This window comes from Blautia sp. HA9023 (assembly GCF_056504095.1).
Genome location: NZ_JBWLUR010000008.1, coordinates 545,686 through 661,028, shown reverse-complemented (window position 1 = coordinate 661,028; position 115,343 = coordinate 545,686). Strand labels below are relative to the sequence as shown.

At 43.7% G+C, this 115,343-nt stretch carries 102 protein-coding genes, 2 pseudogenes and 1 riboswitch (2 of these 105 only partly in view); of the genes and pseudogenes, 20 read left to right on the top strand and 84 right to left on the bottom strand.

The features are described 5' to 3' along the window. Positions 1-1,000, top strand: the 3' portion of a protein-coding gene (locus tag AC04Q6_RS13005) for a pyridoxal-phosphate-dependent aminotransferase family protein (RefSeq protein WP_118062753.1). 131 nt of this gene lie to the left of the window's left edge; 1,000 of the gene's 1,131 nt are visible here — the last part of the coding sequence; its start codon lies off the left edge, out of view; it ends in the stop codon at positions 998-1,000. Between the two features lie 105 nt (positions 1,001-1,105). On the opposite strand, the gene AC04Q6_RS13000 is transcribed toward AC04Q6_RS13005, so the two are convergent. The 5 genes from AC04Q6_RS13000 to AC04Q6_RS12980 all read right to left on the bottom strand — a co-directional run bounded on the left by AC04Q6_RS13000 (position 1,106) and on the right by AC04Q6_RS12980 (position 8,269). Continuing rightward, the gene (locus AC04Q6_RS13000; RefSeq protein WP_476389716.1) at positions 1,106-3,241 is read right to left on the bottom strand and encodes a UvrD-helicase domain-containing protein; all 2,136 of its coding nucleotides are present in this window, start codon (positions 3,239-3,241) and stop codon (positions 1,106-1,108) included. Between the two features lie 5 nt (positions 3,242-3,246). Continuing rightward, positions 3,247-3,567, bottom strand: a complete 321-nt coding sequence (locus tag AC04Q6_RS12995; protein ID WP_021977063.1) for a putative heavy metal-binding protein — start codon at positions 3,565-3,567, stop codon at positions 3,247-3,249. Between the two features lie 190 nt (positions 3,568-3,757). After that, entirely contained in the window at positions 3,758-5,599 is a 1,842-nt protein-coding gene (locus AC04Q6_RS12990; RefSeq protein WP_118169176.1) for an ABC transporter ATP-binding protein, read from the bottom strand. Beyond that, entirely contained in the window at positions 5,596-7,758 is a 2,163-nt protein-coding gene (locus tag AC04Q6_RS12985; RefSeq protein ID WP_118169174.1) for an ABC transporter ATP-binding protein, read from the bottom strand. The genes AC04Q6_RS12990 and AC04Q6_RS12985 overlap by 4 nt, the downstream gene beginning before the upstream one ends. Next, positions 7,751-8,269: a MarR family transcriptional regulator gene (locus AC04Q6_RS12980; protein ID WP_476389715.1), complete on the bottom strand. Its 519-nt coding sequence runs from the start codon at positions 8,267-8,269 to the stop codon at positions 7,751-7,753. The genes AC04Q6_RS12985 and AC04Q6_RS12980 overlap by 8 nt, the downstream gene beginning before the upstream one ends. A 514-nt stretch (positions 8,270-8,783) precedes the next feature. Here AC04Q6_RS12980 and AC04Q6_RS12975 point away from each other — a divergent pair. Then, entirely contained in the window at positions 8,784-10,214 is a 1,431-nt protein-coding gene (locus AC04Q6_RS12975; RefSeq protein WP_118062749.1) for a helix-turn-helix transcriptional regulator, read from the top strand. 33 nt (positions 10,215-10,247) lie between these two features. Further along, positions 10,248-15,644 (top strand): leucine-rich repeat protein, encoded by a 5,397-nt coding sequence (locus AC04Q6_RS12970; RefSeq protein ID WP_476389714.1) that lies wholly within the window; start codon positions 10,248-10,250, stop codon positions 15,642-15,644. 92 nt (positions 15,645-15,736) lie between these two features. On the opposite strand, the gene AC04Q6_RS12965 is transcribed toward AC04Q6_RS12970, so the two are convergent. From AC04Q6_RS12965 to AC04Q6_RS12915, 11 genes are all read right to left on the bottom strand, one after another. Further along, positions 15,737-15,910, bottom strand: a complete 174-nt coding sequence (locus AC04Q6_RS12965; RefSeq protein ID WP_118064036.1) for a DUF4250 domain-containing protein — start codon at positions 15,908-15,910, stop codon at positions 15,737-15,739. 101 nt (positions 15,911-16,011) lie between these two features. Further along, positions 16,012-16,650 carry a type I phosphodiesterase/nucleotide pyrophosphatase gene (locus AC04Q6_RS12960; protein ID WP_021976924.1) on the bottom strand — a complete coding sequence of 213 codons (639 nt, stop codon included), beginning with the start codon at positions 16,648-16,650 and terminating at the stop codon, positions 16,012-16,014. Beyond that, complete coding sequence (locus AC04Q6_RS12955) at positions 16,566-17,300, bottom strand: RNA-guided endonuclease TnpB family protein (protein ID WP_330636817.1); 735 nt, start codon at positions 17,298-17,300, stop codon at positions 16,566-16,568. Before AC04Q6_RS12955 ends, AC04Q6_RS12960 begins: the two co-directional genes overlap by 85 nt. A gap of 216 nt (positions 17,301-17,516) precedes the next feature. Next, positions 17,517-17,825: a hypothetical protein gene (locus tag AC04Q6_RS12950; RefSeq protein ID WP_118071233.1), complete on the bottom strand. Its 309-nt coding sequence runs from the start codon at positions 17,823-17,825 to the stop codon at positions 17,517-17,519. A gap of 341 nt (positions 17,826-18,166) precedes the next feature. Beyond that, a complete protein-coding gene (gene clpB / locus AC04Q6_RS12945) occupies positions 18,167-20,749 on the bottom strand; it encodes an ATP-dependent chaperone ClpB (RefSeq protein WP_021976398.1) in 2,583 nt (860 codons plus the stop codon). Between the two features lie 113 nt (positions 20,750-20,862). Next, the gene (locus tag AC04Q6_RS12940; RefSeq protein WP_178087502.1) at positions 20,863-21,012 is read right to left on the bottom strand and encodes a hypothetical protein; all 150 of its coding nucleotides are present in this window, start codon (positions 21,010-21,012) and stop codon (positions 20,863-20,865) included. Positions 21,013-21,220: 208 nt separating this feature from the next. Next, the gene (locus AC04Q6_RS12935; RefSeq protein ID WP_119247827.1) at positions 21,221-22,960 is read right to left on the bottom strand and encodes an ABC transporter ATP-binding protein; all 1,740 of its coding nucleotides are present in this window, start codon (positions 22,958-22,960) and stop codon (positions 21,221-21,223) included. A gap of 1 nt (position 22,961) precedes the next feature. Beyond that, the gene (locus AC04Q6_RS12930; protein WP_244832705.1) at positions 22,962-24,716 is read right to left on the bottom strand and encodes an ABC transporter ATP-binding protein; all 1,755 of its coding nucleotides are present in this window, start codon (positions 24,714-24,716) and stop codon (positions 22,962-22,964) included. 176 nt (positions 24,717-24,892) lie between these two features. Further along, the gene (locus tag AC04Q6_RS12925) at positions 24,893-25,522 is read right to left on the bottom strand and encodes a TetR/AcrR family transcriptional regulator (RefSeq protein ID WP_118071236.1); all 630 of its coding nucleotides are present in this window, start codon (positions 25,520-25,522) and stop codon (positions 24,893-24,895) included. 972 nt (positions 25,523-26,494) lie between these two features. Further along, a complete protein-coding gene (locus AC04Q6_RS12920) occupies positions 26,495-27,847 on the bottom strand; it encodes a sensor histidine kinase (protein ID WP_118071238.1) in 1,353 nt (450 codons plus the stop codon). Then, positions 27,844-28,518, bottom strand: coding sequence for a response regulator transcription factor (locus tag AC04Q6_RS12915; protein WP_118071239.1), 675 nt, complete (start codon positions 28,516-28,518; stop codon positions 27,844-27,846). Before AC04Q6_RS12915 ends, AC04Q6_RS12920 begins: the two co-directional genes overlap by 4 nt. Positions 28,519-28,675: 157 nt before the next feature. Here AC04Q6_RS12915 and AC04Q6_RS12910 point away from each other — a divergent pair, with 157 nt between their 5' ends. After that, on the top strand, positions 28,676-29,161 hold the full coding sequence (locus AC04Q6_RS12910) for an entericidin EcnA/B family protein (RefSeq protein ID WP_118071240.1): 486 nt from the start codon (positions 28,676-28,678) through the stop codon (positions 29,159-29,161). A 124-nt stretch (positions 29,162-29,285) separates the two neighbouring features. Here AC04Q6_RS12910 and AC04Q6_RS12905 read toward each other — a convergent pair whose 3' ends face one another. From AC04Q6_RS12905 to AC04Q6_RS12835, 15 genes and pseudogenes are all read right to left on the bottom strand, one after another. Next, positions 29,286-29,669: an acyl-CoA thioester hydrolase/BAAT C-terminal domain-containing protein gene (locus tag AC04Q6_RS12905; protein ID WP_278278449.1), complete on the bottom strand. Its 384-nt coding sequence runs from the start codon at positions 29,667-29,669 to the stop codon at positions 29,286-29,288. Further along, complete coding sequence (locus tag AC04Q6_RS12900) at positions 29,666-30,163, bottom strand: acyl-CoA thioester hydrolase/BAAT C-terminal domain-containing protein (protein WP_278308503.1); 498 nt, start codon at positions 30,161-30,163, stop codon at positions 29,666-29,668. The genes AC04Q6_RS12905 and AC04Q6_RS12900 overlap by 4 nt, the downstream gene beginning before the upstream one ends. A 13-nt stretch (positions 30,164-30,176) precedes the next feature. Next, positions 30,177-30,983, bottom strand: coding sequence for a class I SAM-dependent methyltransferase (locus AC04Q6_RS12895; RefSeq protein WP_118071241.1), 807 nt, complete (start codon positions 30,981-30,983; stop codon positions 30,177-30,179). Then, positions 30,983-31,762, bottom strand: a complete 780-nt coding sequence (locus tag AC04Q6_RS12890; RefSeq protein WP_118071242.1) for an alpha/beta fold hydrolase — start codon at positions 31,760-31,762, stop codon at positions 30,983-30,985. The genes AC04Q6_RS12895 and AC04Q6_RS12890 overlap by 1 nt, the downstream gene beginning before the upstream one ends. After that, positions 31,749-32,651 carry a ketopantoate reductase family protein gene (locus AC04Q6_RS12885; RefSeq protein ID WP_118071243.1) on the bottom strand — a complete coding sequence of 301 codons (903 nt, stop codon included), beginning with the start codon at positions 32,649-32,651 and terminating at the stop codon, positions 31,749-31,751. Before AC04Q6_RS12885 ends, AC04Q6_RS12890 begins: the two co-directional genes overlap by 14 nt. A gap of 228 nt (positions 32,652-32,879) precedes the next feature. Then, positions 32,880-33,017, bottom strand: a pseudogene (locus tag AC04Q6_RS12880) (helix-turn-helix domain-containing protein); the annotation flags it as partial. A gap of 147 nt (positions 33,018-33,164) precedes the next feature. Then, positions 33,165-33,512, bottom strand: coding sequence for a TnpV protein (locus AC04Q6_RS12875; RefSeq protein WP_118071244.1), 348 nt, complete (start codon positions 33,510-33,512; stop codon positions 33,165-33,167). An 85-nt stretch (positions 33,513-33,597) separates the two neighbouring features. Beyond that, positions 33,598-34,185 (bottom strand): cytidylate kinase-like family protein, encoded by a 588-nt coding sequence (locus AC04Q6_RS12870; RefSeq protein WP_118071245.1) that lies wholly within the window; start codon positions 34,183-34,185, stop codon positions 33,598-33,600. 13 nt (positions 34,186-34,198) lie between these two features. Beyond that, positions 34,199-35,566: an MATE family efflux transporter gene (locus AC04Q6_RS12865; protein WP_118071246.1), complete on the bottom strand. Its 1,368-nt coding sequence runs from the start codon at positions 35,564-35,566 to the stop codon at positions 34,199-34,201. After that, positions 35,526-35,780: a hypothetical protein gene (locus tag AC04Q6_RS12860; RefSeq protein ID WP_173733118.1), complete on the bottom strand. Its 255-nt coding sequence runs from the start codon at positions 35,778-35,780 to the stop codon at positions 35,526-35,528. Before AC04Q6_RS12860 ends, AC04Q6_RS12865 begins: the two co-directional genes overlap by 41 nt. Beyond that, entirely contained in the window at positions 35,777-37,090 is a 1,314-nt protein-coding gene (locus AC04Q6_RS12855) for a sedoheptulokinase (protein WP_178087503.1), read from the bottom strand. The genes AC04Q6_RS12860 and AC04Q6_RS12855 overlap by 4 nt, the downstream gene beginning before the upstream one ends. Before the next feature lie 63 nt (positions 37,091-37,153). Further along, the gene (locus AC04Q6_RS12850) at positions 37,154-37,906 is read right to left on the bottom strand and encodes a response regulator (RefSeq protein ID WP_021976057.1); all 753 of its coding nucleotides are present in this window, start codon (positions 37,904-37,906) and stop codon (positions 37,154-37,156) included. After that, on the bottom strand, positions 37,899-39,470 hold the full coding sequence (locus AC04Q6_RS12845; RefSeq protein ID WP_227945592.1) for an ATP-binding protein: 1,572 nt from the start codon (positions 39,468-39,470) through the stop codon (positions 37,899-37,901). The genes AC04Q6_RS12850 and AC04Q6_RS12845 overlap by 8 nt, the downstream gene beginning before the upstream one ends. 90 nt (positions 39,471-39,560) lie before the next feature. Further along, entirely contained in the window at positions 39,561-40,208 is a 648-nt protein-coding gene (locus AC04Q6_RS12840) for a potassium channel family protein (RefSeq protein WP_021976055.1), read from the bottom strand. Positions 40,209-40,227: 19 nt separating this feature from the next. Beyond that, positions 40,228-41,565 carry a potassium transporter TrkG gene (locus AC04Q6_RS12835; protein ID WP_476389713.1) on the bottom strand — a complete coding sequence of 446 codons (1,338 nt, stop codon included), beginning with the start codon at positions 41,563-41,565 and terminating at the stop codon, positions 40,228-40,230. A 306-nt stretch (positions 41,566-41,871) separates the two neighbouring features. Here AC04Q6_RS12835 and bioB point away from each other — a divergent pair, with 306 nt between their 5' ends. Both bioB and AC04Q6_RS12825 read left to right on the top strand, forming a co-directional pair. Further along, positions 41,872-42,843, top strand: coding sequence for a biotin synthase BioB (gene bioB, locus AC04Q6_RS12830; protein WP_118169109.1), 972 nt, complete (start codon positions 41,872-41,874; stop codon positions 42,841-42,843). A 100-nt stretch (positions 42,844-42,943) separates the two neighbouring features. Beyond that, positions 42,944-43,489, top strand: coding sequence for a biotin transporter BioY (locus tag AC04Q6_RS12825; protein ID WP_015527251.1), 546 nt, complete (start codon positions 42,944-42,946; stop codon positions 43,487-43,489). Between the two features lie 80 nt (positions 43,490-43,569). Here AC04Q6_RS12825 and AC04Q6_RS12820 read toward each other — a convergent pair whose 3' ends face one another. The 13 genes from AC04Q6_RS12820 to AC04Q6_RS12760 form a co-directional block, all read right to left on the bottom strand. Then, positions 43,570-44,457, bottom strand: a complete 888-nt coding sequence (locus AC04Q6_RS12820) for a putative ABC transporter permease (RefSeq protein ID WP_118063954.1) — start codon at positions 44,455-44,457, stop codon at positions 43,570-43,572. A gap of 124 nt (positions 44,458-44,581) precedes the next feature. Continuing rightward, positions 44,582-45,934 (bottom strand): MATE family efflux transporter, encoded by a 1,353-nt coding sequence (locus AC04Q6_RS12815; protein ID WP_476389712.1) that lies wholly within the window; start codon positions 45,932-45,934, stop codon positions 44,582-44,584. Then, positions 45,924-46,376, bottom strand: a complete 453-nt coding sequence (locus AC04Q6_RS12810) for a MarR family winged helix-turn-helix transcriptional regulator (protein ID WP_118063950.1) — start codon at positions 46,374-46,376, stop codon at positions 45,924-45,926. The genes AC04Q6_RS12815 and AC04Q6_RS12810 overlap by 11 nt, the downstream gene beginning before the upstream one ends. 113 nt (positions 46,377-46,489) lie before the next feature. Continuing rightward, entirely contained in the window at positions 46,490-48,583 is a 2,094-nt protein-coding gene (locus AC04Q6_RS12805) for an amino acid permease (protein ID WP_476389711.1), read from the bottom strand. 105 nt (positions 48,584-48,688) lie between these two features. Beyond that, the gene (locus AC04Q6_RS12800; protein ID WP_118063946.1) at positions 48,689-50,062 is read right to left on the bottom strand and encodes an aspartate aminotransferase family protein; all 1,374 of its coding nucleotides are present in this window, start codon (positions 50,060-50,062) and stop codon (positions 48,689-48,691) included. A gap of 226 nt (positions 50,063-50,288) precedes the next feature. Continuing rightward, positions 50,289-51,497 (bottom strand): PucR family transcriptional regulator, encoded by a 1,209-nt coding sequence (locus AC04Q6_RS12795; RefSeq protein WP_118169101.1) that lies wholly within the window; start codon positions 51,495-51,497, stop codon positions 50,289-50,291. Positions 51,498-51,503: 6 nt separating this feature from the next. Next, positions 51,504-51,812, bottom strand: a complete 309-nt coding sequence (locus AC04Q6_RS12790; protein ID WP_021977026.1) for an MGMT family protein — start codon at positions 51,810-51,812, stop codon at positions 51,504-51,506. 22 nt (positions 51,813-51,834) lie between these two features. After that, entirely contained in the window at positions 51,835-52,245 is a 411-nt protein-coding gene (locus tag AC04Q6_RS12785) for a YolD-like family protein (RefSeq protein WP_021977027.1), read from the bottom strand. Then, complete coding sequence (locus AC04Q6_RS12780) at positions 52,246-53,787, bottom strand: Y-family DNA polymerase (RefSeq protein WP_118063940.1); 1,542 nt, start codon at positions 53,785-53,787, stop codon at positions 52,246-52,248. A 158-nt stretch (positions 53,788-53,945) separates the two neighbouring features. Beyond that, positions 53,946-55,631, bottom strand: coding sequence for a formate--tetrahydrofolate ligase (locus AC04Q6_RS12775; protein ID WP_118063938.1), 1,686 nt, complete (start codon positions 55,629-55,631; stop codon positions 53,946-53,948). 73 nt (positions 55,632-55,704) lie between these two features. After that, positions 55,705-55,786, bottom strand: a riboswitch (ZMP/ZTP riboswitch). A gap of 179 nt (positions 55,787-55,965) precedes the next feature. Further along, positions 55,966-56,820 carry a 4Fe-4S binding protein gene (locus tag AC04Q6_RS12770; RefSeq protein WP_118169223.1) on the bottom strand — a complete coding sequence of 285 codons (855 nt, stop codon included), beginning with the start codon at positions 56,818-56,820 and terminating at the stop codon, positions 55,966-55,968. Between the two features lie 7 nt (positions 56,821-56,827). Further along, the gene (locus AC04Q6_RS12765; RefSeq protein ID WP_022426715.1) at positions 56,828-56,980 is read right to left on the bottom strand and encodes a CD1871A family CXXC motif-containing protein; all 153 of its coding nucleotides are present in this window, start codon (positions 56,978-56,980) and stop codon (positions 56,828-56,830) included. Between the two features lie 27 nt (positions 56,981-57,007). Continuing rightward, positions 57,008-58,156 (bottom strand): TlpA family protein disulfide reductase, encoded by a 1,149-nt coding sequence (locus AC04Q6_RS12760; RefSeq protein ID WP_118169097.1) that lies wholly within the window; start codon positions 58,154-58,156, stop codon positions 57,008-57,010. A 205-nt stretch (positions 58,157-58,361) separates the two neighbouring features. Between AC04Q6_RS12760 and AC04Q6_RS12755 the strand changes: the two genes are divergently transcribed. Both AC04Q6_RS12755 and AC04Q6_RS12750 read left to right on the top strand, forming a co-directional pair. After that, positions 58,362-59,039 carry a response regulator transcription factor gene (locus AC04Q6_RS12755; RefSeq protein ID WP_015527267.1) on the top strand — a complete coding sequence of 226 codons (678 nt, stop codon included), beginning with the start codon at positions 58,362-58,364 and terminating at the stop codon, positions 59,037-59,039. Next, entirely contained in the window at positions 59,036-60,208 is a 1,173-nt protein-coding gene (locus tag AC04Q6_RS12750; protein WP_476389710.1) for an ATP-binding protein, read from the top strand. The genes AC04Q6_RS12755 and AC04Q6_RS12750 overlap by 4 nt, the downstream gene beginning before the upstream one ends. Positions 60,209-60,593: 385 nt before the next feature. On the opposite strand, the gene tnpB is transcribed toward AC04Q6_RS12750, so the two are convergent. The 12 genes from tnpB to AC04Q6_RS12690 all read right to left on the bottom strand — a co-directional run bounded on the left by tnpB (position 60,594) and on the right by AC04Q6_RS12690 (position 73,045). Beyond that, on the bottom strand, positions 60,594-61,691 hold the full coding sequence (gene tnpB / locus AC04Q6_RS12745; RefSeq protein WP_118071260.1) for an IS200/IS605 family element RNA-guided endonuclease TnpB: 1,098 nt from the start codon (positions 61,689-61,691) through the stop codon (positions 60,594-60,596). Then, positions 61,691-62,113 (bottom strand): IS200/IS605 family transposase, encoded by a 423-nt coding sequence (tnpA, locus tag AC04Q6_RS12740; RefSeq protein WP_118071261.1) that lies wholly within the window; start codon positions 62,111-62,113, stop codon positions 61,691-61,693. Before tnpA ends, tnpB begins: the two co-directional genes overlap by 1 nt. A gap of 264 nt (positions 62,114-62,377) precedes the next feature. Then, a complete protein-coding gene (locus AC04Q6_RS12735) occupies positions 62,378-63,034 on the bottom strand; it encodes an HD domain-containing protein (RefSeq protein ID WP_021652193.1) in 657 nt (218 codons plus the stop codon). A gap of 68 nt (positions 63,035-63,102) precedes the next feature. Further along, positions 63,103-64,473: a PhoH family protein gene (locus tag AC04Q6_RS12730; RefSeq protein ID WP_021652192.1), complete on the bottom strand. Its 1,371-nt coding sequence runs from the start codon at positions 64,471-64,473 to the stop codon at positions 63,103-63,105. 144 nt (positions 64,474-64,617) lie between these two features. Continuing rightward, positions 64,618-65,766, bottom strand: coding sequence for an iron-containing alcohol dehydrogenase (locus AC04Q6_RS12725; protein WP_118071262.1), 1,149 nt, complete (start codon positions 65,764-65,766; stop codon positions 64,618-64,620). An 18-nt stretch (positions 65,767-65,784) separates the two neighbouring features. Next, entirely contained in the window at positions 65,785-67,002 is a 1,218-nt protein-coding gene (locus tag AC04Q6_RS12720) for an acetylornithine/succinylornithine family transaminase (RefSeq protein WP_476389709.1), read from the bottom strand. After that, the gene (locus tag AC04Q6_RS12715) at positions 66,999-67,679 is read right to left on the bottom strand and encodes a cytidylate kinase-like family protein (protein ID WP_118071264.1); all 681 of its coding nucleotides are present in this window, start codon (positions 67,677-67,679) and stop codon (positions 66,999-67,001) included. Before AC04Q6_RS12715 ends, AC04Q6_RS12720 begins: the two co-directional genes overlap by 4 nt. A gap of 13 nt (positions 67,680-67,692) precedes the next feature. Further along, positions 67,693-68,436 (bottom strand): amino acid ABC transporter ATP-binding protein, encoded by a 744-nt coding sequence (locus tag AC04Q6_RS12710; protein ID WP_278278437.1) that lies wholly within the window; start codon positions 68,434-68,436, stop codon positions 67,693-67,695. Between the two features lie 10 nt (positions 68,437-68,446). Further along, positions 68,447-69,211 carry an amino acid ABC transporter permease gene (locus AC04Q6_RS12705; RefSeq protein ID WP_242997088.1) on the bottom strand — a complete coding sequence of 255 codons (765 nt, stop codon included), beginning with the start codon at positions 69,209-69,211 and terminating at the stop codon, positions 68,447-68,449. An 18-nt stretch (positions 69,212-69,229) separates the two neighbouring features. After that, a complete protein-coding gene (locus tag AC04Q6_RS12700) occupies positions 69,230-70,102 on the bottom strand; it encodes a transporter substrate-binding domain-containing protein (RefSeq protein ID WP_118071266.1) in 873 nt (290 codons plus the stop codon). 228 nt (positions 70,103-70,330) lie between these two features. Next, positions 70,331-71,605, bottom strand: a complete 1,275-nt coding sequence (locus AC04Q6_RS12695; RefSeq protein ID WP_243004404.1) for a PucR family transcriptional regulator — start codon at positions 71,603-71,605, stop codon at positions 70,331-70,333. A gap of 168 nt (positions 71,606-71,773) precedes the next feature. Continuing rightward, a complete protein-coding gene (locus tag AC04Q6_RS12690; protein WP_118071267.1) occupies positions 71,774-73,045 on the bottom strand; it encodes an MFS transporter in 1,272 nt (423 codons plus the stop codon). Between the two features lie 578 nt (positions 73,046-73,623). Between AC04Q6_RS12690 and pdxS the strand changes: the two genes are divergently transcribed. Continuing rightward, positions 73,624-74,505 carry a pyridoxal 5'-phosphate synthase lyase subunit PdxS gene (gene pdxS, locus AC04Q6_RS12685; RefSeq protein ID WP_118071268.1) on the top strand — a complete coding sequence of 294 codons (882 nt, stop codon included), beginning with the start codon at positions 73,624-73,626 and terminating at the stop codon, positions 74,503-74,505. After that, positions 74,505-75,074: a pyridoxal 5'-phosphate synthase glutaminase subunit PdxT gene (gene pdxT / locus AC04Q6_RS12680; protein WP_118071269.1), complete on the top strand. Its 570-nt coding sequence runs from the start codon at positions 74,505-74,507 to the stop codon at positions 75,072-75,074. Before pdxS ends, pdxT begins: the two co-directional genes overlap by 1 nt. 164 nt (positions 75,075-75,238) lie before the next feature. On the opposite strand, the gene AC04Q6_RS12675 is transcribed toward pdxT, so the two are convergent. The 4 genes from AC04Q6_RS12675 to AC04Q6_RS12660 all read right to left on the bottom strand — a co-directional run bounded on the left by AC04Q6_RS12675 (position 75,239) and on the right by AC04Q6_RS12660 (position 79,169). Continuing rightward, positions 75,239-76,363, bottom strand: coding sequence for a DUF362 domain-containing protein (locus tag AC04Q6_RS12675; RefSeq protein ID WP_118071270.1), 1,125 nt, complete (start codon positions 76,361-76,363; stop codon positions 75,239-75,241). A 148-nt stretch (positions 76,364-76,511) separates the two neighbouring features. Next, on the bottom strand, positions 76,512-77,633 hold the full coding sequence (locus AC04Q6_RS12670; RefSeq protein ID WP_476389634.1) for an ISAs1 family transposase: 1,122 nt from the start codon (positions 77,631-77,633) through the stop codon (positions 76,512-76,514). Between the two features lie 130 nt (positions 77,634-77,763). Beyond that, entirely contained in the window at positions 77,764-78,231 is a 468-nt protein-coding gene (locus AC04Q6_RS12665) for a DUF2284 domain-containing protein (protein WP_118070934.1), read from the bottom strand. 65 nt (positions 78,232-78,296) lie between these two features. Further along, complete coding sequence (locus AC04Q6_RS12660) at positions 78,297-79,169, bottom strand: LysR family transcriptional regulator (protein ID WP_118070935.1); 873 nt, start codon at positions 79,167-79,169, stop codon at positions 78,297-78,299. 155 nt (positions 79,170-79,324) lie between these two features. On the opposite strand from AC04Q6_RS12660, the gene AC04Q6_RS12655 reads away from it, so the two are divergent. The 3 genes and pseudogenes from AC04Q6_RS12655 (at position 79,325) to sdaAA (ending at position 82,108) form a co-directional block, all read left to right on the top strand. Further along, the gene (locus AC04Q6_RS12655; RefSeq protein WP_118070936.1) at positions 79,325-80,545 is read left to right on the top strand and encodes a dicarboxylate/amino acid:cation symporter; all 1,221 of its coding nucleotides are present in this window, start codon (positions 79,325-79,327) and stop codon (positions 80,543-80,545) included. Between the two features lie 5 nt (positions 80,546-80,550). After that, positions 80,551-81,219 (top strand): L-serine ammonia-lyase, iron-sulfur-dependent subunit beta, encoded by a 669-nt coding sequence (gene sdaAB, locus AC04Q6_RS12650; protein WP_118070937.1) that lies wholly within the window; start codon positions 80,551-80,553, stop codon positions 81,217-81,219. Between the two features lie 20 nt (positions 81,220-81,239). Next, positions 81,240-82,108, top strand: a pseudogene (gene sdaAA, locus AC04Q6_RS12645) (L-serine ammonia-lyase, iron-sulfur-dependent, subunit alpha). Between the two features lie 144 nt (positions 82,109-82,252). On the opposite strand, the gene AC04Q6_RS12640 reads toward sdaAA, so the two are convergent. The 5 genes from AC04Q6_RS12640 to AC04Q6_RS12620 form a co-directional block, all read right to left on the bottom strand. Further along, positions 82,253-83,035, bottom strand: coding sequence for an HAD-IIA family hydrolase (locus AC04Q6_RS12640; RefSeq protein WP_118070938.1), 783 nt, complete (start codon positions 83,033-83,035; stop codon positions 82,253-82,255). Positions 83,036-83,082: 47 nt separating this feature from the next. Beyond that, positions 83,083-83,895 carry a GTP pyrophosphokinase gene (locus AC04Q6_RS12635; RefSeq protein WP_118070939.1) on the bottom strand — a complete coding sequence of 271 codons (813 nt, stop codon included), beginning with the start codon at positions 83,893-83,895 and terminating at the stop codon, positions 83,083-83,085. A gap of 248 nt (positions 83,896-84,143) precedes the next feature. Continuing rightward, positions 84,144-84,503, bottom strand: coding sequence for a P-II family nitrogen regulator (locus tag AC04Q6_RS12630; protein ID WP_015527276.1), 360 nt, complete (start codon positions 84,501-84,503; stop codon positions 84,144-84,146). Between the two features lie 54 nt (positions 84,504-84,557). Further along, positions 84,558-85,796 (bottom strand): ammonium transporter, encoded by a 1,239-nt coding sequence (locus AC04Q6_RS12625; protein WP_118071029.1) that lies wholly within the window; start codon positions 85,794-85,796, stop codon positions 84,558-84,560. A gap of 251 nt (positions 85,797-86,047) precedes the next feature. Then, complete coding sequence (locus AC04Q6_RS12620) at positions 86,048-86,773, bottom strand: TraX family protein (protein WP_476389708.1); 726 nt, start codon at positions 86,771-86,773, stop codon at positions 86,048-86,050. 343 nt (positions 86,774-87,116) lie between these two features. Here AC04Q6_RS12620 and nudC point away from each other — a divergent pair, with 343 nt between their 5' ends. Then, on the top strand, positions 87,117-87,953 hold the full coding sequence (gene nudC / locus AC04Q6_RS12615; protein ID WP_118061924.1) for an NAD(+) diphosphatase: 837 nt from the start codon (positions 87,117-87,119) through the stop codon (positions 87,951-87,953). 180 nt (positions 87,954-88,133) lie between these two features. Here the strand turns inward: nudC and AC04Q6_RS12610 are convergent, their stop codons facing one another. Both AC04Q6_RS12610 and AC04Q6_RS12605 read right to left on the bottom strand, forming a co-directional pair. Further along, the gene (locus tag AC04Q6_RS12610) at positions 88,134-90,401 is read right to left on the bottom strand and encodes a glycogen/starch/alpha-glucan phosphorylase (RefSeq protein ID WP_118070940.1); all 2,268 of its coding nucleotides are present in this window, start codon (positions 90,399-90,401) and stop codon (positions 88,134-88,136) included. A 138-nt stretch (positions 90,402-90,539) separates the two neighbouring features. Beyond that, positions 90,540-91,460 (bottom strand): AraC family transcriptional regulator, encoded by a 921-nt coding sequence (locus tag AC04Q6_RS12605; RefSeq protein WP_118061926.1) that lies wholly within the window; start codon positions 91,458-91,460, stop codon positions 90,540-90,542. Between the two features lie 241 nt (positions 91,461-91,701). Between AC04Q6_RS12605 and AC04Q6_RS12600 the strand changes: the two genes are divergently transcribed. Together AC04Q6_RS12600 and AC04Q6_RS12595 are read left to right on the top strand one after the other, a co-directional pair. Next, entirely contained in the window at positions 91,702-92,916 is a 1,215-nt protein-coding gene (locus AC04Q6_RS12600) for an iron-containing alcohol dehydrogenase (protein WP_118070941.1), read from the top strand. A gap of 143 nt (positions 92,917-93,059) precedes the next feature. Beyond that, positions 93,060-94,439, top strand: a complete 1,380-nt coding sequence (locus AC04Q6_RS12595; protein ID WP_118070942.1) for an aldehyde dehydrogenase — start codon at positions 93,060-93,062, stop codon at positions 94,437-94,439. A 117-nt stretch (positions 94,440-94,556) separates the two neighbouring features. On the opposite strand, the gene AC04Q6_RS12590 is transcribed toward AC04Q6_RS12595, so the two are convergent. The 5 genes from AC04Q6_RS12590 to AC04Q6_RS12570 form a co-directional block, all read right to left on the bottom strand. Beyond that, entirely contained in the window at positions 94,557-95,297 is a 741-nt protein-coding gene (locus AC04Q6_RS12590) for a hypothetical protein (RefSeq protein WP_118070943.1), read from the bottom strand. A 97-nt stretch (positions 95,298-95,394) separates the two neighbouring features. Next, positions 95,395-95,799 carry a hypothetical protein gene (locus AC04Q6_RS12585; RefSeq protein WP_118061932.1) on the bottom strand — a complete coding sequence of 135 codons (405 nt, stop codon included), beginning with the start codon at positions 95,797-95,799 and terminating at the stop codon, positions 95,395-95,397. Between the two features lie 124 nt (positions 95,800-95,923). After that, the gene (locus AC04Q6_RS12580) at positions 95,924-97,384 is read right to left on the bottom strand and encodes a hypothetical protein (protein ID WP_147343499.1); all 1,461 of its coding nucleotides are present in this window, start codon (positions 97,382-97,384) and stop codon (positions 95,924-95,926) included. A 92-nt stretch (positions 97,385-97,476) separates the two neighbouring features. Next, complete coding sequence (locus AC04Q6_RS12575) at positions 97,477-97,755, bottom strand: hypothetical protein (protein WP_118070944.1); 279 nt, start codon at positions 97,753-97,755, stop codon at positions 97,477-97,479. 95 nt (positions 97,756-97,850) lie between these two features. Further along, positions 97,851-98,225, bottom strand: coding sequence for a DUF2500 domain-containing protein (locus tag AC04Q6_RS12570; RefSeq protein ID WP_147343310.1), 375 nt, complete (start codon positions 98,223-98,225; stop codon positions 97,851-97,853). 81 nt (positions 98,226-98,306) lie between these two features. On the opposite strand from AC04Q6_RS12570, the gene AC04Q6_RS12565 reads away from it, so the two are divergent. After that, entirely contained in the window at positions 98,307-99,023 is a 717-nt protein-coding gene (locus AC04Q6_RS12565; RefSeq protein WP_148707904.1) for a hypothetical protein, read from the top strand. A 113-nt stretch (positions 99,024-99,136) separates the two neighbouring features. Here AC04Q6_RS12565 and trpA read toward each other — a convergent pair whose 3' ends face one another. From trpA to trpE, 7 genes are all read right to left on the bottom strand, one after another. After that, positions 99,137-99,910, bottom strand: coding sequence for a tryptophan synthase subunit alpha (gene trpA, locus AC04Q6_RS12560; RefSeq protein WP_118061937.1), 774 nt, complete (start codon positions 99,908-99,910; stop codon positions 99,137-99,139). Further along, the gene (gene trpB, locus AC04Q6_RS12555) at positions 99,903-101,087 is read right to left on the bottom strand and encodes a tryptophan synthase subunit beta (RefSeq protein ID WP_118070946.1); all 1,185 of its coding nucleotides are present in this window, start codon (positions 101,085-101,087) and stop codon (positions 99,903-99,905) included. The genes trpA and trpB overlap by 8 nt, the downstream gene beginning before the upstream one ends. A 1-nt stretch (position 101,088) precedes the next feature. Beyond that, on the bottom strand, positions 101,089-101,781 hold the full coding sequence (locus AC04Q6_RS12550; protein ID WP_118061938.1) for a phosphoribosylanthranilate isomerase: 693 nt from the start codon (positions 101,779-101,781) through the stop codon (positions 101,089-101,091). Next, positions 101,778-102,572: an indole-3-glycerol phosphate synthase TrpC gene (gene trpC / locus AC04Q6_RS12545; RefSeq protein WP_118070947.1), complete on the bottom strand. Its 795-nt coding sequence runs from the start codon at positions 102,570-102,572 to the stop codon at positions 101,778-101,780. The genes AC04Q6_RS12550 and trpC overlap by 4 nt, the downstream gene beginning before the upstream one ends. A gap of 111 nt (positions 102,573-102,683) precedes the next feature. Beyond that, positions 102,684-103,697, bottom strand: coding sequence for an anthranilate phosphoribosyltransferase (gene trpD / locus AC04Q6_RS12540; RefSeq protein ID WP_118070948.1), 1,014 nt, complete (start codon positions 103,695-103,697; stop codon positions 102,684-102,686). A 104-nt stretch (positions 103,698-103,801) separates the two neighbouring features. Then, complete coding sequence (locus tag AC04Q6_RS12535) at positions 103,802-104,380, bottom strand: anthranilate synthase component II (protein WP_021977406.1); 579 nt, start codon at positions 104,378-104,380, stop codon at positions 103,802-103,804. Beyond that, entirely contained in the window at positions 104,377-105,864 is a 1,488-nt protein-coding gene (gene trpE / locus AC04Q6_RS12530) for an anthranilate synthase component I (RefSeq protein ID WP_118070949.1), read from the bottom strand. Before trpE ends, AC04Q6_RS12535 begins: the two co-directional genes overlap by 4 nt. A 557-nt stretch (positions 105,865-106,421) precedes the next feature. Here trpE and AC04Q6_RS12525 point away from each other — a divergent pair. Continuing rightward, positions 106,422-107,099, top strand: a complete 678-nt coding sequence (locus AC04Q6_RS12525) for a GTP pyrophosphokinase (protein WP_118070950.1) — start codon at positions 106,422-106,424, stop codon at positions 107,097-107,099. Positions 107,100-107,198: 99 nt separating this feature from the next. Here the strand turns inward: AC04Q6_RS12525 and AC04Q6_RS12520 are convergent, their stop codons facing one another. The 5 genes from AC04Q6_RS12520 to AC04Q6_RS12500 form a co-directional block, all read right to left on the bottom strand. Then, on the bottom strand, positions 107,199-108,182 hold the full coding sequence (locus tag AC04Q6_RS12520) for a helix-turn-helix domain-containing protein (RefSeq protein ID WP_178744894.1): 984 nt from the start codon (positions 108,180-108,182) through the stop codon (positions 107,199-107,201). Positions 108,183-108,340: 158 nt separating this feature from the next. Beyond that, entirely contained in the window at positions 108,341-109,408 is a 1,068-nt protein-coding gene (locus tag AC04Q6_RS12515) for a substrate-binding domain-containing protein (RefSeq protein WP_021977410.1), read from the bottom strand. 97 nt (positions 109,409-109,505) lie between these two features. Beyond that, positions 109,506-110,513: an ABC transporter permease gene (locus tag AC04Q6_RS12510; protein WP_021977411.1), complete on the bottom strand. Its 1,008-nt coding sequence runs from the start codon at positions 110,511-110,513 to the stop codon at positions 109,506-109,508. A 3-nt stretch (positions 110,514-110,516) separates the two neighbouring features. Continuing rightward, on the bottom strand, positions 110,517-111,509 hold the full coding sequence (locus AC04Q6_RS12505; protein ID WP_021977412.1) for an ABC transporter permease: 993 nt from the start codon (positions 111,507-111,509) through the stop codon (positions 110,517-110,519). Next, entirely contained in the window at positions 111,509-113,014 is a 1,506-nt protein-coding gene (locus AC04Q6_RS12500) for a sugar ABC transporter ATP-binding protein (RefSeq protein WP_021977413.1), read from the bottom strand. Before AC04Q6_RS12500 ends, AC04Q6_RS12505 begins: the two co-directional genes overlap by 1 nt. Before the next feature lie 264 nt (positions 113,015-113,278). Here AC04Q6_RS12500 and AC04Q6_RS12495 point away from each other — a divergent pair, with 264 nt between their 5' ends. Continuing rightward, positions 113,279-114,844, top strand: a complete 1,566-nt coding sequence (locus AC04Q6_RS12495) for a response regulator transcription factor (RefSeq protein ID WP_174087529.1) — start codon at positions 113,279-113,281, stop codon at positions 114,842-114,844. Next, positions 114,841-115,343, top strand: the start of a protein-coding gene (locus AC04Q6_RS12490; protein ID WP_118070953.1) for a sensor histidine kinase. 1,321 nt of this gene lie beyond the right edge of the window; the window shows 503 of its 1,824 coding nt (coding positions 1-503); it begins with the start codon at positions 114,841-114,843; its stop codon lies off the right edge, out of view. The genes AC04Q6_RS12495 and AC04Q6_RS12490 overlap by 4 nt, the downstream gene beginning before the upstream one ends.

Here is a 115,343-nt window from a genome sequence, read left to right as displayed (position 1 = left end):
CAGCGCTCTTCTCCACACCTCCAATGAAACCCTCATCTTAAGTGGTGAGGGTATTCTTGGTCTGGAGGCTGCCATCGCTTCCATGACTGAGCCTGGAGATAAGGTTCTCGTTCTCGACAATGGTATCTATGGAAAAGGCTTTGCCGATTTTGTTTCCATGTACGGAGGCAAACCGGAACTTTATACCCGAGATTACCGGAATACCCTCGATGTGAAGGAACTGGAAGATTTTCTTGCAGATAACCATGATTACAAATATGCAACCGTAGTTCACGGCGATACTCCAAGTGGTATGCTCAACGATGTCGCTGCCATCTGTCCCCTTCTTAAAAAATATGGAATCCTTACCGTTGTAGATTCTGTCTCTGCTTCTTTCGGCGAACCACTGAACATTGATGCATGTCAGATTGATATCATGTGCGGCGGATCACAGAAGGTGGTATCCGCACCTCCGGGACTTACCTTTGTTGTAGTCAGCAGCGATGCAAAGAAGGCAATGACTGAAAGAAAGACACCCATTGCTTCTTTCTACGCAAATCTCACAACCTTTGCACATTATTATGAAGAAAAATGGTTTCCATATACCATGCCGATCAGCGATATCTATGGCCTGCGGGCTGCTATTGACAACATTGCCGATGATCCCGGGATCCTTACACGCCATGCCAAAATCGCCGCAGCCTCCCGAAAGGCCATTACAGGAGCCGGACTTAAGCTGTATCTCCACAGCGGCTATTCCAACACTGTAACTGTTTTTGAAGTTCCGGAATGCACCACAGCCGCTGCGATCCTGGACGGAGTCAAAAAAGACTACAACATCATGCTTGCAGGTTCTTTCGATGTTCTCGCAGGCAAGGTCATCCGCATCGGCCACATGGGAAACAATGCAACTTTCTACAATGTACGCGACGTTTTCCACGCTCTGGACGGAATCTTACGGAAACTTGGTGTCCCGCTTACCGGATCTATGGAAGAAATCTTCTGTGAAAACATGAAATAGAACAACTCTATTATATCTTTTAATTCTTTATCAAAAAATCATCCAAAAACGCTGTAAAAGGAATTTTGTACCACGATTTCCTTTTACAGCGTTTTGTATTATTTTTTATTCTGTTATTTCATACATATACAATTCATGAAGCGCTCTGGTTGCCGCAATATATCTGGCTCTCTGCACGATAGGGCTTCGGTCTGCTCCCGGAAATACCGAAAATACCTGGTCAAATTCCAGGCCTTTTGCCATATAAAAGGTGGTAACCGTAAGACCTTTTTTGAAGTTTGTACTGTCTCTGTGAAGCAGGGACAGCCGCTCCTTTGTATCAAATCCTTCTGCTTCCAGTTTTTTCTGAAGGATATAGTATGCTTCTCTTGCCTCATCTGCAGTTCTTGTTATCACCGCTGCTGTCTCGTAAGAAAATTCTTCCTGGCCTTCCGCACCGGCTGTCTCCATATCTGCCATTTTCATTCTGTCTGCTTCAGCTTCCGTCACTGCCTGCTTCTCCAGTTTCAGTTCCTTCACCACGCGCTCCAATGCCTCGATAAGCCCCGGAAATTCTTTTTCCTCCACCGGTTTTCCATGGCGTTCAAAAAGCTCCACTTCCGTGATCCCGGCAAGTTGATTCGCATAGGAAGCGATTTCAATGGTATTCCGGTAGCTCTTGTTCATCACGATCCTGCGGATATCTTTTCCAAAGATCTTCGGAAGAAATGTGAGAACATCCTGCTGATCCCCGTCCATAGTCTGCTCCCGGTCTCCAAGGATCGTCATTTTGCATTTGAAAAGTTTCTGGATGATCAGATACTGGATCATGGAATAATCCTGCATCTCATCTACGATCAGATGACGTACCCCACTGTCCTCCTGCTGGGTTTCCAGACGGTATTTCAGATACAGGATCGGATATACATCCTCATAACGAAGCTTTCTTTTTTCGTACTGTACCTGTGGAAGGGACGGAAATCCCTCCTGTTTCAGGAACCGGTTATACAGAACATAGAGATCTCTCGTCTCATACATCCGGTAAAAACGGCTCTTCACTGCATCCCGTTCTTCCTCCGGAAGGTCAAATCCCTTCAGCGTTTCCACCTCGTCAATGAAATACTCTGCCACTGCATCCATTCTAGAAAGCAGCGGGATATCCATAAATTTAAAGTAAAAGAGCTCGATGATCTCCTGCTCTTTTTTGACTACGCCACGATGTTCCACATCCCGGAAATTCATAAGGCTGTCTTCCAGTTCTACCAGATACCCTTCCATGCGGTCCAGAAAATCCCGGGACTGTTTTTCCTTCAGAAGTTTCTCATCGCACAATCCTGCGATCTGACGCTCGATCAGATCATAGCGGTCCTCGCAGTCTGACACTGTATTCTTCAGTCTCTTATAGGCAAAAAGATCAAAACTCATCTCACGGATATTCTCTTCACCAAGCTCCGGCAGAATATGCGAAATATAATCCGAGAACACACCGTTGGGTGAAAGTACCAGTACAGAAGAAGATTTCAGGTTCTTCCGGTCATGATAAAGAAGATAGGCAATCCTGTGCAGGGCAATAGATGTCTTACCGCTTCCTGCTGCTCCCTGGATCACCATGATCCGATCTGAAGTATTTCGGATAATGGCATTCTGCTCTTTCTGAATCGTACGGATAATGTTTTTCAACTGTACGTCTCCGTTGCTTCCAAGCTCTGCCTTCAGGATCTCATCGTCAATCTTTACATCACTTTCAAACTCGTAGATCATTTTTCCACCACGGATCTTATACTGCCACTTGGCTGCAATATCACCGTGGATTTCTCCCAGTGGTGCCTGATAGGATGCCGGTCCTTTGTCAAAATCATAGAACAGTCCGGACACCGGTGCTCTCCAGTCATAGATCAGCGGAAGGCCGCCGTTTTCCTCCGCAAGATTTGCGATACCAATATAAAAAATCTCAGGCTCTTCGTCGCCCTCATAACAGAAATCCACTCTTCCGAAGAATGGGGAATCCATCATTTTACGGAATCTGCGCCGCAGTTCGATCTTCTCATTGCTTGCATTGATCTCATGGAGAAGCGCCTGCTGATTATCAAAATTTTCATAGCCATACTGGTCCATCTCTGTGTAGTTTTCCCAGTAGTACTCGTGCATCCCTTCGATTTCTTTCTGTCCGGCCTCTATGGAATCATCCAGCTGTGTGATCCGGTAACGCAGAGTTTCTGTCACATGTGCAAGATATTCCCGTCCGTTTTTTACTGCTGCCATACGCCTTAATCCACCACTACCGCTGTTCCGCTTGCTGTAACCATCAGCATGCCATTATCTGCGCCAAGCACTTCATAATCAATATCCACACCGATCACTGCATTGGCACCCATTGCTGCCGCGCGCTGCTCCAGCTCTTTCAGTGCCTCTTCTCTGGCTTTCTGAAGCTCTTCCTCATATCCGGCACTTCTTCCGCCGAAAAAATTCCGAAGACCTGCGCCAAGGTCCTTGATAACATTCACTCCTGTGATCACTTCTCCGAATGCGATTCCTTTATATTCACGGATTGCTCTTCCCTCTACCGATGGTGTTGTTGTTATGATCATGGTAAATCCTCCCGTTTCTTTCATTTTTTATAGATACTCCGGAGCCTTTTTTGAAAGCCCTGTTTCAGAGTCCTTACTACAGAATTATACCTGAAAGCGGAACGGATGTATAGAGTAAAAAAGCGAAGCGGACGTTCGGAATCCGCTTCGCTCTTTTTTTTATATAATAACACTTTGTCTTTCTATCAGCTTATGCCTGTGCCTCTTTTTTCTCGAACTGACTATTATAAAGATCTGCATAAAATCCTTTTCGTGCCAGCAGTTCTTCATGATTGCCCTGCTCGATAATATCTCCGTCTTTCATAACCAGGATCAGATCTGCATCTCTAATGGTGGAAAGCCTATGAGCAATGACAAAGCTGGTTCTGCCCTTCATCAGGTTATCCATGGCCTTCTGGATCTGCATCTCGGTTCTGGTATCTACGGAAGATGTGGCCTCATCCAGGATCAGGATCTTGTTATCTGCAAGAATGGCTCTTGCAATGGTGAGCAGCTGTTTCTGACCCTGGGAAACATTGCTGGTCTCCTCATCCAGAACCATCTGATATCCCCTGGGCTGCTGCATGATAAAGTTATGGATGTGAGCCGCTTTTGCAGCTGCGATAATCTCTTCATCGGTTGCATCCAGCCTTCCGTAACGGATGTTTTCCATAATGGTTCCGGAAAACAGCCAGGTATCCTGCAGCACCATTCCGAACATCTCACGGAGATTACTGCGGTTGAAGTTACGGATATCATGTCCATCCACCTTGATACTTCCGCCATTTACATCATAGAAACGCATCAGCAGTTTTACCATGGTTGTTTTTCCGGCGCCGGTAGGTCCTACAATGGCGATCTTCTGTCCGTCATGAACATTTGCGGAAAAGTCATTGATAATGATCTTATCCGGGTTGTATCCGAATTTTACATGCTCAAACTGTACATTTCCTTCCAGTCCTTCAATGGAATCCGGATGCTCCGGCTGAAGTTCTTCCTCCGGTTCCTCCAGGAATTCAAATACTCGCTCGGAAGCTGCTGCAGAGGACTGCAGAAGGTTGGTAACCTGAGCGATCTGCTGGATCGGCTGTGTAAAGTTACGGATGTACTGGAAGAAAGACTGGATATCACCAACCTCGATCCTGCCTTTGATCACAAAAATACCACCTAAAAGCGCAACCATTACATATCCCAGGTTTCCCACAAACTGCATGATCGGCATCATCATTCCGGAAAAGAACTGAGATTTCCATGCAGACTCATACAGCTTTCCGTTATCACGTTCAAACTCGGTGAGAACATCCTGCTCTTTGTTAAATACACGTACAACATCATGTCCGCCGAAGTTTTCCTCGATCTGGCCGTTAACTCTTCCCAGATAATCCTGCTGTGCCTGGAAGTATTTCTGGGAATGCTTCATTACCTTGTTGATGATAAGCATGGAAACCGGCAGGATCAAAAGTGCTGCCAGTGTCATCCATACATTGATAGACAGCATCATGATAAAGACACCGATCAGTGTTGTCACAGATGTGATCAGCTGTGTCATACTCTGGTTCAGGCTCATCTGCAGCGTATCCACATCATTGGTCACTCTGGAAAGGATCTCACCGTTGGTACGGCTCTCAAAATAATTCATAGGAAGACGGTTGATCTTCTTTGAAATATCTTTTCTCAGATTATATGTGACATCGTTGGAGATACCGGTCATTACAAATCCCTGTATAAAAGAAAACAGTGCACTTGCCAGATATAATCCAAGTGTCCACAGAAGGATCATTCCGATCTTCTCAAAATCAATTCCGCCGGTTCCATTAACCTTGGCAACCAGTCCTTTATAAAGCTCTGTGGTTGCTTTTCCAAGGATCTTCGGACCTACGATATTAAATACCGTACCTGCTACCGCAAATACGAACATCAGCATAAAACGGAATTTGTAGCGTCCCATATAACGGAACAGTTTGGCCATTGCCCCTTTAAAGTCCTTGGCCTTTTCGGTGGGCTGCATTCCACGGCCTCCCATAGGCCCTTTTCGTCTTCTCTGCTCACTCATGCCAATTCCTCCTCTGAAAGCTGACTCATGGCAATCTGACGATATACCTCACAGTTCTTCATAAGCTCTTTATGTGTTCCGATTCCTGCCATACGGCCATCATCCAGTACAATGATCTTATCTGCATTGAGAATGGTACTGATACGCTGTGCAACGATGATCGTTGTTGTATCTTTTGTATGCTCCTTCAGTGCTTTACGTAATGTACTGTCTGTCTTGAAATCCAGTGCTGAGAAGCTGTCATCAAAGATAAAGATCTCCGGTTTCTTGGCAATGGCTCTCGCAATGGAAAGTCTCTGCTTCTGACCACCGGAAACATTGCTTCCGCCCTGGGCGATCGGTGACTCATAGCCCTCCGGCTTTGTAACGATAAATTCTTCTGCCTGTGCTACCTGGGCAGCTTCCTTTACTTCTTCCTCTGAAATATCCGTTTTTCCATAACGGATGTTGGAATCGATGGTTCCTGAGAACAGGATTCCCTTCTGCGGAACATATCCCAGTCTCTCACGTACATCCTTCTGCGTCATTTCACGGACATCCACACCGTCAATCTTAACAGCACCTTCTGTTGCATCATAAAATCTCGGGATCAGATTTACCAGAGTACTCTTTCCGCTTCCGGTACTTCCGATTACGGCAACGGTCTCACCTTTTTCTGCCTTAAAGGAAATGTCAGTCAGGACATTCTCTCCGGCTTCCGGATAAGCAAAGCTTACATGATCGAATTCTACGGTTCCTTTTGTCTGTGCCTCTGGTTTCACCGGATTCTCCGGATCATGGACACTGACCTCTGTTTTCAGGACCTCATCAATACGAAGTGCTGCAACATTGGCTCTTGGAAGCATAATGGACATGGCGGTGATCATCAAAAATGACATAATGATCTGCATTGCATACTGGATAAACGCCATAACATTTCCAACCTGCATGGTTCCGTTGTCAACTGCATGTGCGCCACTGTAGATGATAAGAACCGACACTCCGTTCATGATCAGCATCATGGTCGGCATCATAAAAGTCATACATCTGTTTACAAACAGGTTTGTTCTGGTAAGTGTGGCATTGGCCTCCTCAAAACGCTCTTCCTCATGTTTCTCACGACTGAACGCACGGATTACCGGGATACCGGTAAGGATCTCTCTGGTAACCAGGTTCAGCTTGTCGATCAGAGTCTGCAGGATCGTAAATTTGGGCATTGCCACCTGGAACAGCACAAAGATCACAAGCAGGATCAGTGCCACTGCTACGCCAAGGATCCATGTCATGGATGCATCCGTATTCAGCACACGGAGCACACCGCCAACACCAAGGATCGGCGCGTACAGAACGATTCGAAACAGCATGGCCATTACCTGCTGCACCTGCTGGATATCATTGGTACATCTTGTGATCAGGGAAGCGGTTGAAAATTTATGGTATTCTCTGCTGGAAAATCCGATTACTTTATTGTAAACACTGTTTCTCAAATCATGTCCAAGAGAAGCGGCAACCCTGGAGGAAAGAAATACCACACAGACCGCTGCCATCATAGTGATCAGCGCCATCAGGATCATCCGCAGGCCGGTGGATTTCATATAATCCATCTGAATGGCATCCACATCCTCACCCATTGCTTCATACTCTGCACGGACATAGGAAACACCTGCCTGTGTGATAATGGAATCCTGCATCTTGTCGATCTTTTCACTGACCTGTTCCTTCATTGCAGCAAGTGCCTCTGGCGGCATCTGGGAAAGTGCTTCCATGGGGTCCGTTCCTTCCGGAATGTCCATTTTTGCAAGAGTTGCTTTGGTTTCCTTACTATCCGAGGTCAGAGTGGAAACGATCACCATCGGTTTGCCGAAAATATCATTCAGCTTATCTCTGTCTTCTTCGGAAACCTTATCTTTTAATACCAGATTGTCTCCATCTTCCTCATAAAATTTATCAACGGTTTTCACATCGGCTTCATCCATAAACAATTTCAGGTTGTCCATGGATGTTTTTCTGATCTTCTCAGGGACACTGTCCTCAATACCGTTCTGCTGGATTCCTACATTAATGATCTTGGATGTATAATCCGGCAGCGACAGATCACAGTATGCCTGAAGAAAAAGAAGCGCAATGATGAGCACGATATAGCCCGCTGAACGTTTCAGATATTTCATCAGTTTAATCACGTTTCTGTTCCTCCTTTTCTGTTATTTCCTCCATCGGAGTCTTTCCTGTAAATTCCTCCGGCTGGATCTTTTCGATATTTACAAGGATCTGCTCCAGAAATCTCCGAAGCAGGCACTTTTCCGCCTCACTGAAGCCTTCCATCATCACAGCCTCATTTTTATGGATCCGTTCCAGTGCTTTTGCCTTGATTTCCTTTCCCTTTTCTGTCATGTAGATCCTGGTCACACGCTGGTCCTTTTCATCCGGTTTCTTATAAAGAAAGCCTGCTTTCTCCAGTCTCTGTATCGATACATTTACCGTAGGCGGCTTGATATGCAAGATCTTTGCCAGCTCCCTCTGACTTAAGCCATCTTTCTTGGACACCAGTCCCAGAACCGGGATCTGTCCCGGATAAATGCCAAGTTCCTGCATCTGCCCAAAACATTTCGTTATAAAATGACGGTCCACCTTCATAAACAGAGATAAAAAACTGCTCTGCTTCTCTTTCTCATCGTCCTTCTCACAAAGCACACTGTCACCCCTTTCATAAACAAAACAGCTGTTCTGACTCCGTTCTGCTGCCTGTTCATAAATATATTCGCCATATATTTTAATTAGTCGGCTAACTATACATAATATACATCTGCACAAAAAATGCAACTGTTTTTTGTGAATTTTACACTTTTTTTAGATTTACAAGCATTTTTAACCGGAAACAAAATCTTATAATTGTTTTGTCTGGCTAATCTATTTAAAAAGAATAATTGTCAAGCGGATATTCGCAATCCGCTTCGCTACGCAGCTCTACACCAAATAACTGCTCCGCAGTTTATCAGGAGGATCTTGCACTCTTCCTGATACAAGCAAGTCCCCACCCACTGCTTATTGCTTTTCGCAACCCCGCAGGGGACTTACTTGATTTGGTTAAACTTTCATATTTGTGCTCAAATATAAGATTCATCTGTCACAGTTTCCGTCACAAATTGAAAATCCTTTTTTCCAGCTTTATAATACGATTAACAACTCGATAAACAGGAGGATCCTTATGTCAAAATTCAGCAACTACCTCAGAAAACTTATCGATCAAAGTGGAGAATCCATTGCTTCAATTTCACGCAATGCAGGAATTGAAAGGACATCAATCCACAAAGCCCTGAAAGATGAACGGATTCTTTCTTATAAAGCCATGCAGATACTGGCCCGTTATTTTGGTCTGTGCACAGAAGAACGTCAGGAATTTTTCCGCCTGCATGACATCAGTCTACAGGGTGAGGATGCCTATGAAAATCGTCAGGCTGTCTGTGATTTTCTGAATACTTTGGCATCTGTTGATTTCTCCATGTTTCCGCCCCCAAAAGTAAACTCGCTTCCTCTGACCGATTCTCTGATCAACGGAGAATACGCTGTTCGCAGTATTATCCGTTCAGTATTAATCTACGAAGTATCTCATCACACAGATGTAGAAATCCAGATGTTCCTTCCAGAGAAACTTGATCTTACTATGGAATTTATGGAATTATGGTTGAATGAGAATCATTTTTCAGTCAGTGAACTTCTTTATCTGCGCCGTGTCAGCAGTACTCTGTCTCCAAATCCGGCTCGCAGAAATCTAAAGAAGCTCGGTTCCATAATTCCTCTGTGTCTTGCTTCCCGGGGCAGTTATAAACCTTATTACTTTACAGAAAACCAGCACGCAGTTACAGCTTCTCCTCTGATCTACTATATCATTACCCCATCCTGCCTGCTTCAGATTTCTGAAGATCTGAGTACTGCCAGGATCAGTGACAACACAGAATTAATTTCTTATTATCGCAATTTTTTTCAAACGAAACTGCAAAACTGCGATCTCCTCATCCAGTGCAGTTCTAATATTATGGAAGTCCTTCAGGAATACATTGCCGGCACTTCACCGGATACCATGCAGGTTTTTATGTCACAGCCCTGTCCCGGACGCTATATAACACCTGCAATCATCAAAAAATATCTGAACAGCAACGATATGCCCTATCATCCTATGTACGAGCTTGTGGAACAGCATTTTTCCGTACTACGTCAGGATCAGATCACTTACCTTACTGTTTTTACAGAAAAAGGTCTGTCTGATCTTACACAAACCTGCGTTCTGCAGGATATGCCACCTCAGTATGTTCCACCACTGGATCCTGATGATATCCGTCAAATGCTAAAAACCCTGTATAAAGAAATTTCCGATGAAACTATTTCCGGACTGATTCTTCGCCCCACTCACCTGCAGTTGCCAGACTACTTAACCATATATGTCACATCCACCGGAATTCATATTTATACAACCAACGCTTTTGTTTTTGGAGCATATTGCTGCAATATCCATATTCAGGAACATTCCCTGTGCAAGATTTTCAGCGAATTTATTAAAAATCTGCCGGGAAGCCCTCTTGTCTACACAAAAGAAGAAACTCTGAATCTGCTGAAACAGTATATTGCGCTGATGCCCTGATCACAAAAAATTATCATAAGGAGGACCAACACTATGAAAAAGAAGTTCCTTGCCTGTACACTTGCGGCACTGATGTGTCTGCAGCCTGCGTCGGCTGTTCTGGCTGAAGATCTGGATTTTGGAGAAGACTCCACCGGAATCACCGAGGAATCCCATCTCCTCACAGAAGAAAACACCGAAGATATTTCTGACTTTATAAGTTCTGATGAAGAACAGGATTCTTCTGTATCTGATGCAGAACCTGACCTTGCAAATACAGACATTCCTGAAGCAGATACGGAATATCCTGCTGATGAAATCTCGCCGGAATTTTCTGATAATTTTTCAGATAGTCTGCCGATGGAACCCGATTCTGATGTTGTATCAGAACCGGTTACCGATAATGACTTTGATGACGGAAGTGTACTTTCAGCCGGCAGCAATGTAACTGATGATGGATTCCAGTATACTACTTCCGGACTTTACGCCACGATCACAAAATATACAGGTGGTGATTCAGAAGTAACGATACCTTCCAAAATTGATAACTATACTGTCACAAAAATCTCTGACAGTGCCTTTGCCTACAACCCTGTAATTACCAGTGTAGTCATTTCCAACACAGTTACGGAAATCGGTAATTTTGTATTCTATGGATGTGATGAACTGAAATCTGTGAAGCTTCCTTCCAGATTAAAAAAACTGGGCTACTCTTTTATTGCAAATACACAGATCTCCAGTCTTACCATTCCGGCAGGACTTACTTACTGTGCGACAGGTGGTTCCAGTTCGGACACTATGTTTGGTCCTCTTGGCGATGCCAATACTTTGAAAGAGCTAATTCTGGAGCCCGGAATGGAATGTATTCCCGACAACCTGGCTCTGGTAAAAAGTGTTTCCAATACGCATCTGACTTCCGTATCTATCCCGGATTCTGTCACTTCCATCGGTAAATATGCATTTAAAAACTGTGTAAAGTTAGTAAACATTTCCATTCCCGATTCTGTCACGGTCATTTCCGACGGTGCTTTTTATGGTTGCAAAAAACTGCTCTCCATTCATTGGGCCGAAAGTCTTGAACAAATTAATTATGAAGCTTTTGAAAATTGTGTTTCCCTTGAAGCGATCACCTTTCCAAAAACAATCAATACCATTGGGCCTTCCGCATTTTCAGACTGTACTTCCCTCTCTTCCATTTCTTTTACGGACAACAATAAAGGTGGTGCCTATGTCGATATTCAGTCCAGTGCGTTCAGCAACTGTACTGCTCTGGAAAATATTTCTTTTTCTAAAAATGTACGATATCTGGGTGATTCTTCTTTTTCCGGATGCTCCTCTCTGACTAATGTCGAGCTTGACGACGCTATTACCACCATTGAACGCTTTGCTTTTTGCAACTGTTCCTCACTGAAATCTATCACCCTTCCTTCCAAACTGAAAAAACTGGGATACTCTTTTATTGCAAATACACAGATCACCAGTCTCACCATTCCGGCAGGGCTTACTACCTGTACAACAGGCGGCTCCAGTACTTACGAGAGTCAATACGGACCTCTTGGCGGTGCTAACACTCTAAAAGAACTTATTCTGGAACCCGGCATGGAATATATTCCCGATAATCTGGCAAGAGTGGAAAGTACTTCCGGCACACATTTGACCTCCATCTCTATACCTGACTCTGTCACCACCATAGGTCAATATGCATTTAAAAACAATGCAAAATTAACAAATATTTCCTTTCCGGATTCTGTCACTGTCATTTCTGACAATGCTTTTTCCGGCTGCAAAAAACTGATTTCCATTCGCTGGTCAGAAAATCTTGAACAAATCAATTATGAAGCTTTTCAAAACTGTATTTCCCTTGAAGAGATTACTTTTCCAAAAACGGTTAATACAATCGGAAACCTCGCGTTTTCAAACTGTACTTTCCTCTCTTCCATTTCTTTTACGGACAACAATAAGGGTGGTGCTTATGTCGATATTCAGTCCAGTGCGTTCAGCAACTGTACTGCTCTGAAAAATATCTCTTTTTCCAAAAACGTAAGATACCTGGGTGATTCCTCTTTTTCCGGATGTTCTTCTCTGGTTAGTATAGAGCTTGACGATGCTATTACCACCATTGAACGACTTGCTTTTTGTAACTGTTCTTCACTGAAATCTATCACCCTTCCTTCCAAACTGAAAAAGCTGGGATACTCTTTCATTGCAAATACACAGGTTAACAGTCTCACCATTCCGGCTAATCTTACTTCCTGTGAAACCGGTGGCTCCAGTACTTATGACAGTAAATACGGACCTCTTGGCGGTGCCAGTGCTCTGAGCGAACTGATTCTGGAACCTGGTATGGAAAATATTCCCGATAATCTGGCAAGGGTAGAAAGTACTTCCAACACTCATATGGCTTCTGTATCCATTCCGGATTCTGTGACCTCCATCGGAAACTACGCATTTTACAACTGCAAGGCTCTGGAAGAAACCTTCATCCCTGGTTCCGTAACTTCCATTGCAGATACAGCTTTCCAGGGCTGGAAAAATCTTGTGATCAAAGGTTATTCCTGCTCTGCGGCCGAAACCTACGCAAATGCCAACAACATTCCATTTCATGAAATTATCCAGGAAGGAACCACTTATATCAGTGGACATCTTGACGGTGTAAATGCAGAAAAAGGCACAATTAATATAGAAGGAAAAAATTATACTGTTGCTTCTGATTTCAATCTTACCCAGGCAACCTCAATCCTTGTTAACAGCAAGGACAAAATCGTTGTTTTCACCTACAAAAACAGCAGAGTTACTCATATGGAAGAAGCAGCAAACCTTGTCACTCCTTATATAATCGTAAACTTTATACCAAGTGCAAACACCTTTACGTATGAAAATGGCCAATACGACCATTCTTCCCAATCAGGTACATTAAAAATCGCATGCAAATTCAGCCAAAATTCTGCTTATTCTGAGGCTGAACTAAAAAAGCTGCTTGCTGATTATACAGTCTCTGTTAAGGGAATAAAAATGAATACCAATTCCCCATTAAAAGCTCATTTTAAAGAAACAGGATTTACTTCATTCATAGAATATCCAACTCCTTTAAGAATCAAAGCACCCGAAACCAAAACTATCTTAACGCCTGAATTCAGCATTACATCCAATTTTGTTCCAGAAAAATCCACCACAAAATTAACTGCTGAATTCTCCATATGTTATGGGGACTCTGACTCATATGTGCATTCCACAAACAGCACACTGTATATTTATAACCAGGATTACACCCGTCAACAAGCAGAAAAACGTAAAGAAAAGACAGAACGCGTCCAGAACATGACCAAAGCCCAGCAAATGCTTAAAAACAAAAATATTCTCACCAGAGATCCGAAACTGGGCGAATATTTTACTACTAAGCAGCAAAATGAACTGTATGATTTCTTATCCGGATATATGGCTGTGGCCATCAATTCCTCTTCCTTCTCCTACACTGGAGATCGGAATAATCCTGTCAGTCAAAAAATTCTGGAAAAACTTTTTGACAAAATGGGAATCAGTAAAAAGGCCACAATAACTGGCCAAACTTTAACTGCCTCCTTCTCCATATCCGCTGCTACCAAAAAAGGAGCCCGTACGATCAACTTCACCTATTCCGTATCAAACTATGGCTGGGGTGACATCAGCTTCGGGGCCTTCGGAACATTGAATTACACTATCAGTCAGGATAACTGTTCAGGAATCATCGGTATAGCCAGTGCAGATATGGAAGCTTTTGCAAAACAGGTAAAATCTGTGGCCGAGGCTTCAGTAAAAAATGTCTATGATGAAACCTGGGGCAAACACGTTGATGAAGTAGCTGAAATTCTCTTTACCAAAACCGTAACAGACCTTATGAGCCGTACAAAGTTTGGATCTTTTTCCAATTGTGTTTATACTATGTACACCAAAGCAGTCGAATCCTCCAGTTCTTCCAGAAGAAACACCAATGCAAAGATCCACTGCCCGGTAGATGTATACGTATACGACGGCAGCCATAATTTATGCGGTTCCATTGTAAACAACATTGTAGATACCTCTTACAACGACATATTTATGTATGTAGATGGCGACTCCAAATATGTTTCCTTCTGCGGAGATGATTATTATCTGAAACTGACAGGAAACGATACCGGCTCCATGACCTACGAAGTAGAAGAGTACGACGGAGATACTCTCACCAGAAAGATTGTTTACAATGATATTCCTCTGACTTCCGGAAAAACCTACAATACCTACATTCCAGAAAGCCAGAACCTTGATACAGGAATCTACTCTCCTGTAGATGAATCCGGAGAAAAAACAGTAGCTTCTTCCGACACCAGGGAAACAGCTCCGGAACGTATTTACGTAGAAAACATCCAGTTGGATCAGTCTGAAAAATCTCTGATGACCGGAGAAACTTTTTCCCTGATTCCATCCGTATCACCGGAAAATGCCACGATCAAAGATGTTCTCTGGGCATCCGACAATGAAGCTGTTGCCACGGTTGACGATATCGGTACTGTCAAAGCAGTTTCCGCTGGTACAGCCATTATCACAGTCAAAACTTTTGACGGCGGTTTTCTGGCCACCTGCACAGTAACTGTCACATCACCTGAAATCTCTGTAGATACACTTACTGTCACAGTTGATGATGTTTATTGCGATGGCAGGGAACAGACTCCTGAAGTAACTGTAAAAAATGGCGACACACTTCTGTCATTGGATAAAGATTACAAACTGACATACTCCAATAACATCAAACCAGGAACTGCCTCCGTTACGGTTACAGGCATGGGTTCCTATACAGGCTCCCGCAAGATCAGTTTTCAGATCCTGGAGAAATCTCATAAATGGAGTTCCTGGAAAACTGTAAAATCCGCCACAGTTTTTCAGCCAGGCCAGAAACAGCGTACCTGTGTATACTGTGGAAAAACAGAAAAAGCTGCTATAGCACAGCTCAAAGCAACCATTAAACTCAACATGACCTCGATTCTTCTGCAAACAGGTCAGACTACTACTGCATTCAAAGTAACCGGACTAGCCAAAGGTGACAAAGTAAAATCTTACAGCTCTGCGAACAAAAAAATTGCCACCATTGATTCCCACGGAAAGATCAAAGGAATCCGTCCAGGCAGCACAAAAATCACCGTCACGCTTGCCAGCGGCAAAAAGGCTACTGCCAAAATAAAAGTCCAGCAAAAAACAGTCGCAACTCAGAAACTTACTGTTTCCCCATCCCGTCTTTCTCTGAAACTGAAAAAGACCTACAAATTAAAAATATCCCGCACTCCACTGACCACAGTTGAAAAAATAACTTATAAATCTTCCAACTCAAAAATTGCATCTGTGAATTCTCAGGGAATGATCACTTCACGAAAGAAAGGCACGGCCACCATTACCATTCTCTCCGGCAAAAAGAAAGCAACTGTTAAAGTAACTGTTAAATAAAATCAAAGATAGCCGCATCGTAGAATCGATATCAGATCAATATCTCTACACTGCGGCTATCTTTATAACATCGTTTTCCTGTTCCTGATTTTTTATACAAACTGGTTCACTGCCGGATCATAAGCATAATCAATCATATCGAGCTTATCCTCCAGCTCTTTTCGCACAAGGCCTCTGTCCTCGCAGAAATCATCCAGAGATTTATAAAAATCCCTCAGCTGTGTATTTACATAACTTAAAAGCATTACCGGGTCCTTTGGTATCATGATCTGTTTCCATCCTTTTTCTCTGATATTTGTCTGAAGTTTACTATCTTACCAATTTTGTCTTTTGTCAAGAGCCAGGAAGGAAAATTTTTCAGGATCTTTTATTTCTTCAGTATCTGATAAACCGGGGCCCCCTCACACTGCTCAGGCTTTCTCACATCGAGGATCTCCGCGATGGTAGGCGCCACATCCACCTGCCGGATCACCCTGTCTGTGATCTTTCCCTCTTTAATATCCTCCCCTGCAGCCAGGAAAACAGGGGTAACCGATGTCTGTGCATATCCTTCCGCCGTGGATAACCCATCTCCATGAAGCCTGTTAAAGCCTTCATTGATCGTAAAGATAATATCCCCGCATTCTGCTCCCCCAAGTCCCAGAACAACGCTGTCCTTATTTCGCATGGCAATTCCCACCACACGCTTTCCGGTTGCCTTATCCCTGTAAGAATAGAGATCCGAAATGATCTGTTCCTCCAGATCATACTTGTCCTTCGCCTCTACAATTCCGTATTTATCTCTTCCCTTCAGGTTGATATAAATATAATTGCTTCGTATCTGAACCGCTCTGGTCTTTTCCCAGTCGATCTCATCTACCGGATCTCCGTTTTCATCCTTCTTTCTCACGGTGTATCCAAGTTCTTCCATCACGCCCAGATTCAGGCCGCCATACTCACCCAGGATCGGAGGAACATTTTCTCCCACAAGAAGTCCATGATCCGATACAGTGACATCCTCCCCCACCTATATTTTTTCTCCGCATTTCTGTAATACTTCGGATAGGCTGGCTCCTTACCGTTACTGTCACGATACAATTCGTGCATGGAAAAATCCATACCTAAAAACTTTTGCATTTCCCTTTCCTGTACTTGATCTTCATACTCAAAAAGAATACTTGCATAGTATTTTCCGCTTGGTGTCTGACTTACTGTTACTGATTTCAGTCTATATTCCTCTGGAATAATCCTGTGCTGTTTTAAGCGGACTTGTCCAATCTTAGGCAATTTCAAATATCCGTTAGATATCGTTATGTTCCCATTGATGCAGACCGTAGAATAGCTGTTTTTATTCCGCTTTTTTGATTTGAACCTTGGAAAACCTGTTTTCAGCTGTTTGAAAAAGTTCTGAAATGCCATATCAAGGTGCCTGAGCGATTGTTGTAATGCGATACTATCTACTTCCTTTAAAAATCCGTATTCTTCCGTTTTCTTCATTGCAGCCATTTCTTTTGCACAAATAGTATATGTTACATTGGTCTTGTTCTCCTCATACTGCCGAATCTTTCTATCAAGCCAATGATTGTATACCATTCTGACACAACCGAAAGTCTTAGCAAACAAAATCTTCTGCTCACCATTGGGATATATTCTGAATTTATATGCTCTGTTTGCCACCATGCCACTTCCTTTTCCTAGAAAAATCATCTACGATACTCGACCACAAGCACAAGATGATAGTATAGTAAGAATGCTAAATGTGCGTTATTATCTAAATTTATTGTATTTTAATTTTTATTATTCGACTAAATATACTATACTATGATTAGGATACTCTATCAAGTAGGTAACAGACGCAATTCATCTCCCACCTTAGAGGTTGGAGTCTTCTTGCTAGAAGAAGATAAACGGATCTAACGCTGACAGGATCTTCCGGTTCATTCCGCAGGCGATCCCGAGAGCTGTTCCTGCTATAAACACCAGCACCATCGCAATTCCAAGTCGTCTCATGCTTGCAACTATATGATACATAAGGGGATAACCTTTATAACCGTTTTCCCACAGATTCCAAAAAGCATTCAGCACATCTTTTACCGATGGAATAAATGTAGGATTAAAACAGTTCAGCGCACTTCCCAGGATCCACACTCCCAGTACTGCTGCTACGGAGAGCACTGAAATTTTCATGTAATTCTTTTTCATTGCCTTTCACATCCTTTTCTCTGATCTGTCCCCGATTATAGTTTTTCATATATTTTTTCTCAATAAAGGATTCCGAAATCGTTATCCGTTTTCAGATAGTTTTTAGCTGTTTTTCGATTATTTTTGTGTAAATCTGACTGTTTTTCAAAGGATTTTCAGGCTTTTGTGAAATCGTACTCACTCAGGCTGTATCCTGCTTTGCAGATATTTTGCATCCGGCACTCTCTGTTTTTATGCAAAAAAAGAACTGCCGGGTTCTGATCTTCATCCTGAAATGGATTTCTATCAGAACTGACAGTTCTTCTTTTTGTCAATCTATCATAACTTTATGGAGTTATTTTTTACTTCGTGCTGACGGTAAACTCTCCGTCCTTCACATCCAGCACAATGGTATCTCCGGCATGTACATCACCGGAAAGGATCTTCTTGGCTGTCAGTGTCTCCACGTAATTCTGGAGATAACGCTTCAGAGGACGTGCACCGTAAACCGGATCATAACCGTTGTCCACTACCATCTGTTTGGCAGCATCTGTAAGCTCCAGGGAAAGCTCCTGGTCAGCCAGACGGTCACTGAGCTCTTTGACCATAAGATCTACGATCTTGCCAACGTTATCCTTGGTCAGCGGCTTGAACATGATGATCTCATCCAGACGGTTCAAAAACTCCGGACGGAAGTGGCCACGAAGGTCATTCATAACCTGCTCCTGTGCCTCCGGCTTGATGTCACCCTTCTCATCGATACCGTCAAGAAGGTACGGAGAACCAATGTTGGATGTCATGATCAGGATCGTGTTCTTGAAATCAACGGTACGTCCCTGTGAATCTGTGATACGGCCATCATCCAGTACCTGCAGAAGCACATTGAATACATCCGGGTGAGCCTTCTCGATCTCATCGAAAAGAACAACGCTGTACGGTTTTCTTCGAACAGCTTCTGTCAGCTGACCGCCTTCCTCATATCCAACATATCCTGGAGGCGCTCCGATGAGACGGGACACGGAATATTTCTCCATGTACTCACTCATATCGATACGCACCATATTCTGCTCATCGTCAAACAGTGTGGCAGCCAGAGTCTTGGCAAGCTCTGTTTTACCAACGCCGGTTGGTCCAAGGAACAGGAAGGAACCAATTGGTTTGGTCGGATCTTTGATTCCGGCTTTGGAACGAAGGATCGCATCTGTTACGAGACGTACACCTTCATCCTGTCCTACTACACGTTTGTGCAGCTCATCCTCAAGGCCCAGAAGCTTCGTTCTCTCGCCCTCAGTCAGCTTGGTTACCGGAATGCCGGTCCATCTGGAAATGATACGTGCGATCTCATCATCTGTAACTGCCTCATGTACCAGACTTCTGTCACTTTCTTTAACCTGTTTTTCTTCAACTTCCAGCTGCTGCTGAAGCTTCGGCAGCTCGCCGTACTGCAGCTCGGCAGCTTTCTCCAGATCGTAATTCTGTTTTGCTTTCTGGATCTGTTTATTGATATCCTCGATCTGCTCACGTAATTTCTGGAGCTTCTCTACGGAATGTTTCTCATTATCCCACTGTGCTTTCTGGGTATTGAAGGTATCCCGCATTTCTGCAAGCTCTTTCTGCAGATCTGCCAGACGCTCCTTACTTAAGTTGTCCGTCTCTTTTTTCAGAGCAGACTCCTCGATCTCCAGCTGCATGATCTTACGTCTCTGCTCATCCAGCTCTGTAGGCATGGAATCCAGTTCCGTCTTGATCAGTGCACAGGCCTCATCAACAAGGTCGATGGCCTTATCCGGAAGGAAACGGTCTGTAATGTATCTGTGTGAAAGTGTGGCAGCTGCAACCAGTGCGCTGTCTGTGATCTTAACACCGTGGAATACCTCATATCTCTCCTTCAATCCACGAAGGATGGAAATGGTATCTTCCACTGTAGGCTCATTTACCATAACCGGCTGGAAACGACGGGCAAGTGCTGCATCCTTCTCAATATACTGGCGGTACTCATCCAGAGTTGTGGCACCGATACAGTGCAGCTCACCTCTGGCAAGCATAGGCTTCAGCATATTTCCTGCATCCATGGCACCATCTGTCTTACCGGCACCGACGATCAGATGAAGCTCATCGATGAACAGAATGATCTGTCCTTCGCTCTTCTTCACTTCCTCAAGTACTGCTTTCAGACGTTCCTCAAACTCACCACGATACTTGGCACCTGCAACCAGTGCTCCCATATCCAGGGCAAAAATCTTCTTGTTCTTCAGGCCTTCCGGTACATCCCCTGCCACAATACGCTGTGCCAGTCCCTCGATGGCTGCTGTTTTACCAACACCAGGCTCACCGATGAGAACCGGGTTGTTCTTGGTCTTACGGGAAAGGATACGGATAATATTACGGATCTCCATATCACGGCCGATCACCGGATCAAGCTTCTGATTTCTGGCTTTCTCCACAAGATCCTCGCCATATTTATTCAGGGTGTCATAGGTTGCCTCCGGGTTATCGCTGACAACTCTCTGGTTTCCTCTGACTGTAGATAATGCCTGAAGAAAACGCTCTCTGGTGATTCCAAACTCATTAAAGATCTTCTTCATGCTGGGGCTTGGATTCTTCAGCATGGAAAGGAACAGATGCTCAACAGAGACATACTCATCTCCCATAGCCTTCGCTTCATCCTCAGCACTGACCAGTGCCTTGTTCAGATACTGGCCAAACCGAAGCTCACCACCGGAAACCTTAACCTTTGCATCCAGTGCTTTCTTAACTGTGTCAATAAAATATTCCTTCTGGATCTCCATCTTCTCGATCAGTTTGAGAATCAGGCTGTCCTCCTGTGTCAGCAATGCATACAGAAGGTGTTCCTCCTCGATCTCCTGATTGCCATATTCATAAGCAACCTTCTCAAGATCCTGGACAGCCTGTACGGATTTCTGTGTAAACTTACTGATGTTCATAGGCTTCCCTCCTATTCTATGATTCTATGAAAAACATTTCCAATATTCTCATACCGGAAATGCTGTGCTTTTTTCTTGTTCTAGGAGAAATATAACACTATTTGTTAGCACTGTCAAGAGGTGAGTGCTAATTTTTTGTGAAGATTTTGTGAGCCGTAAAATGAAAAACTAATTTCCGCCTTTAGCCCTTTATGTTCTTTTGTTGGAAGGTGTTTCTTTACGAGCTCAAGTTTCAACTCCTTACTATACTGTTTCCTAGCCATAAAAATATGCTCCTCATATGATAGATTTTTGGATATTTCCATTGTCTACCATATGGGGAGCATATCAATCCAACGGTTTTCAGTGCTTTTTTCATATTACTTTATTGAATATCCCTCATTCTGCCTATATAAGTGAAACTTAGCGAAACTTAAATTAAATCTCTTTCAGACAATTCAATTTGGATATTCACCAACTGTGGATTATTTCTCAGTGCACCAGTTTCCAACTTACCGCCTGCTGCCTTGCATCCACAAATCTCTTATAAATACCTTCCTGTTTCATTAATTGCTCATGTGTTCCCTGCTGTGCAATTCTTCCTTTTTCAACAACCACAATCTGGTCTGCATGTCTGACTGTTTTTAATCTGTGGGCAATCATAATAATCGTTTTTTCCTTTGTAAGTGCATCTACTGCATCCATCAGCTCCTTTTCATTCTCCGGATCAACATTTGCCGTTGCTTCATCCAATATGACGATTGGCGCATCCTTCATAATCGCTCTGGCTATCGAAATACGCTGCTTCTCACCACCGGAAAGTGTGGCTCCTCCTTCTCCGATCACTGTGTCATATCCATTCGGAAGTTTGCTGATGAAATCATGACAACATGCTTTCTTCGCCGCTTCCATCACTTCCTCATGGCTTGCATCCTGACGTCCGAATTTAATATTATTCTCAATGGTATCTGCAAACAAATACACAGACTGAAATACAAATGAAAAATTACGCATCAGACTGTTCATACTATAGTCTTTTACATTCACGCCTCCAAGTGTCACTTCCCCTAAATCCACATCCCAGAATCTGGCAATCAGATTGCAAAGTGTTGATTTTCCTCCACCAGACGGTCCAACAATTGCTGTCGTCGTTTTCTGTGGGATAGAAAGTGATACATCATCAATAATCTTCCGTTTGTCATAGGAAAATGAAACGTTAGAAAGTCTGATATCGTAATTTTCCGGCTGTATTTCTTTACCGTCGATATCCATGGTATCCAGCTCCAATATTGCATTTGCTTTATCTACACATACGCTTACCACATGTAAAAGAGATGAATAATTCCCTGCACATTCCAGACTGGCATAAAGCATAAATGCTGAGATTGTCATACCAATTGCATAGACCGCACTCATAGTTCCATTAATATAAAAATATGCACTGCATGCTACGATTACCGCACCTGTGATTTTTGTTATGACGCTTTGCAGAAAATGATAAGGGACAAACAACATCTCCATCTTTGTATTAATCTTTTTGCATGCTTCATTTGCATCATTTAATCTTTTTGCCTGTTTTCCAAGCAGGTTGTATGATTTTACTTCTGATATTCCCTGCAGATACTCCATGATCTGATTTACAAGCTCTGTATCACATACCACTTTTTGCTCTGAATCGTTTTTCCCTGTATTCTGCATCACAGCATTTACACCAAAGAAAATAATCACTCCTGCTGCAGCTGTCAGTCCGATTCTCCAGTCAAAAAGAAACAGCATAAGAATGATCATGGATGTTTCCAGAATTCCCTGCATGGTCAGCATAACCACTCTCGCAGCTACATCGCCAAGTATTTCCATTGTATTCGTCGTAATAGAAGAAATTTCCCCGATGCTGTTGGCATTAAAATATCCCATCGGCAGATAACGCAGATGCTCTGCAATCTTGATTCTCATAAAAGCACTCGCATTATATCCGCCTTCTGTCTGAAGCACTGTAGAGTATCTCTTACAGATGACATCAACTACAATTGCAATCACCATGATCGCAATTGAACCACCAATATATTTTCCTATTGGTTTTCCACTCAGCAAACCGATCAATATGTACATAATAGCCGGTATCTTCATTGCTGAAGCAAGCGCCTCTACGAGTCCGATCACTATCGACAGTTTAAATTTATTACCATTTTCCCTGCCTGAAAAACGAAAGAATTTTGCCAGAATTCCAAACATATCATTCTCCCTCCTTCACCGTATCTTTTACAGAAATATGGGCATCCCACATTTCCTTATAAAGCGGGCATGACACCAGTAGTTCCTCATGTTTGCCATGTGCTGTTACATTTCCATCATTTACGACAAAAATCTGATCACTGTCCTTAATGGTAGATAGCCTGTGTGCAATTACGATCAGTGTCTTCCCTGCTACCAGTTTTGCGATAGAATTCTGCAGAATCGCCTCGTTTTCCGGATCCGTGTAAGCAGTTGCCTCATCAAGGATCACGATCGGAGCATCCTTCAGCATCGCTCTTGCAATCGAGATACGCTGTCTCTCGCCTCCTGACAGATGTCCTCCTGCACCCCCTACAACCGTATCAAATCCGTTCTCAAGCTGCATGATAAATTCATAGCATCCGCTTTTCTTTGTCACCTCGATGATCTGTTCATCTGTAGCCTCCGGATTTCCCTGTCTGATATTTTCACGTACCGTTTCATTGAACAGATAATTATCCTGTGCAACATATGCAATTTTCCGATTAAAATCTGCAAGCGACATTTCTTTGACATCAACTCCACCGATTTTAATACTTCCGGAATCCACATCCCACAAGGACGCAATCAGCTTTGCGATGGTCGACTTGCCGCTTCCGGAAGGTCCTACGATTGCATTTACCGTTCCTGCTTTCAGCTCCATAGTTACTCCATGCAGAATCTCTTTGTCGTGATAACCAAATCTGACTTTTTCAAGCGTAACGGAATTATCTTTGGGAGCTCTTTCACTTTTCTCCGGACGTTCAAGCTCCGGCTGTTCCAGAATTCCCGCCACTTCACCGACGATTACTCCAATTTTTCCAAGATCATCTGTGTAAGATCCCACTGTAATCAACGGTCCAACGATTCCAAGTGATAAAATAATACAGATGACAAAATCAGGAACCGCAAGTGTTCCATTCGCTACATAATGTGCCCCCAACGGCAATACCGTAAGAAGCGTATAAGGTGTGACCACCATCATCAGTCCATGAAAAATCGAGCACCGTTTCATCCAGGAAATAAAGGAATCCGCATATTCAAAAGCCGCCTTTGTAAATTTGGCATAAGAACTTTCTGTCTTTCCAAATGCCTTGATTACTTCAATTCCGTCAATATATTCCACTGCCGCATCATTCAGATCTTTTGTTGTCTGAACTGTTCTTTCAAAACTTGGCTTATAATCCAGCATCATTCCAAAATAAGAGAAAAGTCCAACGATAACTGGAACCAAAGACCAAAGTGCCAGTCTCCAGTCTGTCAGAAAGAAATAAATTAAAATCACAACCGGCGCCAGCAGATTGGACGTGAATTCCGGGACAATATGCGCCAGTGTTGTCTCGATACTGTCGATTCTTTCCACCATGATATTCTTAAATGTGCCGGAGGATGTATCCTTTACATAACCAAGAGGTACTCGTATCAGTTTGTCACAGCAGGATTTTCTTATATTTGCGAGTACTGCAAACGTCGCTTTATGCGACAATGCTGTCGAGAGTGAATGAAGCAATTCTGCAATGATAAACGACAATGCAATCAGAACCGCTTTTGCAAGATATGTTTTAAACTCCTTTTCACCATTTAAAAACAGCTTTACTACATCTGCAATAATAAAATACGGCAAAATCTTAAAAATCACATTTCCTATTGCAAGTAACACACTCCATACATAGGCAATTCTTTTTTGTCCGGCCCATGTCAGGATCCAGCTGACTGCCGACTTCTTTTTTTCTTTCATATCCATTCACTCCTTACTTTCGTTTTATTGTTATTTTTGTTAGTTCTATCTAACTTATATATAATAAAACAGGCGGCCTATTGGCACCAGCCACCTGATATTATTATCCTGTCGGATTCTCGTTCAGAAATCCAGAACATGCAACACATACATTCTATTCCGGATTCTTACATCAGTTATACCGGAAACTCAATATTCCACAATCGTTCCCAGCCACCTGTATTGAATTCTTTCAGCTGATGCACATTTTTCTTTGCAGTCTCTCTATCTATATCATGCTCAATGATCTGAAATACTGATGAAAAAAATCCCGTATAGATCATATGCATAAGGCTTTCCTCTACAATCGGTATTTTCACACCGTTCTCTTTCATCTTTTCCATATATTTCAGGCTGGACTTCATTTCCCGCTCTACCATATTGTGTATGAATAGTTCAAATTTTCCACTGTCTCCGCATTTCAACAATAATCTGAAATTATCATAATGATCATAGATATAATCAACCATCTGCTCCATCCCATCACTGGATGTATCCGACATATTCCTTGTCTGATCACTGGCAGAAAGCTTTTCAAATTCCTCAACGATCTGATCATATATCTGATAAATGTGTTCCATATAGGGATCCGTCAGCGCATCAAAAAGCGCCTCTTTCGTCGGATAATACTTGTAAAATGCACCAGTAGTAAGTCCTGCATCTTTTACAATGTTTCTTAAAGATGCTCCGGTCAGACCATCTTTCAGGAAATGTTTTCTGGCTGTATTTAATATATTTTTTTGTGTATCTTCTGCTTTTGTTGACATTCTTTTCGTATCCTCTAAAGTTCTTTTCAAAAATATAACAGTGCTATATAGCACTGTTATATTTTAACTCATTACAGGAATTTGTCAAGTCTGCTGTTTAGATTTTTTATTTTCCCTTGTATTCAGTTTCCACTTAGCAGATACATTCTCATTTTATAAGTCTTTCACAAAGACCTTCTTTCAAAATACAACTTCCGATAATCTATCTGTCTCAATAATTGTTTCGAGCATACTCTCCGGAAAAACGAAATGGGTCGCATGCTCGTAAATAACAGACTCCACCCTGCATGTGTGTGGATCGTCCACGTAGGAATCATCCATTGCAGACTTTGCAATCTGATAGATTGGACCTGTTTCCGGGAGAAACCGCTACCTTATCTTCATAGTCTCCTGCAAATCTACATTGTACCAGCGCAGATATTTTCCCTTCATACGATAACATCTGGTATCCAGTCCGCATGGCCTACAGGAAAGGTCTTCGGTCAGGTGCCCACAAACATGAACAGCAACAGATAGAAGCAAGTATCTGGGAACAGATTGACAGTGGTAATGAAAATGACTATATTCACTTCCATCTTCGAAAAGCTAACGGAACTTATTTTTCTGTGCTTGATCATGGAAGAATTGTAGAGAGTCCGCAATACGGAAAAGTATTTTACGTATTGTTCATGGATTGGGAAGATATGCATATTCGTTACAGTCTATAATGGGGACGGTGTTTATGGCTTTTTTACTGTCCCCAGTGACACCCCATTAGATATCGAAATTCAGCCTTAGTATAAATCTGCACATTCAACAATACAGCTTTGCAAGCAGACTTTTGGCGGTTATTCCCTATTACTATTACAAAATGTATATGCGTATTTTTATGTAATGCACGAATCCAAATATAAAGAACCTATTCATAACACGAACGGGAATAGAAAATCAAAAAGCGACCATTCTACATGATGGATATACAGTGATAACTCCTTATATTTTCGGAAATCGGAAAATAAAACTCGTTCCGATACCTTCGATACTTTCGACGTGAATGGTTCCATTGTGGAGATTTACAATCCAGCGCACCATAGAAAGGCCGAGTCCGGTACCGCCATTTTCTCTGGAACGGCTTTTGTCTATGCGATAGAAACGCTCCCAAATTCTGTCCAGGTGTTCCTCACTTATTCCAATACCATCATCTTTTACTTCACCGACAATCTGGTCATTTTCGACCTTTAGGATAACATGGATATGTCCATTTATTTTTCCGTAATTGATGGCATTGGTTATTAAATTTATCATCATACGCAAAATCAATGTCTGGTCGCCGTTCATAAATAAGTCATCCTGCTTTTGCAGGGTGATCTCGATATTTTTTTCCTGTGCTTTTGTCTGCAGTTCTTCTATTACAAGTTCGCTTAATAATCCAAAATCCAGTTTTTCCATCAGATGCTGCTCATCCTGTTCGTTTCTGGCGATCATTAACATTTCGCTTGTCAGCTTTGACATTCGTTTTGCCTGCCTTAAGATGACTGCAATCTCTTCCTTATCTTCCGCAGATAAGTTTTCATTTTCCAATAAGTACTCACACTGGGAAATGATAACAGCAACGGGAGTCCGCAGTTCATGAGATACGTCTGATGTGAATTGACGTTCCTTCTCAAACGAAAATTCCAAGCGCTCGAACATTCCGTTAAATTTCTCCGACAATTCGTATAATTCATCTTTTGCTTTTGGCGGAGACAATCGTTTGGAAAGATCTTTTCCATTGCTGATGTTTTCAACTTCATCGCAGATAAGATCCACCTGTCTCAATGCACGCTTGATCATAAAATATCCGATGGCTCCGATCAGAATAATGAGTAATGGGAATACAATCAACAGCATTTTCTCGGATGTCTGCATGAAAAGTTCTATAGAATGTACGGAGGTAATTCCTCGTACCCACATTTCCTCATCATCACCGTAAGTGTAAACGCTGTCATATATCATCCATTTTCGATTTGATCCGGTTATCATTCGCGGTGTATTCGACTTGAGGATAGTTTCTTCTGGAAATTGGGTTGGAATCGTTCCATAAAGTAAGCGTCCGTTTTTGTCATAAATACAAAACATAATACCGTCATCGTAAAATTCGGTATCGCCGTCAAGATAAAAGGAATCATCCTGAAAATTAATATTTGAAGAGAAACCAGTCACTGCGGCACTGATTTCTTCTTCTGTCGCAGAAATTCCAACCTTATCCACAAAAAGAAGGACGAGAACTAAAATAGTCCCAAGAACTACGGCAATGATTCCGGTGTACCATAGCGTAATTTTTTTCTTGATCGTCAGCTGTTTCATTCGTTTTCCTTCATTACATATCCGACACCGCGAACAGTGTGGATGAGTTTTTGTTCATATTGTGCATCGATTTTTTTTCGCAAATAGCGAATGTATACGTCGATCACATTGGAACCACCTTCAAAATCAAAGTCCCACGCATTCTGTTCAATCTGCTGTCTTGTCATTACGATATTTTTGTTGCGCATAAGACATTCCAGAACCATAAATTCTTTTGCAGAAAGATCAATTTCATTTCCGGCTCTTGTTACCTTTCTTGTGTCACGATCCAGAATAAGATCTGCTATTTTTAGTTGATTGGATGTAAATTGTGGCTTTCTACGCATCATGACACGGATTCTTGCAAGCAGTTCTTCAAATGCAAATGGTTTGATCAGGTAATCATCGGCACCAAGATCCAGTCCTTTGACACGATCTTCAATGCTGTCTTTTGCTGTCAGTAACAGAACCGGTGTATCATCTTCTCGTTGCCTTAATTCTCTTAAGATTTCATATCCGTCCTTTCCCGGCAACATGATATCAAGAATAATACCATCGTAGGAAGTCATATCGATATAATCCATCGCTTCCAGACCATCCCCACAGGCATCTACACTGTAATGTTCCTTGACAAGCCTTTTTTTGACAATGTTTCTTAAATCATTCTCGTCTTCTACAATCAGTAATCTCATAATGTAATTATTATAATACCAATCATTTTCGTGTGCTAGAGTCCTTTTTTTCATTTTTTGAAATTACTATTTGTTTTAATCTTTTTTTAATCTTCCCCCTATATGATACATATAACAGCAAAAACAAAACAGCCAAGAGACGGAAGGAGAACACGTTATGAAAAAAATATTAGTAGTTTTATTATCTCTCACATTAATATTTACTTTTACAGGATGCACTTCATTCAATAATGGAGCAGCAGAAGATATAGAAATTAAGACACAGGAAGTTGTAACATCAAATACAGATGACAATGATGATAATATCAGTAACACAGAAAACGCAGTAGAGAATGCGAACGAAAAGGATTATGATTTCTCTTCTTATGAAAACGATATCCGTAATATAACAAAAAGTGTAAACAATGCAAAAACATCTACAAATGCATCTGAGAATCACGAACAATTCTACGCTTTGAAAAAACAGGTAGACGCAGTTGATGGCGAACTGGATAAACTTGATGATGAATTTGAGTATGCTTACCAGATGAAAGAGATTAGCTTCGAGATATACAAAGCGAGAGAACGCGCGATTGAAAAACTGGAAGATGAACTGGAATTAGCCGAAGAAGCGCTGGAAAACAAATACGGCATTGATGATTAATTCCATCTGGGCTACAAGAATGTGGCAGAACTTTCTTAATTTCTAAAAAAGCAACAAAACAATGCAAAATCTCGAGACAAAAGTGCCACACCCCTTACAGGGCTTGTGGCACTTTTTTAACTAATCAACTGTCAAAGATGAGATTATAACGTGTATGGTGTCGGATGTTTCTTGCTGCCTGAAATGCCAGTTTCATAAAAATTCCAGAACCAACTGGCAACATCGTCCTTAACATACTCTCCGGAAAAACGAAATGGGTTCCATGCTCATAAATAACATACTCCAGCCTGCATGTGTGTGGATGTTCTTTCATACGCTGCTTCATACGTCGGATATATTTTGCAGTATCCCACAACACATCATCTTCAGCGCCAATTAACAATAATGTTCCATAAATTTTTTCAATCTTGATCATTTCTTCTGTAATTGCATGAACTGCTTCCGAATCATCAAACAGTTTTCTCGAATTAATCATATCACCGGTCCGTTTTGTTTCTTTCTTAATCACATGCCAGTAATCCGGATGTTTGTAGCAAACGGAAGGGGTTCTCCTTTGTAAGAAAAAAGAGATTCTCCTTCAATCGGCCATTCCTTACAGCCATCTTTTTTGCCCTGCATAAACCCCTGCCAGATAAAATCACTCGGTGTCAGACCTATCGTTAATGTAATATCCTCAAAATAAGAAGCGGCAGTCAATGCAAGTGTTCCTGTAGTAGATGCCCCGACAATTCCTATCTTCTGATTACTATTCATTTTTAACCAATTGATTGCTTTCTCTATACGTTCCAATGGATAATTATGATGTCCATAATCCTTTTTTCCAGGTGACATCGTCATCACATTTACGCCGAGTTTATGTAGCCATTTCACGGATGTACGCGCCAGATAATCCTCTGGATCATCTCCGATCATTGCTATCATTGCACAGTCTGAGCCTGTTTTACATTTCCAATATGCTCCATAAAATCCATCTGTTTCCACATCAAAATGTCTTTTCTTCATTTGTATCATCTCCTTAATATCGGCCACGTTTCTCCAAAACTATTATTTTATTTGAGATATTCCGAACAGCCGGAATCTTACCTATTACACAATAAACAGGCATAAGCTCTTTCATTCCTTCAACAAGACTGACTTCCTGCCGAACAGAAAATGCCGGTATGATTCTTTGCAGCTCCTTTCTGTTCTTAACTCCCCATGTGAATTTTGCATTGCTTCCCTCTATGGATTTCTCTTTCATATGCTTTACAACAAAGGGTGACATGGTTTCGACCATTACTGTAACTTTCTGAAATGATTTATCAATAATAGAAAACATCTTCCTGATATCTTTCTCATACAAATACATTGTAAGTCCTTCGATTATTACCAGAATATTCTTACCGTGATAATCGATATCATCTATGTAGGAATCATCCATTGCAGACTTTGCAATCTGATACACCAGATCAGTTTCGGTAAGGAACTGGCTCCTTATTTTCATTGTTTCCGGAAGGTCTACATTATACCAGCGCAGATATTTTCCCTTCATCCGGTAGCATCTGGTATCCAGTCCGCATGCAATATTTACAACAACTGTATTTTCATGCTTCTTCAAATATTGCTCAACCATCCGGTCTAATACAATTGTTCTTGCAATCACACCATAGTTCATAGCGTTATCTTTATCTGCCATAGAAAAGTCATAGTCCAGCTTTTCCACAAGTTCTACTGCAATCTCATCTTTGATCTTTGCATTTTGTTTTTTTGTTTCTTTTGCTCTTGCATACAGGGTCTGTACCATCGTTTCCGGCACACCTGTCACATTCACTTTTTCTTTCATTATCTGTCGCCTTCCACTGCCTTTCTTACTTCTTCCACCCACTCTGCACTATGACAGCAAAACAGTTCTTCATGCTGCATGTTATGTCTCCGAATATCCGGATTTTTAAAATAAGTACAATATCTCTTTTCATATTTTCTGCCCATCTTTGTTGCGTAAAACACGTGTATCGTAGTTCCCGGCACATCAATTTCATGCTGGACTTTCGTAACCAGATCAGAATAAAACTGATTATAAACACTCTGTTTCGTAATCCATGGATTTCCTCCCTGCTCAATGCCGAACATATTTAAAAATCCATCAATCATTTCTTTCTTTGATTTATCTGCTTCATTTATTTTCTTTTGCATAAATTTAGGCAATTTACCAGTATGCACCATTTTATACATAATCGGCACAACTACAGATGACTGAATTTTTGCCATAAACTGACCAGCTTCATCCATATCACTGCTCCCAATGATGCCATGATCTATATGAATTCTTTTTCGCTGAATCAAAAGGGATACAAAACTTCCTCCAAGGGAACACCCATACGCTGCTTTAATTCTTCCATCATACTTTTTCTTGATTTCCTGCTCAATCTTTTCGCATTCATCTTCCATTGAATAAAATTCTGTTTTCTCATTTGGATCAAATCCATCATAAGAAACTGTTACCGTGTAAAAATAAGAATGTAATCTATCCAGTATATGATCAAAGCTACTATACAGGCAACAGGTACCAGGAAATAAAAATATCACTGGTTTACTACTGTCTCCACTTTCATAAAATTTCATATCTGGCCTCCTTTAGTTTTTTCATATAAGCATAAAATTGCTTATGCAGCTCCCTCATTTCATCTGGTGCCTTCCTGGCATGTTGATACATAAATTTATCTCCGAAGCTACTTTCGAATGTAACAGCAAGCATAATCGTCATAATTGGCAGTGGTAAAAAACGAAAAATATTCATTTTACAAGGTGACAGCCTACCTGCCTGTTTTCGCAAAAAGCTAAAATTTCTTTTCAATTTTTTTGCTGTTTTCTTCATAATCTTCCAGTCTTTTCCCGCTCTTTCCGGGCAATCTGCTTCGTAATATGCATCTGCAATCGGCACCACCATGGCAAGATGACATAATTGCCACATATGCATATCCACTACTTTCTGATATGGTATATGAGCATGCCTCAATATCTTCGAAAACTGCTTTGTCTTTTCGGATTTATTTCCTGATATTTCTGCAAATGTTGTCGGTTGAATCATTCTTGGAGTGAGTGCTGCATCAAGGATACCATCATTATTTATACTTCCGCCCGCTCCTGGAAAAGCAGGCAATATTCTCCCTTTTCCAACAATATCTTCCCATTTTTTATAACTGTCCAATGAATTTACCATTGTAACAATTATATTGCTTTTATTATTTTTTAATTCAGCAAGTGCTTCATATAGCTGATTTTCCCTGACAGTTAGCAAAATAAAATCGTAAGCATCATTATCTGACAATTCTCCAAGAATCGTGGCTTCTGCCCGCCTTATCTTCTGGTTTTTCTTATAAAGCAGTCCATTTTTCTTTAAAAACTCAAGTCTTTTACCTCTGGCATAAATACTCGTATCATAACCAGTTTCTGCAAATAAGACCGCATACAAGGATCCAATCACACCTGCACCATAAATCAATATTCTCATAGAAATCCGTCCTCTTTTTCATTTTCAAAAAAACTGCCAGTGTTCATGTTAGTAATATCTAACTCTTATTTTCTAAAAAACCGTGTGAAAACAAAACTGTAATTCCACACGGTTTCTTTTCTTATGCATTCAGTATATCACTTTTACCTGGTTAATCAACCAAATTTTGTTTTCATAATATTTAAAATTTCATGTTCATACGCATTATATTCACTGCACTTGCATATTGTAATTCCAGTCATCTGGCAAACTTAACATCAACGATAATAGACCTTTCGCTTTCAATGTCAGATTCTTATTCTTGAAATGGTGATTACTCATTACCGTAAAATTCTTAGTTCTCTCTACACGAAAAATCTGTGCCATACTCCCATCCTCCTTTTCAGTTCAAAAGAAAAAGCGTAAGTAATATCTCTATCACTCACGCCTTCTCTAAACATTTTATTCTTTTTTCAATAAATTTTTAATCTGTCCAATTACCTGTTCAATCCTCAGTTACAAACTTCAACTTTGTTAAACATAAATCAATTCCTTGAGAATAATCTCTTCCGCAATTGTTCTGTGCTGATTGGCAGCTCTTACCCATGCCATTTGATCTGCTTCTTTATCCGGCAGTGGTTCTTTTTCTTCCAACTGTTTCAGAATCATTTCTTCCCGTTCTCTGGCTGCCTTATCTACTTCCAGAAGGTGTTCTCCAATGGTGTCCTGCAGAAGCATCACCTGATAGATTAAATTTCGATGGTTCTTCAGATAATCTCTGCGAAGAAAACCATACTTGCCAAGTTGCTCCATCTGCTCACTGGATTTATAGGTGAGATTCAGGATCAGATATCCATTTACATTCGTGTACGTTATATAAATAGGACATTCGCAATCCGCTTTCGCTACTTACTCATGAATGCTCTCATCACATTTTCTTTAATCCACTTTCACCATGAGGATTTCATTATTTACTACATTCTATAACAAGCTTCTCACATCTGTCATATCCAAGCTGTGAACTATTCAGACACAACGTATAATTACTGGCCTTTCCCCATTTCTGATCGGTGTAAAAATTATAATTCGTCATACGCCTTTTATCTGTATCTGCCATCATTTTGACAGCTTCCTTCTCTCCTACATTATACAAACCCATAATACGCTGTGTTTTTTCCGGCATATTCCCATGGATAAATACATTCAGTACATCATCCCTATCTTTCAAAATATAATCTGCATTTCTTCCGATAATCACACAAGATTCCTTATCAGCCAGTTCTAAGATAACCTTTCTCTGTGCCTCATACACCATGTCTTCTACTGATTTTCCTGTGATATCACGTCCGGCAAATGCATATGCAAACAAGCCTTTTTTCGGAGACAGTTCCGCACTTTCCTGAATATATTCCGGAGATAAACCAGACTTTTCTGCGATCTCATTGATAATGTTTTTATCATAATAAGCGAATCCCAATTTTTTCGCTAATTCTTCTCCGATAAAGCGTCCGCCACTTCCAAATTCTCTACTGATCGTAATGATTCTTTTCACCATTTCCAGTTCCTCCTTAATTCAAAACATCTACTTTATTTTTTCTGATTCTCTTTAAAAATACATATCCTACAAAACAGGAAACCATTTCAGTGATCGGAAATGCCCACCAGATCAGTGAAACTCCCATCTGAGCATTTCTGACAAGCATAGAAAAGATTCCAGCCAGCGGCAGGATAATAATAAGCTGTCTCAAAAGCGAAATAACCAGCGATTCCACACCACCATCCAGTGCCTGATAAATGCCCTGATAAGCAACATTGATTCCTGCGAACAGGAAACTTATAGAAATCACTCTCATTGCTCCGATAAAATATTCTCTCGACTGTCCCGCATTAAACAGCGTTGCAAATGCCCCAGGGAAAATCTCTGTGATTGCAATTCCCAGAATCATTAACACAATTGTATAGATCAGACCATATTTGATCCCATCCTGAATTCTCTTCTTGCTTCTCATTCCATAAGCAAATGCAATGATTGGGGTGATTGCATCTCGCAGACCAAAAGCAAGAAACAAAACAAACTGCTGTACCTTATAGAACAGACCATAGGCCGTCTGTGCTGACGGATCGAACTTCAGGATCAGGTTCATTACATAAACCATAATGGACATCAGCGCCTGAGCAATGATTGCCGGAAGTCCGATTGCATAGATTTCCTTGATAATTTCGCCATCTGGCTTCATGTATTTCGCCCCATGCTCGAATTCCTTATTTAATTTGATATGAAAAATGAACAGTAATACTGCTGACGCTACCTGTCCAATTACAGTTGCGTAGGCTGCGCCTTTCACTCCCATTTCCGGACAAGGTCCAATACCGTAGATCATGATCGGATCAAGGATGATATTTACAACCGCTCCAACCACCTGACCAATCGTGGAATAAAGAGAACGGCCTGTTGCCTGAAGTAACTTTTCAAATAGAGAAAAGAAAATAATACCAAAAGAAATCACGCAGCATATCCTCAGATAGCTGACCCCCATCTCAAGTACTTCTGTATCTACTGTCTGCGATGAAATATATGCTTTCACCCCAAAGATACCAAACAATAAACAGACCACATAAATGATCACTCCCAGAAACAGACTGTTTCCTGCTACCTTTGCAGCTTTTTTACTGTCCCCCTGTCCAAGTGTCCTTGCAAGAAGTGCATTGGTTCCTACACCTGTTCCAATCCCCACTGCCACCATAAGCATCTGCACCGGAAATACCAGTGTCAAAGCATTTAGTGCTACCTCACTGTCTGCTTTCATATTTCCCACAAATGCACTGTCTACAATGTTATAGACTGCCTGCAGTGCCATAGATAGGATCATCGGGATTCCCATTTGGACCATCAGCTTATTTACCGGCATCTCCTTCATCTTGTTGCTTTCCGCCATTTTGTTTTAACTCCTTTCTTTTTAGCACAAAAAAAGTGCGCACCCTGTCATATAAGCTGGACTTACGCTGACACGCTACACACTTTTTCATGGCGATATTCATTTTTGCAAAATGAAAACGAGTAGCCGGTAAACTGGATTTACGCTTACTTGCTACTCGTTTCTTGTAATTATATTGCCTCTTTTTCAAAAAGTCAAACAAAATTTTTCTCACATTGCCGCAACCAACTTTCCCGCAGTAAGTGCAGCTCCATATGCAGCCTCTTCTTCATATTCAGGAATCTCCATCGGCATTTTGAACATTTCTTCTGCCAGTCTTCTCATCAGCGAGTTTCGGCGAATTCCGTTTCCGGAGCCAGTCAGGCGTGTGGCCTTTTTTCCGGTGAGCTGACACATCTGCTCATACTGCTCATGCAGTTCGTTAAGGATCCCACAGATCACACCGACCGTCAGTGCACCAGGATGAAAATTCTCTACACCGATTCCTGCGATCATGCCCGTGTGAGACGGATCACTTCTTGTCCCTGAAAAAGCTGTATCTACTTTCCATGCAGCTTCTTTTCCGTATTTTTCAATAAATTTTTCTGCCTGCTCCTGCATCCGGGAATACAATCTTTCTTCAGTTTCTGCAGCTTCTCTGTAAAACTGTTCCAGCATCGCATACGCACGACCACCACACAGGGAAGCTCCCACGAGGATATAGCTGTTTTCGGTACAGGGGCGAAGCTCCACACTGCCGCTGCATTCTATAAACCTCTCTGTCACTAAGGAAACCTGGCTGCCGGTTCCCACATTCAGGAGTACGGTATCTTTAAGATCCCGGACGGAACCAAACAGACTCGCCTGATTGTCACCGATTGATCCCATTACCGGCACACCGGCTCTTGTTTCTCCGACTAAAAAATGTCCCTTTCTTACTTCCGGCAGATAAGAAGTATCTACGCCGGCCTGCTCCAGGGCTTCATACAGAAACTCCTGTTTTCGCAGGTCAAAGCAGCCCCAGCTTGCCGCCATGTCAAGTCCGATAACAGGGACAGTATTTTCACACAGCCGCATAGCAATATAATCACTGATCGTCGTCATCCTTACAGCATCCTTCGGGATCTGATCTTTCTTCTGAAGATAAAAATGTGTCACTACACCATATCCGGACGCCGCCGCACCTACTCCCTGCAAAAGCTCTGCACAGGTTTTTCCGTTTTCCAGCGGAATCTCTCCGCTTCCATCCTGCCAGGTATAGAGAGGACTCACTGCCTTGCCGGAAGCATCCACATACAGCATTCCATGCATCTGCCCTGTAAACCCTATTCCATCTGGCAAACCATTCTCCTTCTGCTGCTTTATAAGAAGCTCCCGGACGATCTCATAGATCCGTTCCGGATCCTGCAGCTTCTGTTCCGGCTTACTGCTCCGCAGAAAAGAATTATGCTCCACTGTTTCCTTTGCAAGCAGTTTTCCCGTTTCTGTATCTGTCATTACGACACTGACTGTTGTTGTGCCGATATCAATCCCCATGATCTTCATCGTCTGTTTCCGTCCTTTTCTGTGATCTTTACTATAGAAAAAAACTGTCATCATATGAGATGATTATATTATCGTTTGAGGATTAATGCTATCTTTTTTGGTTTCCTGCTCAGGTTTCTCGATTCTGAGCATGCGATATCCAATTCCTATGTGCGTCTGGATATATTGTACACCGTTTTTTTCAAGCTCCAGTTTTTTCCGCAGTGTTGCCATAAAAACCCTGAGAGAAGCAACATCGTTTTCCGAGCAGCGTCCCCAGATCTGCTGAGTAATATATGTATGTGTCAATACTTTTCCAACATTACGGGATAAAAGGCAGAGCAGCTTATACTCAATGGGCGTCAGATGCAGTTCTCTGTCCTTCAGGAATGTGCAGCCAGCCGTGTAATCTATCTTTAATCCACCATTTTCAAAAACAGATGTTTCCGGCTGTTTTCCTGACTGCGTTATGGCAAGCCGCCTTTGGCTGACACGGATACGCGCAAGTAATTCTTCTACTGAAAATGGTTTTGTGATATAATCATCTGCACCCGCATCCAGTGCCTCTATTTTGTCCATATCTTCACTTCTGGCACTGATCACGATGATCGGCATATTCGACCAGGTACGGATTTTCTTTATTACCTCTACTCCTTCCATATCAGGAAGACCAAGATCCAGAAGAACGATATCCGGATTATGTGATGAAGCCTCCAAAATGGCTGAAGCCCCATTTTCTGCAGCCAGATATTTATAGTCATGTGTTTTTAAAGTGGTAACGATCAGGTTCCGTATGGGTCTGTCATCCTCAACCACCAGAATTAATGTCTTATTCATTTAATGTCACCTCGCTTAATGGTAAAGTAAAAGTAAAATTACATCCATGCGGAGCATGATCCGAAAGAACCAGTGTTCCATCGTGAGCTTCTATGATAGAGCGGCAAAGTGCCAGGCCAAGCCCCAGACTCCGTTGGCTGTCTGCAACGGTTGTTTTCCCTGTATAAAACATCTCAAAAATATGTGGCTTCATTTCATCCGGGATCCCGGGGCCGTTATCTTCCACGCTTACCTGTGCTTTCCCGGCTTTTTTGAACCCCCGAATGCTGATGACAGAGCCTGACGGCGTATATTTTATCGCATTATCGATCAAATTTACCAGAACCTGTATAATAAGATGCACGTCCATACGTGTAAGAACAAGTTCTTCACAGTCCGCCACGATCTTATACGCATCATGCTTCCGGCTGACATGCCGGAGTGACTCTGCTATTACCTCATCCAAAAGCTGATCCGTAAATTTAAACTTCAATCTTCCATCATTGAGCCTGGTAATGGAAAGCAGATTTTCCACAACTCCGATCAGCCACTCTGAATCCTCATGAATGTCCGTGTAGATCTGATACCTTGTAGCTTCATCCAGACGGTCACTGTTACTGAGAAGCATATCTGCATTTCCGGAAATAGAACAAAGTGGAGTACGCAGGTCATGGGAGATCGCCCGAAGAAGATCGCCACGCAACTGTTCATTTTTTGCTAAAACCGCATTTTTTTCTTTTTCTATGGCATTTTGTACATTCTCCATTGCAAGTGCACATTCATTTATTACAGACAGCAGGATGCTGTATTCATAAGAGTCCAGTGTTTCTTTCTGCAGAGGGATCCCGATTACGCCATAAACATTATTCCCGCTTCGAATTGCCAGATATAAGCATTTTGCCTGTGAGAAATACTGTGTGGATGCGCCGGCACGCTGTCTGTTTTCATAAGTCCATCTGGCCGCCTGTTGTTCTTCCTGTGTCAGAAAATCCTCTGTGCTCTCTTTTTCCCCGGAAAAAAGCTTTCCTTCTGATAAAGTTCCATTTTCCACAACATATGCCGTGATGCTGCGGTTTAACAGGCGTATCAGCTGTGTACAGGTAACTCCGAGAATTTCTGTCTCACTTTTTGCCTTTTGCAGCAGACGATCCGTATCAAACAGAACCTGTGTGCGAAAGGCAATCTGTGAAGACAGCTTTGCATGCATTTTCAGCTTTGCCGCAAGGGTTCCTGTAAGTACGGACGAAATAAGCATTATGAAAAATGTCACCGGATATCCCACCGCATATGTCTCAAAAGACATCCTTGGCTCCGTCAGGAAAAAACAAAATAAGAATACACTTAAAAAGGAGCCTGCTACACTGCAAAGATAACCATCTGTCACGATGGAAGTGATCAACACACCCAGAATGTATATCGTTACAATATTCGTATCTGTAAAATCCAGCTTCTGAAACAGCAGGCCAATCAAAGTGCATACTGCAAATATAAAAACCGTCAGCAAGTAATCTTTTGCAGACGGTTTTTCCACATACCATGCAAATGGCCGTTTCGGACAGGTTCTGTTTTTTACTGTATCCTCCATTTTCAAGCTCATTCTCCTTCTGCTGTTGTTTACTGGAATTATATCACGCAGCAGTTCTGTGGTCAAAAATTTTTTCTTCATGGCAATGAGCTATATGCGGAAGCACTTCTGAAGAGCTCTGTATTCTCCTAATACCAGTAATTTATCATTTTCTGTAAAATATGTTTCCGGTGAAATTGCAATACTGAATTCCTCTTCATTTTTTACTGCCAGAATATTAATATTGTAGCGTTTTCTGATGTCAAGTCCACCCACTGTTTTTCCAACCCATTCTTCCGGCACTTCCACTTCAAAAATTGCATGGGAAGCATCCACCTCCATATAATCCAGGATATGATCATCTGTATAACGGATGGAGGCCCATTTTGCCACCTGCTTTTCCGGATAAACTACCTTATCGGCACCATTGCGTAAAAGAAATTTTTCCTGAACATCACGTTCAGCTCTGGATATCACCAATTTTGCACCCAGTTCTTTCAGAAGGGATGTTGTTTCAAGAGAATTTTGAAAGCTATCTCCAATGGTCACAAAACAAATGTCGTAGTTTCCAATTCCAAGGGACTGTAAAAATTCAGCATTGGTGCTGTCACCAATCTGAGCATTCGTCACAAATGACAGTACTTTGTCCACTCTTTCTTCCTTCCAGTCAACTGCCATAACTTCATGTCCCAGCTGATTGAGCTGCATGGCAATATGTCTTCCAAACCTTCCAAGTCCAATAAGCAATACATTTTTCATAATATTATTTTTCTCCTTCTTATCCAACCGTGATTTTTTCCAGAGGAAGCTTTGCATTTCCCTTATTTCTTCCGGAAAATACCGCATAGATCAGGGTCAGGCCACCTACACGTCCCAGATACATCAGTATGATCAACACGACTTGTGAAAAAACATGAAGTTCCGGTGTGATTCCCAGAGTCAGACCTACCGTACCAACAGCTGAAGCAGCTTCGTACAGACAATCTAAAAGCGGAAGGCCTTCGTACACACTAATCGCTATTCCGCCGCCAAAGAACAAGGCAAAATATAACATAGCTATTGTCGCTGCATTTTTTATTACATGATATTCAAGTCTTCGCCCAAAAGCTCCTGCATTTTCCTGACTTCGAAATGTCGCAATTGCATTTAAAATAAGTACTGAAAACGTTGTTGTTTTCATTCCACCAGCTGTAGATCCCGGTGAACCACCAATTAGCATTAACAATATCATAACTGCTTTTGATGCCTCACTCATCTCTGAAATGTTTATAGTATTAAATCCGGCAGTTCTTGTCGTTACCGATTGAAACGCTGCTGCTAACAGGCGTTTTCCCATGGGTAAATTTGTCAGGTCACAGATATAGAAAAAGACTGCCGGGAATAAGATCAGACATGCGGTAGTCATGAGAATGATCTTGCTTTGCATGCGGTAGCGTTTAAAGTTCAGTTTATTTGTATAAATATCATCCCATGTGAGAAAACCGATTCCTCCTGTAATGATCAACAACATAATTACCAGATTTATAAGTATATTTCCGGAATACCCAGTCAGCGATGGAAACATACTGGAATCTGTCCCCAGAATATCAAAGCCGGCATTACAAAAAGCAGAGATTGAATGAAAAATTGACATCCAGATTCCCTTTTTCCCAAAATCCACCAGAAAAACCGGCAGAAGCAGCAACGCCCCCGCTGCTTCGATCAAAAATGTTCCCTTTAAGATAAACCTTGTCAGTCTGACGATCCCTCCAACTTTAGGTGCTGAAATAGCATTCTGCATGGTGCTTCTTTGCATGAGTGATATTTTCTTTCCGGAAAGAAGGGAAACAGACGCAGCCACAGTCACTACTCCAAGCCCACCTGTTTGTATGAGTGCAAGAATGATCGTCTGGCCTGCCAGGGACCAGTAGCTTCCAGTGTCCTTTACCACAAGGCCTGTAACACATACCGCCGAAGTGGCTGTAAAAAGTGCCTCATGAAATGGTGTGATCACTTTCTCCGCAGAAGAAAATGGAAGCATCAGCAGAACGGTTCCCAAAAGGATCACTCCTGCAAACCCCATGATAATCAGCTGAAAAGATGTCATATGTTTTTTCTTATATGATTTTTCCGGCATAAATGATCAGAACTCCTTATCAATACTTTTAACAGTGCTATCCTCGTAACGCATTTTATTATATATAATTGCTTTCAAAGATAGTATAAAAGTCTCTGCTTCCGTATTAAGATTTTATAAAGATATGATATTCTCTTGAGAATTATTTTAACCGAATCAAGAAAATTCCCTGCTTCGATAAGGCTAAGTAATACCTTAATACTACAGTTTTTAATTGTAAACTCATTCCGTATTTATAGTTGACAATTAATATTTCTATGTGATAAAGTGATATCCGTACAAAAAACTCAAAAGGAAGGTATTGACATGAACACTGCATCATGCGAAAAAGAAGCTCCATCGCTTTCCAGAGATGAAGCCATTGCAATTTTAGATACTCCGGACGAAGAACTTGGGGCACTGATCGACCGTGCCAGCAGTTTACGTTACAAATATAAGGGAAACCGGGTAAGCATCCACATCCTTACCAATGCCCGCAGTGGTAACTGTTCCCAGGATTGTGCCTACTGTGCCCAGTCATGTCGTTCCACTGCCGATATTGATAAATACAAATGGGTAGATGAAGACAAATTATATCAGGACAATGATTTCGTAAATGATTATCATTTATCCAGACATTGTATCGGACTGAGTGGTATGAAATTTACAGATAAAGAGATCGAGGAGCTGGCCCGCAGGATCCGCAAAATGAAAGAACACGGAACTCATCTCTGCTGCTCCATAGGCTTTCTCACAGAGCACCAGGCAAAAATGCTCAAAGAAGCCGGTCTTGACCGGATCAACCATAACCTGAACAGCAGCCGTTCCTTTTATCATAATATCTGCAGTACACATACCTTTGACCAGCGTGTCCGGAATATCCATATGCTTCAGGGACTTGGTTTCGAGATCTGCAGCGGCGGTATCATTGGCATGGGTGAAAGCAAGGCAGACGTTGTTGACATGCTTCTGGAATTACGTGAGATCCAGCCGGAAGCACTGCCGATCAACTTTCTTCTTCCGATCAAGGGAACTCCTCTCGGAAATGCAGATATTTCCCAGCTGACAACAGAATACTGCATGAAAGTCCTCTGCCTGGCAAGACTTCTTGTACCCAAAGCAGATATCCGATGTGCTGCCGGAAGAGAAGTTTATTTTAAAGGCGAAGAAAAAAAACTGCTCAGTGTTGTGGATTCTATTTTTGCTTCCGGTTATCTTACAGAAGGTGGCCAGGGAATCGAAGACACTCTGAAAACCATTACAGATGCAGGATTCACCTATGAGATCGAATCTGCGTAAGCATCCTTATGGCATATGATCTTTCATACACACTTACAGCATTTCATTGCTTACCCAAACCAGTAAATACATTACCTTTTTCAAAGGAGGCTATTTCAATATGAATCAGACAAATACCGTCTCTGCACCACGTACAAAAACCTACGAGATCACCATGACCGCTCTTATGGCAGCTGTCACCTGCATTCTTGCGCCGCTGTCCATTCCAATCGGTCCGGTTCCGATCTCATTTACCAATCTTGCCATCTATCTGTCTCTTTATCTTCTCGGATGGAAAAAAGGAACCATCAGCTATCTGATCTATCTTCTGCTTGGACTTGTAGGTCTTCCGGTATTTTCCGGATTTACCGGCGGTCCTGCAAAGCTGGCCGGTCCTACAGGCGGATACATCATCGGCTTTATCGTTATGGCTGTTATTGCCGGACTGGTAATTGACAACTGCCATAAGCCTCTGATCCAGCTCGTTGGTATGATCGCAGGAACAATTGTATGCTATCTTTTCGGAACTGTATGGTTCTGCATCGTTGCAGATTCCACTTTCAAAGCAGCTCTTGGAATCTGTGTAATTCCGTTTATCCCGGCAGATCTCATAAAAATGATCATCGCCATGATCATCGGACCAATGATAAAAAAAAGAATCCGATAAACTGAAACTCTGATATTTTAAAAGAGGCAGCAGGAAATTTCCAACATTTCCTGCTGCCTCTTTATCGCATTTCATTTTTCTTATCTGAGTTTTTTCTTCAGTTCCTGGATCAGTTCAAAATAATCTCTGTGCTTCATCTCCGGGAAAGCCTTAATGATTCTTCCCTGACCGAATACGGTATGGTTTGTGATAGAGTTTGACAGCTCATCAAACTGTGCCTGAAGCTCCGCTTTCTTCATCCGAAGCATTTCAGAAGATTTTTCTCTCTGAGCCACAGTCGCATCTCTGAGCTCTGCCTTAGCAAGAGCAACCTGAACTTTTCCCTCTCCCACCTTCTGTGCTGTATCAATGGTAGTTGTTGCCAGAGTATCACTGAGCTTATCGCTCACGATCCGCAGATCTGCACGTACCTTATCCAGTCGGGTAAGCTTCTTATTCAGTCCGCGGATCACCGCTACTGTTACAATAAAATCTGCCAGATACACCGCATACAGAATTACCATAACAACCCATTCCAGTGTGGAAGGTGTATGAGAAGCCTGACGCTCCACATACTTTTGAAAAACCTTTACCACCATCACAATGGCAAGTCCCCATATCAGGGAAAACTCAAGACAGATATAGCCGTGAAAATTCAGCGGCTTATTAGAATAATCCCACCATCTTGCATGGAAGCATACATCCAGAAGCCATCCGGCAACCAGCTCTACCGCAGTTGCAAGAACGATTCCAAACAGAAAGATCATTCCCTCACTCATCTGATGTCCGCCGCTCTGAAGCGTATTAAGCAATGCAAACACAGAAAGTACACCAAATCCGTACACCGGGCATACCGGACCGTTGAGAAATCCCCGGTTTATAACCTTTCCTAAGGTTACTGCATGGAAGATAACTTCAACGACCCATCCTCCAAAAGAATAAAACAAAAAATACAGACATATCTGAAAATACGTCATCCCGCAAATCATCCTGTACTCCTCCTTTACAGCCGTCAAGATTCCGGCAGCTATTTCAGGGGTCAGTACCATCACCTCTGCCGGAGTGATTTTGATTATATCATATCACCCCTCTCATTTACATCCCTTTATCCGGTCATTCTTCCGAAACAATTTCTTTTTTCACACGGGTAAAGTACAGAAAGAATCCGATGTTCAGAATGATTCCCACTGTGGTAGATACCGGTGCTGCAAGACCGATCTTTGTCAGGCTGGCATCCGGCTGGATACTCATAAAGTACGCCATTGGAAGTCGTACCAGAAGCGTCTGGATCAGGCCCTGGACCATAACCCATATGGTCTGGTTGTTTCCGTTGAAATAGCCTATCATACTGAACAGAACAGCTGTAACCAATGTCTCCGGAGCAAACCCCTTCAGATAATCAAAGCCCTTTTGGATGACGCCGGCATCTGTTGAAAAGAATCCTGCCAGCACATCACCCTTCAGCAGGATCAGAATAAATACCAAGCATCCCACAGACAGGCCAACTCCAATTCCCGTAAGCATGGATTTTCTCGCACGTTTCGGCTTTCCTGCTCCTACGTTCTGTGAAACAAAGGAGGCCATGGACTGCATCAGGGAGCTTGGAACCAGCATGGCAAAGTTTACGATCTTCCATGCAACTCCGTAACCGGAGGATGCTTCCAGACCCAGGCGATTGACAAATGCGCACAAGGCCAGGAATGAAATCTGGGTCAGGAATTCCTGAAGTGCCAGCGGCAGTCCGATCTTAAGAAAACGTCTGCACTGAGGATTCAGCCGGAAATCTTTTTTTGTAATGGTAAACGGAAGCTTCTTCTTTATCAGCAGAACTACTGCAAATACAACACTTAAGGCCTGAGCAGAAACCGTAGCAATAGCTGCTCCTGCTGCATCCATATGTAACCCGGCTACCAGTACCAGATCTCCGATCACATTTACAATACATGCCACCAGCACAAACAGCAACGGAGATTTACTGTCACCCAGGCCACGGAAGATGGCAGACAGCAGGTTATACGCCACAATAAAGAAAATTCCGCTTCCACAGATCCGTACATAAGATGCAGTCAGCGCTACCGCTTCTTCCGGTGCCTGCATCAGCACGGAGATCGGATGTGCAAAACCTACCATAACAATAAACAGCACGACAGATATCATGGTAAAGACGATCGCAGCCCCACCGATAACGGAGCCAATCTGCTCCGGTCTTTTTTCTCCAAGATAACGTGCGATCAGAACTGTGATACCCATAGCAAACTGGATCACTACAAAGGTAACCAGATTCAGTATCTGACTTCCGGTGGAAACCGCTGACAGTCCGGATGTGGAACCGAATCTTCCAACTACAAGAAGATCGACCGCACCATAGGCAGCCTGCAGGATCAGCGCACCGAGTACCGGCATCATAAATGCAACCAGCTTCTTCAGGATATTTCCCTGGGTAAAATCTGCCTTATCACTTGTCATAATGTTCCCTCCTGTCACACATAATCTGATAGAATTTTCCGATGGTCCGGATCATGCTGTCTGCTTCTTCTTCGGAAATCTCTGAAAGATAGGGTGCCAGACTGCTGAAATAATCCTGATCATACTTTCTGGAAAGATTCTCTCCTTTTTCTGTTATAGAGATGTAAGTAACGCGCCCGTCATCCGGAGACATGAGCTTCTGAAGATATCCCTTTGCCTCCATTTCTTTCACTGTTCTGGTGACACCCGGACGCGGAAGGTTCATGGCATCACTGATATCAGAGAGCCGGATATCCTTTTTTTCCCGCTGCAGAGAATGGATCACATCCAGATACTGTATGTAGGATGGCATCACCCCCTGGGGCAGTGGCGGAAGCATATCCCGGATCCGCTTTGCCTGATAAAATGCATCAAACATCCGCTTGATCTTTTCATTTGTCATAAAAAAACTCCTTATATAATTATCTTTGTTAATTACCATTGATAATTATATAAGGAATTTATGGTTTGTCAAGCATGTTTTACTTTTCTGTCATAAAGTAATGATTTATTAATCTATGCTTCTTTTAATAATGCTTTCTCATCCTTCAGACCAAATTTTCGTTCCACCAGTTCTTCAATAACCTGTGCAGTGGCATTCCATCCAAGAAGGCTGCTGTTCAGGAGAATATCACGGGTATGTCTGTCACCACGTTTTTTGCCGGTGATATACTCATGTCTTGCATGCTGGGATTTTTCTACATTTTCCCACTCTTCCTCTGCTTTATGCTGGTTTAGGCCACTCTTCTTCATAACTGCCGAAATTTCATCCTGCTTCGGCGCATAAATAAATACATTCATAACATCCGGGCTGTCTTTCAAAATGTAATCACTGCTTCTACCTACGATCACGCAGGAATTTTTTGCAAATTCATGGATCGCCTGGAACTGGGCATCAATAACACGGTTAGAAAGGTTTGCATAGCGGACACCGTAAGAAGTATCAAACGCATAACGGACACCGATCCTGGTATCTGCTTCTTCTACCAGACCTTTATCAACACCGATTTCCTGTACAACTTTGTCTACCAGATCACGGTCATAATACTCGATTCCGAAATGATCTGCAACCATACGTGCAATCTCCGGTCCGCCGCTTCCATATTCGCATCCGACAGTGATAACAAAGTGTCTGTCCGGATATTTTGCATCCGGAAGTGCTACCGGTTCTTCCGGTGCAGCTTTTGCATCTTCTACAATAAAGATATCACGGCCAAATTCCGCACCGTATTTTTTCTTTGAATAAGAGTAAAAGAATACTCCAAGTACCAGCCAGATTCCAACTACGATCCACTCCTGCCATACCAGTGCCGCAGAAAAAGATGCCGGAATAATGTATAAAAGTGTCATAAATCCAGCCATGATCACAGCCATTGCACCGACAAAGCCACCAGCTTTTACTTTATAAGGTCTTTCCATATCCGGTCTCTTTTTCCTGAGGATGCAGAAAGAGATAGAAACAAACATATAGGCAATAACACATCCGAAAGATGCAGCATCAACCAGCCATACCAGAACGCCTCTTCCAAAAAACGGCGCTGCCACACAGGCAATTCCGCAGAGGATAATGGCTGCTTCCGGCGTTTTGTTTTTTCCAAGCTTTCCGAACATCTTCGGGATCATCAGGGATTCACCCATGGAATACAGGGCACGGCTTCCACCCATCAGGAAAGAGTTCCAGGATGTGATGATTCCACATAAACCTCCGATGATCAGAACCTTACCCATCAGCGGTGACCGGAACGCGATCTCAATGGCTTTTGCAGAGACCAGTCCGTTCTGGGAATTCATTTCCTGTGCAATGGCACTCTGCGGCATGATGTAGCAGACTGCAAAGATGATCAGCAGATACCAGGCTACTGCAAGGAAAATAGACAACAGCATGATCTTTCCGATCTTTTTATAAGGAACACTGATTTCCTCAGCTGCCTGAGGGATAACATCAAAACCAATAAAAAGGAATGGTGTCATGCAGGCAACTTTGAATACACTTCCCAGTGTATTTCCGGCGCCACTTTCCCACATCTGTCCTGTAATATTGGATGCATCACCGTTTACTGCGGAACCAACTACCAGAAGGATTCCGGCGATGGCAATGATCGCTGTCAGAACGGTCTGAAGAATGGCCGCTGTTTTTGCACCCTTGATATTGATGATCGTGATCAGGATTGCAACACCAACGCCAAGGATGATCGTTGTCAGATAAATATCTTTTCCTGCAATGGAATACAGGTACACCTGATTGAAATCCGGAAACAGATAGGTAATAACAGTCGGAAGTGCAGTGGCCTCAAACGCAGAGGTTGCCACATATCCGAGAATGATCATCCAGGTACATACAAAAGATCCGGTAGGACCCATGGCACGGTAACTGAATACATGCTCACCACCGCACTGCGGCATTGCAGAAGTCAGTTCCGCATAGGTAAGTCCTACAAAAAATACCATCAGACCACCGATCAGCATGGCAATCATAGATCCGGCAAAACCGGCGGTTGTGATCCAGTCTCCGGAGTTGATGACCCAGCCCCATCCGATCATGGCTCCAAAAGCAATGACCAGGATGTCCCAGGCTCCCATTACTTTATCAAACTTCGATTTCTGTTCCATATAAAACCTCCTCTTTTCCCACTCTAACAAGCAAAAATCCGCTATCCTTTTTCCTGCATCCTTGCAGACAGAACAGCGGATCTGTAATTTTTGTATTCTTTTTCTTTAAGCTTCCATTGCCTCTTTCAGAGATGCCTCAAAGATCTCCAGGCCTTTCTCCATCTGCTCATCGGTCATAGTGAGCGGTGCAAGGAAACGAACTACATTGCCTGCTGTTCCACAGTTCTCAAGAAGGAGTCCCTTCTGGATCGCATTCTGTATCAGCTTGGCTGTAAGCTCTGTTGCCGGTTCTTTTGTTTCTTTATCTTTTACAAGCTCAATACCGATCATAGCGCCAAGTCCACGTACATCACCGATCACCGGATATTTCTCCTGAAGCTCTTTGTAGCGTTTCATGACAACCTCGCCAATGTGTCTTGCTTTTCCTGCGTAATCGTCACGTTTCATGATATCCATAACAGCCAGTGCTGCTGCACAGGAAACCGGGTTTCCACAGAAGGTTCCACCGATGGTTCCTGCCGGTGCTGCATCCATAACTTCTGCTCTTGCTGTGATAGCGGAAATCGGAAGACCTGCACCAAGAGATTTTGCGGTTGTGATGATATCCGGTGCTGCGCCTGCTTCTGCCCAGTACTCAGATGCATAATATCTTCCTGTTCTGCAGTTGCCACACTGAACCTCATCTGCAATCATCAGAATTCCGTTGTCATCGCAGATCTTGCGGACTGCTTTTACCCACTCGATCGGTGCCGGGATGAATCCACCCTCGCCCTGGAACGGCTCAACGATCATGCAGGCGATCTCACTTGCAGGTGCTCCTTCGTCAAAGATTCTCTGAAGCTCATCAATATAATACTGAATTGCTTCAGCCTCTGTGTATCCTTTTGGTGCACGGTATACATATGGATATGGTGCACGGAAGATTCCTGCCGGGAACGGTCCCATACCCACTGCATATACTTTCTTGGCTGTCAGTGCCATGGTCAGGTTTGTTCTTCCATGGAAAGCACCTGTGAAACAGATCACGCCGCTTCTTTTTGTGAAGGCTTTTGCAATCTTGATGGCATTTTCATCACACTCTGCACCGGAGTTTGCAAAGTATGTTTTTTTCACATCTCCTTTGCATGGCATGATCTCATTTAATCTCTCAGCCAGTGTTACATAGCCGTCATGCACATATACATTGAAAATTGTGTGGAAATATTTTTCAGTCTGTTTCTTTACTGCCTCAATAACTTCCGGATGGGAATATCCGATATTCAGGACGCCAACACCGCCGACCCAGTCAAGGAATTTATTTCCATCCATATCTTCAAACATGGCTCCTGATCCCTGTTTGATACAGATCGGATATGTTTTTCCGCAAAGTGCTTTCGGGATTGCTGCGTCTCTTCTGTCAAGAAGTTCTTTTGATTTCGGTCCTGGAACCTGCTCTGTTACAATCTCCGGTAATGCGGTTGCTAATTCTGCTGTTGTCATAATATTCTCCTCCTTTATCTGGTCACGGTTTTTCTGCCTGCCGGACTCCTCTCGGAGTTCTCTCCGGAAGCAAAAAAACAGGCGCCGGATGTGTTATCATCCGACGCCTTTGTCGTTTATCTGCTGTGTTATTTTGTTTTTTGATTTAGGTAGATTATAGCATTTTCCGGTACGAAATCAATAGGCCTGGTGTTGTATGTCTTTTGTGCACAGTGCACAATTTCTATTATCTGCGATACCGATATCGCCTGATCATAAACGCCATCTTCAGCTCCAGGCAGGTATCCAGGTTTTCAAGATCGCATCCCAGGATCTCCCGGATCTTTTTCAACCTGTAATTTAAGGTATTCCTGTGAAGAAACATCTCTTCTGCCGTCTTTTTGGCATTGCAGCTGCAGTTCAGATAATTTTCCAGTGTTTCACTTAAGTTTCCATCGTTCAGTTCATCTGCCTGCAGCAGCTTTCCGATTTTTTCTTCCATATAAGTATCCAGGATTCTGGAATCGTCCACATGGGAAAGTAATGTATAGATTCCCTGATCCCTGTAAAAAAATATCTGCCCCTTCAATCCGGAAACTTCTGCTGCCCGAAGTGCTGAGGAAGCTTCGTTCCGGCTGTCTTTTACCTCATCCAGATACGCCCTACTGTTTCCGGCTCCGATCCGAAGCTCTATTCCATATTCCCGCTGTGTTCGGTCCACGATCCTGGCGAAAATTTCTTTTATATTGCTATCCTCCGCTTCTCTGTCCGGAAGCAGTGCAAGGATGGAGCCTGCCTGTGGAAGGATAAGGATATCCTGTTTTATGTAACTGGAAAACTCAGTACAGATCATACGTTTCACATTCCGTCCGGTTGTCAGGGAATCCTCGTTCTCCCATCCGCTTTCTATGTTTCCGGACGCAAACGCAAATTCCGCTACAAAAAAACTTCCCTCCAGATCAATATTCAGATATCTGGCCTGTGCCATCACACGCTCCCGGCTTAAATGTTCTGCATCCAGAATAGAGGAAAACAGCTGCTCTGCGGCATTTCGGTCATTTTCTTCCAGAACAAGCCTGCGGCAGATGATCTGAGACAGATCGATCAGAGGATATTTCTCCGGAAGCTCAAAAAGAGGCAACGCTTTCTCTTCACAGTACTGCATCAGTTCCTCTGATATCTGGCCTTCATTAATTCCAAGAGCCGTAATTCCATGCCCATACATCTGCCGGATCATCTCCATCAGCTTCCGACTGTCATCCGTAACACTGGGATTGGTCAGAACTACAAATTCGTCTCCGTGGATGTAGTTTTCGATCTTATATTCACTTTTTACACATTGCAGACAGTCTGCAAAATAAATCCATCGAACAGATTGCTCCAAACCGTTTTTTCCTGCTTTCAGCTTCAGAACCTCTGTAAGCTCCGGAATCTGCATCATATCTTTACAATTCATAAAGTTCTATTCCTCCCACTGGTACCTTTTCATATCCACGCATCCATTTGCTTTAAATTCCACACCTTCGTCTTCCAGAAGTTCCCTCTGTTCTCTCCATCCTGGTGCAGTACGGCCTGCATGATTCACAACTCTGTGGCAGGGATATTTCCCATAAAATTCTGCCATGCTTAAAACTTTTCCTACAAGCCTCGAATTTTTATCCCAGCCGATGAGACGTGCAATCTGCCCGTAGGAAGCCACTTTTCCTGCCGGTATTTCTTCCACCACGGATAGTATTTCGTAGATCAGATCCTCATCCAGTATTTTTCCCATTGTTGTTCCTCCGAAGCATTTTTTATTTTATATCCACAATTCTTCCCAGGTCAATCTTCGTTCCATCTGTCAGAAAGATTTTCTGGCTGCAGTCGTCAATCTTTTTTATCTGCCCGGTGACGGTTACATAGGAGCCTCCCTCTTTCCGGTCATCCGGCTGGAAATAGATGATGGTGACGGACTCTGTTCTCTCCCTGTCGGCTATCAGCTGCCGGAGTTTTTCATCCAGTTCCTGCTTTTTGTCTTCGGAAAGCTGTACCCAGTTATCGGTGAGTCTGGCTGTTTCCCGGATTGCGTCTTCATAGCCGGTAAGGGCTGCAAAGGGGGAAAACTGTGCAGCTCGGTCATAGAGGGGCATCTGTGGGTGTGTTTTTGAAACATGGTGAGGCAGGTTTATGATGTCCTGGTATTTGCCTTTTGGTTTCTTTTCCATTTATGCTCTGTGACCTCCGATCTGGTTGTTCCGCTCTATGGTTGTGGAACCTTCCTGTAAGCTGCTGCCTTTCAGTATGGCATTTTTTCCGAATTTCTTTTTTACGGAAAGCATAGCTTCTTGGAGCTTTCGCTCTTTTTCCTGTTTTTCTTTTTCTGCTTTCTGTTCTGCCTCTGACACTTCTGATTTAAGGTAATCCGTGAACAGATTCATCTGCTGATATACGGGCTCTGCCGCTGCCAGTTTTTCATCTGTGAGCTGATTGGCTGTGATATAGACACGCCGGATCAGAAGTGTTTTATCCGTGATACGCTCATACAGGTCAAGGACTGCCTTCATGATCGTTGATGTGGATGAGGTTGGATTGTCCAAATTTACAGTTCCGTGACCATGTTTGGGAATTTTTCTTCCATAACGGTCTGTTTTTATTTCGCCCTGATATTTTTTCCTGCCGGAGGAAGATTTCAGATTGTCAATATCGTAGCCTATGGTAAGGACTATCTGACTGGTTACCAGCCTTTTTTCCACAAGCTGAAGAACCAGCATGTCTGTCATTTCACGTACGATCAGTTTCGCCTGTTCAAAATCACTGGGACAGTGCAGTACCTGACCGGAACCGATGCTGTTTGTTTCCGGTTTGTAGGCTTTGATCAGATCCATGGTCACCGGTTCGTATCCCCATGCATGATCAATCAGAAGTTCCGCGTTGATGCCGAATATTTTATAAAGAAGATCTTCATTATAGTAATCACGCACACCGCCCAAAGAGCATCTGGCAATGTCTCCCATCGTGTAAAGTCCTACTTCTTCCAGCTTCTTCCTGATTCCTGTGCCTACCCGCCAGAAATCTGTCAGCGGCCTGTGATCCCATAAAAGTTCCCGGTAGGACTGCTCCGTCAGTTCTGCGATACGCACACCATTTTCGTCTGGTGTTACATGTTTGGCCCCGATGTCCATGGCAATCTTACACAGATAAAGATTGGTTCCGATTCCGGCAGTTGCCGTGATCCCGGTCTCTTTCATTACATCGGAGATCATTTTTGCAGCAAGCTCTCTGGCTGTCATCTGATACATTCCAAGATAATGGGTGACGTCCATAAACACCTCATCTATAGAATAGACATGCATGTCCTCCGGTGCCAGATAACGGAGGTAAACGTTATAGATCCGGGTGCTGTAGTCCATGTACAACGCCATTCTCGGCGGTGCTGTCACATAGGAAACGGCCAGTTCCGGATGCGCTTTCAGTTCATCCGAAGACCAGGATTCTCCGGTAAAACATCTTCTTGGTGCTTTTGTGACACGTGCCTGATTGACTTCTTTTACACGCTGGACCACTTCAAAAAGTCTCGCTCTTCCTGGTATTCCATAGGCCTTCAAAGAAGGGGAAACTGCCAGGCAGATGGTTTTTTCGGTTCGTTCCCTGTCTGCCACAACAAGATTGGTGGTAAGTGGATTTAAGTTCCGCTCCTGACATTCCACGGAAGCGTAGAATGATTTCAGATCGATGGCTATATAGATATGATCTTCTTTTTTATCCATGGATACACCTCCGGAGTGTTTTCTTTTCTTATTATACCAGAAAATTTGTTCGATTATAGGTTTTTTTCTCTTTTTTACGCAAAAAACCTCCTCCGGTTTTGCTGCCGGAGGAGGTCTCTATCTGAATTCCCCTCAAAAAATTTTTATACTTTATAATATCAGAACAGTCCTGTGATCTTACCGCTCTCATCTACGTCAATCTTGGTTGCAGCCGGCACTTTTGGAAGACCTGGCATGGTCATGATCTCGCCGGTGAGTGCTACGATGAAGCCTGCGCCTGCGGAGATCTTAAGATTTCTTACGGTTACCTCAAAGTCTGTCGGAGCACCAAGTTTTGTCTGGTCGTCTGTTAAGCTGTACTGTGTCTTGGCTACACAGATCGGGCAGTTGCCAAATCCGAGAGCTTCCAGCTGTTTTGCCTGCTTCTGAGCATTCGCTGTAAGAACCACTCTCTTTCCGCCATAAACCTTCTGTACGATCTGGTTCAGTTTATCCTCAATGGAGCCTTCCAGCTCATAAGCATATGTGAAATCATTCGGCTCTTCAACCAGACGGAGAACTTCCTCAGCAAGCTTGATTCCGCCTTCGCCGCCTTTTGCCCATACCTCGGAAAGTGCTACGTTTACGCCAAGCTCTTTACATTTTGCTTCTACAAAATCAAGCTCTGCCTTGGTATCGGTCGGGAATGCGTTGATAGCTACCACACATGGGAGTTTGTATACATTTTTGATATTGCTTACATGTTTCAGAAGGTTCGGGATACCTTTTTCAAGAGCCTCAAGGTTCTCATTGTTAAGATCTGCTTTTGCAACGCCACCGTTGTATTTCAGGGCACGTACGGTTGCTACGATAACAACGGCACTTGGTGTAAGACCTGCCATACGGCACTTGATATCCAGGAATTTCTCTGCTCCAAGGTCAGCACCGAATCCAGCCTCTGTGATGGCATAATCAGCAAGCTTCATAGCCATCTTTGTAGCGGTTACGGAGTTACATCCGTGAGCGATATTTGCGAATGGTCCGCCATGAACGATTGCCGGAACATGCTCCAGTGTCTGAACAAGGTTTGGTTTCAGGGCATCCTTCAGAAGTGCTGTCATAGCACCCTCTGCGTGGAGATCTCCTGCTGTTACCGGTTTCTGCTCAGCAACCTTGCCGTAAGTATATCCGATGATGATTCTGGAAAGTCTCTCCTTCAGATCTTTGATATCACTTGCCAGACAGAGAACTGCCATGATCTCCGATGCTACGGTGATGTCGTAACCGTCCTCACGCGGCATACCGTTTGTTCTTCCGCCAAGCCCGTCTACTACATTACGAAGCTGACGGTCGTTCATATCCACGCAGCGTCTCCAGGTGATCTTTCTCGGGTCGATGTTCAGCTCATTACCCTGGAAGATATGGTTGTCGATCATTGCTGCAAGAAGGTTGTTTGCCGCACCGATCGCATGGAAATCACCGGTAAAATGAAGGTTGATATCCTCCATCGGAACTACCTGTGCATAGCCGCCGCCTGCCGCACCACCTTTGACACCGAATACCGGTCCAAGGGATGGCTCACGAAGAGCTACCATAACATTTTTTCCAAGTCTCTGCATTCCATCTGCAAGACCTACCGTTGTAGTTGTTTTTCCTTCCCCGGCCGGTGTCGGGTTGATAGCTGTCACAAGAATCAGTTTGCCGTCTTTTTTGTCTGTTTCTTTCAGGAGATTATAGTCGATCTTTGCTTTGTATTTACCATACTGCTCCAGATATTTGTCATCAATACCTGCTTTCTCTGCAATCTTGGTAATTGGCTCCATTGTGCACTCCTGTGCAATCTCGATGTCACTTTTAAATCCCATAATGTTCTCCTTTCTCCGCTGCAACCGTCTGCATCTTTTATCCCATAAAAAAGAGCAGTATCTGAATTTTTTCAAATACTGCCCAGACGGTCGACTCATCGAATCTCCGGCTCCCTCGTGGTTATCCCACAACTCCGTCAGTCACCGAAGACTTTATTAATTTGATGATTGAATATTAACATATTTATTAGTACTTGTCAAGAAATTATCAAATTATTTTTTTCACTTTTAAAGTGAACTGAGTCTAATTTTCTGAATCATTTCAGTTTTCCGTACTATTCATCAGATACTGAATGTTATAAGGAAAATTCTGTTTTTCGTCAATTAACGTAAATCAGGTCTGATTTTTGCCTGCAAACCCACACCGGATCGCCTGTGTCGGACATATCTTTTTACATCTTCCACATCGGATGCATTCTGTACTGTTTGGATTTTCCGTCGGATCGACCTCCATCTGGCAGATATTTCTGCATTTTCCGCAGTGAACACATTTTTCTTTATCTACTCTGTAACGAAAAACGGAAACTTTATTAAATACCGAATAAAAAGCTCCCAACGGGCAGATATACTTACAGAATGGCCGGTATATCATAATTGATAAGATAATGGTGATCACCAGGATTGTATTTTTCCACATGTACAGCCAGCCTACTGCACTTCGCATGGATTTGTTCAGCAGCACCAGAGGGATACCTCCCTCCAGCGTTCCTGCCGGGCAGATCAGCTTGCAGAAATACGGTGCTCCCTGCCCCATGATATCTACTACAAACATGGGAAGTATGATCACAAATACAAGAAAGATCACATATTTCAGTTTTCGCAGAAGCTTATCCCCACGAAATGTCCGGATCTTCTTTGGAAAAGGAATCTTGTTCAACAGATCCTGGATCAGTCCAAAGGGGCAGAGAAATCCGCACACCAGTCTTCCAAGCAACGCTCCCATAAAGATCAGAAATCCAGCTACATAATATGCCATCTTGAAGTTCCAGCTTCCGATCACAGCCTGAAGGGAACCAATGGGACAGGCCCCTCTTGCCCCGGGGCAGGAATAACAGTTCAGCCCCGGAACACAGACATTTTTCAGTTTTCCGGTATAGATCTTTCCAGTTATAAACCCTGATATGTGACTGTTTGTAAGGGCCGCCCACAATGCCTGGATCCCATGCCGCGGCCATTCATTTATTTTCATCTTCTTATTATCCAATGCCAATACACTCCATACAGATGTTGATCGCTTTTGTAAAAACTACAGATGCCTCACCTCTGCAGATTCCCAATATCATCAGTAAAATCCCCAAAAACGCCAGAGCTGGTCCGATCCACCTGGATTCTGTTATTTTCCGAATCATTTTTTCACTCTCCGTAATGATCATCTTCTACTTTGAAACGTTTTTAAGCTCTTTTTCCACGATTTCCTTCCATTCGTCCAGTGTATGGCTTCCTGTATAGGTATCGCCTACAATGTTTCCATCTTTGTCAACAAAAAATGTTTCAGGAAATGCGGAAATCCCCTGCAGACGGCCGTTCATCATAGTAGTATCCGGTATCAGGAACGGATACTCTGCTTTTGTTTTTTCCTGAAGAATGCCTGCTTTTTTTACTGCCTCCTCGTCCTGATTTCCCTTTTCATCTGTAGTATCAAGCACCACGCCTGCTACTCCGACGCCTTTATCTTTCATTTCTTTATAGAGCTCCTGAAGTTCCGGAATTTCTTTTACACATGGTGAGCACCAGGTTGTAAAAATATTTACCAGCGTCAGGTCATAGTCACTGAATACTTTTTCTGTATATGTTTTTCCATCTATTCCTGTTGTTTCAAATTTTCCTACAGATTTTACATCCTCCGGGTTGCTGCTGGTATCCTGTGGCTGGTCAAACACGGAAATATTCTGATACGGTGTCATTTCCGTAATATCGGTTTTGATCTTTTCCAGCTCCTTTGTCAGCTTTTCATCTGCATCTTTGTTGGTGCTCAGATAATATTTGTATTTCCCGTCACTGCTGCTTCCAAGCTCTTTATGCTCTGTACAGCCAGTGATCTCATCCAGCTTTTTCTGTGAAGCTTCGTCATAAACGCCAATTGTACCAATTCTGTCCAGACCTGCCACCCAGTCGTCATATCCTGTTCCCATCTTCTGTATTTCGGCGTTTTTCTGTTCCTCTGTCATTTTGCTCCAGCTTACATAGGCATATGTCACTGCATTGGTCTGATTCTCAAAATCTTCCGTAGTAAGCATTGCAATGCTCTGGTCCTTGATCTGCTTTAACAGCTCCTTCGAAAGTGAAAGCTTCAGTCCCAGAAACGGATATTCATAAGAATCCTGTGCCTTGCAGGTTACGTCGGAAGGCTTAAATGTACCTGCTACCAGATCTGATGAAACTGCCTCTCCATCCACCGCCATTGCCTCTCCGATCTCTGCTGTTTCCGTGCTTTCTGCCGCTGTTACCGTCACACTTCCTAATGCAGATATTCCTAATACCGCTGCTGCCATAAGTGCTGTTATTTTCTGTGTTCTGAATTTCATTGTTTATATTCTCCCTTCTGATATCACCGGCCCATATCCGGAACCAGCATATATTTTACATGTAAATCTTGCTCTCTGTAGCCTTACTATATCATCCCCTGTATAAAATCTCTGTTAAGAAACAAAAAAATTTACAGGAATTTTATGCTATACATGATATTATAGATAACAAGGCAAAATCAACTGTTTTTTAGGAGGATTTATTATGCATATATTGATAATCGAAGATGAAAAGCAGCTCTGCCAGTCTATTGCGGAGGGACTTCGTATGGATGGCTATGAAGCGGACACATGTTTTGACGGGGATGAAGGACTGGAATTATGTCTGGTGGAAAATTATGATCTCATCCTTCTTGATCTGAATCTTCCAGGCGTTGATGGTCTGGAAATCCTGCGCCAGTTTCGGGAATCCGATACTTCCACTCCCGTTTTGATCCTCTCTGCCAGAGGACAGATCCAGGACAAGGTTGAAGGGCTTGATCTCGGTGCCAATGACTATCTCACAAAGCCTTTTCATTTTGAAGAGCTGGAGGCACGGATCCGAAGTCTGACACGAAGGAAATTTATCCAGCAGGATGTATGTCTGCAATGCGGACGTATCAGCTTTGATACCCGTACAAGAAAGGCCAGCATCGATGGTCTTCCTCTTTCTCTGACCCGAAAGGAAAGTTCTCTTCTGGAATATTTCCTTCTTCATCAGAACCGTATCATAAGCCCGGAAGAAATGATCGAGCATATCTGGGACGGAAGCGTCAACAGTCTCAGCAATTCCATTCGTGTCCACATTTCTTCTCTTCGAAAAAAGCTGCGCACAGCTCTCGGCTTTGATCCGATACAGAATAAGATTGGTCAGGGTTACATTTTAACGGAGGATATACAATGAAAATGAAAAAAATAACAGGAAAGCTATCTCTTCAATGGCGTCTGACACTGATCACCGCACTGCTTATGACAGTCACCTGCATTCTGATGTATTTTTTTATCAGCCAGTCTGCAGTTGCCGGAATGGAGGATCTGGGAGATTACATGATACGGATCGATAACACAGATTCTGCTCCCATCACCTTTAATATGAATCCCTCCGTCTTATTTCCGGAGCTTTCCGATCAGCTGCAGTTAACCAAAAAACTTTTTCTCACCAAAGGACTCATGGTAACAGGGATCATCATCCTTCTCAGCAGCATCTGCACTTATTTTATCAGCCGTCAGGCATTACTTCCCCTGCGCAGACTCAGCCAGGAGGTAAACAAAATAGAGGTCCAGAACCTTTCAGAGGCTCTGGAAGTTCCTGCTACCAATGACGAGATTTCCCGCCTGACAATTTCATTTAACAAAATGCTCGCACGCCTGGATGAGGCTTTTACTGCCCAGAAGCAATTTTCTGCCAATGCAGCCCATGAGCTGAGGACTCCTCTTGCCGTTATCCAGACAAATCTGGATGTTTTTGCCCGCAGGGAAGCACCTGCTTTAAAAGATTATCAGGAGATTTTTGCCATGCTCCAGGAACAGACCGGGCGACTTTCCCATCTGGCTGAAATCCTCCTGGATATGACCGGTGTACAGACTGTTGAACGTTCCGAAAGGATCTCTCTGGCAGCACTGACGGATGAGGTTTTCTGCGACCTGGCTTCTGTAGCGGAACAGAAGGATGTTGAACTGATCCAGCAGGAGGGGGACTGCATTATTACCGGAAGCTATCTGCTGCTGTATCGCGCTGTGTACAATCTTGTGGAAAATGCGATCAAATACAATCACTCCGGTGGAAAAGTAACCGTAAATATCCATCCTTCCGAAGAAATAACAGATACATCCACCTCTGTCAATTACGTCTTTCTTGAAGTCTCCGACACCGGAATCGGCATTCCTCCTGAATATCAGGAAAAAATCTTCACCCCGTTCTTCCGTGTGGACAAATCAAGAAGCCGTGCTATGGGAGGTGCCGGCCTGGGACTTGCACTTGTCAGTGAAATTGTCAGACAGCATAACGGACAGGTAAAAGTACTGGAAAGCAGCAAAAAAGGCAGCGTGATCGCAATCATGCTGCCAGTCTGAACATGTTTGTATTACATTTACTTTATATGCTCATGAACGCAATCGCTTTGCGATCTGCGTTCAAATCCGAGTATATTTTCTCAACAATACTGTCTGTATCCATTTCGCAGGTAATAGCCTGTTCCCTGAGAACTGAAGAAAAATCTTTTTCTCTCCACCATCTGCGCATATCTTTTTCACCAAATTCTCTGTTTCTTGTATTATGTCGTCTCACGGTTTCTTCAAACGACAGATCAAATTGACACTCCCCACAGCTAAAGCAGGGGGATTCTTGCTTCTCCCACTACTGCATTGGCAAACACCTTACGGTACTGCAATGTCTTACACAGTGTCCACAAGCTATATTTATACTGTTCCCGTATGCCCTACGGTACAGTTTTTATCTTTATGCAGACTGCATCTGCAGTCCTTTTTTCAGAATATTGATACTTGCATTCGTATCCCGGTCATGAACCGCATGGCATTTGGGACACTCCCAGATACGAATGCCCAGATTTTTTATCCGTGGATTTCTGTTGCCACAACAGCTGCAGGTCTGACTGCTCGGATACATCGTTGGTACTCTGTGAATTTCATTTCCATACCAGCCAGCTTTATATTCCAGCATTTCAAAAAATTTTGCCCAGGAAACACTCGCTATCGATTTTGACAGTTTATGATTCCGGATCATCCCCTTAACATTCAGATCTTCAATACAGATGGTTTGGTTTTCACGCACCAGCATCGTTGACTGTTTCTGCAGGAAATCATTCCGCTGATTGGTTACTTTCTCATACACTCTTGCCACCCTGATCCGCTGCTTCTCGCGGTTATGGGAATCTTTTTGTTTTCGGGAAAGCCTGCGCTGTTCTCTTATGAGTTTTCGCATTGAGCGTTCCAGATATCTGGGATTTGATACCGTATTTCCATTACTGTCGGAGTAGAACGCTTTGATTCCGACATCAATCCCTATCGTTCCGCCAGCATTTGAGCGTGGTTCCGGTTCAAAATCAACATTTAAAACCGCAAAATATTTTCCAGCCGGTGTGTGCTCAATGATCACGTGATTAATCTTTTCCACTTCCATCGACTGCCGTATTTTAACAAATCCAAGTTTCGGAAGTTTGATATATCTTCCCACAATACGAATATTATCTTTTTGATTTACCGTTCTGTATGACTGGAACCGGTTATGTTTACTTTTGAAGGTTGGATAGGAAGCCCGTTTCTGAAAGAAATTCACAAATCCCCGGTCGAGATCCCGCAAAGACTGCTGTAATGCAATGGAATCTGCTGCTTTCAGAAAGGCAAACTCCTCTTGCTTTTTCAATTCAGTCAGCATGGCGGAAGTCTGGGAATAGCCGATCTTTTCCCCATTTTCATAGCCTTCCTTACGCATGGCAAGTCCCCGGTTGTAGATGAACCGGCAGCATCCCAGGGTCTGATGGATGAAGTTTTTCTGTTCTCTGTTCGGGTAGATCCTGAATTTAATTCCTTTTTGCATTATCCCATCTTATCCTTTTGTCTCTGCGATGTTTTCTGGTTTTCAATATACTGTTCTACTGTTTCCAGCGGAGCACCGCCCACCGTCGATACAAAATAGCTGTTTGTCCAGAGAGTCGGCATTTTCGTTTTAAGATAGGGAAATTCCTGTCTTAAAATTCTGGACGTATAGCCTTTAAATGACTTTACAGCTTTGTGGATGCCAAACTGAGGATCTACTTCCAAAAGCATATGAACATGGTCTGGCATGATCTCCATTTCCAGAATGTCTACAGAAAGATTTGCAGCATACTCTGTGAGCAGCTCCTTCAGCCGGACGTCCACACCATTAATTAATACTTTTCGTCTATACTTTGGACACCATACTACATGGTATTTACAGGAATAGACGACATTGTTGTTTGATTTATATGTTGTGTTCATATTTGTATTATACTATAGTTTATTAGTTGATACAATTACTATTTTGTCCATCTTCAATTACTTGCATAAATTCGATGGACGCGTCTTATATCCCCATAGCTGAAGCAAAGGGTTTTACGACGCATTGGATAATATAATTTTCACACCATAAAAATTCCCCTGAACGCGGATAATTTTCCGTATCCAGGGGATTCTTCTTTCTTCTCTATAATTGCCAGCTCATTACCATCATATTGGTCCGGATTTTCCCGAAAGCTACTCTGTTCAAAGTACTTTTCGTCCGTTTACAGTCAGCTTGAAGGTTGTTCCCAAAATTTCTGCTGATTTTCTGCAGAACATCATCCGATCAAGAAAAATCTCAAAATAGTCATACATGGAACAGATATTTTCATCGATCTGAAGGTTCAGTGCGATCACAGATTTTTCTTCATCAATCTTAAGCTTCGAATCTGTCACAGCATAATTCACACGATCGTGAATATCAAACGCAGATCTTTCCTTCTGGCGTACACGGCTTCTTCTGACATCAGTTTTGTCCGCAATGATAAGTGCTGCTGATATAACATCTTCCGGGCTTCCTGTTGATTCATCGTGATTTCCGATTGCAGCTATGACAGTTACTCTGTCCTCAAGAGACATGTTGGTATCCTTCAGCAGATCATTTGCAAGAAGGGCACCGTATTCCGCATGATGGTTTCTGTTAATCGCATTTCCGATATCATGCATATATCCGGCGATTTTTGCAAGCTCGATCTCATGCTCCGGATAGCCTAGTCTTTTCAGGATCTTCCCGGCCTGATGTGCTACCTGAACACAATGTGCCTGTGAATGATCTGTAAATCCAAGCTGTCCCAGGTTTGAATTTCCCTTTTTCAGATATGCATTGATTTCCTTATTATTCGCTACATCCTTATACTTCAAGTTTTTTTACTCTCCCTACGTGTTTCGTGCAGATATTCCCACTCTGCTTATGCTTCTTAGCCATATAGTCAGAGTCTCTTTATTGCGTCCATTGCCAGCGATGATCTCTCGCATTCTTCAGCTGACAATGTGATCTGCCAGCAAAGAGGACTATCCACCATATGTTTCGCCGCATAGCTTAAACCATTTGTCCTTTCATCCAGAAAGGGCCTGTCGATCTGCTGCGGATCTCCCAGCAGTATGATCTTCGTTCCCTGGCCTGCTCTTGTGATAATGCCCTTTACCTGATTTGGTGTCATATTCTGAGCTTCATCAATGATCAGATATGTCTTCGCAATAGACCTTCCTCTGATGAAATTCAATGCTTCCGTCTGAATGATTCCACGTTCAAAAATCTCCGCTATCTTATCACTCAGCTCGTCTTCATCTTCATATCTCTTCTTTTCATCCGAATCAAGGATCTGTTCCAGATTATCGATCACCGGTCTCATCAAAGGTGCTATTTTTTCCTTTTCATCGCCCGGCAGAAATCCTATATCATCGTCAAACTGTGCGTTGGGTCTGCATACGATCACACGGCGATATTCCTGTGCCGGATTGTTATATACCTTTTCCATTCCAACAGCAAGCGAATAAAATGTTTTCGCGGTTCCCGCCATTCCTTTGATGATAACAAGGGGAGCTTCTTTTGCATCTGTCATAAGGGCTTCCTGCATAAAATATTGTCCGACATTTCTCGGTGATATTCCATAGGGCTTGCTTTTTTTGTAAACAAGCTGGACTATCTTTCCTGAGGATACTCTTCCAAGAAGTGTCTTTTTTGTAGACTGATCCGGCTTCAGTATCACAAATTCATTCTCATGAAATTCCGGTATGGTATGATTTCCTTCCTCGTCACTCTGATAAACCTCTTCAAGAGAAATTCCTTTTTTCTTGAACTCCTTGACCTTATCTTCCGGAATGTATACTTCTGTACGACCGGTATACTGTGCATCATCATCTGAGATCTGCTCACGCTCAAAATCCTCTGCCTGAATTCCCATGATCTGTGCCTTCAGACGAAGTACGATATCCTTTGTCACCAGAATAACCTGCTCATCTGTTTCCGCAAGACCTCTGCATACCTTCAGGATCCTGTTATCCGGTTTGTCATCCGGAAGATCCGGCGGCAGCTCTACGTGTACAAAATTTTTTTCAATACGAAGAATACCACCGCCGGAAAGTGCTACTCCCTGTAACAGATCACCCTTCTGCCTGTACCATTCCAGCTTTCGGACTGCGGCTCTTGCATTGATTCCTTTTTCGCCCTCTGCCTTTTTAAGTCCATCCAGTTCTTCCAGCACCACCAGCGGAAGTACCAGATTATTGTCCTCAAAACACTCCAATGCATATGGAGCCTGGATCAGTACATTCGTATCTATCACATAGGTTTTTATCATATATGCATGCGCTCCTTTTCTGACTTCTGTCCCTTTTTCAGAAAATATGGTCAGCATGCTTATTTTTTCGGTACTATCTCATTATTATGATTTTTGTATAAAATTATCGTAAAATCTTCTATTCCATGATGAAGCGGAACCTTCCTACAGTGCCTCTTTATACAGTGCCAGGATATCCTCCCGAACGGTTTTCTGAGGATTTATCGCAATGTTTCCGCTTTTCATGGCATCCTCTGTCATCTGCGCAAAATACTCATCCGTAACCCCTGCATCCGATAATTTCGCAGGGATCCCAACCTGTGTATTCAGCTCACGGACTGCCTGCTCCAGCATTCCTTTTGAAAACTCAGACTCACATTTCTCTTCCGTGGAAATATAATTATAGATCTTCTGATATTTTCCGAAGGCTGCCTCTTCGTTATATTTCACGATATACGGAAACAGGATTCCGTTTGCAACACCGTGAGGCACATTGAAAAAAGCACTGACCGGATGGCTCATGGCATGGATATTTCCAAGTCTTGCCCAGGAAAAAGCAATCCCGGCAAACAGAGAGCCTGCCAGCATATCGGAGGCTGCTTCCAGATTGCTGCGGTCTGCCACGTAGGTGCGGATGCTCCGCCCGATCAGCTCCATTGCTTTTTCGCTCATTGCCTCGGAAAATGGAGATGCGTCCAGAGAAACGTAAGATTCCTCTGCATGGATCAGTGCATCGATCCCGCAGGCAGCTGCCACGGAAGCCGGTGCGGAGGTGAGAAGCAACGGATCCAGAAGTGCATAAGCCGGGATCAGCTTATAGGAAAATACTGTAAGCTTGTAATTTCGTTCGTGATCGGTAATAACAGAAAAAGCCGTAACCTCTGAACCGGTTCCGGCAGTTGTAGGAATGGCGATCAGCGGGATGATCTCCCCCGGAACCTTGTCTGCACCTTCATATTCTGTGATGCTGCCGCCGTATTTCGCCACAACGCCTACGGCTTTTGCCACATCCATCGGGGAACCGCCGCCAAGAGCAACAATAAAATCCGCTCCGCTTGCCTGGAACGCTTCTGCTGCACGTTCCACAGTCTCCACCGATGGATTTCCTTCTGTATCACAAAAGGTGCTGACTGCAATGCCTGCCTGTGTAAGGATTTCTTCACACTGCCCCACTACGCCAAGTCTGTTCAGTGTGGGGCCGGAAATGATAAAGCCATGTTTTCCGCCAAGCTTCCCGGCTGCCCCGGGAAGCTCCTTTAATACACCTTCACCAAAAAGAATATTCTGCGGTACGGAAAATGTAAATCTTTTCATGCTGTTCGTCTCCTCCGCTTATTCTGAAAGTGCTTTTACTGTCTCTTCAATGATGGCAGCCGCCTGATCACAGTCTTCCTCTGTAATGATCAGCGGCGGTACCATACGGATGGTATGTGCTCCGATGGCCGTGATCAGGAGATGTCTGTCCAGACAGCCATGCTTTACATCCACACCGGAAATAGTATCATCAAACTCCACGCCTACCAGAAGACCCTGACCACGAACCTCTTTTATATGAGGGATCTTTGCAAGCTTTTCCATAAAATAGGTGCCCATTTTTGCCGCATTGCCAGCCAGATCTCTGTCAAGAAGTACACCAACCTCGGCCAATGCTGCAGCACAGGAAACCGGATGTCCGCCGAAGGTTGTTCCGTGAGAACCAGGTGTGAAAGCTTTTGCCACTTCCTCTGTAGCACAGATCGCACCGATCGGCATACCTCCTCCAAGTGCTTTTGCCATGGACACGATATCCGGTTTGATCCCGTAATGCATATAGCTCATCACATTACCGGTTCTGCACCAGCCTGTCTGGACCTCATCAATAAGAAGGAGCATATCGTTCTCATCACAGAATTCCCGGAGTCCCTTCATAAATTCCATGGTTGCCGGATGGACACCGCCCTCGCCCTGTACAGGCTCTATCATGATGGCAATGGTATTTTCCGTGCAGGCATCTTTAAAAGCCTGAAGATCATTGTACGGTGCATAGGAAAATCCGTAGGTCATGGGACCGAAGCCGACCTGGCATCCGTTTCCCGGCTGTCCGGTGGCGGACATGGCACCAAAGGTCCTTCCATGGAATCCCATTTTTGCAGTTACGATATGATAACGGTTCGGACCATATTTTTCGATTCCGTATTTTCTTGCCATTTTGATCATGGCCTCGTTTGCCTCTGTACCGGAGTTCTGGAAAAAGATCTTATCCATTCCGATGGTTGTGCAGACCTTTTCAGCAAGAAGTGCCTGGGGAATGGTGTACGGATAGTTGAAGGTATGCATCAGTGTCTGCGCCTGGTCTACAACCGCTTTTACCACCTTTTCATTGCAGCTTCCTGCGGAGTTTACTGCGATACCTGCATAAAAATCCAGATATTTTTCGCCCTTCTCATTGTAGATATACTGGTCTTTTGCACTTTCTGCCAGAAAATCCATTCTCTCATAGGTCTCGATCATGTATTTGTTTACTTTTTCCTTGATATCCTCAAATGTCAGTCCTGTTTCTTCCAGCTTCATTTCTTTTCCTCCCCTTTTGTGATCTGTTCTGATAAGATCTGTTCCCTTGTGATCAGACCCTTCATCACCAGATATTCTTCGATCATCTTTACGCATCCTGTAATTCCGACTTTTTCACTGTTCAGCGTCATATCGTAATTGACGGGATTGGTCCAGTAATTTCCTTTTGTATAATATTTATAATAGTCCGCTCTGTACTTATCTGTGTTCTCAATGGTGGCTGCTGCCACATCTGCGGATACCTTCATCCTCTGCATGGTCCGCTCCAGACAGAAAGCACGCGGTGCTTCGATATAGATACTTACCACATTTTTTCTGCCCTTTAAGACATAATCCGCGCATTTTCCAACGATCACGCAGGATTCCTGATCTGCCAGGTTTCTGATGATCTGTGACTGATACTCAAACAGCCGGTCATCGGAAACAAATTTCTCATTTCTTGCAATGTACTGCCTGGATCTGGGCAGCCCTTTAAGAAATCCTGTAAATCCTCCGTTGTTCCGGATACGCTCATTGATATCCAGGAAGAGCTTTTCATCCAGTCCGCTCATCTGGCTTGCCAGTGTCAGGATACGGTTTTCATAGCAGTGGATCCCCAGATCTTTTGCCAGCATGGAGGCGATTTCCTTTCCGCCGGTTCCAAAACCTCTGGCAAAGGTTACAATAAAATTTTCCATTTTATACTCCTTCCTATCCTGCCAGATAACGGCTCAAAAATTCTCTGGTACGGGCATTTTTAGGATTTTTAAACAGCTCTGCCGGAGGTGCGTCCTCCACAATGTAACCCTGATCCATAAAAATCGTCCTGGTGGAAACATCTCTGGCAAATGCCATCTCATGAGTCACAATGATCATGGTAAGGCCTGTGGTCGCCAGCTCCTTCATAACATTTAAAACCTCTCCTACCATCTCCGGGTCCAGCGCTGATGTAGGTTCATCAAAAAGCAGGACCTCCGGATTCATGCAGAGCGATCTTGCAATGGCAACCCTCTGCTTCTGCCCACCTGAAAGCTGTGTGGGATTTGCATTGATAAACGGTGCCATTCCTACCTGCTTCAGATGTGTGATCGCCCGGTCAAAGGCTTCTTCCTTTGACAGATGAAGGACTTTTCTTGTACAGAGCATACAGTTCTGGAGAACAGTCATGTTGTTAAAGAGATTAAAGGACTGAAATACCATGCCCACCTTTGACCGGTATTCATTGATCTCCTTCTGGACTGCTCCGATCTCTTTTCCATGATAGCGGATCTTTCCGCTGGTCTGGGTTTCCAGCTTGTTGATACAGCGAAGCAGAGTGGATTTTCCGGAACCGGAGGAACCAACGATACAGATGATCTCGCCCGGCTCCACGTTGAAATCGATTTTTCGCAGTACCTCATGCTGCCCGAATGCTTTACTTAATTCCTCAACGGATATGATTGCATCACCCATTATTTTTCCCTCCTTACGGATTTTCCATATATTCCACTGCCAGTGCGTAGTTCTCTGTTTTCTTCATCTTCTTTTCAAGGAATGTAAACAGACGGTTGAATACAAAGCAGAGTACAAAATAGATCACTGCAATAACAAGATAGGATTCAAAATATTTATAATAATTTCCGCCTACAGTTTTCGCTGCCATAAACAGCTCCTGAACTGCGATAACATTCAGAACGGAAGTCATTTTCAGATTTGTAAGAAATGTATTTGCCATCTCAGGGATGATGTTTTTGAAGGCCTGCGGAAGTACTACATAGATCATAGTCTTCATAGGTGACATTCCCATGGCCCAGGCGCCTTCCCTCTGTCCCATATCAATGGAACCGATACCGGCTCTGACAGTTTCTGCCATGTAGGCTCCGGTGTTCAGTACCGTTACCATAACACCTGCAAACAATGGTGTAATATTCACATTTGCCTGACGGATACCATAATACAGGACCATTGCCTGAACGATCATAGGCGTATCTCGGAAAACCTCCACATAGATCCTGCAGATTGCCTTTAAGATTTTAAAAATTCCTTTTTTCAGAATGCTGTCGCCTTCATTGATACGGATATCCTGGATGATACCGATGATATAGCCCAGCAGGAAACCAAGAATGGTTCCTGCTACAGCTATATAGAGAGTCAGCCAGGTTCCTTCCAGAAACATACTGGAATATTTTTTTGCCAGAAAGATCATCCATTCCAGGGAATTGGACGGATCTGTAATTGAAAAGCCTAACATATCTCCACCTCACTTGGACTAGTTCGCTGCCGGCTGCTGTGTCAGAACAGTATCCATCAGCTCATCCATTTTCTCTTTATCGTTCCAGCCAATGTCATCCATGGCACCCTGCAGCTTATCTCTCAGCTCTGTGTCATCTTTTCTTGTTGCGATGCAGACATTGACCATTTCATCATCATCTTTAAAGGTATCCTTCTCATCCAGGTTGATGATCTTCAGATCCTTGTTTGTCAGTGCTGCTGATTCTGCTGTAGGAACATCTACAACGCAGACATCTGCAACTCCGTTGGAGATTGCCATAAAGCACTCGGAGGTTGTCTCATAGTTTCCGGACTGCTCTGCACCGTCGATCTGATCCAGAAGCGGTACCCATCCGGTTCCAAGCTGTGTGGTAACCTTGCAGCCTGTTCCTGCAAGATCGGAAAGGCCTTTGACATCGTCATATTTGCCGCCTGCCTTTACTACGATACAGTTATCTCTGTAATAATATGGTTCTGTAAAAGCATATGATTTTTCTCTTTCTGCCGTTTTTCCCATACCTGCGATGATACAGTCATAATCGCCGGCATCCATGGAGATTCCGATGGAGGACCACTCAACCTTGTGAATCTCCAGCTTCATTCCAAGCTGATCTGCAAGCTTCTGGGCTACTGCCACATCGTAGCCATATGCGTAATAATCACTGCCGTAAATAGGTTCTGCCTTGCTTCCGTCCGGGGTTGTGTCTGTATCCTGGGTCCAGTTGAACGGTGCATATGCACATTCCATACCAACCCTTAACACATCCTTATCGGATTTGTCTGCTGCCCATGTGGAAGCTGCTGTAGATGCTAACATTGCTGCGGAAATAATACCTGTGATCACCATTTTGCCTAAAAGATTTTTTTTCATATTCGTTTCCTCCTCTTCTACATAGCTGGCACAAAACATATTTAACTGGTCGACCTGAACGTTTTCGCCTGTAAACAAAAAGGGCGCTGAAAGAAATTTTTCATTTCCTTCAACGCCTTTGTTGTTTGATAGACTTCATTATACTCAGGAGAAGCTTTTCGTCAACTTTCATTTTGCACAAACAAACTGTTCATTTTGCACAGTGTTGTAAATATATGAACCTGATCTTCAGGAAAACATCAGCTGTTTGATCAGGATACAGTTTATTATATCCAGATATTCCATATAGTCATCCAGTTCAAAATCTATCAGCTCCTGGATCTTATTCAGCCGGTACTGCAGGGAATTTCTGTGGATAAAAAGCTCCTTCGCCGTTTTTCCGACGCTGAACCCGTTCATGTAATAGGCAAGCAGGGTATCCAGGAGAAACGTTCCGTTTGCATGATCATATTCCTCCAGCTTTCCCAGCCGTTCATTGCAGTAATTCAGGATCTCATCATGGTTGTCGTTATTGAACAGATACTGATAGATCCCCATGGCTGTTGCACTTAAAACTTTCTTGTGCTTGGGATTTGGAAGTATGTCTTTTTTGGGGATCAGACGCTTTGCCTCCTGATAGCTGGTGCCGAAATCTGCCGGATTGGTGTAGATACCGCCCAGGATACAGGTGCTTCGGATGGTTCCGTGAAACTGCGGACTGGCATCGATCTTCTGCAGAACCTTCTCCAGCTCATGTTCAATGCTTTTGTCTTTTTTTGCCTCAAAAAGAAGGACAAATTTGTTGAGAAACCGGAGGAACATGGGCTTACCTTCCATTGCCATGACTTCCTGGTTCAGATAATTGGCATAATACTCGTAGATATGCTCATCCTGCTCCAGATTGATACCGTACTTCCGGTCAGCCACAATGATCCCGACTCTGCAGGGTGTAGTAAAATTGATCCCGAACTGCTGGGAGATTTTTTCGATATAGCGATCATTAATATCATAGCCAAACAAAAGATTGTAAAGATAATCTCCCATCCGTTTATTCTGCATTTCATATTCCAGGATGATCTTTCCCACACTCTGGGCAATATCCACAAAAGAAGCTCCTTCCCACCGGATGTAAAACAGCGGAAGCTTCAGTTCATTTGCTTTGTCGATCATCTCCTTCGGGACGGGCTCCTTGTCATCGGTGATAGAGATCCCAAAGCCGGAAATTCCAAGCCCATACAGTTCTTCCATGGCTTTCCCGGCTTCTTCCAGGTCAAACCGGACATAGTCTGCCACACACAGAGCAAAATTCCCCTGGTTCATATGCTCCTCAAAAGGCCGGGTCTGCACCATATAGGTCCATGTGACAGGTCTTGTGAGGCCTTTTTCCCCGGCGATCAGCTCCACTCCGTCCAGCTGCAGCTCCAGTATATCCTGACAGGTGATCATATGCATCAACTCCTTATTTTTGCAGTATTTCACACACTCGCATCCATAAACAGGCAAAACAATATCTGATCTTCTCATCCTTCCGTTATCCTAGCAGAAATATCGGATTTCGGCAACTTATAAAAAAACCTGGAAGAACTCAGCCACAGGCATTTTATTTCTTCCAGGTTTTTCTGTTTTCAGATTCTCAGTCAGCTGTTTTTGATCCGGCAGCCGGCACAGCTCTGCATCCAGTTACATTCAGATTTATTCTGCCTGTGGTTTGCGTACCTGTGCTGTACCCTTCTTTGCTCCGACAGATTTTTCAGCATGCTCTTTCACAAGATTTCGTCCAAGCAAAGTCAGGCATACAAATGCGATCACTGCAAAAACAGCTCCGATCCCAAATACCACGTTCATCTCATAACCATTGCTGCTCACCAGACCGGAGATCGCCGGTGCGCCAAAGGTTGCGAATACGATACCGAACATAACAAATCCGTAATTTTCTCCGGTGTGTTTCATTCCGAAAATGGAGCTTGTCAGAGACGGAAAGCTTCCCATGATGCCGCCATAGCAGCCGTACATCAGCACAACGGCAACCGTTACTGCCAGGGATCTTGATACAGCGAGAACTCCCATAGCGATCACTGCCACGATCAGCACTCCTTTGATGCAGACGATCCTGCCCACTTTATCTGCCAGTGTCGGAAGCACCAGTCTTGCTCCCGCATTGACAATGGATCCAAGCATAACGGCACTGACTGCCACTGCAGACGGGATTCCAAGGTCGATCTGGTAGGTCTGGGATACCGGTGAAACCATAAAATAAGAAATCAGTCCAAAGAACATGGTCGCAAGAAGAAGATAAAAATTCTTTGTTCTCATCATCTCTCCGGATGTATACTGCTTCATCTCCGGTGTCCCGGACTTTGCCGCAGAGCCACCTGCGTTCACTAGACTCTTATCGGGTGCCTGAAAAAAGATACCGCACAGGATCCAGGAAATCGTGATGGCCACGCCAACGATCAGAAGGGTTTTCTGCACACCTTCCGCTTCCAGCAGCTTTCGACTCAGCGGCGCCAGGAAAAATCCACAAAGTCCGTTGGCAGTTACCACAACACCGGAAGCAAATCCAGTACGGTCCGGGAACCATCTCTGCACGGTTGCCAGGATCACCGTGTAGATCATTCCCTGTCCAAATCCCTGCATCACTCCATAGGACAGATACATAGGAAGCGGTGTGGGAACGATCAGAAATGCAGATGCCAGGATTCCTGCCGCAAAGATCCCGCCTCCGATCCATACAATCGTCTTTTCCTTAAAGCGATTCTGCATCCTTCCGCCTACGATGTTTCCAAATACAAAGGTGCTAAGTGCCAGATAAAAACACATGGATGCCTGTCCCTGACTCCAGCCTGCCTGCTCCATCACATAGGGCTGATAAATAGACCATACATGGGGATATCCGGTAAAAAAGATCGCAAAAGCTCCAAATATCATGGTCAGCAGACGCTGTTTTTTCTGTATTCCTGTCATAATTTCCTCCTCTGAAAAAGATTTCCGGCCTGCTCTGTACTCTCTGCCCACAGAATGCAGCCTGTTTCTGTACACACGATCTGCACGTTTTCCTGCACATTAGCTTCACTTATCTTTGATATTCTTTTGTTTGCGTGCCATTATCTTTTATTTGCGTGTCAAATGCGTGTTAATTATGTTGTGTGTATGTTATCACACGCAGTCTTATTATGCAATATAAATTTACAGCTTTTTCTGTTTTCTCATTTTTGTCCAAAGTTTCCTGTTATTTCTTTGTATATTATTCACAACGGCGTTGTTTTATGCACGCATGTGCACGCATTAATTCTTGTATAAAATCCTTATTTCATCTAATATATTTCAAATTTTGATCCTTTTCCTGCAGCAAAAAAGCACGCATTTTAAGCAGGCGTGCTTTTCCGTTTTTTTATCTCTTTTTCACTTTATCTGTTCACAGCCCCATAACTGTCCCTTAAAAAATTATCTATATTGGATATTTTTAAATACACAAGTAAGTTTTATAATCTGGAACCAACAGAAATCAAACACAAAATCAATGATTACGGAGGATAAAGATCATGTCTGCAACAAACGAAAGATATAAACTGAACAAAGAACTGGCACAGATGTTAAAGGGCGGTGTGATCATGGATGTCACAACACCTGAGCAGGCAAAAATTGCCGAGGCTGCCGGAGCCTGTGCGGTTATGGCTCTGGAGCGTATTCCTGCCGATATCCGTGCAGCAGGCGGTGTTTCCCGAATGAGTGACCCGAAAATGATCGAAGGGATCCAGAATGCAGTTTCCATTCCAGTTATGGCTAAATGCCGTATCGGACATTTTGTGGAAGCACAGGTACTGGAAGCCATTGAGATCGACTATATTGATGAAAGTGAAGTTCTTTCTCCTGCTGATGATGTTTATCATATCAATAAAAGAGAATTCAAAGTTCCTTTTGTATGCGGTGCCAAAGATCTTGGAGAGGCACTCCGCCGCATCAATGAAGGTGCTTCCATGATCCGTACAAAGGGTGAGCCCGGAACCGGTGATATCGTTCAGGCAGTCCGCCATATGCGAAAAATGAACAGCGAGATTGCAAAGCTTACCAGCATGCGTAAAGACGAACTTTTTGAGGCTGCAAAAACTCTCCAGGTTCCTTATGAACTGGTATCCTATGTACATGACAACGGCAGACTTCCGGTTGTAAACTTTGCTGCCGGCGGTGTTGCCACTCCTGCAGATGCCGCTCTTATGATGCAGCTTGGCGCCGAAGGTGTCTTCGTCGGTTCCGGTATCTTTAAATCCGGAAATCCGGCAAAAAGAGCTGCTTCCATCGTAAAAGCAGTTACCAACTACACCGATGCCAGACTGATCGCAGAACTTTCCAGAGATCTTGGCGAAGCTATGGTCGGGATCAATGAACAGGAAATCGCCTTACTGATGGCAGAAAGAGGCAAATAATGACAATTGCGGTACTGGCTTTACAGGGTGCTTTTGCAGAACACGAAAAGGTTCTTGACCGCCTTGGCGTTTCTCATATCGAGCTGCGCCAGGCAGGTGATCTTAAAAAGCCTTTCGACGCTCTGATCCTTCCGGGCGGGGAAAGCACTGTTCAGAGCAAGCTATTAAAAGAGCTTGATATGTTTGAGCCCCTGAAAAAAAGAATCGAAAACGGAATGCCCGTTCTGGCTACCTGTGCCGGACTGATCCTTCTAGCTTCTGAGATCGAAGGACAGGACAGCTGTCATTTTGGCACCATTCCCATGTGTGTGCGCAGAAATGCCTACGGAAGACAGCTTGGAAGCTTTCATACGGAAGAAACGGTTAAATCAGTGGGCAAAGTTCCCATGACCTTTATCCGTGCGCCTTATGTGTCTGACGTCCACGATGGTACAAGGGTTCTGGCTTCTGTCGAAGACCGGATCGTTGGCGTACAGTACAACAATCAGCTGGCCTTTTCTTTTCATCCGGAACTGGATGAAGACACCCGGATCCATGAAAGATTTCTGGAAATCGTCCGTAATTCCTGAAGCTGAAATTCCGGGATAACAGCCTCTTTTCATCACATGAAATTGTTTTCTGAAAACGAATGCCACCAGACACACCTGTAAAAAGATGTAAAAATCCGGGAACACAGAGTAATATGGACTGTGTTCCCGGATTTTCTGATATTTTCTGAGCTTTATTTCTCAGCTTATTTGATTGTCTTCAGCTCATACTCCCTGGTTCCCAGACCGATCTTTTCTGCCTGATCCAGAGTTGCCTTCCACTCAATATTCGGATTGGAATCCTTAAAGTGATCATGATGACAGTGCCATCCCGGCTCTGCCAGATGCTCTCCAAGCTGGCTGTTGGCGATCGGTGTTGCCTTCAGGCAGGCATCTGCACAGGCCTGATCCAGTGCAACCGGGTCAAAGCTTGCGAACATTCCGATATCCGGAAGGATCGGCGCATCATTTTCACCATGGCAGTCACAGTTAGGGCTGATATCCTGTACCAGCGCAATATGGAAATGGGGACGTCCGTGACAGACAGCCTGTGCATACTCTGCCATCTTGCGATCAAGAAGCTCGTTTGCACTGCTATTCGGATTGTATACGGCATCATAGCTGCAGGCCCCGATACAGCGGCCACAGCCTTTGCATTTATCGTAATCGATAACTGCTTTCTTGTTTACATATGTAATCGCATCACTTCCGCACTCTTTCGCACAACGGCGGCAACCACGACAGACATCTTCATGGATGGCCGGCTTTCCGCTGGCATGCTGCTGCATCTTTCCGGCACGGCTTCCGCATCCCATACCGATATTCTTCAGAGCACCGCCAAAGCCGGTTGTCTCATGTCCCTTGAAATGGCTGAGACTGATAAAAATATCTGCGTCCATGATAGCATGTCCAATCAGGGCAGTTTTGCAGTATTCTCCGTTTACTACCGGAACTTCTACTTCATCGGTTCCTCGAACTCCGTCACCGATGATGATCTGGCATCCGGTTGTGATCGTGTTAAATCCGTTAAGATTTGCACAGTCCAGATGCTCCAGTGCGTTCTTTCTGCTTCCCGGATAAAGGGTATTACAATCTGTCAGGAACGGCATTCCGCCCTGCTCCTTACAGAGATCTGCTACTACCTTTGCATAGTTCGGACGAAGGAATGCCATATTTCCAAGCTCTCCGAAATGCATCTTGATGGCTACGAATTTTCCATCCATATCGATATCTTTGATTCCTGCGGCAACGCAGAGTTTTTTCAGTTTGTCCAGCTGGCTGGTTCCCACCGGACAACGAAAATCAGTGAAATAAACTGTTGATTTTTCCATTCTGGTTTTTCTCCTGCTGATTCTTTTTATGTAATTACATTTATTTAAACTCTACACGTTTTTTCTGTTTCTGTCAACGGATACTCGCATTCGTACACGACAAACGCATGAATGGTTAGCAACTGCAAATTCTATTTTTTTCTACTTTTTAAGCTTCTAAAAGCTCTTCTAAATACTTAATTGGACGCAAACTTACTACGAACCTTTTCTTTCTCATTGACAACTTATGTCTTGATAGTTCTGCTGGTTTCAAAATACTCAGGCTCCATTTTCTTATAATGTTCAAATTTTGTGCCGCCATTTTATCGATTGTCGTATTTGCATCCTCCCGAAACGTTACATCCAAATGCCAATGCATACTTTCTATACTCCAATGACCTCGCACCGCTCGGCTGACTTCGTTGATATCCGTTTTTAAACTGCTTATAAAATATCGATATTCATACGTTATCTTTCCTGCTTTTTCTATTCGTTTCTTCTCCATTACAATGCTTCTCAGGCCTTTCCAATTCTTCTTTTGGCTCAGCCACCGGATATCTTCCGTCTGATAATACTCTCGGATCTCAATTTGCCCATGGGCTTTCTCACAGGTCTTCTTATATGCCCCCTTTTCGCGCATTTCTTTTTGAAACTCCTCGTTCGAAAAGTATTCTTTTACATCTTCGTACATTGTGTATTGATTTTTCTTCAATGCCAGAACATAATCCGCTCGTTTCTGCCTGATTTTTCCTGCGATCGCTGTCTGCGTTCCCATTGCATCAATCGTAATGATCTGACCCTTTATCTGGATTTTTTCCAACAGCTCTGGAATCGCTGTTATTTCATTGCTTTTTTCTTTGACTGCTTTCTGTCCCAGACAAAATCCATCTTCCTTACTCCATGCAGAAACAATGTGACTTGCTTTTTCTTCTCCACGTTTATTCGAACACATCGTTTTTCCATCTATGCAGATGATCTTCTTCAACAGTTCTCCATCATTTTTATCCAGCCGCTCCTGCCATTTTCCATAGAGCTGCTGCAGAATTTCGGGCGATATCATCCCCATGACACGCCGGATCGTATCATGAGAGGGGATTCCGTTTTTTAGTTCAATATACTTTCGAAGATAATCCTGATAGCTTTCTGCAAACAATGCCATCTCAACCCAGTCATCCGCATTCGCAAGAGTTGCAAACAACACAATGACAAGAATATCCTTCAACGTATGACGAACCTTTGTCTGCTGACGAGTATCTTCAATGTATTCCATCCACTCTAATAATTCCTGCATAAATAACACCCCTTTTTCTTTTATTTTACTAGAAAAGGGGTGTGTTCACAATTTATTTACTCATGCGTTTGTCGTGGCATTCGTAAAACTCCATCTATTTCTCCCATATTCCTTTACAAAATCCTTCATCTTACCCACGGAAAAGAACCTGGGAAAAATAACGGATCATTCCGTCGCTGGTCCAGCATAGCATTCCTGCAGCGTCTGCCATTTTCTGTGCATCCACACAGTAAGCGGACATGCAGGAATTATGTTTATAAGGTCCCGCACTCATGATCAGAAGATCAGTTATTCCCGCTTCTTTCATCTTCTCTGCCAGCTGTTCTGTCAGTTTGTTATGAGCAAGTTTTGCCTTTTTGTAGTCCATAAGGCCATCCTGCATTGTCTGGAGTATCAGCGTTTTTTCGTATTTCAGCGCATGCTCTTTCATCTCCTCTACAGTGCCGCTCTGTGGTGGACATGCCGGGTTTTTATCATAATTCCCGCAAAGATTGTCCTCGCAGAAAACCCGGTATTCCGGCACAAATACAAGCTGATCGGTACTTATGACCGCTGCGTCGGAAAAACCAAGAGCTTTTGCTTCTTCAATAAGATTCATTTTTTTCTCTCCTGTGTTTTTCTTTTATAGTGCCACATTTTATTTGTTTTTACAAGCTCTGACTTTCACTCTGCCGCCAGACGGATAAACTCCTCCATCTCTCTCGTCTTAAACTTATTTTTATGGTAAAAGATCTGCCGGTACATGGATATCTCCACATCTTCCACATGTAAAAGGGCAATTCTTCCTTTCCGGATATCCCGCTCCACAGCCAGATAGGGAAGAAAGGAAAGTCCGTGGTTCTTTTCCAGCATGCGGATGATAAAAGCGGTATCACTGATCTCCAGTACCGGTGACAGGGCCTGCTTCTTAAGCGCCAGCTGCTGCTCCAGGGCCTGCCGATAATTGGCATTCTTTTCCGTGAGAAAAAAAGGCTCTTCCAGAATATCCTCCATCTTCAGCGTCTTTCCCGCAAACTCCGAATCTGCAGAGGCCACAAATACTACCGGCTCTGCCTTCTCCATGACCTTCACCCAGTTCTGGTCCCACCTTGGGGTATCCAGTATATAAATAAGATCCAGCCCGTTATGCTCCATCATCCGTATCAGCTGCTCCGGTGTATCAATAGTCACCTGCATATTTACTTTCGGGTGAAACTCACGAAATTTGCTGAGAACAGCCGGAAGCTTTGCTGTGCAGAGAGATTCAATCGTCCCGATATGTAATGGATTTTTCAGTTCCGCATCATCATTCATTGACTTTTTTGCTTTATTTACGTCATATAAGATCCGGCTTGCATGCCCCATAAACTCTTTTCCGGACGGAGTAAGCACCACACGCTTTCCGGTTCTGTCAAAAAGTCTTGTTTCCAGCTCATTTTCCAGAAGACGGATCTGGACAGTGATCGCTGACTGAGTGTATCCCAGAACCTCTGCTGCCCTGGAAAAGCTCTGAAGCTGTGCTACATGTACAAACGTCTCCAACTGACGGATTTCCATGATTTTCTCCCTTTTACTATGAAATTTTTTCATCGTGATGATGAAATCTGTGAATTTGCCTTATTTTTATGTCAATGTTACAATACAATCACGAGGACGTCAATCGTATTTTTGTGCAAAATGAATAAATTCATACTTAGGAGGAAAGAATCCAAATGGAAAAGAAAAAAATCAAGATCGGACTTGTGCCGAAGCTGATCATTGCCATCATCGTAGGTATCCTGTTCGGCCAGTTCCTTCCGGAAGGCTTTTGTCGCTTTGTTGTAACCCTTTCCGGATTTTTCAGTACCTTTCTGAAATTTGTCATCCCGCTGATGATCCTTGCCTATGTGACCATGGGTATTGCGGATCTTTCACAGGGTGCAGGGAAGCTTCTCCTGATCACAGTGGCTCTGGCTTATGGCTCCACTCTGATCGCAGGTTCCGCATCCTATCTGGTATCATCCAGCCTGTTCCCGCACTTTATGAGTGAAGGTGCACTGGATCAGATCGCAGCTACCGCAGACGCATCCCTGACACCGTATTTCAGTATTACCCTGAGTCCGGTCATGGATACCCTTTCCGCAGTTGCCCTTGCCTTTGTGATGGGACTCTGCCTCTCTTCCATGCGTGGAAAAGAGATGGGAAACAGCCTGTACAACGGAATGAGCGATTTTTCCAAGATCATTGACAAAGTTCTTCATACCATTATCATCCCGCTGCTTCCTCTTTACATCTGCGGAACTTTCACAGATATGACTATTTCCGGAAAAACATTTGCCATCTTAAGCATTCTCTGGAAAGTATTCCTCGTTGTGATCATCATGCATCTGATCTGTATTACAATCCAGTTCGTGATCGCAGGTACCGTAAGCAAGAAGAATCCTTTCACCCTGATCAAAAATCAGATTCCGGGATATACCACCGCCCTTGGAACCCAGTCTTCCGCAGCTACCATTCCGGTTAACCTGGAATGTGCAAAAAATGACGGTGTATGTGAGCAGATCCGCAACTTTGTAGTTCCTCTCTGCGCAAACATCCACATGGCAGGTTCCATGATCACCATCACAGCCTGTGCTACTGCAGTCTGTCTTATGAACCAGCTGCCTATCAGCCTCGGAACTGTAGTTCCATTTATCATGACTCTCGGTGTTGCCATGGTTGCTTCCCCTGGTGCTCCAGGTGGTTCCATCATGACTGCCCTTCCGTTTCTTTACATGGTATTCGGAGCCGAAGCCGGTGATCCGGACGGCGCTATCTGCGCTATTATGGTTGCCCTTTACATTACACAGGATTCCTTCGGAACTGCCTGCAACGTATCCGGTGACAATGCTATCGGCGTGATCGTTGATACGATCTATAAGAAATTTATTGTAAAAACACCACAGGAGAATTAAGAAAAATGTCTTTTATCAGTGTATTTGACGTTATGGGCCCGAATATGATCGGTCCTTCCAGTTCTCATACCGCAGGTGCGGCGCGGATCGCTTTCCTTGCCCAGAAAATGATCATGCCGCCCCTGAAAAAAGTGGAGTTCACCCTTTACGGTTCCTTTGCCAGAACATACAAAGGACACGGTACAGACCGTGCCCTCCTTGGCGGGATCATGGGCTTTTCCACAGATGACATGCGTATACGGAATTCTTTTGACATTGCCAGGGAACAGGGGATCGACTATTCCTTTACTCCAAATGAAACAGAAACCGATGTCCATCCCAACACTGTCGATATCCACATGGTCAATGACCAGGGACAGGAAATGACAGTCCGGGGGGAATCGCTGGGCGGCGGCAAGGTCCGTATTGTGGAGATCAACCACGTGAAAGTGGATTTCACCGGCGAATACAGTGCCATCATCGTGATCCATCAGGATACTCCCGGTGTTGTGGCCTACATCACCAGATGCTTAAGTGAACGTAACATTAACATTGCCTTCATGCGCCTCTTCCGTGAATCCAAAGGAACCACAGCCTATACGATCGTGGAATCCGACGGTCATCTCCCGGAAGATATCGTAGAAAGCATTCACCGGAACACCAACATCCATGATGTCATGGTTGTTCAGATGTAGGGAAAAGGAGGATGTGTTTTATGGATTTCAAAAATGCCAAGGAACTTCTTGCTCTCTGCCAGAAAAAAAAGCTTCCGATTTCCGAAGTAATGCGCCAGCGTGAGATCCTTCTCGGTGAAACCACTGCTGAAATCGTGGACCAGCGCATGGACCGTGTTCTGGAGATCATGAAGGATGCTGCTTTTTCCCCATCAAAGATCCGGTGATATCTATGGGCGGACTGATCGGCGGTGAAGCCCGAAAGCTCTGCGAATTTCATGACCTGGGAAAAAGCCTGTGCGGAAATGTTCTCGGAAAGGGTATCACCTACGCTATGGCAACCCTTGAGACCAACGCTTCCATGGGACTTATCGTTGCCTCTCCTACTGCCGGCAGTGCCGGGATCGTTCCCGGAATGATGCTTGCACTTCAGGAGGTCTACGGCTTTTCCGATAAAAAAATCCGCCAGGCACTATTTAATGCAGGCGCGATCGGCTATCTTGCCATGCGAAACGCCACAGTTGCCGGTGCTGTTGGCGGATGTCAGGCTGAGGTCGGAATCGCTTCCGCAATGGCTGCTTCTGCTGCTGTGGAACTTCTTGGCGGCACTCCGCTGCAGTGTACCTATGCGGCTTCCACCGTTCTTATGAATATGCTCGGTCTTGTATGTGACCCGGTAGGCGGCCTGGTGGAATATCCCTGCCAGAACCGTAATGCAGCCGGTGTTTCCAATGCCCTTATCGCAGCCGAAATGTCTTTGGCCGGTATCACCCAATTCATCCCTCTGGATGAGATGATCGATGCCATGTATACCGTAGGCAAAAAGCTTCCTGCAGAGCTTCGTGAAACTGCTCTCGGCGGTTGTGCAGCCACACCGTCTGCCTGTGAGAAGTGTCATCTTTGCAGCTGATCAACAGAGTATAACCCATAATAAACAGAGCCCGACTGAAATGACTCAAACAACAAAACGGAGAATTCCCGAACTTCTTTTTCCAGGAATTCTCCGTTTTCTTTTTTATAAATCCTAATTTATAATTTCATGTGTAAATATCTTTTATTTCTCCAGCACCGGGATATCTCCCACTCCATTCAGGATCAGTCTCGGTCTGTATGGGAACTTATCTACAGTTTCTCTTGTGGATACACCGGAAAGTACAAGAACTGTGTCAAGGCCTGTCTCAATACCGGCGATCACATCGGTATCCATACGGTCACCGATCATCACGGCTTCATTGGAATGTACGCCCAGGATACGAAGTCCGGTACGCATCATCAGAGGGTTTGGTTTGCCGACGTAGTATGCCTGTTTGCCTGTAGTAGCTTCGATCGGTGCTACAAATGCACGGCAGGCCGGTGCGATCCCGCCTTCGATAGGGCCTGTGATATCTGTGTTGGTTGCGATCAGCTTGGCTCCCTTGTTTACCAGGTTCATGGCACGTAAGATATGTTCATATCCGTATGTGGTAGTCTCACCTACAACCACATAGTCCGGGGAAACATCATCGATAGTGATTCCTGCATCATACAATGCATTGTAAAGGCCATGATCTCCGATCACATAAGCGCTGCACCCAGGTGCCTGGCTCTGCAGGAATTTTGCAGTTGCAAGAGCGCTGGTATAAAAATGCTCTTCCCCGACGTCCAGTCCCATGCGGAGAAGCTTCTCGCGAAGTTCTCTTGGGGAACGGCTGCTTGCATTGGTAAGAAACAGAAAACTCTTGTCTTCTCTCTGAAGCCATTCCACGAATTCCTTTACTCCGTCGAGGAGCTTGTTTCCGTGGTAGATCACGCCATCCATATCACAGATAAATCCTTTTTTGGATCTTAATGTTTCCATAAATTCCTCCCTGTCTGATGCGGATATTCGCAGTCTGGATCCGCTGCTTAATTCATTTCTTTGTATCCGATCTTCTCGATCTTATTTCGCAATTTCAGCATTCTGTAATCCAGATTTGCAATTTCTTCTGCATATTTTTTTAATTCTGCTTCAATTTCCGCATTGTCTCTTTTTTTATAATACAATTCATATTCTAACACAGACCAGTAATCCATTGCAATGGTCCGAAGCTGTATTTCCACCAGTTCTTTCTGCTCGCCTTCCGCAGAATAGATTGGAACTTTTACGATGAGATGTAGGCTTTTGTAGCCGTTTTTCTTGGGATTTCTGATATAGTCCTTGATCCGGATGATTTCGATATCTTTCTGCATTTCCAAGAATTCTGCCACCTGGTAAAGTTCATCCTCAAAAGGACAGACCACGCGGATGCCGATGAGATCTTTCAGATTTTTCCTGGCAGTCTCAAAATCCGGTTCCAGTCCTTTTTTCAGAAGTTTTGCATAAATACTCTCCGCACTTTTGATCCGGCTGGTGACCTGACTGATCACCGTACGTTTTTTCTGCCCGGAAAGTTCTGCATTGATCATCTTCAGTTTTGCCATAAGGATATCAATGGCTGCCTTGCAGCGGAGACGGTAGTCCGGATCTTTGATGTAGCTTGCAATGGCTGCTGTTTTTTCTGCTGCCAGTCTCTGAATTTCCGGTTCCACGGGATCCGAAACTCTGTCCTGCCCGGTTTTCTGAGCCGGATCATACTTTTGGGGATTTTCCTTCTCCTGTTCCTCTTTGGCCTGTGTGAATCCTTCTTTCATGGATTTCTGTTTTTTACTTATTTTTTTCTTTGATTTCTTTTTTGTCATTTTTGCCTTATCTGTTATTTTCAGTTTTCGTGTACATCTTATATATTATACCGAACACATGATATTTTTCATCAAATCAGCGTAAGGCTATTGTTAAATCTGTGGTAAAAAATCCTCCGAAAAGTCTCAGGATCCTATCTGCTGATATACCCGTGACTTCCCGAAGGATTTTTTCATACATGATTTTATTTTAACCGAATCAGGCAAATAGTGAAGCGGATCGCGAATATCCGCTTGACTAAAACAATTTACAGAAATTCCGACTGCAGCGCATCGTATCCGGTCTCGCCGGTACGGATACGGACAGCATTACGGATCTCATAGCTGAATATCTTGCCATCTCCGGGATCGCCGGTAAAGGCTGCTTTCTGTACGGCATCGATAACTTTGATCTCCCAGTCTTCCGATGATACTACAATTTCAAATTTAATCTTCGGTTTCAAAAATACATCAATCTTGGACCCCCGGACATACTCTGTGTAACCACGCTGTGTTCCGCAGCCCATGATCTGGGTTACTGTAAAACCGTTTACCTGGATCTCATTTAACGCAGCTTTGACATCTTCCATTTTTTCTTCTCTTACAATTGCTTCTATTTTTATAAGCATACGATTTCCTCCATTTTCACACGATCATTGCTATAGAAAATCTTTCTGTCATGATCAGTCAAATCCATTGAATGACGGATATGCATTTTCTCCATGCTGGGATGCATCCAGACCAACCAGTTCTTCCTTCGGATCTACACGAAGCGGTGTAAAGATCCGCACGATTCCGATACAGATCAGCGTTCCCACAATGGCAACCGCAATGGTGATCACAATACTTAATACCTGTGCCAGAAACAGCCGGTAGTCCCCAAACACCAGGCCATCCCATTTTGCAACGGAATTAATAGAAGATTTTCCAAAAAGTCCCGTGGCGATTCCTCCCCAGATACCACCGATACCATGGCAGCCAAAAGCATCCAGCGCATCGTCAATTTTCAGTTTCTGCTTCAGCAGAATTACGGTAAAGTAACAGATCGGACTTACCAGGATTCCAATGATAAAGGATGCCCACACCGGTACAAAACCAGCCCCCGGTGTGATCGCTACCAGACCAATTACAAGACCTGTGGAGACACCAACCAGTGTGGGTTTTCCCTCACGGATCACCTCGATCAGCATCCATGTCAGAAGTGCACAGGCAGAAGAAATACTGCTGGTCATAAAAGCATGCGCTGCAAGACCGTCTGCTTTCAGTGCACTTCCCGCATTAAAACCAAACCATCCAAACCACAGCATGGCCGACCCAAGAAATACAAAGGGAATGTTATGTGTACGATAGGTTGCCTTTGCATAGCCACGTCTCTGCCCCAGATAAATGGCAAGAACCAGTGCACTGACACCGGAACTGATGTGTACCACATTTCCACCTGCAAAATCCACAGAGCCAATGGCTGCCAGAAATCCGCCGTCTCCCCAGACCATATGTGCCATCGGATAATACACGATCAAAGACCAGATCGCCACAAAGAAAAACAGCGCCTTAAAACGCATTCTTCCAACCACAGCGCCAGTGATCAGTGCCGGTGTGATCATGGCAAACATCATCTGGAACGCTACAAATACCAGATGCGGGATCGTATCTGCATAAGGTCCCGGCTCCCAGCCAACACCATTCAGCGCAAACCATCTCAGGTCTCCGATAATCCCTCCATGGTTTCCGCCAAATGCCAGCGAATATCCAAACAATGTCCACATAACAACGGACAGCCCCATGATCGCCCCACAGGCCATCATGGTATTTACCACATTTTTTCTGCGGACCAGTCCTCCGTAGAAAAACGCAAGCCCAGGTGTCATAAAGAACACAAAGGCTGTACAGATCAGCATAAAGCCAGTATCTCCTGCATTCATCATCCATTTCCTCCTCGATTCCCTCACATTATTTCTGCAACGCAAAAAGCGCCTGGAAACTTAATTTCCAGACGCCTTTGTCATGTCAGTTAGCATAGCAGATAATTTTTCGGTTTTCAAGAGTTTTTTCTCTATTTTTCTGTTTTCTTACAGAATTACTATGTTTTATACGGATATGAGTTTTATTTTCGGCAATCTATCCGGTTATGCATAAGTGAGGCAGATATTCGTTACCTGTTCTCTTATGTATATTACTGTACTATAATCCGTACTATGCTCAGGATCAGAAGATGTGCCGGATAAAAAATATAGAAAAACCATTTCGAAAACTTCGGTGCTTTTTCAGATTTTTTTCCATTGTAGAAGTTCAGGATGATGATTCCCGACGCCACAATTCCTGCTGCAGACAGTAACGCATGTACCATTGCCGGTCCGGCTGCCATTTTTTCCGCATAGGAACCATAATTAAACAGCACAAAAAGTACAGCACCGACTCCATAAGCGGTTATCATTCTCTTCCGGTTCCCCCATCCTGCATAAAACCAGATGGTAAAAACCGGTGCCAGGATCGCCCAGTCCGAAAAAACGGACAGCAAAAGAAGCAGGATCAGCAGAGGAATCCTCCACGGACTTGCCATCATTTTTTCCTGGATCACCAGGATCATGAAGCAGATAAATAATGTAAAGATCATGTTCAATTGGGAATATCCGAAGGCCATCGTATAAGGAACCTGAGAGATTCCGGCAAAGATCAGAAGTCTTTCGCCATATTTTCTCCGGGAATGGGTATAATAAAATCCCTCCACCAGAAAATAGCACATGGTAATGGCTGTAAAATACCCGATATCCACCAGAACTTCCCACAGGATCGTATTTTCCGGCAGAAGCACGTTGGCGATATGGTTCAGAAGCATGGTAAAAATCACCAGATATTTAATGGCATCCCGGGTCAGGCCCGGCTTTTCTGTTGTTAGCATAATATTCTCCTTCTGTGCAGAAATATATCCGCGGTACACCCGGTATAAAGTCCGTCCGCCTCTTCGCTTATTCTGCACAATGTAATATCTCTATCTTACACTTCCCCTGAACCCCAGGCAACTGATTTATGTGATTTTGCCAGCCCGGATACATTTTTTCCATAATATCTGCCATTCCAGACAGACATTACATTCTCTCTATTGATATTACGAAAATCCTTAAGAAAAGGACGTTGCCTTTTTTGTGATGTAAGCTTATACTGTAGGAAGCATGTTTTATTTTTCATGGCAGCATCATCCGTGAACACTGCCAGACAATGAATTCGGAAAGGAATTATCGATCATGATCCAGGATATCGCACCGCATACCTATCACAATGAATACAAGCCTGTGGCCCCGGATAAAACAAGCCACATCCTCGCCTACGAAGAAGGCAAGATCCTTATGAAAAAAGACGGCGAGACCATGACTCTTCCAAGTTTTGGAGAACTGGAAGGAAAAATTGATCATCTTTATGAGAATTATATCTATCTCTTCTCTGTTGACGAAGAACATTTTTACCTGATCCCGGATCTGGATACCAGTCTTCTTCCCGGATATCAGTTTGAGATCACACGCGTACTCCGCACAGCTGAACCACAGTATCTGGCCTTCGCGGGAATTACCGGATACCAGCTTTTCCAGTGGTACAGCAAACGTCGTTTCTGCGGCTGCTGCGGTAAACCCATGGTACATGACAAGGCGGAGCGCAAGATGATCTGCCCTGCCTGCGGAAACGGAGAATATCCGGTACTTTCTCCGGCTGTGATCGTAGGAGTTACCAACGGCGACAAGCTGATACTCTCCAAATATGAAGGCCGAAACCACACCCGCTACGCCATGATCGCAGGCTTTGCGGAGATTGGTGAGACCATCGAGGAGACCGTTCACCGTGAAGTTATGGAAGAGATCGGCGTAAAGGTCAAAAATCTCCGCTACTACAAGAGCCAGCCATGGTCCTTCTCCGGAACCCTTCTGTTCGGCTTCTACTGCGACCTGGACGGCGATGATACTCTGACTGTAGACCACAGCGAACTTTCCATGGCCTCCTGGTTCAACCGGGAAGATATTCCGGATGAGGGTGACAATATCAGCCTTACCAAGGAAATGATGATGGCGTTTAAGCATGGAAAAGCCTGAATCATCCACTTATCTGATTTCATAAAAAACACCGGTCATTCATCTGTAACATGTCCTGTCCGGGTTGCCAGATCATCTCTGACATCTCAGACCCAGTACATATTTCCGATGAATGCCGGTGTTTTTATTTTCTATTTTTCTATTTTATATACGCGCCGAAGCAATCTGGCTGAGACTGTTTTATTTCTCAGCTGTCAGATGCCAGATATCTCTGTTGTACTCTTCAATAGTTCTGTCTGAAGAGAAGTATCCTGCTTTTCCGATGTTCACAAGCATCTTCTCTGCCCATGCGGTTCTGTCCTCATAATCGGACAGTGCCTGGTCTTTTACTTTCGCATAATCCTCGAAATCAAGAAGTGTCATGAACCAGTCCTTGCTTACGATCTCATGATGCAGTCTTCTTAAATGCTCCTCACTTCCAATAGAAAGAAGCTCGTTTCCTACGATAAAATCTACTGCACGGCGGATGCGCTCATCTTTGTCATAGAAATCTTTTGCACAGTAATCCGCTTTCTCATAGTGCTTGATGACCTGCTCACTGGACTCACCGAAGATATAGATATTCTCCCTGCCTACCAGCTGGCTGATCTCCACGTTTGCACCATCCATGGTTCCCAGTGTTACCGCACCGTTGAGCATAAACTTCATGTTTCCGGTTCCGCTGGCCTCTTTGGATGCAAGAGAAATCTGCTCGGAGATATCGCAGGCCGGGATCAGCTTCTCTGCTGCACTTACGTTGTAGTTTTCCACCATAACAACCTTCATGTATGGAGAAACTTCCGGATCATTGTTGATAAGTTCCTGTAAGCAGAGGATCAGGTGGATAATGTCCTTTGCAATGATGTATGCAGGAGCTGCTTTTGCACCGAAGATAAAGGTTACCGGACGCTGCGGCTTCTCGCCGGCTTTGATCTTCAGGTAGCGGTCGATGATATAAAGTGCATTCAGCTGCTGACGTTTGTACTCATGGAGACGTTTGATCTGGATATCATAAACACTGTGTGTGTTGATCTCCTCGCCTGTATTGGCCTTGATAAATTCTGCACATCTCTTCTTTGCGTCCTGTTTGATCTTCAGGATATTTGCAAGAACGTCCTGATTTCCCTTAAATTCAAGCATTTTATCAAGCTCAAAGGAATCTTTGCGGAAGCCGTCGCCGATCATGGATGTGATGTACTCGGTCAGCGGATGGTTACAGTGAAGGAGCCATCTGCGGAAGGTGATTCCATTTGTCTTATTATTAAATTTCTCCGGATAAATCTCATAGAACTGATGAAGCTCTGTCTCCTTCAGGATGTCTGTATGAAGGGATGCAACACCATTGATGGAAAATCCGTAATGGATGTCCATATGTGCCATGTGGACCAGGTCATTCTTGTCAATGATGGCAAGATTTTCCTGCGGGTATTTTGCCTTGATACGCTCATCCAGTTTGCGGATGATCGGCATCAGGTGCGGAACTACTTCCTCAAGATAGGAAACCGGCCATTTCTCAAGTGCCTCTGCAAGGATGGTATGGTTGGTGTAAGCGCATACATGAGATACGATCTCGCAGGCCTCCTCAAACTCAATTCCACGCTCTGTGAGAAGGCGAATCAGCTCCGGAATTACCATACTCGGATGTGTATCGTTGATCTGAATCACTGCGTAATCTGCAAGGTCATGAAGGTTGGAGCCTTTGGCAGTCGCCTCATCCAGGATCAGCTGTGCCGCATTGCTTACCATGAAGTACTGCTGGTAAATACGAAGCTTTCTTCCGGCGTCATCGCTGTCATCCGGATACAGGAACAGAGTCAGGTTGTGAAGAAGATCTTTTTTGTCAAAAGAGATTCCCTCTCCTACAATGCTCTCATCTGCAATATCAATATCAAAGAGACGAAGCTTGATAGCCTTATTCTCATATCCTGCCACATCAATATCATACAGTGTGGATTTTAGCATAAAGCCTTTAAACGGTACGTAATAGGAAACGCCTGCGTCTGTCAGCCAGCTCTCCGGCTCGATCCACGGGTTCGGTGTCTCAAACTGAAGATGATCTTTGAACTCCTGTTTGAAAAGTCCAAGGTGATAATTAAGTCCGATTCCTTCTCCCGGAAGTCCCAGAGTTGCGATGGAATCCAGGAAGCAGGCTGCCAGACGTCCAAGACCGCCGTTTCCAAGAGATGGCTCCGGCTCGATCTCCTCGATCATGGAAAGTTCTTTGCCGTTCTCTTTGAGATATCTTGCGACTTCGTCATAAACACTGAGATTGATCAGGTTGTTGGAGAGAAGTTTTCCGATAAGGAACTCTGCAGAAATATAATAAATCTTCTTTTTTCCTTCCTGATATCCGCGGCCTTTCAGCTGCTCCTTTGTCCAGGAGAGAAGTCCGTGATAGATTTCCTCGTTTGTACAGTCTTTGACATTTTTGTTATATTTGTCTTCGAATACTTTGCTTAACGTTTCCATTTTTGATCTCCTTTCATGGATCTTTATGGGATGAAATGTGTTTTTACAAGGTTGTTTGCTTTGTTTTTGATGGTATTAGGATATCACGCATCAAGATGCAAAAATATAACAATCCTGTCATGATATGCAAGATATTTGTCAGACTGACTGTCCCATGCTCTTTCTGTACTTATGTGGGGAAATCTCATTTGCCTGCTGGAATTTCTTGATAAAATAGCTTGTACTGTTGAATCCCACGTTCATGGCAATCTCTGTCACCGGTGCGTCCGAATGGGTCAGAAGATATTTTGCCTTCTCCATACGGAAATCATTGATGTACTCCACCAGAGTTTTTCCCGTATACTGGCGAAAAAGCTTCATAAAATAATATTCACTGTAATTGGAAAGCCCGGAAAGTTCCGAAACTGTAAGATTTTCCTGATAGTGAAGGCTGATATGATCCAGAACTTCCTTCACTGCCGCAAGGCTTTTATTCTGCTCTGTACTTACCGGAATAATATAATGCCTGGTCAGCATTTCATAAAAGAAATCAAAGAACAGCATTTTCAGCTTCACATAAAAATATGGTTTCTTCTCTGTATGACAGGTATGGATCTCCAAAAAAATTTCCTTAAGCTTCTCATACCCGGAATCTCCTTCTTCTATATGATGGCAGAATTCTGCCCTGTTTTCCATCAGAGGGGATACCACACATTCCTGGCAGATATCTCCCGGCTGCCCGGCCAGAAATCCAAGTCCAAACACCACACTTTTATAATAGAGAGGATTGTTTAAATCTGTCCGCATACTGTGAAGAACCCCGCAGTTTACGATCAGAATATCCCCTTTTTTCAGTCGGATACTCTCCCGGTTCAGTCTGGCAAAACCGCTGCCTTTCTCAATATACATGATCTCCATTTCACTGTGCCAGTGATCATACAGTGCATGAAAGATCTCACAGTTTCCCGTGTACGTTTCCACCGGCAGCTCAAAGGAACCGTGAGGACTTAATTCTTTTAAATTATCATCCACTTCGGATACGTGAAGCGGATTTTTTTCGGATATGTCTGTTCCTGGCATGATTTCCTCCGTGAGTCAAGCGGATATTCGCAATCCGCTTCGCTATTTGGTTAAATTCTGTTTGGCTGCTTTTAGTCTAACGGATATTTTCAGCCATGACAATATTATATTTTCCTGTTTTATTTTTTATGACTGCCAAAAATCCACTTCCACAAACCGGAATCTTGACTTTTCCCATCCCAACTGCTATATATAATGTTTAGAATAAAACAATTTGATTTTAAAAGGAATGAAAACTGCCATGAATCCATTAAAAAAAGCTTACTGCCGTATTTTCCAGAACATCTTTAAATTTGCACTTCCCGTACTTCCTTACCGCAATCCGAAGATCATCGGAAGCGTCAGAGGTATCCCGGAAGTTCTGGAAAAAAGAGGTTATAACAACGTACTGATCATCACAGACACAGGTATCCGAAGCCTTGGCCTTACAGAACGCCTGGAGCAGACTCTGAAACGAAACTGCATTTCCTACCAGATCTATGACAAAACCGTAGCAAATCCCACGACCGTCAATGTGGACGAGGCTCTTCATATGTATCTGGACAACGACTGCCAGGCGATCATCGGCTTTGGCGGCGGTTCCAGCATGGACTGTGCAAAAGCTACCGCAGCCCGCATTGCCAAACCGCACCAGTCTCTGGCACAGATGAAGGGAATCCTGAAGGTCCACAAAAAGCTTCCTCTTCTCATCGCCATCCCCACAACTGCAGGAACCGGAAGTGAGACCACACTTGCAGCCGTGATCACCGATGCAAAGACCCGCCATAAATACGCCATCAACGATTTTCCGCTGATCCCACGGTACGCAGTTCTTGACCCGAAGGTTACCTTAAGCCTTCCGCCGTTTATCACCGCCACTACCGGAATGGACGCTCTCACTCATGCGGTAGAAGCTTATATCGGAAACTCTACCACCCCCGGCACCCGTAAAAACGCTCTGGATGCAGTCCGGCTGATCTTTGAAAATCTGGATACCGCCTACACAGACGGGCAGAATATTGAAGCAAGACGGAACATGCTCCGCGCTTCCTATTTTGCAGGCTGTGCTTTCACCAAATCCTATGTCGGATACGTTCACGCAGTTGCCCATTCCCTCGGCGGAAAATATAACGTGCCTCACGGACTTGCCAATGCCGTGATCCTGCCTATGGTGCTGGAAACTTATGGGGACAGCATTACCCATAAACTCCGCAATCTGGCCGTAGCTGCCGGTCTCTGTGACAAAAATGAAGACGATAAAACTGCCTCCCGTATGTTCATTGATGCCGTCAAAGATATGAAAAAGCGTTTTGGCATCGGAGACTATATTCCGGAAATCCAGGAAACCGACATCCCTGAACTTGCCCATTATGCCGACAAAGAAGCCAATCCTCTGTATCCGGTTCCTGTGCTGATGGATGCCAGCGAACTGGAAACCCTGTATTACAGACTGATGCCGCCGGCTGGCAGCTGCTGAGTATTTTCATCCGCCATCCGTCGTCTATATCATTCACAACACTACCACTGCTTATGCCTTATTTTATATTCCGAGATATATCCTTTTCAGACAACTTCTGATATTTGGCAAAGCAGGATTTTTCAGAAAGGACCATAAATTCCATGGAAAAAGAACAGATCACCCAGCTTCTGGAAAAACAGCGCCAGTATTTCTACTCCGGCGCAACTTTAAATCTCGATTTCCGTATCAGCGCCCTGAAACGCCTCCGTGCCTCCATCCGAAAACACGAAGCACAGATCCATGCTGCTCTCCGAAAAGACCTGGGAAAAAGCAATTTCGAGAGCTATATGTGTGAAACCGGACTGGTGCTCTCCGAGATCACACATATGTTGAAAAATATCCGCTCTTACGCAAAAGAAGAAACCGTACCAACTCCGCTGGCACAGTTCCACTCCCGCAGTTTCCGCAAACCATCTCCCTATGGCGTCGTTCTCATTATGAGTCCATGGAACTATCCGTTCCTTCTCACCATTGAACCGCTGGTCGATGCCATTGCAGCCGGAAACACCGCCATCCTGAAACCAAGCGCCTACTCTCCGGCAACCAGCGAAGTGATCCGCCTTCTGATCCATGAGTGTTTTGATCCCAGATATGTATCCGTTGTTACAGGCGGCCGCGCGGAAAATACCCACCTTCTCAGCCTGCACTTTGACTACATCTTTTTCACCGGAAGCCAGGCTGTAGGAAAAGAAGTCATGAAAAAAGCCTCCGAATATCTCACCCCGGTCACACTGGAACTTGGAGGAAAAAGTCCCTGCATCGTGGATAAAACTGCTAATCTCCGCCTTGCAGCCAAACGTATCGTATTCGGCAAATTTTTAAACTGCGGCCAGACCTGCGTGGCTCCGGACTATATTTACTGCGACCCGGAGATCAAAGACGCACTGGTTGCAGAACTTCGCCGCCAGATCAGCCGCCAGTACGGCAAAGAACCTCTGAAAAACCGGGATTACGGGAAGATCATCAACGAAAAACATTTCGACCGTATCAACGGCCTGATCGATCCTGCCAAAACCGTCTGCGGTGGCGGTTCCAGCCGTGAAACACTTCAGATCGAACCAACGATCCTTGATAACGTAACTTTCGACGATCCGGTCATGCAGCAGGAGATCTTCGGACCGGTACTTCCGGTCCTCACCTACGAATCTCTGGGAAGCGCGGTAGCAAAGATCAACTCTATGGCTCATCCACTGGCCCTCTACCTCTTCACCAGCGACGAAAAAGCCTCCCGGGAAGTAACTTCCCGCTGCGGTTTCGGCGGCGGCTGTATCAACGATGTCCTCATCCATCTGGCAACCAGCAATATGGGATTCGGCGGCTTCGGTGAAAGCGGCATGGGCTCCTACCACGGCATCGACGGCTTCCGGACATTTTCGCACTATAAGAGCATCGTGGATAAGAAAACCTGGATCGATCTTCCTATGCGGTATCAGAAGTATCGGAAGGTTTATGAGAAGATGGTGAGGATGTTTATGCGATAGATACAGACAGAGGACGATGATATCTGCATCGTCCTCTTTTTTTCTCCCACCTTTTAGTATTTTTCTGAAGTAACTACAGATTACCCGCTGAGAGAAATGAACCGGTTTTTACTTTTTTTAATATAACGTTTTCAAAGCCTCGGCCCGTACATAACCCAATTGTTTTCCATCTGTAACTTCTACATATTCAGTATCTTTGTACTCCATGCTGCTACCATGACTATATAATTTTGTGCCGGCTTTAAAACTTCCTGTTTTTGCAAAGAGAAGATCATAATTTCTTATATCAACATTCTGCATTACTTCGTATTTTGGATTATTTAACTCCGCAAAAGCTCCTATATTGTTATTAAAATTGTCTTTTACGGTAATCTGAAACGTAGCAACATAGATTGCAATTACAAGAAAAATTGAAATGATATTCAAAATTGCTTCTCCCTTTTTGCTTGTAATATCTGCTAGTACTTTTATCTGTCCAGGTATTAACGCAACCTCAATCAAAACAAGACCAACAATTAATGATGTAAAAAATATATTTTTCATCAGAAAGTCAAAATGTTCTATTACTATATAACTTCCTTTTGAGAGATTATCTCCCCAGGCTGCAGAATCAATCATAAATAATACATAGATAAAAATGGTCATGATCATTAAACCATTTACACAGGTTGCTATTTTGTGTGATATTGTTTTCTTCGTAAATCCGGTAAAAAATATGTAACCTCCACCCAAAAATGCGATTATGGACGTAATCATAAATAATATAGGACCTATATTACTGATGATCGTATACCCCAATCCAATTCCCAATATTGCCAGAAATATTATAAGTGCTCCCAAATCCACTATAATAAACATTTGTGTTTCCTCCCTTTCCTAATCACGTTAGTGTTTTTTGATATGTCTGTAGATTAGCAGATGGATAGTCAAAGTCGGGTTTTACTTTTTTTGATCTTCATCCTTCTTTACTCTCACATATCTCATCAAATTCCTCAAGAGATATCGGGGTTTTATCTCTCAGCTCATTGCCATAATGACTGACTTCCACACCTTTCACTTCTTTTTCCGTATACACAAAAGTCTGTTCTTCCTTGGACCTCCATACTACACTGCCTCCATCTTCCAGTTTTCCGATCATATAAAACTGTGCCACCGTCGGATCACTGATCGCGCTCACAGAAATCTCCGTGCTGGACACGATGTTAAAAATATCTCTGACTCCGTAATCATCCGGAAGTTCAACAACTATGCAGTCATCTTCCTTATCTGAAACAACAGTCCCGCTTTTTCCACATCCTGTCATCAGTGTCGCTGTAATACCCAAACATAAAATCCCTGCAAAAATCTGTGTTTTCTTCATATTTTTTTCCTCCCACCTGTTGGTATTTTTTTGAAGTGACTATAGATTACCAGATGAGAGGAACCAGCCGGGTTTTACTTTTTTTGTGTTTTGATTAGAAAAAAATATAACTGACCCGTAATGTTTAGATTAATTCAATTGTTTTTATATTCCCCATGTTAATTGTATCAAAAAGATAGTCACCATTTTCATTAACACATTTCCAACTACGATCCAGCGGGATATCAGAAAACTCTCTCGCTGTTTGAAGTCTGCCTGCCGCAGTTCTCATCAATGCCCCGGCAGTTTCATCCAAAATATAAGCAACTCCATCTTTATAAAAAGTAATAGTTGCATAACCTTTTTCAAATGCGCTGAATATCTTTTCTTCCCTGGTATTATAAACTATAGCTTCCAGATGTGTTCCTTCCTGATTTTCTGATGAGATATTCTGTTCAACTATTAATTTTCCTTCCGAAAAATCATATCTGGTACCTTGAATTGGTTCTCCTATAATATTCCACGATGTGTCAAAAAGCGCTACATAATCTTTTTCATCATTTCCTCTTAAAGGAAGTGCAACGCAGCCATCTTCAAATACCAAATTGTCCGGTAAAGCAGCCATTCTGATTTTTTCAGCATATTCATTATCCATTACTTTAAATTCACCTGACGAAACATTATAAGAAACCAAGTGATCTCCATAGTCCTCCAATATACAATATCCCTCATTTATATAATTATCACTTCCCCAGTTCCATCCTAAATCTCCGGTTATAGCTATTTCATTCAAATTTCCCATTATATCCATTAAAATCATCTTCGATCTATAACCTGTAACATTCGGATCTTCATAATCAAATCCCAAAACCGCTGTATCTTCATAAAAGTAAACATTATCATCCGATGAAGTAGTTTTCTCTACCCATTTGTTGCCCTGTGTACAATAATACATTCGAACCCAGTTTCCATCATTGTTCAGATTTCCATAACTCCATACACCTTTTCCGCAATATGTAATTTCGTTAACAGGGTCTGTACCTTCTATGGAAAATTCTGTAATTTCATTTCCACTTTCATCATATAATTTATATACATATCCTGCACTGTCAAAATTCGAATTATATTCTTCTATCCAAATTTGTCCTCCATCATATGCTTTCGCTTTAATATTATCAGATATATCATATTTATTTATTATGTTTCCATTTAAATCAATCTGATAAACAGCATTTTCTGTTTCTATAAAAGAATATCCATTTGAAAAAGGTGAAATATTTGATATCTCAGATTCATTCACAAAAAAGAGAGCATTACCTTCCTTGTCAATACATGCATAACCCGAACCCAAGTCATCTGCATCTCCCTGTATCCATTCCACACCTTCATTAAATCTGTAATTTATCCTGACATTAAAAGATGTCTCCGCTACGTTTTCTGTATTATTTTCTGTATTAGTTACAGTATTCTCACTCGAACTGCTCTCTGTTGCTGTCTCTTCCTCTCTTTCTCCATTCTTCACATTTCTATTATTTGAGCATCCCGTTATCATAAATGCAGAGCAAATTAAAGTTATTATTATAAAACAATATTTTTTCTTGTGCATTTTCTTTCTCACCTTTCTCCATAAATATCCATCAATACAATAACTGATTTTTAGCATCAATCGTCTATATCATTTTTATTGTTCACAGTCTCTTATCTTTTTCTGCGTCCTAAAAATGTTCCAGCAAAAATAACACCACATACTCCTCCAAGGCCATAAAAAATAGTAGCTCCTCTGCTGAAATCATTCTCTCTTTTTTGATTTCCTCCTAATACTCCACTATGTATAGAATTATATTTTCCATCTACAACATAGCCAGTTGAATACGGTACTCCGTGCTGAGACTCTGCACCATAATCATATGCTTTACCCATAAAAAGGAAAAAAATCACTCCCAACATAGTTAATATTCTTACTACTTTCTTACTCATTTTGCTCTCTCCTTTTATTTCCTTTAAAATAGCCAATGGGACGGAGAAATATGGCTTGAGCACCAGAAAACACCGTCCCATTTCTGTTTTATTTCTCATCCCCAGCTTCCAAACTGATGAGTATTTTGATTTCTCATTCCTTCTCTTTGAAATGCTTCAATAGTCATTCCTTTATATCTGAGGATACCAACATCGCCAGCTGAGAGAATCATCTTATGTGCATTAAGATTTCTAAGTTTTAAACGTTCTCCATTTTCAAATTCAACAACATACCATTCAATCTCTCCAAGGCTGTATATTTTTTCCAAAATTTTAACTCTTCTTGTAATTAAAGGTTTATTATTATCCATTCTTTTCACAAAATAAACCGCTACCCATGCCAAAATTGCCATAGCTATTAATATTCCAAATAAAACTGGAAATAAAGCTATAAGATCATCCATATTATATCTGCTAACTCTAATCGTCATTTTTCCACCTCACACTCTTTCTCTTTAGAAAATATTAATATATTATTTTTATATGCAATCACGTGTTCTTCCGATTACCAGATGGGGATCTTATATCAGGATTCGGAAATTTTACAGGCGTTGTGGAATCTTTTCCGCTCCCATCAGGATCTCTGCCAGCCTGTATTCCAGACATTTCCTATTGTCGCAGATGATCTGCCGTCCCTTTTTCAGTTTGTTGCAAACACAAGGGCTTCTGCCGATGTGACAATCTTTATCCAGCCTGAAGCATGTATTTTACCATTTCTGCGAAGAGATCTGCTGGAAGAGATTTTTAATTACAATATTCCCGGAGCAGATGCTGTTATCTCTATGGCAGATGCTTTATTTATCGATAATATGCAGAGGATCAAAGATGAAAAATTCATCATATACTTTACAGAATATGGTATGACACGCTTTCTACAGGATGGATTATTCGAAGAAATCCCATCCACGTTTTACCATCCTCTGACTGTGAAACAGCGTATCCGTATCCTTCATGAAATCGCTCAGTGCTGTCAGAAGGGTGCTTATCGGATCCTGAAAAAACCTTTGAATCATCTGTCTGAAAATCTTCGAATGGCTCTTTGTGGAAATACGTGTTCCCTTACCTATCAGACAAATGCCGGAGAGCATATGTGCTTTGCGATCACTGAACCGTTTATCCTTCAGATTTTTCAGGATTTCCTGACAAATATGGACCCGGATGTTTATTACACACCGGAAGAATCTGCTGCGATCATTAACCGTATGATCCGTCAATTGGAATCAAAATAATATATGAGGGAAACAAAAAGAATGCCGTCCCATCATTTCATTTGATGATAGAACAGCATTCTTTTTATTATGCTCCTATGTCTTCAACTATATAAATATCCATAACAGCTCAATTATCTTATGGCATCCTTCATCTCTTTCACATACGCCTTCACCTTCGGCACGCAGTCTTTGCCGTAGGCTCCGCAGAGCTTCACAATAGCTGATCCAACAATAGCACCATCGGACTGATCGGCCATTTTTTTTGCCTGCTCCGGAGTGGAAATTCCGAATCCTACTGCACATGGAATGTCTTTCTGGGATTTTACCAGTTTTACCATGGCCCCGATGTCGGTTGTGATGTTGGTTCGCATTCCTGTAACTCCAAGCGAAGATACGCAGTACACAAAACCTTCTGCCTCTTTGGCGATCATGGCAATTCGTTCATGGGAGGTCGGCGCGATCAGGGAGATCAGATCCAGGCCGTACTGTTTGCAGACAGCGTCGAACTCTTCTTTTTCTTCGAACGGAACATCAGGAAGGATCAGCCCGTCCATTCCAATCTCTGCTGCTTTTTTGATAAAGCGTTCCGTTCCATAAGAAAATACTACGTTGGCATAGGTCATAAACACCATGGGAATTTTTGTATTTTTACGGATTTTTTCTACCATTGCAAAAATTTTATCTGTAGTGACTCCGCCGGACAGTGCCCGGACATTGGCTTCCTGGATCACCGGTCCCTCTGCGGTAGGGTCTGAAAACGGAATTCCAAGCTCGATCAGGTCTGCGCCTGCTTCTTCCATTGCATATACCAGCTGCTCGGTAACCTCCAGTGACGGATCTCCGCAGGTTACAAAAGGAATAAATGCCTTTCCGTTTGCAAAAGCTTCTGTAATTCTCTTATTCATGAATATCCTCCCCTCTGTAGCGGGCGATTGCCGCACAGTCTTTATCTCCACGTCCTGAAATGGTAACTACCATGATCTTGTCTTTTCCAAGTGTTGGTGCGATCTTTTTCGCATAGGCTACTGCATGAGCACTTTCAATTGCCGGAATAATTCCTTCTGTTCTGGAAAGATACTCAAATGCATCTACTGCCTCATCATCGGTTACCGGCACATATTCTGCTCTTCCGATGTCATAAAGGTGTGCATGCTCCGGTCCTACGCCCGGGTAATCCAGACCTGCGGAGATGGAGTATACCGGTGCGATCTGTCCGTACTCATCCTGGCAGAAATAGGATTTCATACCATGGAAGATTCCCAGACGGCCGGTTGCGATGGTTGCTGCAGTCTCTGCAGTATTCACACCGCGGCCTGCTGCCTCACATCCGATCAGACGGACATCTTTGTCATCAATAAAATTATAAAAAGTTCCGATGGCATTGGAGCCGCCGCCTACGCAGGCCAGGACAACATCCGGAAGTCTGCCCTCTTTTTCCAGCACCTGCTCTTTGATCTCCTTGGAAATAACTGCCTGGAAATCACGGACAATAGTCGGGAACGGGTGGGGTCCCATAACAGATCCCAGTACATAGTGGGTGTCTGCGATACGGTTTGTCCACTCACGCATAGTCTCGGAAACGGCATCTTTTAAAGTTGCGGTTCCGCTTGTGACTGCATGGACTTTCGCTCCGAGGAGACGCATTTTGTATACATTTAGGGCCTGACGCTCGGTATCCTCTTTTCCCATGAAGACTTCACATTCCATGCCCATCAGCGCTGCTGCGGTTGCAGTTGCCACGCCGTGCTGACCTGCACCGGTCTCTGCAATGACACGGGTCTTTCCCATTTTTTTTGCCAGAAGCACCTGACCTAATACATTATTGATCTTGTGTGCACCTGTGTGGTTCAGATCCTCACGTTTCAGATAGATTTTGGCTCCGCCCAGATCTTCGGTCATGTGTGCCGCATAGTAAAGACGGGAAGGTCTTCCTGCGTATTCATTGAGAAGCTCTGTGAGCTCGCGGTTGAATTCCGGGTCGTTTTTGTAATGGTTGTATGCTTCCTCAAGCTCCAGAACGGCGTTCATCAGTGTTTCCGGGATGTACTGTCCGCCATGGATGCCGAATCTTCCTTTTGACATGTTAAAAATCCTCCTTTATGTTCCTCACGGTCTGTACCGCTTTCACTATTTTATCCGGGTCTTTGTGCCCATCGGTTTCTACACTGCTGCTTAAGTCCACAGCCCAGGGATGAAGCATTTTTATGGCTGTTTCCAAATTATCACACCCAAGGCCTCCGGCCAGAAACCAGGGACGTTTTATGGACGGTACCAGGCTCCAGTCAAAGGTCTCACCGGTGCCCCCGGCTCCCTGATCCAGAAGAATGTAATCTGCTTCCGAACGGATCGCCCGCTTTACATCTTCTTCTGTTTTTATGGAAAAAGCTTTTATCAGAAGCTGGTCTGTCATAATCTTAAGCTGTCTGATATAATCTTCGTTTTCCTGTCCGTGAAGCTGTGCCAGGGAAATGGTTCCTTCGTTTAAAAGCTGTGCGGGAAGTTCCACCGGTGCATTGACGAATACGCCTACCGGCAAAATACTCTCATCCAGCTTTTCCCGGAGAGTTCGTAACTGAGCTCCTGTGACGTTTCTTCTGCTTTTTGGAAATTCTACAATGAATCCACAGAAGTCTGGTTTTGCTTCATTAACTGCCTGAATGTCCTCCAGGCGGGTAAGGCCGCAGATCTTGATCCTGGTTCTGACCGGCTTCTCCTGCTGTTTCCGATCCGCACAGCCTCTTTCCTGTCGTATGGTGTTGTTCTGTTCTGTTTTCATCTCAGTGCTCCGCCATTTAACTCTTCCAACGCCGCTTTTTTGTCCGGGCTTCTCATCAGGGTTTCACCGATCAGAACGGCGCCTACCCGGTTTCTTTCCAGGATGGCAATGTCTCCGGCATTTTTGATGCCACTCTCGGAAACAAATACCACATTGTACGGTGCCAGGTTTCGAAGACGGATGCTGTTATTCATATCAACTTTGAAGGTTTTCAGATCACGGTTATTTACACCGACGATCTTCGCTCCTGCTTTCAGTGCTCTTGCCACTTCTTCCTCATCGTGGGCTTCCACCAGTGCATCCATTCCCAGAGATTCTGCCAGCTCTCTGTATTCCAGGAGTTCCTGATCATCCAGAATGGTGCAGATCAGAAGCACTGCCGATGCGCCAAATGCTTTTGCCTGATAGATCATGTACTTATCCACCGTAAAGTCTTTCCGGAGGACCGGGATATCCACCGTTTCCGTGATCTCACGAAGATAAGTATCACTTCCCATGAAATAAAAAGGCTCTGTAAGGCAGGAGATTGCGGATGCACCTGCTGCCTCGTATTCTTTCGCAATTTCCACATATGGAAAATCCGGTGCGATCAGCCCCTTGGAGGGGGATGCTTTTTTTACTTCACAGATGTAGGACATGCCCGGTTTTTTCAGGGCTTCCAGAAAGGAAGGCTGCTGTGGTGCTTTTTCTGCCAGAGCTTTCAGCTGTTCCAGAGGAAGCTGAATTTTTTCCTTCTGGATACGTTTTCTTGTCTTTTCTGCGATTTCTTCCAGAATGTTTTTTTCACTCATTCTTTGTTTGTCTCCTCGATATTTCAACTCTCATTCGGCAATTTCAAGGAGTCTGACAACTTAATATTTCAATTAATGGGGTTGCCGATTCCTCTCCTCCCGCCATTATCCTCAAATTTCATTGCTTAATCTGATAAATTCCTCAAGCTTCGCTGCGGCGGCTCCGCTGTCGATCAGATTTTCTGCCATCTTCACGCCGGCTTCCAGGCTCTCTGCTTTTCCTGCGATATAAAGTGCGGCACCTGCGTTCATGCATACAGCCTGACGCTTCGGGCCTTTTTCGGTTCCGTTTACAATGGCTTTTGTGATCTCTGCATTTTCTGCCGGTGTGCCACCTGCAAGTTCCTCTTTGCTGCAGCGAGTGTAACCGAACTGCTCCGGTGTGATCTCGTAGGACTGGAACCATCCATCCTTGATCTCGCATACAGAAGTCGGTGCACTCATGGAGATCTCATCCAGCTTGTCCTGTCCGAAAACAACCATTCCACGGTTCACGCCAAGTTTCATCATAACCTGCGCCAGAGGCTCTACCAGTGACTGATCGAAGACTCCCATCAGCTCCATGTTTGCACCTGCCGGGTTGCTTAATGGTCCGAGGATATTAAATACTGTACGGATTCCCAGCTCTTTTCGGATCGGTGCCACATATTTCATGGCAATGTGATAATTCTGTGCGAACAGGAAACAAATGTTGATCTTTTTCAGGATTTCGGCACTTTTTTCTGGCGGAATGGTAATCTTTACGCCAAGAGCTTCCAGAACATCTGCGGCTCCGCTCTTGGAGGATGCTGCACGGTTTCCGTGTTTTGCAACCGGAACGCCTCCTGCCGCGATCACAAGAGAAGAAGTTGTGGAAATGTTGAAGGAGTTTGCTCCGTCACCGCCGGTTCCTACAATCTCCAGGACATCCATATCGTGAAGAAGTTTGATGCAGTGTGCACGCATACCTGCTGCAGATGCTGTGATCTCATCAATGGTTTCGCCTTTCATGGAAAGTGCGGTCAGGTAGGATGCCATCTGTACCGGTGTTGCCGCTCCATCCATGATCTCATTCATTACGGATTCTGCTTCGTCATATCTAAGATCTTCTTTTTTTGAAAGTTTGATGATTGCTTCTCTGATCATTCTTGTTCCCTCCTGTTCTGTAACGATCCTATCTTTTATGGATTACCATTCTCTGTCTTACAACTTCCGTACTGTCCGTTATCCGGGACAGTTTCTGTTCAATTTTACTTTTCCCTTACAACTTTCATAAAGTTTTCGATCATCGTTTTTCCATCTGGTGTCATAACCGATTCCGGATGGAACTGTAATCCGAAGATCGGATATTTTTTATGTTCCAGTGCCATCACCTCTCCGTCCTCAGATTCTGCGGTAACGACCAGTTCTTCGGGTAACGTATCCCGGAGCGCTGCCAGTGAATGATATCTGGCTGCCAGGAAAGTATCCGGCAATCCCTCAAATATCTGACTCTCACCAACTTTATGGATTTCCTTCTGCTTGCCGTGCATCAGCTCTTTTGCATAGGAGACGGTACCTCCAAATGCTTCACAGATGGACTGATGCCCAAGGCAGATACCCAGGATCGGCAGCCTGTCTTTGAAATATTTTATGGATTCAATGCAGATTCCCGCATCTTCCGGACGCCCCGGGCCCGGAGAAAGGATCAGGGCTTCCGGTTTCATATCCTCCAGCTCCTGTATGGTTACTTCGTCATTTCGTACGACCCTGATATCCGGCTCCACAGAACCGATCAGCTGGTAAACATTATAGGAAAAGCTATCATAATTATCGATCAGTACTATCATTCCAGTCCCTCCTGTGCTGTTTCGATTGCCTGTACAACGGCCCTTGCTTTGTTGCAGCATTCCTGGAATTCATTTTCCGGAACACTGTCTGCCACGATCCCGGCTCCGGACCGGATGCAGATCTCGCCTTTCTTTTTATAAACCAGGCGGATGGCAATGCAGGTGTCCAGGTTTCCGGCGAAATCCAGATATCCGATGGCACCGCCGTAAATACCACGTTTGCTCTGTTCCAGCTCCTGGATGATCTGGCAGGCACGGAACTTCGGTGCTCCGGAAAGAGTTCCTGCCGGAAGGATGGCATCTACTGCATCCACTGCATCCTTGTCATCCCGGATCTGGCCGGTAACTGTGGAACCGATATGCATCACATGGGAAAAACGCTCGATGCACATATATTTTTCTACTTTTACAGTACCGATCTTACTGATCTTTCCGATATCGTTTCGTCCAAGATCCACAAGCATGTTGTGCTCGGCACGTTCTTTTTCATCGGCGAGAAGTCCTCTTTCCAGCTCCAGATCTTCTTCTTTTGTCTTGCCTCTCGGTCTGGTTCCTGCCAACGGGAAGGTGCTTAATTCCGTTCCGGTAAGCTTGGCCAGAGTTTCCGGCGAAGCTCCAGCGATCTCAATATCATCGCTGGAAAAATAAAACATATACGGAGAAGGATTCGTAGCACGAAGGACCCGGTAGGTATCAAACAGGCTTCCTTCCGCTTTTGCCCTCATGGGATTGGAAAGAACCACCTGGAAGATATCTCCTTCGTGAATGTAATGTTTGGCGGTTTCTACCATCTCACAGTATTTTTCTTTGGGGAACTGTGGTTCAATGGAGGATTTCAGTTTCAGCGACGGGAATTCCTTTTGTTTTCCGTTTCGGATCAGATCTGCCATCTCTTTTAACTTCTCTTCGGCTTTCCTGTAGGAGTTTTCCAGGTCATCAGTCATCACACCGGTGATCAGCAGTACCTTCTGTCTGTAATGATCAAAGGCAATTACCTGGTCAAAAAGCATCAGATCCATATCGCGGAAATCCTGTACTGTCTTGTCGGTAAGCTCCAGTTTTGGCTCACTGTATTTGATATAATCGTAGGAAAAATATCCTACCAGGCCACCGGTAAATGTAGGCATATTTTCCAGCACCGGGCTTTTGTATTCTTTCAGGATCTGGCGGATAGCATCTCCCGGATGTTTCACCTGCTGTACGGTTTTTTCTTCGCTTCTGTCCTCGTGGATCTTCCGGATCTGAAGAGTTCCGTCTGTACAGGTGATCTCCATGGATGGCTCATATCCCAGGAAGGAATAGCGGCCCCATACCTCTGTCTGGCTGGCACTTTCCAGAAGATAGCAGTGTCTGCTGGCTGTGCGTAAGGTTCTCATGACTTCTACAGGTGTATAACGGTCGGAATACACCTCCCTGCATACGGGGATGCGCCGGTATTCGCCTGACTGTGCAATATTCTTGATTTTTTCTAATGTTGGATACATATACAGGCCCTCCTGAGTTCTTTTCATTCTTTTGCCGGAGGAGACGGTACGGTACTGGACATTCGCAATCCGCATTCGCTACTTGTTCATGGATTCCAATTTCTTCGAAATTAGAATCCAAAAACGCCCGTCTCCGGCAGAATCTGGTTCTGCCAGGGACGAGCGTCAAATTCAAAATCACCCGCGGTGCCACCCTGATTCACGGTTCGACCCGTGCACTTAGCGGAATACCTGCATATTCCCGGCAACTGACGTATGCCTTCACGTCACAGAATACTCGGTATCCATAATACCTTTCCCTGTGCCCTCCGCGGTCCATTTAGTAAACTGCTTCTCGGCCCGGCTCTCACCCTCCCGGACTCTCTGTGCGCGCATGAATACCTTTATCTCCGCTTCAACGGTTTAGTGGTTTACTCTATTAAACTTTTTATATAAAATAGCACAGGATTTTTAATATGTCAATACAAAAGTTGAAAAAATCGTCATTTTATTCTATAATTGTGACAGTGTGATTATCACAAAACCTACTTACGAAGGGAGTTTTACCACAAAATACCATGGCTGAAAAAAATGCAAACACCTGGCTGGATACCCCAGATCCACAGGTTTTTATCAAAAATTCCGCAAGATTTAATGATCTGATGATGATGTACCGCTGTACTGTCCGTGAGGTACGTACCAAACTGGAAGTTCTCAATGATGAATTTTCCGTAGAATATAAACGTAACCCGATCTCTTTTATCAAGACCAGAATCAAAAAACCGGAAAGTATCTACAAGAAACTGAAAAAACTGGGTTACGACTTCACTGCCGAGAATATCCAGAACCAGCTCAATGACGTAGCCGGTATCCGTGTTGTCTGTGCTTTTATTGATGATATCTACACCATTGCGGATCTCATTGCCAAACAGGACGACATCACCATCATCAAAGTAAAAGACTATATCAAAAATCCCAAACCAAACGGTTACCGCAGCTACCACATAATCGTGGAAATTCCTGTGTTCTTCTCCAAGGGAAAAACACCCATGCGTGCGGAGATCCAGATTCGTACCAATGGTATGGATTTCTGGGCTACCCTGGAACATCAGCTCAGATATAAGCAGAATATCGAAGAAATGGATGGTTACGAGGAAGTCAGCACTGAGCTTCTAAACTGCGCCCGCGCTGTCATTGATATGGATAATGAAATGCAGCGGATCAAAGATAAGATCGGACAGTTTCACGATATCTGATCCTGCCTGCGCATCGCCCGCGAACACAAAATGCCACACCATATTCCAACTCTGTTCAACCCACTGGTTATGGTATGGCATTTTTTATAATATGGAATTCTACAACCTCACCTGTTCTTTTTCACTGTTCTTCACACGGAATACCCTGGGTGTCATATGGTAATGTTCCTTAAATACTCTGTGAAAATAACTGTTATTCTCATATCCCACAGCAGCAATAATATCACTGATCGGAAGATCCGTCTCACACATCAGCTCCACGGCCTTGTTCAGGCGTTTTCTCTGAAGAAGTTCCTTGAAGTTAAATCCTGTGCTTTTCTTGATCATCTTGCTTAGTACATGCATGGGCAGATGAAGCCTGGTGCACAGCTCTGTCAGAGTAGCTGTCCGGTACTTCTGCTCAATATAATCCAGGGTTGTCATGGAGATCATATTTTCGTACTGATTGGGAAGGCGCATCTCCACATACTGTACGGATTCCACCAGATACATAAAGATCAGGCCCATTGTGGTCTGGTTGATCCGTTCCCGGTTTTCTTCGCCGTTTACCAGAGAATAGATGATATTTTCCAGAAGATTCTGGATCTGCAGGACCTCTGCAACCTTAAAGTGAAGATATTCGCCACGTTCCTCATCCTGACGCAGAACATTTACCAGAAAATCCGCCAGCATATTGTCATTGCCAGTCATGGAATAAGCTACATCAAAAAACTCCGGCAGCACCATGAAATTGATGGCAATATCATTCTGTCCCGCTTTCAGAATCTCATGCTTTGTAAACTGGTTGAGAAAAAGCAGCTCGCCTTTATTCACCACGACTTTTTTTCCATCGATGATATTGGTGAGTGATCCCTCACACACATACAACACCTCTACAAAATTATGCCGGTGTGCCGGAAAATACACAAAACGTGTGTGTGTACGCACAGCGATCAGCCTGCCTTCTTTCAGCATCTTACGGCTGTCCACAGTGAAATCCCGGCCGGAAGTGTAGAGATCTTTGTTTACCTCTGCTTCTCCGTCCAGGATCTTACGTTCTTCTTCGGTTATTTTTCTCAGCTGATCCAGTAAAGCCTGCTGCATGTATCCTGCTCCTTTGTCTGTCATTGTCCTGTTGCTCTCATTTTAGCACTACCTTCACGGGAGTACAACTGAAATCACCCACTGATCCTTTTCCGGCTGCACAAAAGAAAAAGGCAGAGTCCAAAGACTCCGCCATTTCCAAAGGATTTATCATATGATTAGTACAGTTTAGCCATCTCTTCGATGTTGCTTGTATCGAATTTCAGAGGTGCGCCAAGTACAACTTCTGTACCGCCGTCATCAGCGTCTGTGATTGTGTAGTCACCAAGGTCGCCAGCTGTGAACTTGTCATCTTTGGCACCTGTGATGTCACCGTTGATCAGAGCGATTGTTGTGTAAGCGCTGAGTTTTCCAAGGCCCTGCATATCCCACAGATAGAAGTATGGGCAGGAATGATCTGCATCATCACCTGTGTACTCCTGCATCTCAGACGGAAGTCCAAGACCTGTCAGTTTGCACTCAGATCCGTTATCCTGAAGATATTTAGCAGCTGCTGCGATACCAACAGTTGTCGGTGCGCAGATAACTTTCAGATCTTTGTAGTTCTGAAGAAGAGCTGCTGTCTGGTCTGTAGATTTCTGTGGCTCATCATCGCCGTATACAACGTCTACAAGCTCAAGTTTGCTGTATTTGTCATCGCCTTCCATGATGGTCTTCATTGCGTCGATCCATGCATTCTGGTTAGCGGACTGAGATGTAGCGGAAAGGATTGCGAACTGTCCCTCACCACCGGAAATATCAAGAACTGCATCCATAAGTGCCTGAGCAACTTCTTTTGTACCAGCCTGGTTTACGAAAATCTCACGGCTGTCTTTGTTCGGTGCGGAGTCGAAGGAAGATACCTTGATTCCTGCATCCATAGCTTCCTCAAGTTTAGCCTGAAGAGCGTTAACATCGTTCGCGGAGATACAGATTGCATCGAAGTCCTGAGAAATCAGGTTGTCAAGAACTTTGATCTGTGCATCAGCGGTAGCTGTCTCAGGATAAACGACCTGAACTTCGCCGCCTTCAGCCTCTACAGTCTCCTGGAAAGATTTCGCTGCGATCTCGAAGAATGCGTTACCAGCTGCTTTACCAACCAGAGCGATCTTTTTGTCTTTTGCGGAATCGCCAGCTGCTGCTTCTGTCTTAGTATCGTCTTTTTTGTCATCTGCTGCGAGAACCGGGCAAACTGTACCAAGAACCATTGCTCCACAAAGGATTGCGCTAATTACCTTTTTTTTCATTTTTGTTCCTCCCTATAAGAATATAATTTTTTATATGCTGCTGCCCCGCTACACCAATGGAGGCAGCTAACAATCATATGGGTTTCAAAATTGATATTTAGTTTTTCTTCATTGCGACTGCTTTTTTTACATCGCCGATGATGTTTGGAAGAGCTACTGCTGCTACCAGAAGTACACCGATGATCAGAAGGATTACCTGTGCGTTTACGTTCTTCTGTCCAAGACCAACTCGTAAGCATACGATGATAAATGCGGAAATGATACCACCGGCCAGGTTACCTTTACCACCTGTGGAGGAGATACCTCCGAATACTGCCATTGCGATGGCATCCATCTCGAATCCGTTACCGGTTGTTGTATTGGCACCATAAGAAGATGATACCAGGAACAGTGCACAAAGTCCAGACATAAGACCCATAACTGTGTAGATGATGAAACGGATCTTTTCAACATGAACACCAGCATAATAAGCTGCCACACGGTTTGTTCCGATCGCATAGGTACGACGTCCGAATGTGCTCTTTCCAAGGAAGATTGCAAAGAGGACACCAAGGATCAGTACCAGGAAAAGAATGTATGGAACCTGTCCGACTTTTCCACCAATGGCACGGAAACCATCTGTGTTTGTGATCGCGATACTTCCGCCGGCTCCAAGTGTTACCTCAGCGATACCACGGAAGATGATCTGTGTTGCCAGTGTTACGATCATTGGAGGAAGCTCCTTGAAACGGGTAAGGATAAATCCGTTAACCGCACCGCAGAGGGCACCAACAACCAGTGCTGTAAGTACTACTACAATGAATGGAGCGTTTGTGTTGCAGACCATGCAGCTTAAAGTTGCGGAGAGACACACGATCGCACCAACAGAAATATCGATCTCGCCTAATACCAGGATGTACGCCATCGGGAACATCATGAATACCTCTGCAAGGTAAACCGGCATCTGACGAAGAACACTCTTCAGATTATAAAATTCAGAAAATGATGCGCAGAAAATATTTACCAGGATAAAGAGAATGACCAGGATGCCTTCCCAACTGAATATGATGTGTTTCATCGGATTTTCCGGCACATTGTTAATACTTCTTCCAGATTTTCCAGCCATGATTTACATCTCCCTTCCCTTTAATGCATTTTTGTCTGCGATCCTCTGCAGGATAACATTGATCACAACTACTACCAGGATGATAACACCCTTGATCATGTTCTGCCACAGGGAGCTGATACCTACAAGTGGAAGAGCTTTTGCGATGGTTGCAAGGATAATGGAACCAAGGAATGCACCTACTACTGTTCCACGTCCACCGCTCATGCTTACACCACCGATAACGCAGGCTGCGATGACATCCATCTCACCACCGTACTGCATATCAGGCATTGCAGAAGCATAAACAGAAACCTGAAGTGCTCCGCCAAGACCTGCGAGGAATCCCATGATCACATATACAAGAAGGTTGATATTCTTTGCATTGATACCGGAAACCTGTGCTGCACTTGCATTACTTCCTACTGCGTAGATTCTTCGTCCTGTTCTTGTCCATTTCATAAAGAAGAAGAATACTACATAACAAATGATGATTACCCAGATTACTTTGTTAATTCCAAGAAATGTGGATGTTGCAAAATTTTTGAAATCACCAAGAGCTGCGGCACTTGCCCACTCACCACCGTGAGAAACAAGATATCCCATTGCTCTGTAGATGTACATAAAGCCCATGGTTGCAATGATCGGCGGAACGTTTGCTCTTGAGATCACAAGACCTACAACAAGTCCGCAGGCAATACCGATTGCCATTGCAATGATGAAAGCAAGTAATGTACTTGTGATATGTCCGTATTTCAGGAGCATACCAATGGACATACCGGAAAGTGCCAGAGTTGACATGATGGAAATATCGATTCCGCCTACCAGCATGACACACAGCATACCAAGTGACATTACCATTGTTACTGCATTATTTTTCAGCATCTCCATGAGTGACTTCGGCGTAAGGAATGACGGGCTGATCGCTGTGACAACTGCAAACAGCACGATTACGATAATTGCCAGCAGAGCCTCTCGGGAGCCTGTAATCTTCTTGATGACAGATTTCTTTTCCATTATTTAGTCCCCTTTCCAGTGCTCTTTTCCATGGACAGCTCAAGGATACCCTCCTGTGTTGCCTCTCCTCTGTTCAGTTCACCTGTCTTACGGCCGTTACACATAACGATGATACGGTCTGCCATACCCAGGATCTCCGGCATCTCGGAGGAGATCAGAATGATCGCATAGCCTTTCTTTGCCAGATCTCCCATGATCGCATAGATCTCGGCTTTCGCACCAACGTCAACACCCTTGGTAGGCTCATCCATGATAACAACCTTCATTTCCTGTGCAAGTGCCTTGGCAACTACAACCTTCTGCTGGTTACCACCTGACAGGGAGCTTGCCGGCTGGAAGATATCAACTGCCTTGGTATCTACTTCCTCAAGAAGCTTCTTGGAAATTTCTCTTTCTGTCTTCTCGTCGTTGAATCCGGATTTTGCATATTTACTGATGACCGGAAGTGTTACGTTTCTTCCAAGTCCCCAGCTCATGATCAGGCCTTCCTTCTGTCTGTCCTCAGGAAGAAGGATGATACCTTTTTCCATTGCCTCGGAAGGAGTCTTGATGTAAACCTCTTTTCCTTCAAGGAAAACTTTTCCTTCATCCGGACGGGTGATTCCGCAGACAGCTTCCACAACCTCTGTACGTCCTGCACCAACCAGACCGGTAAGACCTACGATCTCACCTGCACGTACATTGAAGGACACATCCTTGAAAAATCCTGTTCTGGAAAGATGTTCGATACGAAGCATCTCATCTCCCAGCTCAACTTCCGGTTTCGGGAACAGATCATTGATCTCACGGCCAACCATTGCCTTGATCAGATCTGCATTTGTGATTCCGTTTACATCGTAGGTTCCGATATACTGGGAATCACGGAATACGGTAACTCTGGAAGCCAGACGGTACATATCCTCAAAACGGTGAGAAATAAAGATAATGGAAACGCCATTCTCTTTCAGCTTGTCAACCAGTGTGTAAAGCTTCTCGGATTCGTTTCTGGTAAGTGCTGCTGTAGGCTCATCCAGAATGATGATCTTCGCATTTGTGGAAAGTGCCTTGGCGATCTCAACCATCTGCTGCTGCGCAACAGAAAGGGTACCCATCTCAGCGGTTGCATCGAAATCTGCATCCAGCTCTTTCAGATACTTGTTTGCCTCCTGGTTCATTTCTTTCCACTGGATCATATGATGTTTGATGATCTCATGACCCATAAAAATATTTTCAGCTACTGTAAGGTGCGGGTATGATGTCGGATGCTGATATACGGCTGCGATACCTGCTTCCTGAGCATCCTTCGGACCTTTGAAGTCAACCTTCTGTCCGTTTAAGAACATCTCACCTTCTTCTGCTTTATGTACTCCGGTAATAACCTTGATAAACGTAGATTTACCAGCACCATTCTCACCCATCAGCGCGTGAACTTCGCCAGGTTTGAGCTGGAACTGTACATTATTCAGAGCTTTGACACCGGGGAATATCTTCGTAATACCTTTTAACTCAAGAACATATTCTGACACGGCTCTTTCTCCTCCCTTTCCTTTGATCTGATTTTATTTTATCATCCCACCTGTTGGCTGATAATGGGAATATTTTTGGATAAGGGTAAAATATTCCTCTTTTCTATGTAAAATATTACCCATAAACCAATACCGCATTCTCGTATTTCTATATATTTTATGCTATAATGATAGCGCTGACGTTTCTGTTTTCTGTGAATATAAACAGAACCGTAAATGTCTGATTTACAAGGCTATGAACTATATCCAATTGGAGAACTATCTATGAAATTACTGATCGTTGATGACGAAGAACTTACACGTACCGGACTTATCTCATCTATCGACTGGGATTCTCTGGGGATCACCGAAATCCTTCAGGCTGACGATGGTGTGAACGGGCTGGAAATGGCCAGACTTCATAAACCCGAGATCATTCTCTGTGATGTGCGGATGCCACGAATGACCGGCATCGCCATGCTGGAACGACTGGAAAAGATTCTGCCGGACTGTGTACCTATCTTCATGAGTGGCTACTCAGATAAAGAATACCTGAAAGCCGCCATTAAATTAAAAGCTGTTAATTATATCGAAAAGCCCCTTCATCCCGAAGAAGTACGGGATGCAGTGCTGGAGGCCCAGTCTCTTTACAGGCAGAAGCTTCGTTCCCACCGTGAAGAAGCCCTGCACTCTCAGGAAACAGCCACCCGGCTTGCACAGAAACTGACCCTTCCGCCCTCCGACAACAGTGAGATCGCAGATCTCTGTCTGGAACTCGGACAGCCGGAGCTTCTTGATCCCGACATGAATTTTACTTCCATAATCGTGAAACTCAATAGTGGAGTAGAATCATCCGGTATTTTTCTGGAAGATATCCTGAATGATATTTCCTGTTTTCTGGAACATTATCACCTGAAATGTCTCTTTGTGGAAAAAAGAGTACAGTATCTGGTCCACCATATATATGGAAGCAATGCGCCTTCCCCGACTACACTTTCCGCCGTAGGAAGCTATATTTCCAGGCAATATGACTGCTGTGGAAAACATCTGATCGCTGCCGGCAATACGGTAACTGATATTTCCAGAGTTTATCAGTCCTACGCTTCCGCCGTGATCCTTTTGCAGAATTGCTTTTTCTTTCCGGAAAAAACATTTCTTACAGAAAACACCATAAAACAGCTTTCCCCAAAAGGACCGGTTCCGGATTCCCTGCAGTCTCCGGAAAATACTTTTTCCAAATACCTCCTTGCCGGAGAGGAAACACACTGTGTTCAGTTTCTTGAGGAACTTTTCCGGTATTACAGCTGTAATCACACATTTATGCCCAACCAGATCCGTGATCTTTATTATCAGCTGTTTAATGCGCTTTCCTCTTCCCGAAAAAAAAATCAGGTAGAATCCGGGCTTCACGAAAAACAGGATCTGATCATGGACACCCTGAACAATGCTTTTACCTACGAAGAGCTTCATGAATCTCTGAAAGAAAAAACCGCTCAGTATTTTGAAGATGCAAGGAATTCCCAGCCGGAAAATTCCACCATCTTTATGATCAAGGATTACATCAGCCGGAATTACATGAATGATACCCTTTCCGTAAAGGATATCAGCAGCCATGTATATCTTTCCGCTTCCTACGTATGCACCTTTTTCAAAAGTGAAACTGGCCAGACTCTCAATCAGTATCTGACGGAATACCGCATGGAAAAAGCCAAACAGCTGCTTTCTGATCCCAGATACAAAATTTCTGAGATTTCTTCCAAAGTAGGTTATACAGACGGCAATTACTTTGGTAAAAGCTTCAAAAAATACTCCGGTTTCTCCCCGTCCGAATACCGGGAGAAAATGTCATGAGGGCCTTCTGGCGCCGTTTCAAAAACGGCTATCTTAACTTAAGCCTTCAGACCAAATTCACCATTGCGCTGATCAGTATTGTGGTGCTTCCCGCATTTCTTACCGTATTTCTTTTTTACGGAAGACTGTACAATATGGTCGTGTCCAATACCATCCGGCAGGAACAGGATGCCTCCGCAAAGACTGCGCCTCTCATCGAGCGGACCATGGATACGATTCTGGCTACTACACGGAATATCACCGGCCAGAATTTTTTTCAGGAACTTTTTTACATGCCGGTCAGCGATTCATCTGAAAAACTTGCCACATCCAATCATGCCATTGATTTCAAAAATGCCGTTCAGCGTCTGACCACGGATTCCATTGTTACCGATGTGCGGATCTATGTGGATTTCCCGGATGATCTGAAATCGCTGAACGCCTATCCCAATACAGAAGATCTCCTGGCACCTTTAAGTCAGGCAAAGGGTACTTACTGGTATGGTATCTTCCAGGGAAA

What these genes read in the sequence shown, in the direction of transcription:
- AC04Q6_RS12730 (WP_021652192.1), bottom strand. Translation starts at nt 64,473, where the DNA reads ATGATAAAAACCTATGTGATAGATACGAATGTACTGATCCAGGCTCCA.
- AC04Q6_RS12640 (WP_118070938.1), bottom strand. Translation starts at nt 83,035, where the DNA reads ATGGAAACATTAAGATCCAAAAAAGGATTTATCTGTGATATGGATGGC.
- nudC (WP_118061924.1), top strand. Translation starts at nt 87,117, where the DNA reads ATGATCCAGGATATCGCACCGCATACCTATCACAATGAATACAAGCCT.
- AC04Q6_RS12630 (WP_015527276.1), bottom strand. Translation starts at nt 84,503, where the DNA reads ATGCTTATAAAAATAGAAGCAATTGTAAGAGAAGAAAAAATGGAAGAT.
- tnpB (WP_118071260.1), bottom strand. Translation starts at nt 61,691, where the DNA reads ATGCAAAAAGGAATTAAATTCAGGATCTACCCGAACAGAGAACAGAAA.
- trpE (WP_118070949.1), bottom strand. Translation starts at nt 105,864, where the DNA reads ATGTATCCAACATTAGAAAAAATCAAGAATATTGCACAGTCAGGCGAA.
- tnpA (WP_118071261.1), bottom strand. Translation starts at nt 62,113, where the DNA reads ATGAACACAACATATAAATCAAACAACAATGTCGTCTATTCCTGTAAA.
- AC04Q6_RS12610 (WP_118070940.1), bottom strand. Translation starts at nt 90,401, where the DNA reads ATGGAAACGTTAAGCAAAGTATTCGAAGACAAATATAACAAAAATGTC.
- AC04Q6_RS12525 (WP_118070950.1), top strand. Translation starts at nt 106,422, where the DNA reads ATGGCTGAAAAAAATGCAAACACCTGGCTGGATACCCCAGATCCACAG.
- AC04Q6_RS12865 (WP_118071246.1), bottom strand. Translation starts at nt 35,566, where the DNA reads ATGGCGGAAAGCAACAAGATGAAGGAGATGCCGGTAAATAAGCTGATG.
- AC04Q6_RS12930 (WP_244832705.1), bottom strand. Translation starts at nt 24,716, where the DNA reads ATGAAAGAAAAAAAGAAGTCGGCAGTCAGCTGGATCCTGACATGGGCC.
- AC04Q6_RS12925 (WP_118071236.1), bottom strand. Translation starts at nt 25,522, where the DNA reads ATGTCAACAAAAGCAGAAGATACACAAAAAAATATATTAAATACAGCC.
- AC04Q6_RS12625 (WP_118071029.1), bottom strand. Translation starts at nt 85,796, where the DNA reads ATGAATGCAGGAGATACTGGCTTTATGCTGATCTGTACAGCCTTTGTG.
- sdaAB (WP_118070937.1), top strand. Translation starts at nt 80,551, where the DNA reads ATGTCTTTTATCAGTGTATTTGACGTTATGGGCCCGAATATGATCGGT.
- AC04Q6_RS12940 (WP_178087502.1), bottom strand. Translation starts at nt 21,012, where the DNA reads ATGGCTAGGAAACAGTATAGTAAGGAGTTGAAACTTGAGCTCGTAAAG.
- AC04Q6_RS12595 (WP_118070942.1), top strand. Translation starts at nt 93,060, where the DNA reads ATGGAAAAAGAACAGATCACCCAGCTTCTGGAAAAACAGCGCCAGTAT.
- AC04Q6_RS12565 (WP_148707904.1), top strand. Translation starts at nt 98,307, where the DNA reads ATGGGGATCTTATATCAGGATTCGGAAATTTTACAGGCGTTGTGGAAT.
- AC04Q6_RS12775 (WP_118063938.1), bottom strand. Translation starts at nt 55,631, where the DNA reads ATGGGATTTAAAAGTGACATCGAGATTGCACAGGAGTGCACAATGGAG.
- trpB (WP_118070946.1), bottom strand. Translation starts at nt 101,087, where the DNA reads ATGTCAAAAGGAAGATTCGGCATCCATGGCGGACAGTACATCCCGGAA.
- AC04Q6_RS12845 (WP_227945592.1), bottom strand. Translation starts at nt 39,470, where the DNA reads ATGGAGGATACAGTAAAAAACAGAACCTGTCCGAAACGGCCATTTGCA.
- AC04Q6_RS12900 (WP_278308503.1), bottom strand. Translation starts at nt 30,163, where the DNA reads ATGAAGAAAAGACATTTTGATGTGGAAACAGATGGATTTTATGGAGCA.
- AC04Q6_RS12570 (WP_147343310.1), bottom strand. Translation starts at nt 98,225, where the DNA reads ATGACGATTAGAGTTAGCAGATATAATATGGATGATCTTATAGCTTTA.
- AC04Q6_RS12790 (WP_021977026.1), bottom strand. Translation starts at nt 51,812, where the DNA reads ATGGGAAAAATACTGGATGAGGATCTGATCTACGAAATACTATCCGTG.
- AC04Q6_RS12850 (WP_021976057.1), bottom strand. Translation starts at nt 37,906, where the DNA reads ATGAATAAGACATTAATTCTGGTGGTTGAGGATGACAGACCCATACGG.
- clpB (WP_021976398.1), bottom strand. Translation starts at nt 20,749, where the DNA reads ATGAACATCAGTAAGTTTACACAGAAATCCGTACAGGCTGTCCAGGAT.
- AC04Q6_RS12575 (WP_118070944.1), bottom strand. Translation starts at nt 97,755, where the DNA reads ATGAGTAAGAAAGTAGTAAGAATATTAACTATGTTGGGAGTGATTTTT.
- AC04Q6_RS12950 (WP_118071233.1), bottom strand. Translation starts at nt 17,825, where the DNA reads ATGAAAAAGAATTACATGAAAATTTCAGTGCTCTCCGTAGCAGCAGTA.
- AC04Q6_RS12605 (WP_118061926.1), bottom strand. Translation starts at nt 91,460, where the DNA reads ATGCCAGGAACAGACATATCCGAAAAAAATCCGCTTCACGTATCCGAA.
- AC04Q6_RS12600 (WP_118070941.1), top strand. Translation starts at nt 91,702, where the DNA reads ATGAATCCATTAAAAAAAGCTTACTGCCGTATTTTCCAGAACATCTTT.
- AC04Q6_RS12870 (WP_118071245.1), bottom strand. Translation starts at nt 34,185, where the DNA reads ATGGTGAAAAGAATCATTACGATCAGTAGAGAATTTGGAAGTGGCGGA.
- AC04Q6_RS12755 (WP_015527267.1), top strand. Translation starts at nt 58,362, where the DNA reads ATGCATATATTGATAATCGAAGATGAAAAGCAGCTCTGCCAGTCTATT.
- AC04Q6_RS12990 (WP_118169176.1), bottom strand. Translation starts at nt 5,599, where the DNA reads ATGAGTGAGCAGAGAAGACGAAAAGGGCCTATGGGAGGCCGTGGAATG.
- AC04Q6_RS12520 (WP_178744894.1), bottom strand. Translation starts at nt 108,182, where the DNA reads ATGCAGCAGGCTTTACTGGATCAGCTGAGAAAAATAACCGAAGAAGAA.
- AC04Q6_RS12720 (WP_476389709.1), bottom strand. Translation starts at nt 67,002, where the DNA reads ATGAAGCTGGAAGAAACAGGACTGACATTTGAGGATATCAAGGAAAAA.
- AC04Q6_RS12505 (WP_021977412.1), bottom strand. Translation starts at nt 111,509, where the DNA reads ATGGAAAAGAAATCTGTCATCAAGAAGATTACAGGCTCCCGAGAGGCT.
- AC04Q6_RS12725 (WP_118071262.1), bottom strand. Translation starts at nt 65,766, where the DNA reads ATGAAAAGATTTACATTTTCCGTACCGCAGAATATTCTTTTTGGTGAA.
- AC04Q6_RS12660 (WP_118070935.1), bottom strand. Translation starts at nt 79,169, where the DNA reads ATGGAAATCCGTCAGTTGGAGACGTTTGTACATGTAGCACAGCTTCAG.
- bioB (WP_118169109.1), top strand. Translation starts at nt 41,872, where the DNA reads ATGAACACTGCATCATGCGAAAAAGAAGCTCCATCGCTTTCCAGAGAT.
- AC04Q6_RS12620 (WP_476389708.1), bottom strand. Translation starts at nt 86,773, where the DNA reads ATGCTAACAACAGAAAAGCCGGGCCTGACCCGGGATGCCATTAAATAT.
- AC04Q6_RS12835 (WP_476389713.1), bottom strand. Translation starts at nt 41,565, where the DNA reads ATGCCGGAAAAATCATATAAGAAAAAACATATGACATCTTTTCAGCTG.
- AC04Q6_RS12810 (WP_118063950.1), bottom strand. Translation starts at nt 46,376, where the DNA reads ATGACAAATGAAAAGATCAAGCGGATGTTTGATGCATTTTATCAGGCA.
- AC04Q6_RS12690 (WP_118071267.1), bottom strand. Translation starts at nt 73,045, where the DNA reads ATGACAGGAATACAGAAAAAACAGCGTCTGCTGACCATGATATTTGGA.
- AC04Q6_RS12975 (WP_118062749.1), top strand. Translation starts at nt 8,784, where the DNA reads ATGTCAAAATTCAGCAACTACCTCAGAAAACTTATCGATCAAAGTGGA.
- AC04Q6_RS12885 (WP_118071243.1), bottom strand. Translation starts at nt 32,651, where the DNA reads ATGAGAATATTGATTTATGGTGCAGGTGTGATTGGATCCTTGTATGCG.
- AC04Q6_RS12965 (WP_118064036.1), bottom strand. Translation starts at nt 15,910, where the DNA reads ATGATACCAAAGGACCCGGTAATGCTTTTAAGTTATGTAAATACACAG.
- AC04Q6_RS12715 (WP_118071264.1), bottom strand. Translation starts at nt 67,679, where the DNA reads ATGGAAAATTTTATTGTAACCTTTGCCAGAGGTTTTGGAACCGGCGGA.
- AC04Q6_RS12785 (WP_021977027.1), bottom strand. Translation starts at nt 52,245, where the DNA reads ATGGAAAAGAAACCAAAAGGCAAATACCAGGACATCATAAACCTGCCT.
- AC04Q6_RS12655 (WP_118070936.1), top strand. Translation starts at nt 79,325, where the DNA reads ATGGAAAAGAAAAAAATCAAGATCGGACTTGTGCCGAAGCTGATCATT.
- AC04Q6_RS12665 (WP_118070934.1), bottom strand. Translation starts at nt 78,231, where the DNA reads ATGAATCTTATTGAAGAAGCAAAAGCTCTTGGTTTTTCCGACGCAGCG.
- AC04Q6_RS12495 (WP_174087529.1), top strand. Translation starts at nt 113,279, where the DNA reads ATGAAATTACTGATCGTTGATGACGAAGAACTTACACGTACCGGACTT.
- AC04Q6_RS12535 (WP_021977406.1), bottom strand. Translation starts at nt 104,380, where the DNA reads ATGATAGTACTGATCGATAATTATGATAGCTTTTCCTATAATGTTTAC.
- AC04Q6_RS12920 (WP_118071238.1), bottom strand. Translation starts at nt 27,847, where the DNA reads ATGAAACAGCTGACGATCAAGAAAAAAATTACGCTATGGTACACCGGA.
- AC04Q6_RS12700 (WP_118071266.1), bottom strand. Translation starts at nt 70,102, where the DNA reads ATGAAAAAAAATCTTTTAGGCAAAATGGTGATCACAGGTATTATTTCC.
- AC04Q6_RS12580 (WP_147343499.1), bottom strand. Translation starts at nt 97,384, where the DNA reads ATGCACAAGAAAAAATATTGTTTTATAATAATAACTTTAATTTGCTCT.
- AC04Q6_RS12635 (WP_118070939.1), bottom strand. Translation starts at nt 83,895, where the DNA reads ATGACAAAAAAGAAATCAAAGAAAAAAATAAGTAAAAAACAGAAATCC.
- AC04Q6_RS12915 (WP_118071239.1), bottom strand. Translation starts at nt 28,518, where the DNA reads ATGAGATTACTGATTGTAGAAGACGAGAATGATTTAAGAAACATTGTC.
- AC04Q6_RS12585 (WP_118061932.1), bottom strand. Translation starts at nt 95,799, where the DNA reads ATGAAGAAAACACAGATTTTTGCAGGGATTTTATGTTTGGGTATTACA.
- AC04Q6_RS12550 (WP_118061938.1), bottom strand. Translation starts at nt 101,781, where the DNA reads ATGAAAACAGAACAGAACAACACCATACGACAGGAAAGAGGCTGTGCG.
- trpC (WP_118070947.1), bottom strand. Translation starts at nt 102,572, where the DNA reads ATGAGTGAAAAAAACATTCTGGAAGAAATCGCAGAAAAGACAAGAAAA.
- AC04Q6_RS12815 (WP_476389712.1), bottom strand. Translation starts at nt 45,934, where the DNA reads ATGACAAGTGATAAGGCAGATTTTACCCAGGGAAATATCCTGAAGAAG.
- AC04Q6_RS12825 (WP_015527251.1), top strand. Translation starts at nt 42,944, where the DNA reads ATGAATCAGACAAATACCGTCTCTGCACCACGTACAAAAACCTACGAG.
- pdxS (WP_118071268.1), top strand. Translation starts at nt 73,624, where the DNA reads ATGTCTGCAACAAACGAAAGATATAAACTGAACAAAGAACTGGCACAG.
- AC04Q6_RS12890 (WP_118071242.1), bottom strand. Translation starts at nt 31,762, where the DNA reads ATGAAATTTTATGAAAGTGGAGACAGTAGTAAACCAGTGATATTTTTA.
- AC04Q6_RS12935 (WP_119247827.1), bottom strand. Translation starts at nt 22,960, where the DNA reads ATGTTTGGAATTCTGGCAAAATTCTTTCGTTTTTCAGGCAGGGAAAAT.
- AC04Q6_RS12855 (WP_178087503.1), bottom strand. Translation starts at nt 37,090, where the DNA reads ATGAAGATCATGGGGATTGATATCGGCACAACAACAGTCAGTGTCGTA.
- AC04Q6_RS13000 (WP_476389716.1), bottom strand. Translation starts at nt 3,241, where the DNA reads ATGGCAGCAGTAAAAAACGGACGGGAATATCTTGCACATGTGACAGAA.
- AC04Q6_RS12770 (WP_118169223.1), bottom strand. Translation starts at nt 56,820, where the DNA reads ATGAAAATAAATGAATGGCCGCGGCATGGGATCCAGGCATTGTGGGCG.
- AC04Q6_RS12510 (WP_021977411.1), bottom strand. Translation starts at nt 110,513, where the DNA reads ATGGCTGGAAAATCTGGAAGAAGTATTAACAATGTGCCGGAAAATCCG.
- AC04Q6_RS12695 (WP_243004404.1), bottom strand. Translation starts at nt 71,605, where the DNA reads ATGAGAAGATCAGATATTGTTTTGCCTGTTTATGGATGCGAGTGTGTG.
- AC04Q6_RS12805 (WP_476389711.1), bottom strand. Translation starts at nt 48,583, where the DNA reads ATGGAACAGAAATCGAAGTTTGATAAAGTAATGGGAGCCTGGGACATC.
- AC04Q6_RS12910 (WP_118071240.1), top strand. Translation starts at nt 28,676, where the DNA reads ATGAAAAAAATATTAGTAGTTTTATTATCTCTCACATTAATATTTACT.
- AC04Q6_RS12515 (WP_021977410.1), bottom strand. Translation starts at nt 109,408, where the DNA reads ATGAAAAAAAAGGTAATTAGCGCAATCCTTTGTGGAGCAATGGTTCTT.
- AC04Q6_RS12765 (WP_022426715.1), bottom strand. Translation starts at nt 56,980, where the DNA reads ATGATTCGGAAAATAACAGAATCCAGGTGGATCGGACCAGCTCTGGCG.
- AC04Q6_RS12590 (WP_118070943.1), bottom strand. Translation starts at nt 95,297, where the DNA reads ATGTTTATTATAGTGGATTTGGGAGCACTTATAATATTTCTGGCAATA.
- AC04Q6_RS12820 (WP_118063954.1), bottom strand. Translation starts at nt 44,457, where the DNA reads ATGATTTGCGGGATGACGTATTTTCAGATATGTCTGTATTTTTTGTTT.
- trpD (WP_118070948.1), bottom strand. Translation starts at nt 103,697, where the DNA reads ATGATCAGAGAAGCAATCATCAAACTTTCAAAAAAAGAAGATCTTAGA.
- trpA (WP_118061937.1), bottom strand. Translation starts at nt 99,910, where the DNA reads ATGAATAAGAGAATTACAGAAGCTTTTGCAAACGGAAAGGCATTTATT.
- AC04Q6_RS12675 (WP_118071270.1), bottom strand. Translation starts at nt 76,363, where the DNA reads ATGGAAAAATCAACAGTTTATTTCACTGATTTTCGTTGTCCGGTGGGA.
- AC04Q6_RS12780 (WP_118063940.1), bottom strand. Translation starts at nt 53,787, where the DNA reads ATGGATAAAAAAGAAGATCATATCTATATAGCCATCGATCTGAAATCA.
- AC04Q6_RS12750 (WP_476389710.1), top strand. Translation starts at nt 59,036, where the DNA reads ATGAAAATGAAAAAAATAACAGGAAAGCTATCTCTTCAATGGCGTCTG.
- AC04Q6_RS12840 (WP_021976055.1), bottom strand. Translation starts at nt 40,208, where the DNA reads ATGAAAAATGTATTGCTTATTGGACTTGGAAGGTTTGGAAGACATATT.
- AC04Q6_RS12970 (WP_476389714.1), top strand. Translation starts at nt 10,248, where the DNA reads ATGAAAAAGAAGTTCCTTGCCTGTACACTTGCGGCACTGATGTGTCTG.
- pdxT (WP_118071269.1), top strand. Translation starts at nt 74,505, where the DNA reads ATGACAATTGCGGTACTGGCTTTACAGGGTGCTTTTGCAGAACACGAA.
- AC04Q6_RS12895 (WP_118071241.1), bottom strand. Translation starts at nt 30,983, where the DNA reads ATGAAAGAAAAAGTGAATGTGACAGGTGTGCCGGAAACGATGGTACAG.
- AC04Q6_RS12670 (WP_476389634.1), bottom strand. Translation starts at nt 77,633, where the DNA reads ATGCAGGAATTATTAGAGTGGATGGAATACATTGAAGATACTCGTCAG.
- AC04Q6_RS12795 (WP_118169101.1), bottom strand. Translation starts at nt 51,497, where the DNA reads ATGAATTGTAAAGATATGATGCAGATTCCGGAGCTTACAGAGGTTCTG.
- AC04Q6_RS12760 (WP_118169097.1), bottom strand. Translation starts at nt 58,156, where the DNA reads ATGAAATTCAGAACACAGAAAATAACAGCACTTATGGCAGCAGCGGTA.
- AC04Q6_RS12705 (WP_242997088.1), bottom strand. Translation starts at nt 69,211, where the DNA reads ATGTTAGGCTTTTCAATTACAGATCCGTCCAATTCCCTGGAATGGATG.
- AC04Q6_RS12995 (WP_021977063.1), bottom strand. Translation starts at nt 3,567, where the DNA reads ATGATCATAACAACAACACCATCGGTAGAGGGAAGAGCAATCCGTGAA.
- AC04Q6_RS12800 (WP_118063946.1), bottom strand. Translation starts at nt 50,062, where the DNA reads ATGACAACAGCAGAATTAGCAACCGCATTACCGGAGATTGTAACAGAG.